We start from the raw sequence: 115,343 nt of genomic DNA, 5'->3' as shown, positions 1-115,343 counted from the left end.
CTTTGAGGAATGCACGGCCATATCGAGTTCGCCTGACAGTAGCTGGCTTTCCAGTTCTTCGGTAAACAGGCCCTTGCCGCCGATTTCGGACAAGGCGCGATCGGTTATCCGGTCGCCCTTGGTGGATAGCACGACAATTTCGAACATGTCTTCCGGCAGACCATGCGCCGCCATCAGTCGGTTGCGCGTCTCATAAGCCTGCGCGAGCGCCAGCGGGCTGCCGCGCGTGCCGATTCGGAAAGGTTTTGTTTGCATCCGCGTCTATCCATTGTTACCGGAGTTGTCTTAGACCAACTCCGCGCATGATCGCAATGAACGAACAGATGTGATGACCCCCTTTCTTCGTATCCTCGGCATAGAGACAAGCTGTGACGAAACCGCTGCATCCATTGTGGTTCGGCATGCGGATGGGCGCGGCGAGATCGTCTCCGACGTCGTTTTGTCGCAGCTCGAGGAACACAGCGCCTATGGCGGTGTGGTGCCGGAAATTGCCGCACGGGCCCATGTCGAGGCGCTGGATACGCTTGTGGAAGAAGCGCTGGAGCAGGCGGGCGTGACCCTTGCCGACGTCGATGCCGTTGCTGCTACCTCCGGCCCCGGGCTGATCGGCGGCCTGCTGGTGGGCTTGATGACGGGCAAGGCCATCGCAAAAGCAGCAGGCAAGCCGCTTTATGCGATCAACCATCTGGAAGGACATGCACTGACGGCGCGCCTCACCGATGGTCTATCTTTTCCCTATCTGATGCTGCTCGTGTCCGGTGGCCATACTCAGCTGGTGCTGGTGCGTGGCGTTGGCGATTATGAGCGCTGGGGCACCACCATCGATGATGCGCTCGGCGAGGCCTTCGACAAGACCGCGAAACTTCTCGGCCTGCCCTATCCCGGGGGCCCTGCGGTTGAGAAGGCGGCGGCAAAGGGCGATCCCGACCGCTTTCCGCTTCCTCGTCCGATGGTCGGCGAGACCAGGCTCGATTTTTCCTTTTCCGGCCTGAAAACGGCGGTACGGCAGGCGGCGACCGCGATCGCGCCGCTGTCCGAACAGGACATTGCCGATATCTGCGCATCGTTCCAGAAAGCGGTCTCACGCACACTCAAGGACCGGATTGGCCGTGGCCTTGCCCGTTTCAAGCAGGAGTTTCCGCATATGGAAACCCAGCCTGCCTTGGTCGTCGCAGGCGGCGTTGCGGCCAATCAGGAAATCCGCCAGACGCTGCAGTCGCTTTGCGATACCCATGGCTTTCGTTTCGTTGCGCCGCCGCACCGGCTCTGCACCGATAATGCGGCCATGATCGCATGGGCCGGGCTGGAGCGAATGGCCGACGGCCGAGAAGCCGATCCGCTGGAAATCCCGCCGCGCTCGCGCTGGCCGCTCGACGGCAGTGCGGAGACATTGATCGGTTTCGGTAAAAGGGGAGCCAAGGCCTGATGCAGCGGGAGAAAATCGTCGTCATCGGCGCTGGCGCCTTCGGAACTGCGCTTGCCGTCGTCATCGCGCTGGAAAACCGGCACGACGTGATCCTGCTCGGCCGCGATCCATCCCTGATGGCCGACCTCAGGAGCGACCGCGTACATGAGGCGGCGCTGCCTGGCGTCGAACTGCCGGATGTGCTTGAATTTTCCGCCGAGCCGGATGTTCTGACCAGTGCCGGCATCGTCCTCTTTGCGATGCCTTCGCAGGCTCATGCCGATGCGGCTCGTCATTATCGTCCTTATCTGGCTAATGACTCGATCGTCGTTACCTGCGCGAAGGGTATCGACCGGAGTTCCGGTCGGCTGCTCACGGAACTTCTGGAAGCGGAATTGCCCCGTCATCCGATCGCGGTTCTCTCCGGTCCGGGCTTCGCGGCCGATATTGCGCGAGGTCTACCGACAGCCATGGCGATTGCGGCGGAAGATGCAACAATAGCCGAGCGGCTTGCGACCACGATCTCCGGCAAGACCTTCCGGCTTTATGCCTCGACAGACCGCATCGGCGTGCAGCTTGGCGGCGCACTGAAAAATATCCTCGCCATTGCCGCCGGCATCGTTGAAGGCGCGGGCCTCGGCGATTCCGCCCGGGCGGCGCTGATATCGCGCGGGCTTGCCGAAATGTCGCGTCTCATCGTTGCCATGGGCGGCAAGGCCGATACGGTACGCGGCCTCTCTGGTCTTGGCGATCTGGTGCTGACCGCCACCAGCCACCAGTCGCGCAACCTGCGTTTCGGCATCGCGCTTGGCCGCGGTAACGGCAAGGACATGTCCGGCGGGCTGGTAGAGGGTGCCTTTGCGGCCGCCGTCGCCGCCCGGCTGGGAGAAAGTCACACCGTGGACATGCCAGTTACCGAAGCGGTGGCCGCTATCATCGACGGAAATCTGGATGTGGCGAGCGCCATGCAACAATTGATGACACGGCCCATCACAACCGAATAAGGCATAAGGAGACGAAAATGCTGTTCGCTTTTATCTGCAAGGACAAGCCCGGCCACCTGAACGTGCGCATGGAAACGCGCCCGGCGCATCTGGAGCATCTGAACAGGCTCAATTCCGAGGGCACGCTGAAGATCGCCGGGCCTTTTCTCGACGCCGAAGGCAAGCCGAATGGCAGCCTCGTCATCGTGGAAGCCGCCGATATCGATGCGGCCAAGGCTCTTGCCGAAGCCGATCCCTATGCAAAGGCTGGCCTGTTCGAAAGCGTGGACGTGAAGCCCTATAACTGGGTCTTCAACAATCCGGGAGCTTGAGCGGGCATGGCGAATTATTGGCTTTACAAGTCCGAGCCGTTCAAATGGTCGTGGGAGATGCAGAAGGCCAAGGGCGAGGCGGGCGAAGAGTGGACCGGCGTGCGCAATTATCAGGCGCGCAACAACATGCGCGCCATGAAGATTGGCGACAAGGGCTTCTTTTACCACTCCAATGAGGGACTGGATGTTGTCGGCATCGTCGAAGTCTGTGCGTTGTCGCATCCGGACTCGACCGCCGAAGGTGATCTGAAGTGGGATTGTGTCGACATCCGCGCCGTCTGCGATATGCCGCAGCCGGTTTCGCTAAAGGATGTTAAGGCCAATCCGAAGCTGGCGAATATGTCGCTTGTCACCTCCATGCGGCTTTCCGTGCAGCCGGTGACGGAAGAGGAGTATTTTGAGGTCTGCCGCATGGGCGGGCTCGCAAATCCTCCGAAATCCCCGGATTGAAGCGTCGGTGAGGACCGATCCCGAACGCTTCATCCTCGACAATACCGGCATCATGCATCCGCCTCATGTGCCGGAACTCTCCCTTCATCTCGCGACCGAAGCGCATGAGCTCTGGCTGAAGACGGAAGAGGAACTGGAGCAGATTGGCTTGCCGCCGCCTTTCTGGGCTTTTGCCTGGGCCGGCGGGCAGGGTCTTGCCCGTTATGTGCTCGATCACACGGAAAGCGTAAGCGGCAAGCGTGTGGTGGATTTTGCCAGCGGCTCCGGGGTGGTTGCCATAGCTGCTGCAAAGGCCGGCGCTGCGACCGTGCTTGCCGCCGATATAGATCCGTGGACGGAAACGGCTGTTCGTATGAATGCAGGCCTGAATGGGGTTGATATCGGCTTTACCCATGCCGATCTGATCGGCCGTGCCATTGAGGCTGATGTCCTGCTGGCAGGAGATGTCTTTTACGACCGGGCCTTTGCGGATCTCCTCGTGCCATGGTTTATAAACCTGACTGACCGGGGCGTCAGCGTTCTCGTTGGAGATCCAGGCAGGGCCTACCTGCCGAAACAGCGTCTTGAGACCCTCGCGACCTATCATGTTACCGTCAGCCGTGCACTGGAAGACAGCGAAGTGAAGAAGACCACCGTCTGGCGCTTCCTCTGATCAGGGGCGAATAATGCAGACACCGTGCTGGTAAACGCAGGCATCATCCGCATTATCGGTATTCACGGTAATGATTTTTGCTCTGGGCGCCGGCAATAAACGGGGTCCGGTCGTGGCAATCTGCGGCGATATTCCGCTGCCGGTCGCGAAATAATTGCCGTTCCCTCGAACTCTTAGCGCGGAAATGCTTCCGACATAGGTGCCCCCAGGCAGCGTGGACGGCAGGCCGTCAGTTGAAAAGCTGACTTGCGATTGACTGTGACGATAGGAATTCTGACTATGAAAATCGCCCGCCAAAGAGGGCAGCGCGTAAGTTGAAATCCCGCCTGAAACGATCATGACCAAGGCAACGATTCGGTGCTGTAACATGAGCTTCATGCTCCGGTTTTTTGAGTTAACCATTCGTAAATTACACCTTTTCGGAATTACGTAAAGGTAAATATTTTGAGGGCGTAAATCTTGGAAACGCTCGATTTTTTATTTTCATGCAAAAAAATTCCAAAAAAAATCCGCGAACCAATCGATTAAATTGGAATCCGCCATGAAATGTGCTTGTGGTGATGCGCCCATGTGATTAAACGTCGCGGTTGGTGCAATGCACATTCTTTCGTCATGTGCTGTTGCTTGGGGGCGTCCTGTCTTGTGGACGCACGGGAAAACGCCGCGAGGTTCTGATGGCGAATGTGACAAATAACCGGCCTCTGTCGCCGCATCTTCAAATCTACAAGCCGATTCCGACGATGGTGGCCTCCATCATCCACCGCGTAACCGGTGGCGCGCTCTATTTCGGTACGCTCCTGGTCGCCTGGTGGCTTATCGCGCTGGCATCCGGTCCAGCTTATTATGACTGGGTCAGCTGGGCGATGGGCACCATCATCGGCAAGATCGTTCTCGTCGGCTACACCTGGGCGCTGGTTCACCACATGATCGGCGGCCTGCGCCACCTGATGTGGGACCTCGGGCACGGCTTCGAGAAGCACTTCACCACCAAGCTGGCAAAGGCCTCCTTCGTGGCGTCTATCTGTCTGACCGCGCTGATCTGGGTCATCGTCCTGATCGTGCGCTGAGGAGATACTTACATGGATATGCGTACACCTCTCGGGAAGGTTCGCGGTCTCGGCTCCGCCAAGGAAGGCACCGACCATTTCTGGCGCCAGCGCCTGACGGCCGTTTCGAACATTCCGTTGCTGACCTTTTTCGTTGTCTTCCTGATCAAATATGCCGGCGCGCCCTATCCGGAAGTCGTCGCTGCGCTTTCCAACCCGCTCGTCGCTGTCATCATGGCTCTGGTGCTGGTCTCCGGTCTCATCCACATGAAGCTCGGCATGCAGGTCATCATCGAAGACTACATTCACGCCGAAGTTCCGAAGCTCGTTCTTCTGATGCTGAATACATTTTTCGCGATCCTCATCGGTGGCCTGTCTGTCTTCGCCATCCTGAAAATCGCATTCGTAGGATAAGTTCGTCATGGCTTCGATCAGTTCACCTTCCCAGAATGGCAAGGCCTACACCTATGTCGATCACTCCTATGACGTGATCGTGGTGGGCGCCGGCGGCGCCGGTCTGCGCGCTACACTCGGCATGGCCGAACAGGGTTTCAAGACCGCCTGCATCACCAAGGTTTTCCCGACGCGCTCCCACACCGTCGCAGCGCAGGGCGGCATCGCCGCATCGCTCACCAATATGACGCCCGACTGTTGGCAGTGGCACCTTTACGACACCGTAAAGGGCTCCGACTGGCTGGGCGATGTCGACGCCATGCAATATCTCGCCATGGAAGCGCCGAAGGCGGTCTATGAGCTGGAGCATTACGGCGTGCCTTTCTCGCGTAACGAAGAAGGCAAGATCTACCAGCGCCCCTTCGGCGGCCACATGCAGAATTACGGCGAAGGCCCACCGGTGCAGCGCACCTGTGCCGCCGCCGACCGTACCGGTCACGCCATTCTGCACACGCTTTATGGCCAGTCGCTGCGCAACAATGCGGAATTCTTCATCGAATATTTCGCGCTCGACCTCATCATGGCGCCGGATGGCCGCTGCACTGGCGTCGTTGCCTGGAACCTCGATGACGGCACGATCCACCGCTTCGCTGCCAAGATGGTGGTTCTGGCGACCGGCGGTTACGGCCGCGCCTATTTCTCGGCGACGTCTGCCCACACCTGCACCGGCGACGGCGGCGGCATGATCGCCCGTGCGGGCCTGCCGCTTCAGGACATGGAATTCGTGCAGTTCCACCCGACCGGTATTTATGGCGCGGGCTGCCTCATCACTGAGGGCGCGCGCGGCGAAGGCGGCTATCTCGTCAACTCCGAAGGCGAACGCTTCATGGAGCGTTATGCACCTTCGGCGAAAGACCTTGCCTCGCGTGACGTTGTCTCGCGCTGCATGACGATGGAAATCCGTGAAGGCCGCGGCGTCGGCAAGAACAAGGACCACATCTTCCTGCATCTCGATCATCTCGATCCGGCGATCCTGCATGAGCGTCTTCCGGGCATCTCCGAAAGCGCCAAGATTTTCGCCGGCGTTGACGTGACCCGCGAGCCGATCCCGGTCCTGCCGACGGTTCACTACAACATGGGCGGCATTCCGACCAATTATTGGGGTGAAGTGCTGAATGCCGATGCCAACAACCCGGAACGCATCGCGCCCGGCCTGATGGCGGTCGGCGAAGCCGGTTGCGCCTCGGTTCACGGCGCCAACCGTCTTGGCTCCAACTCGCTGATCGACCTTGTGGTCTTCGGTCGTGCCGCCGCGATCCGCGCCGCTCAGGTCATCAATCGTGACGAGGCGATTCCCGCTCTCGATACGGCTGCCTGCGACAGGATCATGGAACGCTTTGACAGCCTGCGTTATGCCAACGGCTCGACGCCGACGGCGGTGCTGCGCGACAAGATGCAGCGCGCCATGCAGGACGATGCGGCCGTGTTCCGCACGCAGGAATCGCTCGAAAGCGGCTGCCGCCGTCTCTCGGCGATCTGGAAGGAACTGCCCGACGTCAAGGTCACCGACCGTTCGATGGTCTGGAATTCCGACCTGGTCGAAACGCTCGAGTTGCATAACCTCATGGCCAATGCCATCACCACGGTCTACGGCGCGGAAGCGCGCAAGGAAAGCCGTGGTTCGCATGCCCGCGAGGATTTCGTCGACGGTCCGTTCGGTGGTCGCGACGACGTGAACTGGCGCAAGCATACGCTTGCCTGGGTCGGCCCCGAAGGCGACGTGAAGCTCGACTATCGCCCGGTTCACACCGACCTGATCGCCGACGGCATCGATCCGAAAAAGATCGAGCCGAAGGCGCGTGTCTACTGATTTGAGGAACTTGATATGGTTGAACTTGCTCTCCCCAAGAATTCCCAGATCAGCGAAGGCAAGGTCTGGCCGAAGCCGGATGGTGCCAAGAATGTGCGCGAATACCGCGTCTATCGCTGGAACCCGGATGACGGACAGAACCCGCGCATCGACACTTTCTATATTGATGTCGATGATTGCGGACCGATGGTTCTCGATGCGCTTCTTTACATCAAGAACAACATCGACCCGACGCTGACGCTACGCCGCTCCTGCCGCGAAGGCATCTGCGGTTCCTGCGCGATGAACATCGACGGCACCAATACGCTCGCCTGCACCAAGGGCATGGACGAGATCAACGGCACGGTGAAGGTTTATCCGCTGCCGCATATGCCTGTCGTGAAGGACCTTGTTCCTGACCTGTCGAACTTCTACGCCCAGCACCGCTCGATCGAACCCTGGCTGAAGACGGTTTCGCCCACACCCGCCAAGGAATGGAAGCAGAGCCATGAGGATCGCCTGAAGCTGGACGGTCTTTATGAGTGCATTCTCTGCGCCTGCTGCTCCACGTCCTGTCCCAGCTACTGGTGGAATGGCGACCGTTATCTGGGTCCGGCCGTTCTGCTGCAGGCCTATCGCTGGCTGATCGACAGCCGCGATGAGGCGACCGGCGAGCGTCTCGACAATCTCGAGGACCCGTTCCGTCTCTATCGCTGCCATACGATCATGAACTGCGCGCAGGCTTGCCCGAAGGGCTTGAACCCGGCCAAGGCGATTGCGGAAATCAAGAAGATGATGGTTGAGCGCCGCGTCTGAGGACGAATCGCCTACCACAGAGATTTATCGGGCCGCGGTCTCGACCGTGGCCCTTTTTTCAACCCGGCGTGGGAAAATTCGGTAAAAATTGACCGAAATGGTAATTATCCCGGCCATCGCTTGCGCAAGATAAGGCTTTGGTAATAATTCAGCCTTCTTGTTTGATCATCGTCTTTCCGGAAGCGAGAGAATCGGGAGCTTGATATGCAATTCAGATATGTGGTGACGGGCCTTGCGGTTGTGATGAGCCTTGCCGGTTGCCAACGTACCTCCTACGATTACAACAACAACGCCAGCAACAATCCCGGTTATACGCCGCCCCTGCAGGCGCAGCCGGTGCCCTCCGTTCAGTCTGGCGCCCTGCCGCCGCCCGGTGGTGCCAACGGCAGCCAGTTCCCGTCGGCGCCTGCTTCGGCGACACCCGGCGGCACCAATGTTGCATCCGCTGCTCCACCGGCAACAGCTCTCGATGTGACCAAGGAATCCATGGTCGGCAACTGGCGCGTTTCTAATGGCGGGGCCAATTGCGATATGTTCCTGACGCTCACCAATCTGGGCAGCGGATCGCGTGGCGGCACGCGTGGTTGCTCCGGCGAGCTGACGGCGATGGGGTCCTGGGAAGTATCCGGCAAGATGGTCGTCTTCAAGAATCGCTCGGGTGACACTATCGGCCGCGTCTACAAGAGCGCAGACGCACGCTTCGACGGCACGACCAATAGCGGGCAGCCGCTCAGCCTCAGCCGATGAGTCGTTCCGGTGCAGCCGGAACGTTCATTCTGCTCTAAGCCATTCCATTCGTCGCGGGTTCTGTGCTGCATCCGCGACCGGGGCGTCTTTTCATGAAGCCATTGCCTGATTACAATCATAGTGTCGTTGAACAGCTCAACGCATTGACGGCAGCTGGCACCTTGCAGGCCGATGCCGCCCAGCTTGGTGTGGCGGCCCATCTCGACAGAATTCTCGCCGATCTGAAGGCCCGCAAGCCTGCCAAGAAGAAGAGCGCGCTCGGCTGGATGTTCGCACGCAAGGCCGGTCCAGCAACGACGGTGAAAGGGCTTTATGTCTATGGCAGCGTCGGCCGCGGCAAGACGATGCTAATGGACATGTTTTACGAAATGGCGCCCGTTTCTTCCAAGCGGCGTTGCCATTTTCATGAATTCATGGCGGATGTGCATAATCGTGTGCATGCGCACCGGCAGAAGCTGAAGAATGGCGAGACCAAACAGGCCGATCCGATTCCGCCTGTCGCCGCCCAGCTTCTGGCGGAGGCCGAACTCCTGTGTTTCGATGAATTCACCGTGACGGATATTGCTGATGCGATGATCCTCGCGCGGCTATTCAGCGAGCTCTTCGCCAATGGCTGCACATTGGTGACGACCTCCAATGTCGTTCCGGACAATCTCTACAAGGATGGTCTCAATCGCGGCCTGTTCCTGCCCTTTGTCGAGCTGCTGAAGAAGCATGTGGAGGTGGTGACGCTGGACAGTCCCACCGATTATCGGATGGAGAAGCTGGAAAGCCTGCCGGTCTATGTGACGCCCCTTGATGGCGCGGCCGATCAGGCGATGGATATGGCGTGGCGGCACATGACCGGCGGGCACCTTGTTGCGCCAACCGAGATACCCATGAAGGGTCGTTCCATCCTGGTGCCGCGCGCTAGCGGTCGAGTGGCGCGTTTTTCCTTTTCCGACCTTTGCGAGAAGCCGCTCGGCGCTTCCGATTTCCTGGCCATCGCCAATCGTTTCGACACGGTCTTCATCGACCACATTCCATTTTTGAACGCGGACAAACGGAACGAAACCAAGCGTTTCATCATCCTCATCGACGCGCTTTATGATCACAGCGTCAGGCTGTTCGCGTCGGCGGCAGCGATGCCGGAAGAGCTGCTCGGCAAACGCAAGGGGACGGAAGGTTTCGAGTTCGATCGCACCGCCTCGCGTCTGTTTGAAATGCGTAGCGCCGATTATCTGGCGCTTCATCAAGAAAAACGGCAGAAAGTTTGACACTTTCGTGACGCATTTTCTTACGTTTACGTAAGAAAATATTGATCTAAACGATTGAAAATACTCAGCAGAAAAGAATCTGTTGCCTATTTTGGCCAATGGGTCTAATCGGAGTGCGACAATTTGGCTGCCGGTTTGGCGCGGTGAAATTGAATTGAAGCTCAAGAGGAAGCATTCGATGGCTCGCAAAAAGATTGCACTTATTGGTTCTGGCATGATCGGCGGCACGCTGGCGCATCTGGCCAGCCTGAAGGAACTGGGCGATATCGTCCTCTTCGATATTGCTGACGGCATCCCGCAGGGCAAGGGCCTGGATATTGCCCAGTCCGGCCCGGTTGAAGGCTTCAATGCAAAGCTCACCGGCGCATCCGATTACGCTGCCATCGAAGGCGCTGACGTGTGCATCGTCACCGCTGGTGTTGCCCGCAAGCCCGGCATGAGCCGCGACGATCTTCTCGGCATCAACCTCAAGGTCATGGAACAGGTCGGCGCCGGCATCAAAAAATACGCGCCGAACGCTTTCGTCATCTGCATCACCAATCCGCTCGACGCCATGGTCTGGGCGCTGCAGAAGTTCTCCGGCCTGCCGAAGAACAAGGTCGTCGGCATGGCCGGCGTTCTCGACAGCGCGCGTTTCCGCCTCTTCCTCGCCGAAGAGTTCAACGTTTCGGTTGAAGACGTCACCGCCTTCGTTCTCGGCGGCCACGGCGACACCATGGTGCCGCTCGCCCGTTACTCCACCGTTGCTGGCGTTCCGCTGACCGATCTCGTAAAGATGGGCTGGCTGACGGCCGAGCGTCTCGAAGAGATCATCCAGCGCACCCGTGACGGCGGCGCCGAAATCGTTGGTCTCTTGAAGACCGGCTCGGCCTATTACGCCCCGGCTGCCTCGGCAATCGAGATGGCTGAATCCTACCTCAAGGACAAGAAGCGCGTTCTGCCCGCCGCTGCCCACCTTTCGGGCCAGTATGGCGTAGACGACATGTATGTCGGCGTTCCCACCATCATCGGTGCAGGCGGTATCGAGCGCATCATCGAGATCGAACTCAACAAGGAAGAAGAAGCTGCCTTCCAGAAGTCCGTCGGCGCTGTCGCTGGTCTCTGCGAAGCCTGCATCAACATCGCTCCGTCGCTGAAGTAACAACTTCAAGCGGTTCCAAACAGGGATTATTCCATGAATATTCACGAATATCAGGCCAAGGCTCTTCTGAAGGGCTACGGCGCGCCGGTTGCCGAAGGCGTTGCCATTCTCAAGGTCGAAGAAGCCGAAGCTGCCGCAAAGCAGCTTCCGGGCCCGCTCTATGTCGTCAAGAGCCAGATCCATGCTGGCGGCCGCGGCAAGGGCAAGTTCAAGGAACTCGGCCCGGACGCCAAGGGCGGCGTTCGTCTGGCCAAGTCCATTGAAGAAGTCGTTTCCCACGCCAAGGACATGCTCGGCAACACGCTGGTAACGGCGCAGACGGGCGATGCCGGCAAGCAGGTCAACCGTCTCTATATCGAAGACGGCGCTGATATCGCTCGCGAACTCTATTGCTCGCTGTTGGTAGACCGTTCGGTCGGCCAGGTTGCCTTCGTGGTTTCCACTGAAGGCGGCATGGACATCGAAGCCGTCGCCCACGACACGCCTGAAAAGATCCACACCATCGCCATCAACCCTGAAAAGGGCGTTTCCGATGCCGACGTTGCTGCGATCTCCAAGGCGCTTGAGCTTGACGGCGTTGCAGCCGAAGATGCCAAGTCGCTCTTCCCGATCCTTTACAAGGCCTTCAGCGAGAAGGACATGGCTCTCCTCGAGATCAACCCGCTGATCGTCATGGAAAATGGCCATCTGCGCGTTCTCGACGCCAAGGTTTCCTTCGACGGCAACGCCATGTTCCGCCATGACGACGTCAAGGCGCTGCGCGACGAAACCGAAGAAGACGCCAAGGAAATCGAAGCCTCCAAGTGGGACCTCGCTTACGTCGCCCTCGACGGCAACATCGGCTGCATGGTCAACGGCGCAGGTCTTGCCATGGCCACCATGGACATCATCAAGCTTTACGGCAAGGAGCCGGCAAATTTCTGCGACGTCGGCGGCGGCGCCGGCAAGGAGAAGGTTGCGGCAGCTTTCAAGATCATCACTGCCGACCCGAAGGTCGAGGGCATCCTCGTCAACATCTTCGGTGGCATCATGAAGTGCGACGTTATCGCCGAGGGCGTTATCGCCGCGGTGAAGGAAGTCGGTCTGCAGGTTCCGCTCGTTGTTCGCCTCGAAGGCACCAACGTCGAACTTGGCAAGAAGCTTCTGAATGAATCGGGCCTTGCGATTACGGCTGCTGACGATCTGGACGACGCAGCCAAGAAGATCGTCGCGGCGATCAACGGCTAATTGAGGGACCGGAAATAATGTCTATTCTCGTTAATAAAGACACCAAGATCCTCGTTCAGGGTCTGACCGGCAAGACCGGTACCTTCCACACCGAACAGGCGCTTGCCTATTACGGCACGCAGATGGTCGGCGGCATTCATCCGAAGAAGGGTGGCGAAACCTGGACCGGTTCCAAGGGCGAAACCCTGCCGATCTTCGCAACGGTTGCCGAAGCCAAGGAAAAGACCGGTGCAGATGCATCCGTGATCTATGTTCCGCCGGCAGGTGCAGCAGACGCGATCATCGAAGCCATCGATGCGGAAATTCCGTTCATCACCTGCATCACCGAAGGCATCCCGGTCATGGACATGGTCCGCGTCAAGGCTCGCCTCGACCGTTCGAAGTCCCGCCTGCTCGGCCCGAACTGCCCCGGCATCCTGACGCCGGAAGAATGCAAGATCGGCATCATGCCGGGCTCTATCTTCCGCAAGGGTTCGGTCGGTATCGTTTCGCGCTCCGGCACGCTGACCTATGAAGCCGTGTTCCAGACGTCCAACGAAGGCCTCGGCCAGACGACGGCTGTCGGCATCGGCGGCGACCCGGTCAAGGGCACCGAGTTCATCGACGTCTTGGAAATGTTCCTCGCTGACGACGCCACGCAGTCGATCATCATGATCGGCGAAATTGGCGGTTCAGCTGAAGAAGATGCGGCGCAGTTCCTGATTGACGAAGCCAAGAAGGGCCGCAAGAAGCCGATGGCCGGCTTCATCGCGGGTCGTACGGCTCCGAAGGGCCGCACCATGGGCCACGCCGGCGCTGTCGTTTCCGGCGGCAAGGGCGATGCAGAATCCAAGATCGCTGCCATGGAAGCAGCGGACATCAAGGTTTCGCCTTCCCCGGCGCGACTCGGCAAGACGCTGGTTGAAGTCCTCAAGGGCTGAGACCACATGAAACCGGTAACGGGCGGCGCGGCTTCAAGCTCGCGCTGCCCGATGCCGCACGAAGACAAACAGACGGCATACCGCCTCGGCGGCAGACAGCAATAATCAAAGCGGCAGGCCGGTCGAACGGCCCTAACGGCATCGAGGAGGCGGACGGACAAGTCCGCAAGAACACAATGGCAAGGCAAGAAGCGAACGAGCAGTTTCAGATCACGTCGTTTCTGGACGGCGCGAATGCAGCCTATATCGAGCAGCTCTATGCCCGGTACGAAGAGGACCCCTCTTCCGTGTCGCCGGAGTGGCAGAGCTTCTTCAAGGCACTGTCCGATAATCCGGAAGATGTGAAGAAGGCGGCCAAGGGCGCCTCCTGGAAGCGTGCCAACTGGCCGATCCCGGCAAATGGCGACCTGGTGTCCGCACTTGATGGCAACTGGGCCACGGTCGAAAAGGCCATTGAAAAGAAGGTTCAGGCAAAGGCTGAGGCCAAGAGCGCCGATACCGGCAAGCCGGTCAGCGAAGCCGAAGTGCTGCAGGCGACCCGTGACAGCGTTCGCGCCATCATGATGATCCGCGCCTACCGCATGCGCGGCCACCTGCATGCCAAGCTCGATCCACTCGGTATTGCCGTTGCCGTCGAGGACTATAACGAGCTTTCGCCGAAGTCCTACGGCTTTGAAGAAAGCGATTACGACCGCAAGATTTTCATCGATAACGTGCTCGGCCTCGAATATGCGACCGTGCGCGAGATGATCGATATTCTGGAGCGCACCTATTGCTCCACTATCGGCGTCGAATTCATGCACATGTCCAGCCCGGAAGAGAAGGCCTGGATTCAGGAGCGCATCGAAGGTCCGGACAAGGGCGTTGCCTTCACGGCCGAAGGCAAGAAGGCCATTCTGTCAAAGCTGGTCGAAGCCGAAGGTTATGAGCAGTTCCTCGACGTGCGTTTCAAGGGCACCAAGCGTTTCGGCCTCGATGGCGGCGAATCGCTGATCCCGGCGCTCGAGCAGATCATCAAGCGCGGCGGCCAGGAAGGTCTCGAAGAAGTCGTTCTCGGCATGGCTCACCGCGGCCGCCTGAACGTTCTGACCAACGTCATGGGCAAGCCGCACCGCGCCGTATTCCACGAGTTCAAGGGTGGTTCGTTCAAGCCCGACGACGTCGAAGGTTCGGGTGACGTGAAGTATCACCTCGGTGCCTCCTCGGACCGCGAGTTCGACGGCAACAAGGTTCACCTGTCGCTGACGGCCAACCCGTCGCATCTTGAAATCGTCAACCCTGTCGTCATGGGCAAGGCCCGTGCCAAGCAGGACCAGCTGGCCAAGGTGTGGGAAGGCGATGTCATTCCGCTTTCCGAGCGCGCCAAGGTTCTGCCGCTGCTTCTGCACGGCGATGCCGCTTTTGCGGGCCAGGGCGTGGTTGCTGAAATTCTCGGCCTCTCCGGCCTGCGCGGTCATCGCGTTGCCGGTACCATGCACTTCATCATCAACAACCAGATCGGCTTTACGACGAACCCGGCCTTCTCCCGTTCGTCGCCCTATCCGTCCGACGTCGCCAAGATGATCGAAGCGCCGATCTTCCACGTCAACGGTGACGATCCGGAAGCTGTGACCTATGCGGCCAAGGTTGCCACCGAATACCGCATGAAGTTCCACAAGCCCGTCGTCGTGGACATGTTCTGCTACCGCCGCTTCGGCCACAACGAAGGCGACGAGCCGGCGTTCACGCAGCCGAAGATGTACAAGGTCATCCGCGGCCACAAGACCGTCGCGCGCATCTATGCCGACCGTCTGATCGCCGAAGGCCTGCTCAGCGAAGGCGAATTCGAAAAGATGAAGGCCGACTGGCGCGCCCATCTCGAGCAGGAATTCGAGGCGGGGCAGTCCTACAAGCCGAACAAGGCCGACTGGCTGGACGGTCAGTGGTCCGGCCTGCGTGCCGCCGACAATGCGGATGAGCAGCGTCGCGGCAAGACCGGCGTGCCGATGAAGCAGCTGAAGGAAATCGGCAAGAAACTGTCGACCATTCCCGAGGGTTTCAACGCCCACCGAACGATCCAGCGTTTCATGGAAAACCGCTCGCAGATGGTCGAGACCGGCGAAGGCATCGATTGGGCGATGGCGGAAGCGCTTGCTTTCGGTTCGCTCGCCGTCGAAGGCCACAAGATCCGCCTCTCCGGTCAGGATTGCGAACGCGGCACCTTCTCGCAGCGCCATTCGGTTCTCTACGATCAGGAAACTGAAGAGCGTTACATCCCGCTCGCGAACCTCGCGCCGACGCAGGCCCGTTACGAAGTCATCAACTCGATGCTTTCGGAAGAAGCCGTGCTTGGTTTCGAATATGGCTACTCGCTCGCCCGTCCGAATGCGCTGACGCTCTGGGAAGCCCAGTTCGGCGACTTCGCCAACGGAGCACAGGTGGTGTTCGACCAGTTCATCTCGTCGGGTGAACGCAAGTGGCTGCGCATGTCCGGTCTGGTCTGCCTGCTGCCGCATGGTTACGAAGGCCAGGGTCCGGAACATTCGTCCGCCCGTCTGGAGCGCTGGCTGCAGATGTGCGCGGAAGACAACATGCAGGTTGCCAACTGCACGACGCCGGCAAACTATTTCCACATCCTGCGCCGCCAGGTGAAGCGCGACTTCCGCAAGCCGCTGATCCTGATGACGCCGAAGTCGCTGCTGCGTCACAAGCGCGCCACCTCTTCGCTGGCCGAGCTTGCAGGCGAGTCCTCCTTCCACCGTCTCCTGTGGGACGATGCTGAAGTCATCAAGGACGGCCCGATCAAGCTGCAGAAGGATTCGAAAATCCGCCGTGTCGTCATGTGCACGGGCAAGGTCTATTATGATCTGCTGGAAGAACGTGAGAAGCGCGGCATCGACGATATCTATCTGCTGCGTATCGAACAGCTCTATCCGTTCCCGGCCAAGGCGCTCATCAACGAACTGTCGCGTTTCCGCAATGCGGAGATGGTCTGGTGCCAGGAAGAGCCGAAGAACATGGGTGCGTGGTCGTTTATCGACCCTTACCTGGAATGGGTCCTGGCGCATATCGACGCCAAGTACCAGAAGGTCCGTTACACGGGCCGTCCGGCTGCCGCCTCTCCGGCGACCGGCCTGATGTCCAAGCATCTGGCGCAGCTTGCTGCGTTCCTGGAAGACGCGCTGGGAGAGTGAGAACTCTCCCGCATCGCCCCGCAAAAAAGACACCTGAATAACGGAACTAGATCATGGCCACTGAAATCCGCGTACCAACCCTCGGCGAATCCGTCAGCGAAGCGACCGTCGGCACCTGGTTCAAGAAGGTCGGCGACACCGTCAAGGCCGACGAACCTCTCGTTGAACTGGAAACCGACAAGGTTACCGTCGAAGTCCCGGCGCCTGCCTCTGGCGTTCTGACTGAAATCGTTGCGCAGAACGGCGAGACCGTTGGGCTCGACGCGCTTCTCGGCCAGATCGCCGAAGGTGCTGCCGGCGCTGCGACCTCCGCACCGGCTGCCGAACCGGCAAAGCCTGCTGCTGCCGCGGCCGCCGCTCCGGCTCCCGCTGCTTCTGCCGCCAGCGCTATGCCGCCGGCACCTGCCGCTGGCAAGCTGCTTGCTGAAAACAACCTGTCTGCCGATCAGGTCGACGGTTCCGGCAAGCGTGGCCAGGTGCTGAAGGGCGATGTGCTCGCTGCTGTCGCCAAGGGCGTTTCGGCTCCGGCCGCTCCGGCTCCTGCTGCTGCACCGCGTCCGGTTTCCGCCGAACAGGATCAGGTTCGCGAAGAGCGTGTGAAGATGACGCGCCTGCGTCAGACCATCGCCAAGCGCCTCAAGGACGCGCAGAACACCGCCGCCATGCTCACCACTTACAACGAAGTGGACATGAGCGCGGTTATGGACCTGCGTAACCGTTACAAGGACGTGTTCGAGAAAAAGCATGGCGTCAAGCTCGGCTTCATGGGCTTCTTCACCAAGGCCGTGACCCACGCGCTGAAGGAACTGCCTGCCGTCAACGCCGAAATCGACGGCACGGACATCATCTACAAGAACTATTGTCACGTCGGCATGGCTGTCGGCACGGACAAGGGTCTTGTCGTTCCGGTCATCCGCGATGCCGACCAGCTTTCCATCGCCGGCGTCGAAAAGGAACTCGGCCGTCTTGCGAAGGCGGCGCGCGATGGTTCGCTCGGCATGGCCGACATGCAGGGCGGCACCTTCACCATCACCAATGGTGGCGTTTACGGCTCGCTGATGTCTTCGCCGATCCTCAACGCACCGCAGTCGGGTATTCTCGGCATGCACAAGATCCAGGAGCGTCCGGTCGCCATCGGCGGGCAGGTCGTCATTCGCCCGATGATGTATCTGGCGCTCTCCTACGATCACCGTATCGTTGACGGCAAGGAAGCCGTGACCTTCCTCGTTCGCGTCAAGGAAAGCCTCGAGGATCCGGAACGTCTGGTTCTTGATCTCTAATCGCTCTTGCTTTTCGTTTCAGCGGGGCTTCAAGTGAAGCCCCGCTGAAAGACTAACAGGGAGAGCAGACGTGCAGCCGACATTTCTAGCCGCTTCGCCTTTTTTGCCGCTTGTCGGTCTGAGCGTTCTTCTCCTCGTCGTGCACGTCATGTTGCAGGGGATGACGGCGACCAAGGAATTCGGGCTTGAATGGAATGCCGGCCCGAGGGATGGCAGCCGAGAGCCGGAGGGCAGGCTTTCCGGCCGTGCCTCACGCGCGTCTGCGAATTTCCGGGAAACATATCCGGCTTTTCTGGCGCTCGCTTTCGGGGTCATCATGGCGGGTGATCCTGCCGGTCTGGCGCTCACTGGCGCCTGGATCTGGCTGATCTGCCGGGTGATCTATATTCCGCTCTATCTGGCGGGCATCCCCTATATACGGTCTTTCGTCTGGCTGGGGTCGATGCTCGGCCTGGCGCTCATGTTTGTCGTGCTGATGTTCTGAAGGCTGCTTTACGATGCATCAATATCTCATCGAACTTGCATCCCTGATGGCGATTTTCTCCTTCGCGATCGTGTCGCCTGGCGCCGATCTCGCCATGGTCATGCGTCAGGCGATGGTGCATGGGCGCAAGCAGGCCATCATCACCAGCTTCGGCGTCGGGACATCGCTGATGTTCCATGTCACCTATACGATCCTCGGCCTTGGCCTGATCATTTCCCAATCGATCTATCTCTTCAACATCGTCAAATGGCTGGGTGTCGCCTATCTGATCTATATCGGCATCAAGGCGCTGCGCGCTGGCAAGACCGAATTGCCCGCTGCCGAAGGTGAAGGCGTTCAGGCGAAAAGCAGTCAGACGGCGCTGAAGGCGTTTACGCTCGGTTTTGCGGCCAATGCGCTCAACCCCAAGCCGGTGTTTTTCTTTCTGTCGATCTTTTCGACGGTGGTTCACGCCCACACGCCGGTGGCCGTCAAATTCGGATACGGTCTCGTCATGGCAAGCTGCCTCATCCTTTGGTTCGTTGGCGTCAGCCTCTTCATGACGACACCACGGATGCGCGCCGCGTTTCAGCGCGCCAGCCAATGGATCGACCGCACCAGCGGGGTGGTCTTCATCGCCCTCGGTATAAAACTCGCAACGGAAAAAGCGGCCTGAGTTTCAGGTCAAATGGAAGCTGGGCAATGATCCGATATCTTGCCCCTATAAAGCAGGAACCAGAACATGGCATATGATGTAGTTGTAATCGGCACCGGCCCCGGCGGTTATGTTTGCGCGGTCAAGGCGGCGCAGCTGGGCCTCAAGGTCGCTGTCATCGAAAAGCGCGCGACCTATGGCGGCACCTGCCTCAATGTCGGCTGCATTCCCTCCAAGGCGCTGCTGCACGCGTCCGAAACCTTCGCGCATGTTGCCCATGGTGTCGACTCGCTCGGCATCGAAGTTCCAGCGCCCAAGCTGAACCTTGAAAAGATGATGGGTCACAAGGACGGCGTGGTGAAGGCCAATGTCGATGGCGTTTCCTTCCTGTTCAAGAAGAACAAGATCGATGCTTTCCAGGGCACCGGCAAGGTTGTGTCGGCCGGCAAGGTTTCCGTCACCAACGACAAGGGCGAGACACAGGAAATCGAAGCAAAGAATATCGTCATTGCCACGGGTTCTGACGTTGCCGGCATTCCGGGTGTTCAGGTTGATATCGATGAAAGCGTCATCGTGTCCTCCACCGGCGCAATCGCTCTCTCCAAGGTTCCGGAAAAGCTGATCGTTGTCGGCGGCGGCGTCATCGGCCTTGAACTCGGTTCGGTCTGGTCGCGTCTTGGCTCCAAGGTTACCGTCGTCGAATATCTCGACAACATTCTCGGCGGCATGGATGCCGAAGTTTCCAAGCAGGCGCAGCGTCTGCTCGCCAAGCAGGGCCTCGATTTCAAGCTCGGCGCAAAGGTAACGGCTGTTGAAAAAACCGCTGCCGGCGCCAAGGTCGTGTTCGAGCCGGTCAAGGGCGGCGCTGCCGAAACGCTGGAAGCAAACGTCGTGCTGATCTCCACCGGCCGCAAGCCCTACACCGAAGGTCTCGGCCTTGCCGAAGCTGGTGTCGTGCTTGACAGCCGTGGCCGCGTTGAAATCGACGGCCACTACAAGACCAATGTCGATGGCATCTATGCGATCGGCGACGTGGTGAAGGGCCCGATGCTGGCGCACAAGGCGGAAGACGAGGGTGTTGCGCTTGCGGAAATCCTTGCCGGCCAGCGCGGTCACGTGAATTACGACGTCATTCCGGCAGTCGTCTATACGCAGCCGGAAGTGGCTTCCGTCGGCAAGACCGAAGAGGAACTCAAGGCCGCCGGCGTCGCTTACAAGGTTGGCAAGTTCCCCTTCACCGCCAATGGCCGCGCCCGCGCCATGCAGGTGACGGATGGTTTCGTGAAGATCCTTGCCGACAAGGAAACCGACCGGGTTCTCGGCGGTCACATTGTCGGCTTCGGCGCTGGCGAAATGATCCACGAGATCACCGTACTGATGGAATTTGGCGGTTCCTCGGAAGATCTCGGCCGCACCTGCCATGCGCACCCGACCATGTCGGAAGCCGTGAAGGAAGCGGCGCTGGCAACGTTCTTCAAGCCGATCCACATGTGATCGGCGTTTGAGCCCGACGCTCGAATATTAAATTTCCGTCATCTGCTGAACCCCGGCTTGCCATGCAGGCCGGGGTTTCTCATACTCGCGCTAAAGCCTGTCTAACCTTTTGATAAAAGGCAATAAAATGGCGCATTCCACTCAAGTTTCCTTCTCCATTCCGCAGCGTGTCATCCATTGGACAATGGCGCTTCTGATTTTCTTCAACCTCTTGTTTCCCGATGCCATGGCCCATGCCTACCGGCTGATGCGGCGGGGTGAAACATTGACGCCAGATCAGATTTCTTCTGCCAATATCCATGCCTATGTCGGCTTCGCCGTGCTGTTTCTTGCGGTACTGCGCTTCTGTCTGCGGCTGATCCAGGGCGTTCCGCCACATCCGCCTGAGGAGCCGCGTGTCGCGCAGATTGCCGCCAAGGTGGCGCATTTTACGCTTTACGCGCTGTTCTTCATCCTGCCACTCTCTGGCATCGCCGCCTATTACTTTGGGGTGAGCGCGGCAGGGGAGCTACACTCCGGCCCGTTCAAGGTGCTGATGTGGGTTTTGATCGCGGGCCATGTCGCGGCTGTCCTTGTTCATCAGTTCTATTGGCGCACCAATCTCCTCCGGCGCATGACACACGGCTGAGCGGCGGTTTGTCACGTTCCCCCCGCCGCGTAAAAACGGCATGTTTCCCTTGCTGCAAAGGAGCGGCTGGGGATCAAAGATGCCAAATATTGAAGATATATTGCCAGGTGCCGATTGGTACGATTGCTTTCAGGGTGAATTGACAACGCCTGTAACGTCCTCGCTCGATGTGAGCAGGCTTTTTCTGGAGCATCCTCCGGCATGGATCAGCGGCCTGATGTCGCTTCGAAACGGTATCGTTTCGATGGTCGGTTTAAAAACGGTCGAGCTGGCGGCGGGCAGTTCTGCGGGCGGGTTCCCGGTCATCACCTCCACGCCAGAGCGAACAGTCCTCGGCTTTGATGACCACCACCTCGATTTTCGCATCGTCATCGATCTCGAAGATGCGGCAGACCGCCAGCTGGCGAGCGTCACCACCATTGTCCGGCGCAAGAACCTGTTCGGTCGGTTTTATCTTCTTCTCGTTGGTCCGTTTCACCGCCGCATCGTGCCTGCGACGATGCGACCGTTCTGCGCCTCTATCCGGCCCGTCGAAACAGGAACTGTTCCGGTCACTCAACCCGCGTCAGCGTGAAGCCTTTCGCGCGCAGCAGTTCCACGAGGCCTCCTTCGCCCGGCAGGTGCAGCGCGCCGACGGCCATGAAGACATTACCCTTGGCAAGCTCATTGGTGGAGCGGTCCGCCATCACATGGTTGCGATCGGTGATGATGCGCTGTTCGAAAGCGGCATAGCCCTTATCGTTGTCGGCGGCCTTCTTGGGATCCAGACTTTTCAGCATCGGCATGGTCATGCCGATGTCGCCCGCGACGTAAAGATCGGTCATGGTCGTCATCACGTCATCCATGCGGTCGCCGAGCTCAAGCGTTTCGATAAGCGCCTGCAGATGAAATTCCATCGGCAGTTCGGACATTGCGGTCAGTTGTTCGACCATTGTCTCCAGCCCGACGAGGCGCTTTCCGTTCGCAACCGCATCTTCGGCAAGCTTCTTGTCGAGAAAGGAAAGGCCCGTTGCCTTGCGGGCAAACTCGCAGGCGGGAAGGGCAACGAAGCTCGAGAGCATCCAGGGCTTCATGCGCGACACGGCATTGAGTGGAATGCCGCGCTCCTTCAGTCCCTTTTCGAGGCGCGCGACATTGTCGGGCGGCAGGATGTCGGTGATCGATTTGCCGTCCAGAAACATGGTGAGTTCGGGCTTGCCCAGCAGGGATGCCGCTATTTTCTTGTCATCAAGGATCTCGTCCGATTCCACGATGACAGTCGCTGCCTTCTCAAAGGCGGGGCTGGCGGCGGCCGGCATCTCCAGAACGCGCGGATCGGTCACATGCATGGTGCCGAGAAGATAGGATGGGGCCGTACCTGTCTTTTCGATGCGCCAGAAATTGCCCTTGCCGTTCGGGATCGCTGCCGCTTCCTGTTCGATCTTGGCGAAGGCTTCAGGATCGGTCTTGCGCATCTCAACGAGAATGTCGCTGCCCGCGCAGGTGATCGTCTGCTCGGCGGCTTCCGCCTGGCTGAGCGACAGTAGAGTCACGAGCAGGATGGCAACGGCGGTGACATGCAGGGCGGCCAGCAGCCAGAGCAGCGCGTCGCCAGTCTTGCCCATCAGGGTGGCGGTGAGATTTTGAGGCTTTATCAGGCTGTGCATCGGTCCAATCCGGTTCTTGTTCGCTTATAGAACGGCGGTTTGGACGTCTGGTTAATGCCTATGGTTAACCATTTTTCTGCTTCATGCGCGAGGGTGCGCGTTGTCGTAGATTTCAAGCAATCTTGCCGTATCCACCCCGGTATAGACCTGTGTGGTGGAGAGGCTGGCATGGCCGAGCAGTTCCTGAATGGTGCGCAGATCCCCACCGCCGGCCAGAAGATGGGTGGCGAAGGAATGGCGCAACGCATGCGGGGTGGCGTTTTCCGGCAGGCCGAAAGCGCCGCGCAGCTTCTGCATTTCACGCTGGATGATGGCAGGCTGAAGCTTGCCGCCGCGTGCCCCGAGGAACATCGGTTCGTCCGCCGACATGGCATAGGGGCAGAGCTTTTTGTATGTATCGACCGCTTCCGTCACCACTGCGAGCAGCGGCACGATCCGCGTCTTGTTGCCCTTGCCGGTGATGCGCAGGCTGCGCGCGCCGGGTGGGAAATCGGCGGGAGTAAGACCCAGTGCCTCGGAAATGCGCAGGCCACAGCCGTAAAGCAGCGACAGGACCGCAGCGTTGCGGGCGGCAATCCAGGGTTCTTCGTTCAACTGTGCCTCGGCCGTGGTGATCTTCAGCGCCTGACGGTCGGTCAGCGGCTTCGGCAGCGATTTCGGCTGTTTTGGCGCGCGCATTGCGGTGGCGCCGGCCGCATTGACGAGTCCCTTTTTCTGAAGGTGGTGCAGTAGCGAGCGCAGGCCCGCCAGATGCCGCCCAAGCGACCGCGCGCCGGCGCCCTCCTTGCGTCTATTGGCCAGAAAGGCGCGAAGATCAACCGGGCGCAGATCGGCAATATCGCTTATGGAGGCTGGTTTGCCGATGTAGCCGGTCAGGAACGCCAGGAACTGACGCGTATCGCGCTCATAGGCCTCGACGGTGTTGTCGGAGAGGCGGCGCTCGCCTGCAAGCGCCGTCAGCCAGGCTTGGCGCTCGGCGAGCAGATCGGGTTCGGCAAATGTCAGGATTTCGGTCACGCGGCGCTCCATTCCACAATTCGAAACTATGCGCTTATGGTCAGCATTTAGTTAAGAGGTGGACTTTGCGTGGTGCGCCCACTACATCCGGGCGGTTTCCTTTTTCCTGTCGCCGGGGCATGGTCGCCACATCATGGCAAAAGATTCGTCCGATCTGTTTGGGGCTCTGTTCGACCCGCCGTCGCCCACGCGCACGGTGCCCGTTCTTGTGCCCATGCCGGCGCCCGGGCCCTATAGCTACGCTGTGCCTGAAGATATGGTGGTGGAAACTGGTTCCGTCGTTCAGGTGCCGCTTGGCCCCCGGCAGGTGTTCGGCGTGGTGTGGGACGAAACCGGAGAGAAAGCTGTCGATCCGAAGAAGTTGCGGCCCATTACCAAGAGTTTCGAGTGCCCGCCCATGAAGACGGAAATGCGCCGCTTCGTGGACTGGGTCGCCGCCTATACGCTTTCTCCGCCCGGCCTCGTGGCACGCATGGCGTTGCGTGCGCCCGCCGCTTTCGATCCCGAACCGATGATCGAGGGGCTGCGGCTGACCGAAGGTAGGCCGGAGCGCCTGACCCCCGCCCGCGAACGGGTGATGGAGCTGGCGGCCGAAGCGCACGGCTGGACGAAGAGCGGGCTTGCCCACGCTGCAGGTGTTTCGACAAGCGTCATCGACGGGCTTGTCAAACAGGGCGTGTTCGAGACGATATTCCTGCCCGCGCCGCCAGTGGTGCCCGAGCCTGACCCCGATTATGTCGAGCCGCGTCTGGAAGGCCCTCAGAGACAGGCGGCATCGGAGATTCTCGAGGATGTGCGCAAGGGTGGATTTCATGTTTCCCTGATCGATGGCGTGACCGGCTCCGGCAAGACCGAGGTCTATTTCGAGGCCGTGGCCGAGACGCTCAGGCAAGGCAAGCAGGTCCTCATCCTGCTGCCCGAAATCGCGTTGACGGCGGCGTTTCTGGAGCGTTTCCAGGATCGTTTCGGCGCCAAGCCGGCCGAATGGCATTCGGACCTGTCGCCGCGTATGCGCGAAAAGGTCTGGCGGCAGGCAGTGACCGGCGAGGTGAAGGTGGTGGCTGGGGCACGTTCGGCGCTTTTCCTGCCGTTCGACAATCTTGGTCTTATTATTGTCGATGAGGAGCACGACCCCGCTTACAAGCAGGAAGATCGTGTCTTCTATAATGCCCGCGACATGGCGGTGGTGAGGGCGCGTATCGCCGAATTCCCCGTCGTGCTGGTTTCGGCCACGCCTTCGGTGGAAAGCCAAGTCAACGGCAGTTCGGGGCGTTACAACACCATTCACCTGCATACGCGTTTCGGCGATGCGGCAATGCCCGATCTGCATCTTGTCGATATGCGCCGCCATCCGCCGGAAAGGGGAGGGTTTCTGTCACCCGTTCTGCTGCGCGGAATCGGCAAGACGATCGAGAAGGGCGAGCAGGCGCTGCTGTTCCTCAATCGACGCGGTTATGCGCCGCTGACGCTGTGCCGCGTCTGCGGCCATCGTTTTCAGTGCCCACAATGTTCCAGCTGGCTGGTGGAGCATCGTTTCCGCAATCAGTTGCAGTGCCATCAGTGCGGCCATAACGAGCCGACGCCCGACCATTGCCCGGAATGCGGCACCTTCGATCATCTCGTGGCCTGCGGGCCGGGGGTTGAGCGCATCGCCGAAGAGGTGGAGAAACATTTCCCCGATGCCCGCACCATCGTGCTCTCTTCCGATCTCATGGGCGTCAAGCGGTTGCGGTTGGAGCTGGAGGCGATCGTCAAAGGCGAGGCGGATATCGTCATCGGCACGCAGCTCGTCGCCAAGGGGCATAACTTCCCGCTGATGACGCTCGTTGGCATCGTCGATGCCGATCTCGGCCTTGCCAATGGCGACCCGCGTGCGGCGGAGCGAACCTTCCAGCTGCTTTCGCAGGTGACGGGTCGCGCCGGACGGACGGGGCGCAAGAGTCATGGCCTGCTCCAGACCTATCAGCCGCAGCATCCGGTTATGCAGGCGATCGTCTCCGGTGACGCCTCGGCCTTTTACGAGAGGGAGATCGTGGAGCGCGAAAAGGCTGTCCTGCCGCCCTTCGGACGGCTTGCCTCGATCATCGTATCAGCCGATACGCGCGCAGAGGCGGAGACACATGCGCGTGGATTGCGGGCTGCGGCCCCGCAGGTAACCGGCATCATGCTGCTTGGCCCGGCGGAAGCGCCGCTCGCGCTCATCCGCGGCCGCCATCGCTTCCGGTTGCTGGTGCACGGGCGACGCAACTCCGACATGCAATCGTTCCTGCGAACGCTTCTGGCAAATGGCCCTAAAGAGCGCGGCAGCGTGCATGTTCAGCTGGATATCGATCCGCAAAGTTTCCTTTGAACTTTAGCAAAGAAGGGCTTTTTCCTGCTGTCATGACCGTGTCATAACGCCAGCGGGAAACAGAATGATTTGGGGAACGATATGGAGTTTTATTTTCCGACCGAGTTCGGCGAACAATTGGCCTTCGGCGCGGCGGTGGTGTCAGCCGTCATAGGCCTTTTTTTTATGTTTGCACCCGGCTTGACGCTTCGCGCTTTCGGTCTGCTGCCCGCCGGCGAACGCCGGGATGGCTATGCGCTGGTGCGCTCGTCGCTTGCCGGCTTTTATCTGGGCCTCGGCGCCGCCGCCCTGCTTCTCGCCCAGCCCATGGTCTATCTCGCCTTCGGTGCGGCATTCGGCCTCAGCGTCTTCGGCGGGATACTCTCCATCCTCTCGGATGGTGGCGCAAGCATCCGGAATCTCTTACTTCTGGTTGTGCACTTTCTGCTCGCCGCATTCTCGTTGAGCTACGTCTTCGGCCTGGTCTGAAGCCGGCTTTTTGGCTTTTGCACCTCACAGACGCTTGATCCTGAGCGAAATCGGAAAATTAAAACGCATTCCCCCTTGCCCAAACGGCGCTTTCCGCTATTACGCGTGTTGCGAGTCCCGGCGTCCTATGCTAGACGGACCGCGAAATTGGGAAAAGGCAGGGGGGAATTCCGGTCTTTTTCGGGGAAATTGAAACGATTTCAAGAATTTGATGCGGTGGAGCCCCATCGCTGATGGTCTTGGACGATTAGCAGGGAAAAAGTGCCCGTGGCAGAGACCTCCCAGGGAACATCCGGTGTAGCGGAAAGGTATGCGTCGTCGCTTTTCGAGCTTGCTTTGGAAGCGGGTACGGTCGAAGCGGTTCAGGCCGAACTGGACAAGTTTGGCGCACTTCTCGACGAAAGTGACGATTTGAAGCGTCTGGTTGCGAGCCCGGTGTTCTCCGCCGAGGACCAGTTCAAGGCAATCACCGCTATTTGCGAAAAGGCCGGCATCACCGGTCTTGCGCTGAATTTCCTCAAGGTTGTTGCGAATAACCGCCGTCTCTTCGCCGTTCCCGGCATGATCCGCGCCTACCGCACCATTGCTGCCGCCCACCGCGGCGAAATTACCGCCGAGGTCACCTCGGCACATGCGCTCGACGAGGCGCAGGAAACTGAACTGAAGGCGGCGCTGAAGAGCGTTACCGGCAAGGATGTGGCGGTTTCCGTTACCGTCGATCCCTCGATCCTCGGTGGTCTGATCGTCAAGGTCGGCTCCCGCCAGATCGATACGTCTCTTCGCACCAAACTTTCCACCCTTAAGCTTGCACTGAAAGAGGTTGGCTGATGGATATCCGCGCCGCGGAAATTTCCGCAATTCTGAAAGATCAAATCAAAAATTTCGGCAACGAGGCGGAAGTCTCGGAAGTCGGCCAGGTGCTTTCCGTCGGTGACGGTATTGCTCGCGTTTACGGTCTCGACAATGTTCAGGCTGGTGAAATGGTCGAGTTTCCGGGCGGCATCCGCGGCATGGCGCTCAACCTCGAAGCCGACAATGTCGGTGTGGTTATCTTCGGTTCCGACCGTGACATCAAGGAAGGCGACACCGTAAAGCGGACTGGCGCTATCGTTGACGTTCCCGTTGGTCCGGAACTGCTCGGCCGCGTCGTTGACGCGCTCGGTAACCCGATCGACGGCAAGGGCCCGATCAACGCCGCCAAGCGTTCGCGCGTTGACGTCAAGGCTCCCGGCATCATTCCGCGCAAGTCGGTTCACGAGCCGATGTCGACCGGCCTCAAGGCCATCGATGCGCTCATCCCGGTTGGTCGCGGCCAGCGCGAGCTTGTCATCGGCGACCGCCAGACCGGCAAAACCGCAATTATTCTCGACACGATCCTGAACCAGAAGGCCATTCACGACAATGGTCCTGACGGCGACAAGCTTTATTGCGTCTACGTCGCTATCGGTCAGAAGCGTTCGACCGTCGCCCAGTTCGTGAAGGTTCTGGAAGAGCGCGGCGCGCTGCAGTACTCGATCATCGTTGCTGCGACCGCTTCCGATCCGGCTCCGATGCAGTACCTGGCACCGTTTGCCGGTTGCGCCATGGGCGAATACTTCCGCGACAACGGCAAGCACGCCCTCATCGGTTACGACGACCTTTCCAAGCAGGCCGTTGCTTACCGTCAGATGTCGCTTCTGCTGCGCCGTCCTCCGGGCCGCGAAGCTTATCCGGGCGACGTTTTCTACCTCCACTCCCGTCTTCTCGAGCGCGCTGCAAAGCTCTCCGACGAAATGGGCGCCGGCTCGCTGACAGCTCTGCCTGTCATCGAAACCCAGGGTAACGACGTTTCGGCCTTTATTCCGACCAACGTGATCTCGATCACCGACGGCCAGATCTTCCTTGAAACCGACCTGTTCTATCAGGGTATCCGTCCGGCTGTTAACGTCGGTCTGTCGGTTTCGCGCGTTGGCTCTGCCGCCCAGATCAAGGCGATGAAGCAGGTTGCCGGCTCGATCAAGGGTGAACTCGCCCAGTATCGCGAAATGGCCGCCTTCGCCCAGTTCGGTTCGGACCTCGATGCCTCGACGCAGCGCCTGCTGAACCGCGGTGCACGCCTGACCGAACTCCTGAAGCAGCCGCAGTTCTCGCCGCTCAAGACGGAAGAACAGGTTGCGGTGATCTTCGCCGGCGTCAACGGTTACCTCGACAAGGTTCCGGTCGCACAGGTCGGCAAGTTCGAGCAGGGTCTGCTCTCCTACCTCCGGTCGGAAGGCAAGGCGATCCTCGACACCATCCGCACGGAAAAGGCTATCAGCGACGATACCAAGGGCAAGCTCAAGGGCGCTCTTGATAGCTTCGCCAAGTCTTTCTCTTAAATCAGGGCTCTTTTACTCGGACGGATAACGGATGCCTTCACTAAAGGATCTGAAAAACCGCATTGCCTCCGTAAAGGCGACGCAGAAGATTACCAAGGCGATGAAAATGGTCGCCGCGGCGAAGCTTCGGCGCGCCCAGGAAGCTGCGGAGGCCGCCCGGCCTTATTCTCAGCGCATGAGCGCCGTTCTTGCCAACATCGCGAATGCGGTCGAGGCGGACGTTGCTCCGGCGCTGATGACCGGCACCGGCAAGAACGACGTGCATCTGCTCGTCGTCTGCACGGCTGAGCGTGGTCTTTGCGGCGGTTTCAACTCGCAAATCGCCCGTTTTGCCCGCGATCACGCCCGCAAGCTGATTTCGGAAGGCAAGACGGTCAAGATCATCACGGTCGGCAAGAAGGGTTACGACGCCCTGCGTCGCGAATTTGCTGCCAACATCATCGAGCGCATCGAGCTGCGCGACGTGAAGAAGGTTGGTTTCGAAAATGCCGACCAGATCGCCAAGAAGGTGATCTCGCTCTTCAACGCCGGTGAGTTCGATGTCTGCACGCTGATCTATTCGGAATTCAAGTCCGTCATCAGCCAGATCCCGACCGGCCTGCAGCTCATTCCGGCCGCAACGCCTGTTGTGGAAGAGGATGCAGCAACGCAGAACGCCGTCTATGAATATGAGCCGGATGCGGCTTCTATTCTGGAAGACCTTATTCCGCGCAACATTTCGGTTCAGGTTTTCCGGGCTCTGCTCGAAAACGTTGCCGGTGAAATGGGCGCCAAGATGAGCGCGATGGATAACGCAACGCGCAATGCCGGTGAGATGATCAACAAGCTGACGCTGTCCTACAACCGTCAGCGTCAGGCTCAGATCACCAAGGAACTCATTGAAATCATTTCGGGCGCGGAAGCGCTCTGAGGTAAGGAAAGAGGGTAAGGATAATGGCTAAGGCAGCTACCCCCAAGAAAACCGCAGCGGTGAACGGCGCGGGCAAGGTTACCCAGGTTATCGGCGCTGTTGTCGACGTGGCGTTCGAAGGCGAACTGCCTCCGATCCTGAACGCGCTCGAAACCGAGAACAACGGCAACCGCCTGGTTCTGGAAGTCGCGCAGCACCTCGGTGAAAACGTCGTTCGCACGATCGCCATGGACTCGACCGAAGGTCTGGTTCGCGGTCAGAGCGTTTCGAACACCGGCGCTCCGATTTCCGTTCCGGTTGGTCCGGAAACGCTCGGCCGTATCATGAACGTCATCGGCGAGCCGGTTGACGAAGCTGGTCCGATCGTGACCGCTTCCAAGCGAGCCATCCACCAGGACGCTCCTGCTTACGTCGAACAGTCGACCGAAGCACAGATCCTCGTCACCGGCATCAAGGTCGTCGACCTTCTGGCTCCTTACGCCAAGGGTGGTAAGATCGGCTTGTTCGGCGGCGCCGGCGTTGGCAAGACCGTTCTCATCATGGAACTCATCAACAACGTTGCCAAGGCACACGGCGGTTACTCGGTATTCGCCGGCGTTGGTGAGCGTACCCGTGAAGGTAACGACCTCTACCACGAAATGATCGAATCGAACGTCAACAAGCTCGGCGGCGGCGAAGGCTCCAAGGCTGCGCTGGTTTACGGCCAGATGAACGAACCGCCGGGCGCCCGCGCTCGCGTCGCTCTGACCGGTCTGACGATCGCTGAAAACTTCCGCGACGAAGGCCAGGACGTTCTGTTCTTCGTGGACAACATCTTCCGCTTCACGCAGGCTGGTTCGGAAGTGTCGGCTCTGCTCGGCCGTATTCCTTCGGCCGTGGGTTATCAGCCGACGCTGGCAACCGACATGGGCCAGATGCAGGAACGCATCACCACCACGACCAAGGGTTCGATCACCTCGGTTCAGGCCATTTACGTCCCCGCCGACGACTTGACCGACCCGGCTCCTGCTACCTCGTTCGCCCACCTGGACGCCACGACGGTTCTGTCGCGCTCGATCGCTGAAAAGGGTATCTATCCGGCCGTTGACCCGCTCGACTCCACCTCGCGCATGCTCGACCCGATGATCGTCGGCGAAGAACACTATGAAGTGGCTCGTAAGGTTCAGTCGACCCTGCAGCGCTACAAGGCTCTTCAGGACATCATCGCCATCCTCGGCATGGACGAACTGTCGGAAGAAGACAAGCTGACGGTTGCCCGCGCCCGTAAGATCGAGCGCTTCCTGTCGCAGCCGTTCTTCGTTGCCGAAGTCTTCACCGGTTCGCCGGGCAAGCTCGTTGCGCTCGAAGACACGATCAAGGGCTTCAAGGGCTTGGTCAACGGTGAATATGACAGCCTGCCGGAAGCTGCCTTCTACATGGTCGGTTCGATGGAAGAAGCCATTGAAAAGGCCAAGAAGCTGGCTGCCGAAGCTGCCTGATCAGAAATTGGCGGGCGCGTGGTTCAGCCGCGCGCCTTGCCGACAATGGTGGCGAAACCGATAAGGCTTTGTCGGCGTTGTAACAGACAAGTCCGTGACGCCCGCGTAATTGAAAAGAAGTGAATAGCCATGGCTGACAGTTTCAAATTCGATCTCGTTTCCCCGGAGCGTCTGCTCGTTTCCGAAACGGTTACGGAAGTCGTCATCCCGGCCACGCTGGGTGAAATGACCGTTCTGGCCAACCATGCGCCGACGATGACCACGATCAAGCCGGGTCTGGTAACGGTGAAGTTCGCTTCTGGTGAAACGCATAAATATGTCGTCTTCGGTGGCTTTGCGGATATTCTCCCGACCGGCTGCACGCTTCTTGCCGAATCCGCGGTTTCGGCCGATGACATGTCTCCCGACACGTTGCAGCGTCGCATCGATGCGGCCAAGGCCGAAATCGAAGAAGGCAATCATCACCACGAGCATCTGACGAAGCTTGAAAAGCACCTTTACGAACTGACGAACCTGCATGAGGTTCTCGTCGCTGCTTGAAAGCACCGGGCGGGTTCGAAAGAATGACTGCCCACAAAAAATCCGAACCAGAAAGCGGCCGTCTCGGTCGCTTTTTTTGTTTTGACCTGCTGCTTAACGGGTCAGCGGGTACGATTGCCTTCGTCGTCCTCAGCCTGCCCACATAAGCTTCAAAATCACGTTGACCGGGTTGCATCAATTATCGCCTACGGAACATGAGTCTAGCAAAGGCGCGCTTCAACGATTGCGTTTCAACCGGGCAGCCTCGGAAACCGATTCCGATTTTCAGAGCTTTCGTTTAGATGTGATATCCCGAAGAAATGCTGCTCGGGTGCGCAACACGAAGCAGATTTGGTGATGGAGGAGTGATCGGCGTGTCGGCAAAAGCGAGCTACAGAGGGGTCGCGAGAACCGCGTTGCGGTCAGGGACCCTGATCGAGGGCGATAGAGCGGTGCCCGAGGAAGTGCCGGTTGCTTTTTCCTATGGTGGCAGCACCCATGCCGTGATGATGGCCAGCCCCGCAGATCTTGTCGATTTTGCGGTCGGATTTAGTCTGACGGAAGGCATCATATCCACACGGGCGGAAATCCGGTCAATCGAGGTGATCGAGGCGGGGCAGGGCTTCGACGTTCAGGTGGATTTGCAGGATGCCAATGCGGATGCGCTCAAGGCGAGACGGCGGCATATGGCAGGCCCTGTCGGCTGCGGTCTTTGTGGCATCGAGTCGATAGAACAGGCGGTCCGAGTGGTCCCGGTCCTGAGCGGCTCTGAACTCTCCGTCTACGGGGATGATATTGTTGCTGCGATGAAAGCACTGAATGAAGCGCAAAGCCTTAATCGCGAAACGAGAGCGGTTCACGGCGCGGGTTTCTACAATCCTCAAAAGGGGCTGCTTGCTGTTCGTGAAGACGTCGGTCGCCATAATGCGCTCGACAAGCTTGCAGGTGCAGTTGTCAATGCAGGCCTGCCGCCGAATGCCGGCATTGTGGTTGTGACCAGCCGCCTGTCGGTAGAAATGGTCCAGAAGACCGCCATCCTTGGCAGTCCCATTCTGGCGGCGATTTCCGCACCCACCGCGCTCGCCATCGAAACCGCTGAAAGCTCGGGTATCACCCTTGTCGCACTCGTGCGGGGTGAAGATTTTGAGATCTTCACCAGGGCGGATCGTATCATTTTATAACGTAGAGGCCGCCGTTCCCGACGGCCTTCAGACTTCAGAGAGACCCTTAGAACTCCGCCCATTCGGCTGCTGCGTTTCCATGAGACCTTGGTAAAGCAGCATATCGCGGTTGCGGCACCGGCAGCCTGGTGAGGACGGCTGGTTTCTTGTCGACGGGGCGTGCGGGTGACGTGTCGTGCGCGATTCTGAACTGCCGCAGCAATTCATGCAGATTTTCCGCTTCTGTAGCGAGCCCGTGGCTGGCGGCGGTGGTTTCTTCTACCATCGCAGCGTTTTTCTGGGTGGCCTGATCCATAACGTTGACGGCCTGATTGATCTCCCTGAGACCGTTCGCCTGTTCGCGGGATGCTTCAACGATGGCCGAGACATTAGTGTCGATCTCGCCCATCTGCGACTGGATGTCCCGCAGGGCGTCGCCGGTTCTGCCCACCAGATCCACGCCGTTGGAGACCTGCTCGCGAGAGGTGTTGATGAGGGATTTGATCTCCTTGGCGGCAACGGCGGATCGCTGTGCGAGCTCCCGGACCTCCTGTGCGACGACGGCGAACCCCTTGCCCGCTTCCCCGGCGCGCGCTGCTTCAACGCCCGCATTGAGAGCCAAGAGATTGGTCTGGAAAGCGATGTCGTCTATAACGCCAATGATATTGGTGATTTCGCCCGAGGACCTCGAAATCGCATCCATGGCGGAAATTGCCTGCTGAACGATGTCGCCGGAATGCTCGGCATGTTCTCTTGTCCGCAGCACCAGTTTACCGGCCTCACCTGCGCGGTGGCTTGCATCGGTTACGGTGGTGGTGATCTCCTCCAGCGCCGCAGCGGTCTCCTCCAGTGAGGCGGCTTGCTGTTCGGTGCGTTGCGAGAGCTGATCGGCGGCGATGCGGATTTCGCCGGATCCGGATGCGATTGTCGAGGCATTGTGCGCGATTGTCTGCATCGTGGCCTGCAGCTTGGCGACGACCTCGTTGAAATCTGCCCGCAGTTTTTCCATGCTGGGCACGAAGCTGTTGTCGAGGCGTTGTACAAGGTCGCCTTCGGCCAGCGCCCGCAGGGCATCTGCAAGCATGCGAATGGCGCTCATGCGCGGTGTGACGTCGGTGGCAAATTTCACCACCTTCACCACTTTACCGGTTTCATCGACAACCGGATTATAGGCGGCCTGGATCCATATTTCCTTGCCGTTCTTCCCGTAGCGGACAAACTCGTCCGAGATGAATTCGCCTGATGCCAGTCGTTGCCAGAAATTTGCGTAGGCGGGCGAGGCGGCATAGGCAGGATCACAGAACATGCGGTGGTGCCTGCCCTCGATTTCCTTGAGGTCATAGTTCACCGCAGCGCAGAAGTTTGGATTGGCGGTGATGATCGTACCGTCAGGAAAGAACTCAATGGTGGCTTGCGAGCGGGAGAGCGCCTCCAGTTTGCCCGCATCTTCCGCGGCCGTGATCTTTTTTGCGGTGATATCTGTTGCGATCTTGACCACTTTATAGGGCTTGCCCGAACGGAAAACCGGGTTGTAGGAGGCCTCGATCCAGATCACCGAGCCGTCCTTGCGGATACGGCGAAATTCCCTGGCCTGAAACTCGCCACGGGCGAGAGAGTCCCAGAATTCCTGATAGGCGCGAGACGCGGCAAGCTCGCTGTCGCAGAATATGCGGTGGTGCTTACCGACGATCTCTGTGAGGTCATAACCCAGTGCCGCGCAGAAATTCTTATTTGCGGTGAGGATATTACCTTTGAGATCGAATTCGATGACCGCCTGCGATCTTGATATCGCATCGAGCATATTTCTACTGTCTGCGCTTTTTCCTAACCCCAGCATTACAAGTCCCCCAAAGTCAGCCCACGGCGCGGCAAGCCGCAAAGAAGATGCGGTCCACGCCATATCACGTTGAACACCGAACAGGTTTTGCCGCCGAAGGCAGCAATGCAGGCACTTCTCTATGTTGGCCCTGGGTCAGGTATCGGCCCGCGTAATAGGCTTACCGGCGCGGTACTGATCTATGGCGTTAATATTAGATATCTATAATATTAAAATGTTCTTATTTAATAAAATGCGTGAAAGAAAAAACAAAACCGCCGGCAGGTGCTCCGGCGGTCTGGATTGTTCCTTATCATTCTTCAGCGAGGCCTGCGCAGACCTTGTCAGGCCGCGAGATCTTCCGCTTCAGTGCCCTTGAACATTTTCGCAAGGTTCAGGAAGCAGATCATGCCATGTTCGTTGGCGATGATCCCTTCGGAATAGGACTTGTCGAAGGAGGCTGAAATTTCGGGAACCGGCTGGACCTGGTTTGCCGGGATCGTCAGAATGTCTGAAACGCGATCCACCAGCATGCCGATGACCATGTTATGCACTTCGGCCACTACGATTGCGCTGCGCTCATTGGCAACGGTGCTTTTCATGCCGAGTTTGTGAGCCAGATCGATGATCGGGATAACAGAGCCGCGCAGGTTCATGACGCCGATGACGTCTTTCGGTGCGTGGGGAATAGGCGTCGAAGGCGCCCAGCCGCGGATTTCGCGAATGGTCGTCGTCTTCACGCAGAATTCCTGATCATGCAGGCGGAATGCGATGATTTCGAGCGTCTCACCGCCAAAATTGGTAGAGTTAATCATTGCCATCAGAATTCTTCCCAATGCTCGCTGTGGAGGCCGGCGCAAGTGCACCGACACTTGCAATGCGAATTTGGCGTTCTGCCTGGTGCCTGAACAGCCGGAAACAATATTTCCGTCTTCAATGGAAGATTCCTAGCACGAGATGGTTTCGCAAACCTAAATGCGAACCATCTCAATACTCTTTCTCGTAAAATATGCCTGCTGCGCCTTCGCCATCGCCGCCCGCTTCCCCGCGCAGCTTCACACCGCGTCCTACGTCGAGATTGATGATGGCTTTTGCGCCGGATTCGCCGCTTTGCTGCAGCTCCAGATAGGTTCTTTCGTTCAGGTATTTACCGGCGGAAACACGGGCCTGTCCTTCGGAGTCCGTCGAAATATCAAGATCATCGACGCCGAGATTGCTTCTGAGCTTGTCGAACAGCGATGTGGAACGCCCGCCGGCCAGTTGAGCGGCGGCATCCGCCAACCGCGCGATCTGCAGCGCGGATAGTTTTGACATGGACTGGCCGAAGATCAGCTGTGCCATCACCTCATCCTGTGGCAGAGCGGGAGCCGAGGAGAACGCAAAGGTCGGATCGTTGGCGGTACCGGAAACAGATACGGTGATGGTCGTTGAACCAACCGTTGAGTCCGCCTTCATGTCGAGGACCGGAACGAGGCCGCCACCGAAACTGATATTTCCTGTCGTGAAATCAAGGCGGCGAGTGAGGATTTCAAGCCTGCCCCGACGCATTTCGAAGCCGCCGGAAATGACCGGAACCGCTGCCGTGCCACGGATCGTCAGATTGCCGGTCAGTTCTGCATCGATACCCCGACCGCGCACGAATATACCGCTCGGTGCATTGACCTGCAGATCGAGATTGATGGTGGACGAGCTGCCGCTTCCGCCCTGATCGGCTCCAAGCGCCTTGGCCTGCGCGCGCACCTTGGGTGGCGCGTTCTTGTGCTTGACGTCGATCTCCGTCAGCGAGGCCGGCAGCTTCTCCGGAATGGTGATGGCGCTTCTGTCCAGCGTCAGGTTGCCGCCCAGCACGGGGGAATTCAGCAACGGGCCTTTCAGCGTCAGCGTGCCGCTCACCACTGTCGTTACCAGCGTGCCGTCGTTGTAACCGGCGCGATTAAGCGTAATCGATATATCGGCAGGAAAACCCGAACCACCGGTTATGCCGACGCTGCCGGTTCCCGAGATCGTTCCACCGCCTGCCAGCCTGCCGGTCAATCGGGAGATGACGGCACGATCACGGTCGAAGGTGATGGTGGCGCCCAGATCGTTGATGGTGAGGTTTCGGCGCACGTCGGTCAGGCGCGTGCCATCAGTGGTGATGCTGCCGCTAATGACAGGTGCGGAAGCGCTGCCGGAAATCTTCACGTCGATGGCGGCGGTGCCATTCACATCAAGGCCCTGCGCTGCTGTTTGTGCCGCGACGGCTGAGAAAGGCAGTCTGCCGGAAAACGCCATCGAAAGCGGACGATTGCCGGCGATACCGAGCGAGCCGCCGCCTGAAAGCGCCATGCCGCCCTGACCGGAGACATTCGTGTCGATCTGAAGGGTACCACCGGAAAATTGACCGTTCGCCTTGATGCCGAGGGCGGCGAGACCCGCGGCGCGCGTCTGCGCGACCTCGGCATTTACCCAGTTGAGATTATAGTCGACCGCAGGGTTCGATGCCGCACCCTTGGCCTTCACCGTGCCGGAGATGCTGCCCGCCGCATCCAGTCCGGTGGCAAAGGCATTTGCGAGACTTGCGGGCAGCGAACGGATATCGGCATTGATATCAAGCGTCGACCCGGCGGTGCCGTTGACCTCGACACGTCCTTCGCCCGTGATGATGGTCAAATCGGAGATCCGGGCCGTACCGTTCTGGATGGCAATGGTGGTGGGTTTTTCAAGGCGCACGGCAATGCCCTTGGGCGCGGCGGAAAAGGCGTCGAGTCTTACCGTCATGGGCGATCCGCCCGTCTCGGCGCTGCCATTCACCACCAGCGGTGCGTTGTCGTAACGCGCGTTGACGTCGAACTGCGTCGTTGTGCCGGAATGACCGATTGTGGCTTTCAGGTCAGATATCGCAGCCGCGCCGGCATTGACGGTATCGGCGTTGACCTTGCCGTTGATGGCGATTGCCTGAAGGTCGTCTATTGAAATATCGGCTGCCAACCCTGAGATCGTTGTCGTGCCTTGACGGATGCTGCTGCCATTGGCTTTGATCGTCGCGGCGATCCGGCCATTGGCGTTGCTAAGGGCGATGTCGCCGGCAATATCGCCATCCGCCTGCTGCGCAGCGAGAGCGGCGAGTAGCGCAAGGTCGGGAAAGTTGAAGGAAAGATTGCCGGATGGCAGAAACTGCTGCGAGAATTGCAGTTGCCCGTTCAAGATATTCCGGCCTACCGCCACGCGCAGCTCGGGAATCGCAGTGCCGTTTTCGGTTTGCACCAATTCGGCGTTGGCATCGATCTTCTGTCGGTCAAGGCTGCCGCTGGCGGTAAGTTTCGCCTGAGGAGCGGCGGGATCGGCCTTGCCTGTCGCATTGACTTGCAATGATTCAAGCGTACGTCCGGCAAGGATTGCGCTCTCGGAAGTCAGGGTCACGTTGAAATCCGGCGCTGCCAGCGCGCCGGTGGCCTCGATCGCAAAATCGGCGACGCCCTTTGCCTGTGGCGTCAACTTTTCAAGAGCGAGAAATTTACCCGTCAGGCTGGCGCTCAATGCATCGTTTTCGAGACCGGCATTGCCTGTCGCCTCGATCGTTCCCGACTTGACGACGAGGTTTTCAACGCTGGTGCGTCCACCGATGGTCACGTCGACATCACCCTGGAGGGCGATGGTGGTGTCGAACTTTTCCGCGAGAGCCGGTGGAAGGGTGGCGGGCAGCGCGAAGAGCTGCACGCTGGAGGTGAGGCGGTTGCCGGTAAGGTCGAAACTGCCGTTCAGTGTTCCGCCAACGCTGGCGCTTTCAAGCGTCGCGCTGTCAAAGCCGATGGCGGATGGGCTCAGGCGTAGTGGTGCCTTGATGGTGAGCGGCGCACGCACCAGCCGATCAATATCCGGGCTGACAAAGGACGATTGCGCTACGGAGAGAGCGGTGGCGATTGTGCCGCTCCGGTCGGCGATATTGAGATCAGCGCTTTGCGCCGTCAGTTTGACGTCGTCCAGCCTGCCTTGCGGCAAAGAGAGGCTGCGCAGGGAAACGGTCGTGTCAAGATGTGCGGCGTCTGCCCCACCCTTTAACGAAAGATCAAGGCCGTTGATGAGGGCCTGCACCTCCCCATCGCTCAGCGGCCAGCGAAAATCGACGGGCCCGGCTGTGCCGATGAGGTTGGCGGCAAGGTCGTTCTGGCCGTTCGGATCAATGGTGCCGGAGGCCGTCAGCAGCAGGGTGCCGGTTTCCAGTGTACTGCTGCCGATTTCGATGCGCCCCTGTGGGGAAAGGGTGGCGTTTGCGTCGAGCTTTGTCTCACCGGCAAAAAGCTGCCGGAAGGCGGGCGGCAGAAGCAGATCGGGCTGGCCGCCACCCGCAACTTCGATGCGGCGGGTGCCATCCTCCGCGAGGAGGTGCCGACCGGTGACGTTGACAACAGGGTTACCAGCGACGTTGCCGCGCATGCTGCCGGTCCAGTTTGAAAGCGGTCCTTCGCCGTTAAGGTCGATGGCGACCGCAGGTGTGCCGGGCAGAGACAGCAGCGTGGCAAGAAGTCCGCCCTCAGGCTCCCGCATCTCCGCTTTCAGCTTCAGGACATTTTCGTTGGGAAGAAATGCGATGTCGGCGTTAACGGCCGCATCCGGGGCATTCAGCCGGTGGGCCGTGAGCGACAGTCTGATATCGTCGCTGGCGGCCTTGAGGTTGCCTTCGGCCGTCAGTTCAAAGGGGCGGCCGAGAAGGGGCTGGCCGAGACGAATATCGGGAAAGCTGAAATTGTCGATCGCTATTTCAATCGGCAGAGAGGAACTGCCGGAGCTTTTGCTCGTCGTTTCCTCCACCGGAACCGGTTGGCGCTGGACATCGATCGATCCCGCCGATACCCGGTCCGCATGGAAGGTGCCGGCAAGAAGCGAGAAGGGTGACCAGTCGACGGCGATCTGGTTCACGCGGGCATAAGGGCCCTGCCGATCCGAAAGAGTGACGTTGTCGAGCCTCAGATGCCCCGTCAAAAGCCCGCTGGGCGGAGAAATCTCGATTATCTGATCGGGTGTCGATACAAGCGATGAAATCTGCTTTGCGGCTATTCTCGCGCCCATCGGCGTAAAACCGACGAAAAAGGCTGCAAGCAACAGAAGTACCACGCCGCACAAGGCAGCGTAGCCCAGCCATTTCAGCAATCGAATCAACGTTTTCATAAAGGGTAATCTACACTCTGTTGCAAGGGTGTTCGACTGCGGCGTTTAAAAAGACTGACCGATGCCAGCATAAATGCCGAAACTGTTGCCGCCATCGTATTTGTCTAGCGGCGTGGCGACATCCAGACGCAGAGGCCCGAAGGGTGTCGCGTAACGCAGCCCGATACCGGCGCCAGCGCGAATGTCGGAAAAGTCCGGGGTCACGTCTTCCGAGACCACACCCGCATCGATAAAAGGTACGATACCGATCGTGTCGGTGACCTTGATGCGGGCTTCAATGGAGCCAACGACATAGGAGCGACCGCCGGTCGCGTCGCCTGCCGCATTATAAGGCGATATTTCCTGATAGCTATAGCCGCGCACCGACCCGCCGCCCCCGGCATAAAAGCGGCGGGTGGTGGGGATGTCCTGCAGGTCACTTCCGCCGACGAGCACGCCGCCCGACAGTTTTCCGGCCATGATCAGCCTGTCTTCGGCGCCCAGCCCCTTGTACCCGGTAATCGAACCTTCGAAAGAGGAGAAGAAGGTCCCGTTCAGGGCCTCATAGCTGGGCTTGGCGGCCACCGATGCACGAAAGCCTTCGGTCGGGTTGAGCTTGTCGTCGCGGGTATCGCGAACGAATTCCAGCGGAATGGACGTGGTAAGATATTCGTTCTTTCCGAAGGCGTCGTCTGTATCGGCCCACTGCACCTCCAGGCCCGCGGCAGCCGTGTCGGTATCGTTTAGTTCATAACTGAAACCGGCAGTCCCAGTCAGCGTCTTGGCTTCGTAGGTGTCCGGATGCTCGGTCTTGGCAATCAGGCTGGTCTTGAATGTCGTGCGGGGATTGAACATTCCGGGCTTCGTAAAGGTAATGCCCGCCGAATAGTCCATGCCTTCCACGCTCGATGCCTCTGCAATGCGCGAGACCGATCCCTCGATGCGCAGAGATTCGGCCTGGCCGAACAGGTTTCTGTGGCCCCAGTAGCCCTGAAGACCAATGCCTTCGGTGGTGGAATATTGTGCGCCGACGCCGAAATAGCGGTGCTTGCCTTCGGACACTTCGATGGTCAACGGAATGGTGCCGTCGCGGGCGAGCGTTCCTGCCTCCTTGATCGTCAGGCTGGAAAAAACACCGAGCTGGCGCAGGCGATCGGCGGCCTTGCGCAGTTTTTCCGGCGAATAGGGCTCGCCGCCATTGAGGCGCGAATAGCGGCGGATGAAATCCCCATCGACGGTTTTTTCACCGGTGACGGTGACCGTGCCGAGTGGGGCGACGGGGCCGCCTTCGGCCGCCATGGTGATGTCGACAGTGTTTGTCGCGTGGTTTGCAACGGCCTCGCGTTTCGTCAGCTTGGCAAGCGGGCGGCCTTCGGCCTTCAGATCATCGATCAGCTTGTTGCCGGCGCGGATGATCGCCAGGGAGCCCGCATCGCCGCCCGTCGTCAGGCCGTATTCCTCGAGATTGCGGCCTGTGACGTCGCCTTCGAGACGGATATTGCCGAGTGTGAATTTGGGACCGGGCGTAACGGTTATGACCACGGGAACGGGCGCGCTATGGTCGAAAACCGGGTTGGGCGGCAGGTCGTCGACATTCCTCCCGGCCACGGTGACATTGACAATACCGCCATAGCGGGCTTTTTCATAAAGCGCTGCAATCAGCCTGTCCCTGTCGTCCCTTGCCTTTATCAGGAGTCCGAGATCGCCTGAGGCAGGCTTGTCTTTGTCGGCCAAAAGAAGGGAACTGTTTTCGAGGCTGTCCGTCAGGGATTTGTCGGCGTCGGGAGCGTTGAGCGTGACGGCATATTTGACGGGGTTGATAACCTCGACCTCCGGTTCTTCCGAACCCCACAGGCGCATGCCGAACAGTTTAAAGGCGAAGGCATCACGCGCAAAAGCCGGATACAGGGCGAACGTCACAGCAACCGCAAGCGCGGTGCCAGCTTTCCGATACGCAATACCTGTCTTCGGGTTAGTTCGTGTTCTTCGCATAAGCTGCTTTATGGTTGAGCCTTTATTGTCGCCCTAACCCGTTTCCTCTCCGTTAACATTGCAATTTAATCATAAATAAACGGCTTTGAGGACCCTCGGCACATGTTTTGCAGCCCATAACGCAAAAAGCCCCGGATGACCGGGGCTTCTGTGCAACGGTATTTCGCGAAGCGATTAGCGGCAACGTGCCGTGTAACGCTGGCCGTACTGGTCGCGGTAATAGCAATAGCCCGGCTCGGAAGCGTTGCCAATCAAAGCACCACCGACGCCACCGATCGCTGCGCCAACAGCTGCGCCACGAACGTTGCCAGTGACCGCGCCACCGATAACGGCGCCGGAAACGGCACCAATCGAAGCACCCTTTTCAGTCTGCGTGCAGCTTGCAAGCGACAGGCCGACCAGCGCAAATATGATTGCCTTTTTCATGAAACTCTCTCCAACGTTACAATGAGCTCTTTGGCTCGGTAGGCGTCCCATATTTATCTGCGGCGACTGCTACCTCCGACCGCCACAGATAACTAACAATTCGATGTCGTTTAGGGAAGCCTCCACTTAAGGCATTCCTCCGAGCGTAAATCGATTGTGCCCCAAACAACGGCGCGGCGCAAAAAAGGTTCCAAAAATCCGCTTTTTTGATGTGAATCAATTTTGCGCTTTTCATGAGCGGCTATAAACGGTTTATTGGAATGGTTCAAAACAACGGCGAATTGACGCAGTGGCGGCTAAAATAGCCCGGAAGGGTTGACGGTCCCGGCAACGAGGCAGAGAACGAGCTGGTCAATTCTGGAGCATGGCATGGACTTCGAGGCATTTTTCACGACGGAACTGCAAAGCCTGCATTCTGAGGGACGCTATCGCGTTTTTGCGGATATCGAACGCCAGCAGGGCAATTTCCCCCGCGCGACCCGGTATAACGCCAATGGTGAACGCAAGGACGTTACTGTCTGGTGTTCCAACGACTATCTCGGCATGGGCCAGAACCCGAAGGTTGTCGAAGCCATGAAAGCCGCCATTGATCACTGTGGCGCGGGTGCGGGAGGCACCCGGAATATTTCTGGCACCAACCACTATCACGTCCTGCTCGAGCGCGAACTTGCTGACCTCCATGGCAAGGAATCGGCGCTGATCTTCACCTCAGGCTATGTGTCCAACTGGGCTACCCTCGGCACGCTCGGCCAGAAGATACCTGGCCTGATCATCTTTTCGGACGCGCTCAACCATGCCTCAATGATCGAGGGCATCCGTTATGGCCGTTGTGAGCGGGTGATCTGGAAGCACAATGATCTCGAGGACCTCGAGGCCAAGCTCCAGGCCGCTGATCCGAACGCGCCGAAGCTCATCGCTTTCGAATCCGTTTATTCCATGGACGGCGATATCGCGCCGATCAGGGACATCTGCGATCTTGCCGATCGTTATGGCGCCATGACCTATCTCGATGAAGTCCACGCTGTGGGCATGTACGGCCCGCGCGGCGGCGGCATTGCCGAGCGCGAAGGCCTGATGGATCGCCTGACGATCATCGAGGGAACGCTCGGCAAGGCCTTCGGCGTCATGGGCGGTTACATTACCGGCTCCACCGCGGTCTGCGATTTCATCCGCTCCTTCGCTTCTGGCTTCATCTTCACCACGGCATTGCCGCCGTCGCTCGCCGCCGGGGCGATTGCTTCGATCCAGCATCTGAAGGCAAGCCCTTTCGAGCGGGCCCGTCATCAGGACCGCGTGCGGAAGCTGCGTGGACTTCTCGATGCGCGCGGCATTCCGCATATGGATAATCCAAGCCACATCGTGCCGGTCATGGTGGGCGATGCTGCCAAGTGCAAATGGATATCTGATATCCTGCTCGACAGTCACGGCGTCTATGTGCAGCCGATCAATTATCCGACGGTGCCGCGTAAGACCGAGCGTCTGCGCATCACCCCGACCCCGCTGCATAGCGACGCGGACATCGAGCATCTGGTCGGCGCGCTGCATCAACTCTGGTCGCATTGTGCGCTGGCGCGTGCGGTGGCGTAAGGAAACTCTTCGGATAGGGAAATCGGGCCGCGTTTACGCGGCCTTTTCTTTGGTGGAGATGAGTTCGCCGGCATGGCGGCGAGCTTCCTCATCTGCCGCGAATACATCTTCGATCGTGCCAGCGCTGCGGCCGTCATCCATCCGGTCCATGACCGTTTCCACGATGTCCGCCATATCGAGGAAACCGATGGCGCCGTCGACGAAGGCGTGAAAGGCGGTCTCCTCGGCAGCGTTCAGGGCGGCACCCTGTAAGCCGCCGCGCTCCAGCGCGGTTCGCGCCAGCCGAAGTGCCGGGAACCGTGCCTCATCCGGCGCCTCGAAATCGAGCCTCGCCAGTTTTGCCAAATCCAGCCGTTCGACGTTCAGCTGTCCGCGCTCAGGATAGGTAAGGGCGTAAGAAATGGCGGTGCGCATATCGGGAGATCCGAGCTGCGCGATATAAGAGCCGTCGCTGTAGCCAACCATCGAATGCACGATCGACTGCGGATGGACTATTACCTCAACCTGATCCGGCCTGAGATCGAAGAGATATTTCGCCTCGATCATCTCCAGTCCCTTGTTGAACATGGACGCGCTGCCGATGGAAACCTTCAACCCCATTGACCAGTTGGGATGGGCGCGGGCGACGTCCGCCGTGACGTTGGCCATTTCTTCGCGCGACCATGTCCGGAACGGGCCGCCGGAAGCCGTCAGGATGATGCGTTCCACAGCCTCTCTGTGATCGCCCGTGAGGCACTGGAAGATTGCGCTGTGCTCGCTGTCGACCGGGATCAGCCTGCCGCCACCCTGCTTGACCGTGCGTATAAAAACATCGCCCGCCGAAACGAGGCACTCCTTGTTGGCGAGGGCGATATCTGCGCCACGCCTGGCCGCAGTCACCGTGGGGGCGAGACCGGGGGTTCCGGCAATGGCCGCCATCACCCAGCCGGCATCCATCGAAGCCGCCTCTTCAAGACCGGATTTGCCTGCCGCGGTCTTTATGCCCGTTCCTGCGAGAGCGGACTTGAGGTCTTCGTATTTGTCGTCCTCGGCGGTGACGGCAAGCTCCGCGCCGAATTGTCGCGCCTGCTCCGTCAGAAGGGCGATATTCCCGGCGCCGGTCAAAGCCACGATCTCGAATTGGCCCCTGCCGCCCAGTTGACGGACCACATCCAGCGTATTGGAGCCGATCGAACCCGTCGAACCCAAGATCGTCAGCTTGCGGGGCATTTCACTGGCATTCGTCATTTTCAGTCCGTCGGTCCGTTGCTGGTCGCAATTCTTCGGGCGTGCCGTTCTCCCGAAGGTACTGCACGTTTTCGGGCTATATGCCTTAGCCTCTACCCGCGAAAACAAGCCATAACAAGGACAAAGCCAGCCTATTGTTTTTGCGGATGGCAAAGCCATATGCAAGAAAAACGATGAGAGGATATTGATGCGGCGTTTTCTCGTTTCCAGCGGATGGATTTTTGCGGCGAGCCTTGTGCTGGTTGCGGCCTTTATCCCTTTTGATCCGCGCCTCTCGGAAAACGCGCAGGCGTTGCCCGGCGCAGTGGTATCCTTTAATCGTGCGATTACCGATTTCGGAACTTTCCGCTGGATGCTTTATTCCACCGGCGCGCTGGCCATTCTCGCCTATGTCGCGGCGCGGGTTGTCAGCGCGCAGACCTATCATGGCCGGTTGCGGACAGCGTGGCGGCTTCTCTCCTATTTCTTTCTGACAATCGGGACCGCGAGCATTCTCGTTCATACGCTAAAGTTCCTGATCGGCCGGGCGCGACCGGAGCTCCTTCTGGAAATGGGGGCGTATAGCCTCACACCCTTCACCGGCGACAATCTTTATGAAAGCTTTCCCTCCGGCCATTCCACGGCTGCCGGGGCGTTTTTCGGTGTCTTTGCCATGCTTATGCCGCGCTTTCGCTGGGCGTTTCTTCTGCTTGCCCTTGTGATCGGCGTCTCACGTGTCGTTGTCGGCGCGCATTATCCGAGCGATGTGGCGGCCGGGCTGCTGCTCGGCATGTGGACGGCCATGGCCTTCGCCTTTATCTTCGCCAGGTCCGACATGTTGTTCCGGTTCGACGCACAGGGGTGGCCGCAACCGAAAAACGTGGCCTTACCTGCGCAAAAGACTTGATGGTGGTGGGGGATCGTATGGTTGCCGGGGGCCTTGACGCCGAAATGCCAGAGCGGAAGCGGATCATCACAAGGGTTGCCATTGCCGGAGCTGGCCCTGCCGGGCTCATGCTCGGGCTCCTCCTTGCGAGAGCAGGTATCGATATCACCATCGTTGAAAAGCATGGCGATTTCCTGCGCGATTTTCGGGGCGATACCATTCATCCTTCCACTCTCGATATTGTCGAGCAGCTAGGCTTCATTCGGGAGTTTCTGGCGCTGCCGCATACGAGAGCGCAGAAACTTCATGCCGAGATTGCGGGTCAGATGGTCACCATCGCCGATTTTTCCCGGCTGCCTGCGAGAAACCGTTTCATCGCCTTCATGCCGCAATGGGATTTCCTAAGCTTTCTTGCCGGCAAGGCAGGGCAATATGAGAATTTCACGCTGCTCATGAATGCAGGTGTCTCCGGTCTGCGCGAGCGCGATGGCGTTGTTGCGGGTCTCGTGGTGGATACGTCCGACGGGCCGCTGGAGATCGATGCCGAGCTCGTGATCGGGGCGGATGGCCGCAATTCAATCGTGCGGGACAAGGCAGGTCTGGTGGTGGAAAGCTTCGGGCAGCCGACGGAGGTTCTCTGGATGAAACTATCCAGGCAGCCGGGCGATCCGGCGGAAACCATGGGGCATGCCGGCCCACAGCAGGGTTTCGTCCTGATAGATCGCGGCGATTATTGGCAGTGCGGTTTTGTGGTCCGCCGCGGAACCTTCGCCGAGATGAAGGTTCAGGGTATCGCAGCGTTCCGCGATGCGGTGGCGAAAGTGCGCCCGCTGCCGCAGGAACGGCTTCTCGAACTTCAGACCTTTGAGGATGTGCATCTGCTGACGGTCAGGATCGACCGGCTGAAGCGGTGGTGGAAGCCTGGCCTCATCTGCATCGGTGACGCGGCTCACGCCATGTCGCCCATTGGCGGCGTCGGTGTCAATCTTGCTATTCAGGATGCCGTTGCCGCCGCAAATATTCTCATTCCCGTTCTTGCGCGGGGCGAAAAGCCAGGCGAGCGGGAATTGATGGCCATCGAAGCGCGGCGCTCATTTCCGACAAAGGCGACACAAAAGCTGCAATTGATGATGCGCAGCAGCCGGAAGAAGGATCAGGGCGATAGCCGCAAGGCGAAAGGGCCCCCCGCTTTCGTGCGCATCATTGCCCGCGTTCCGCTTCTCGCCCATCTCGCCGGCCGTTTGATCGGCCTCGGTTTCCGACGGGAGAAGTTGACCCGTTGATCCTTCGGTGGCGTGTAGGCGTCCGTTCAGGCCTCTTCGATCACCCGTGCATGTTTCAGCCCGAGAACGGCCGAGCCGATCAGTCCCGGTTCAATCCTGCAGATGGCAGGCACGACCAGCGGCCGGGCGAAGCGACGGAGAACTCGGGCTCTGACCGCTTCATCCAGTGTGGCAAGCAGTTCCCTGGAGTTTGACAGGCCGCCGCCGACCGGCACGATGGTTGCGCCGGTAACGTTTATCACCATCGCCAGCGGCGAAGCGAGAATATCGACAAGGATATCGATGGTTCTTGCGGCGTCCGGGTTGCCGCCCAACCAGGCTGCGATGATCTCCTCGCTGGTCATGTCCTGCCGGTGGAGATGCATATGAAGCTTTTCCATGCCGCGGGCGCTGCCAATGGCATCGACACAACCCGTGAGGCCACAGCCGCATTCGAACCGAGGCAACTCGACCGGCGGGTTGCCGGCCCGCGTTGGAGCCACGGGTCCGTGGCCCCATTCGCCGGCGAAGCCACCCTCGCTGTTGATGAGCCGGCCGTCGATCACCAGACCTCCGCCGACACCGGTTCCGAGGATGACGCCAAAAACCACGCGATGGCCCCGCCCGGAACCGATCTCCGATTCAGCCATCACGAAACAGTCGGCATCGTTGGAGACGATGACAGGAAGGCCCAGCGCCTGTTCCAATTCGTCCTTCAGCGCGCGGCCATGAATACTTGGAATATTGGCGACAGTGGCCCTGCCGGTGTCGGCATCGATGACGCCGGCAATCGACAGCGAAACGCAGGCGGGTGTGCCGCCACTATTGTCGATGACGGATTTCAGGCCGGCAGCAAAGTCTTCAAAGCTGGTCTTTGGCGTCGGGATGCGCGGCACGGGGCGAATATCGTCAGGAGCGTAAGCAATCGCGCCCTTGATGGTCGTTCCGCCTATATCGAAACAAACGATCATGATTCAGTCTCCGGAGCGTGCGGCATCGTGGATCTTATCTCCGCCGATCCATGTCGAATGCATCTGAAGTTCAGATGTAAGCATGACAAAATCCGCATCGAAACCAGGCAGAAGCCTGCCTTTGCCAGAAGCGCCGATTGCCTCGGCAGGATAGGCGGACGCCATTCTCAAGGCCTCTTCCAGCGGCGCGTCCAGCTTTTCGTGCATGAAGCGAATGCAGGAGAGCATATCGATATCCGCCCCCGCCAGCGTACCGTCTTCAAGCGTCAGCCGGCCGCCGTTGCGATAGACACGCCTGCCATTCAGTTCAAAACCATCATCGTCGGTGCCGATAGTCGACATGGCATCCGTGACGAGGAAGATGTGGGCCGGGCCATTCTTTGCGCGCAGCGCAATGCTGATCGCGGCCGGATCGACATGGAAACCGTCGGCGATCAATCCACAATCGAGCTTGCCGTTTGAAAGTGCCGCCCCCACGAGCCCCGGCTCGCGATGACCGAGCGGGCTCATGGCATTGAAAAGATGTGTGACCATCGAAGCACCTGCTTCGGCATAGGCAGTCGCCATGTCGAGTCCTGTGTCCGTGTGGCCGAGACTGACGACGATGCCGGCTTCTGCCAGCGCCTTGACCTGTTCCAAGGTTACATTCTCTGGGGCAACGGTCGTCATCACGAAGGGGAGTTTTGCCTTGCATCCGGTCAGCACCGCCAGATCAGGCGCTTCCATTTTGCGGATCAGTGCCGGATCATGTGTGCCCTTGCGGGCAACCGAAAGATGCGGGCCCTCGAAATGCAGGCCGAGAAAACCGGGCACCCTTTCTCTTTGGGCGTCAATGCCCGCTTCGGCGGCTCGCAATGTGATATCCGGCCGGTCGGTGATGAGCGTGACCATCAGCGCCGTGGTGCCGAATTTCGCATGGGCGGAGCAGATCCGGGCTATTCCTTTCGCATCCGGCTGGTTATTGAACATCACCCCACCGCCGCCGTTGACCTGAAGGTCAATGAAGCCAGGCGTGATCAGCAATCCTGGCGCGTCGATGATCTCGGCTTCTGCCGGTGCGGACATGCGGCCACTGATGTCGCCGACACGGCCATCCACGGTCACGAGCACCCTGTCGTCGTGCCATGCGGCACCATCGAAAATGCGGGCGCCGACAAATGCCTTGATGCCGCTCATTGAGTTTCCGTCACCTTCTTCAACGCCACCGGCGCATCCGGGTTGAAGCCGCGCAGGCGCGACAATTGCTCGATGAAGCCGTAAAACGGCGCGATCAACAACAATGCATCGGTCAGCGGATGGTTGGTTTCCACGAAGGGCAGGGACTTGGCGGGGCTGCCTTTTGAGGATGTAACGAAAACATTGGCGCCCTTGCGGGAGAGATTTGCGGCAATTTCCGTCACGGAGGTCTCGGCGCGGTCACGGGCGGCAAAGGCGATGACCGGAAATCTCGGCGCGACCAGCGAAACCGGGCCATGCATGACTTCCGCCGACGAATAGGCTTCCGCGTGCAGTTCGCAGGTTTCCTTGCATTTCAGCGCGGCTTCTGCGGCGATGGCGAGGGCAGGACCACGGCCAAGCATATAAAGCGATTCCTCACCCTTGACGGCCTCGCCGATGTGGCTCCAGTCAAGGGCGACGGCCCGGGCGAAATTCTGCGGCAGGGCGCTGATCGCCTTGGCAAGCAGGTTGTCTTCCGTCCATTCGGCAAGGATCGCGAGACCGGCAACGATGGAGTTGACGAAGGATTTGGTGGCAGCCACGGCTTTTTCCGGGCCAGCCTGTATATCGATGCCGTGATCGGCGGCATCGCCAAGCGCAGATGGCAGGGTGTTGACGAGCGAGAAAGTGAGCGCACCGCCATCGCGCGCACTTTGCGCCAAGGCGACGATATCCGGGCTCTTGCCCGATTGCGAAACGGCAATGGCCGCCGCCCGTTCCAGCCGCAGCTTCGTCTGGTAGATCGAGGCGAGCGACGGGCCGAGCGAGGCGACCGGAAGCCCGGTCTGCAGTTCGATGGCATATTTCAGGAAATGGGCGGCGTGATCGGAAGATCCACGGGCGATGGTGACGATAACGGCCGGATCACGGGCCTTCAGCTTGGCGCCGGCTTCCTGGAAGTCCGAATTGGCATTGTCGAGCAGGCGGGCTACTGCATCGGGAATCTCATCGATTTCCTGGCGCATCAGGGTTGTCATTGTTTCTGTCCTTGATCACTGGTGGTCACTCGGGGCCCATCGTCAGTTCGGCGACGAGGTCATAGGCGTCGCTGCGGTACAGCGCACGGGATATTTCCATGAGGCGCCCGCTTTCCAGATAGGCCATTCGCTGAACGGAAAGCGCTGCCGAGCCCGGCGGAACGCCAAGCAGCAGGGTTTCTTCATCGGTAAGGTTACGGGCAGAGATGCGCTGGATGGCGCGCACCGGGCGAATGCCACTTTTCTCAAGCTCAAGATAGAGCGAATTTTCGACCTGTTGCGGGTCGGGCAGAATATCGCCTGGCAGGCTCGTGACTTCGAGCGCGATCGGCTGGTCATTGGCAAGGCGCAGACGGGTGAGCCGCGCCACCATGGCCGATTGTGAAAGGCCAAGCGCCATCATTTCGTCGCCGGTGGGGTGAAAGAGGCCTCTGTCCAGCCAGCGGGTGCTCGCCGTCATGCCACGCCGGCGCATGTCCTCCGTAAACGAAGTGAGCTTGGTCAGAGGCTGTTGCATGCGGGTGATCGGCTTGACGACAAAGGTACCGGAACCGTGCCGCCGGACGAGGAGGCCGTCGCGCACGAGGTCATCCACAGCCTTGCGCACCGTGACGCGGCTGACGCAGGCACTTTCCGCAATGTCGCGCTCTGGCGGCAAGGCATCGCCATGTTTCAGGCGGCCACCATTGATGGCGTCTTCAATCGTCTGGCGCAGCTTTAGGTAAAGCGGGCCGCCACCCGATTGCAGATCCTCCAGATTAAGCGCTGCCCCGTTCATCCATAACCTCTGTTACAATCCGATATGGCTGCTTCTGGCTATACCACACAAGACGCGATCAGCAATACCAAAATAGAACCATTGGCGAACTTGTATTATTAATCGGAGCTTTTTTCGTTCTAATGCCTCAATTTAAGGCCTTATGATCGAAATTTCCGCATTAACCAAAAAAATTTTCTGAGCATTGTAATTGCTCTAGACGATTGGCATTTTTTTGGTATTGTTTTGGCATCGGTTGCCGGTGAATAGCTGTTGCGCGTCCTGCCGGCCTGGAAGAATGGGTTTCATATCCGCGACTTGCCAGAGTAAATCGAATTTTGCTTGACCGTTTTGAAAACTAATTTCATCATGGTTGGAAATTATCGCAGATAAATGAATAGCCAGCGGAGAATTGGCTGAATCTGCGAAAATTATTTACGAATGAGCAGGGAACAAAGTTCATGAAGGTGGGAATTATCGGACTCGGATTCCGTCTCGGTTATCTGGGCTACGTTTTTCATGAGATCGACAAGGATTTCGAGATCGTCGGTTATGTCGATCCGGCGCCGGCGGGCTTGCCGGGTCTCAAGGAAAAGGGGATCTCGGCCGGCAAGGCTTACGACAGCCCCGAGGCCTTGATCGCCAATGAAAAATTCGATCTCCTGATGATCGGTTCGCCGAACCACATGCATCTCGACCATATCCGCATCGGTCTTGAGGCGGGTTGCACCATCTTCTCCGAAAAGCCGATCGTCGTCAGCATCGAGGAAAGCCTCGAACTTGCCCGGCTCCTCAACAAGCATGGTCACGAGCGGTTGCTGGTGGGTCTCGTTCTGCGATATTCGCCGCTTTACCGCGATCTGCGCGCCGCACAGGCTGAAGGTAAGCTTGGCGATGTCGTTTCCATCGAGGCTTCCGAGCATATTCCGCCCTATCACGGCGCATTCTTCATGCGCGACTGGCGGCGTTACGAGCACTATTCCGGCTCCTTCATGCTCGAAAAATGCTGCCACGATCTCGATCTCTACAATGGTGTTGTCGGCGCGCGACCCCGTTTCGTATCGAGCTTTGGCGGGCGCAAAAGCTTCACGCCGGCCAATGCGCCGCAGAATGATGGCATCAACGACATGGAGGTTTACCATCGCAAGCCGAGCGGCTGGATGGGATCCGACAAGGTTTTCGACAGCGACGGCGACATCATCGATTACCAGACGGCGATCGTCGAATATGAAAACGGCGCTTCGCTTGCCTTCCATACCAATCTCAACGTTCCCGATGATTTCCGCCGTTTCTGCGTCATCGGCGCCAAGGGCATGGCGGAGGGCGATTTCGTTCGCGGTTTTCTCAACGTGCACAATGCCCGCACCAATGAAAAGACCCTGGCCAAGACCTATTCGGCGGCAACCACGCTCTCGCAGCATTATGGTGCGGACGAGCAGATGGCGGAGGATGTCATCGCCCATGTCGTAGAGGGCGCGCCGCTTCCGGTTTCCGCGCTCGACGCAATCGAGGCCGGTATTCTGGCGCTTGCGATGGATGAAGCGCGTCATGGCCGCAAGGTGGTCGATCTGAAGCCTGTTTGGGAGGCATACGATCTGGCCCTGCATGGGCAGCCGAAATCCCCCGCCGTGAAAACGGCTTGAGGGGCGGCGCGATGGAAGCGAAACGCAGCGCTGTCGTCTTTGCCTGGCTCCTTCTTCTGCCGGCGCTTTTATACATCACGGTTATCGTTGCTTATCCGCTTGTCGATACCTTCATCCTGTCCTTTACCGATGCGTCGCTCAGGAAAACGACAAATTGGGTCGGCTTCATCAATTACGAGAAGATCTTCAACGCGACTTTTGCCGATGTCATCACGCGGACCTTTATCTGGACGTTCTTTTCCGTCTCGATAAAGATGATCATCGGCACCTTTGGTGCAGTGCTGTTGAACTCCGCCGTTCCCGGCCGGGCGCTGTTTCGCATCCTGACAATGCCGCCATGGATCGTGCCGATGGCTATCGGCATCTTCATGTGGGGCTGGATGTATAACGGCCAGTTCGGCATGATTTCCGGCGTGCTGCAGAACCTCGGCCTGGTGGATGGTCCGGTCGCATTCCTCGCCTATGGCAGAACGGCATTTTGGGCAACGATCGTCACTGACGTCTGGATCGGCGTGCCGATGGTGACGCTCTATCTGCTGGCGGCCATCCAGGCCATTCCGCAGGATCTCTACGAGGCCGCTTGGACAGACGGGGCAAGCCGCCTCTACCGCTTCCGCCGCATCACGCTGCCGCTGATGCTGCCCGCGATGATTACCATGTCGATGATCTCGCTGATTTCGACCTTTAATTCCTTCGATATCATCTGGATCCTGACGCAGGGCGGACCGACCGGCCAGACCACGACCATGATCATCGACACGTACAAGACGGCGATCGGCTCTTACAAATATGGTGAGGGTGCCGCGCGCGCCGTGCTGATCTGCATCTTCCTGTCGATCTTCACCTATTTCTACTTCCGCATTACCAGCCGCATCTCGCAGGAGGCCAGCCGATGACCGACAAGAATGCGATGATCAACCGCTACAGGTGGTATGAAATTGTCGGGATTTATTGCGGTATCGCCGTGTTCCTGACCTTCGTGCTGGCGCCCTTCGTCGAAGGATTCCTGGTTTCGCTGAAACCGCTCAGCCTGCTGTTTTCCTCGCCTTACAAGTTCTGGCCGACAAACGGTTCCTTCGAGGCCTACCGTACCATGTGGGTCAGCGTTCCGGGCTTTGCCCGCTACGTCTTCAACTCGTTCTTCATTTCGACGATCTCCACGATCATCGTTCTGCTTCTGGTGGTTCCGGCGTCATATGCCTTCGCCCGGTTCCAGTTTCGCGGCCGCGGGCAATTGCTCGGTGCATTTCTGGCGATCAACATGTTCTCCGGCGCCGTGCTCCTGATCCCGCTTTACCGGTTGATGCGCAATATGGGTGTGCTGAACACCTATCTGGCGATGATCATTCCCGGAGCCGCTTTCCTGATCCCGACCGCGATCTGGCTTTTGCGCACCTATATGCTGCGTATCCCGCGGGAACTGGAAGAGGCGGCCTATGTGGATGGCGCAAGCTACTTCTACACCTTCCGTCGGGTGATCCTGCCGCTTGCGATGCCGGGTATCGCCGTGGTCTCCATCACAACCTTCATCGGCGCTTATGCGCAGCAGTTCATCTTCGCGCTCACTTTCAATTCCAAGACCGAATATATGCCGCTGCCCATCGGCCTCTTCGCCTATTTCGGTCGTCAGGAAGTCATCTGGAATGAGTTGATGGCGGCCAGCTTCGTCGGCATTGCGCCGGCCATGGTCGTGATCTTCTTCATGCAACGATATCTCGTCAGCGGGCTGACCGCCGGCGCGGTGAAATAAACAACAACCGGAACGACCACCAAAACGGGAGACTACCTATGGCACTGAAACATTACGGATTGGCGCTCTGCGCTTTCGCATTTGCCGGTTCCACTGCCCTTACCACGGTGACGGCGCACGCGGCCGACAAGGAGATCAGCTGGATCTATTGCGGCGACAAGATGGACCCGATCCACGAAAAATACATCAAGGAATGGGAAGGCAAGAACGAGGGCTGGAAGGTTGTGCCCGAGGTCGTCGGCTGGGCGCAGTGCCAGGACAAGGCGACAACGCTTGCCGCTGCCGGCACGCCCGTCGCCATGGCCTATGTCGGTTCGCGCACGCTGAAGCAGTTCGCGCAGAACGATCTGATCGTTCCGGTGCCGATGACCGAAGACGAAAAGAAGAGCTATTACCCCAACATCGTCGACACGGTGACGTTCGAGGACACGCAGTGGGGCGTTCCCGTCGCATTCTCGACCAAGGCGCTCTACTGGAACAAGGACCTGTTCAAGCAGGCTGGTCTCGATCCCGAAGTGCCGCCGAAGACATGGGCTGAAGAAATAGCCTTCGCCAAGCAGATCAAGGAAAAGACGGGTATTGCCGGTTACGGCCTCCCCGCCAAGACCTTCGACAATACCATGCACCAGTTCATGCATTGGGTTTATACCAACAACGGCAAGGTGATCGACGGCGACAAGATCACGGTCGACAGCCCGCAGGTTGTCGCGGCGCTGACGGCCTACAAGGACATCACGCCCTATTCCGTGGAAGGCCCAACGGCCTATGAGCAGAATGAAATCCGCGCCATCTTCCTCGATGGTAAGGTCGGCATGATCCAGGCCGGCTCGGGCGCCGCAACACGCCTGCAGGAAACCAAGATCAACTGGGGTATCGCGACCCTGCCGCTCGGCCCGGAAGCCAAGGGTCCCGGCACGCTGCTCATCACCGACAGCCTGGCGATCTTCAAGGGAACCGGGGTTGAAGAAAAGGCGACGGAATTTGCGAAGTTCATCACGTCGCCCGGCCCTCAGGGCGAATATGAGCTGCAGGGCGGCGCGGGCCTCACCCCGCTGCGTCCGTCTGCCAAGGTGGACGAATTCGTTGCGAAGGATCCCTTCTGGAAGCCGCTGATCGACGGTATCGCCTATGGTGGGCCGGAGCCGCTCTTCACGGACTACAAGGGTTTCCAGGACGTGATGATCGAGATGGTTCAGTCTGTCGTTACCGGCAAGGCAACGCCGGAAGATGCGGCAAAGAAGGCTTCTGGCGCTCTCGAGCAATATAAATAATCCGATTGCAACGGTTGCGGGCGTAATGCCCGCAACCGGTCCGTTTCGCCGTGAGATTGGTCGCCGCCCCATGTGGCTACTCTTTCTCGTGTTTTTCAACGGTTCCGGTCTGACGCGGTTTCCGCCTCATGGTCCAGAACGTCTCTGAATGCGGCCAGATTTCGGCCGCTGACGGGAGAGGCAAGTCTTGGGTCAGCTTTATCTCAACAACGTCCGCAAGAACTATGGACATTTCGAAGTCATCAAGGGCGTTCAGCTCGACATCAGGGATGGCGAGTTCGTCGTTTTTGTCGGCCCCTCGGGATGCGGCAAGTCCACTTTGCTGCGCATGATCGCCGGCCTTGAGGATATTTCCGGCGGCGACGTCGTCATCAACGGCGTGAAGGTCAATGAACTGCCGCCGGTCAAGCGTGGTATCGCCATGGTCTTCCAGTCCTATGCTCTCTATCCGCATATGACTGTTTTCGAAAACATCGCTTTTCCTTTGCGCGTCGAAAAGATGGAAGAGGGCAAGATCAAGGACAAGGTGGAGAGCGTCGCAAAGATTCTTCAGCTCGACCAGCGCCTGCAGCAACGCCCCGGCATGTTGTCCGGCGGACAGCGCCAGCGCGTTGCCATCGGTCGCGCCATCGTTCGTGAACCGAAGATATTCCTGTTCGACGAACCGCTTTCCAATCTTGATGCCGCCCTTCGCGCCGATATGCGCATCGAGCTCACCAATCTTCACAAGACGCTCAAGGCAACGATGATCTATGTCACACACGATCAGGTGGAGGCCATGACCATGGCGGACCGCATCGTTGTGCTGAATGCCGGCGAAATCGCCCAAGTGGGCGCGCCGCTCGAACTTTATCATAAGCCGGCGAACCTGTTCGTCGCGGGGTTCATCGGTAATCCGAAAATGAACTTCCTGAAGGTCACCTGCAAATCCGTCGGTCCCGAGGGTGTAACGGTGGCTTATGAGGGCCAGACGATCACCGTGCCGGTGGAACCTCGCGCTGCTCTGGAAGGCGCCCAGCTAACGCTTGGCATTCGCCCCGAACATACCGGCCTCGAGCCGGCGGACCTCAACATCAAGGTGGCTCCCAGTGTCATCGAGCGGCTCGGTGTGAACACGATTGCCTATGGCGTCGCGCCGACAGGTGAAAATTATTGCGCGCTGCTTTCCGGCTCCGCACCCGTGGTGGTGGACGAGCCCATCGTCACCGGCATCAAGGCATCGGATTGTCACCTGTTCGACGAAAGCGGCATTGCTCTCGAGCGGCGCGTCGATCTTTCCGTCCTCAAGCTGATACAATAACGGCTGGGAGTCGGGCCATGCACTCTGTCCTAACGCGCCCGGCTTTTCCTGATGCGATCGGTGTCCGGCGATTTTTGTCCGTCACCGGGCGAAAAAACAACGCCGGGCTTTTGGCCCGGCCTTCACTGAACTCCAGCATCTCCGTTGGATCACGGCATGGGGTTGGGCATGTATCCGGTAAAGCCGCTGATCTTCCAGCGTCCTTCATGCAGCCGGCAGTAATAAAGCGTCTGCCACTTCATGACGTCGAAACCGCCATCGGCCCTGCGAATTCCGCCGTCGAATTTCTTGCGAACCAGCGCGGTTTCGCCTTCCACTTCGATTTCCTCAAGCGTGGTGGTGGTGAAGATCGCATGGCGTGGGTCTTCAGCAAATTGCTGGGTTTGGAAATCCTTCGCCTGCCGCAGCCATTCGTCGCGATAGGCGGCAAGGGAGGGGAAAGACAGGCGCCAGTTGTCAGGATTTGCATCCCGACTGGCATTGATGCCGAGGAAGCCGTCTTCAACGAAATCATCCGCTACCCTGGACCAGTCGGCTGCAAGGAAAGCGTCGATGTCCCGCGTTACCAGCATCTCCCAGATGGAATGGCGGGCGCTGTCGGTTTCGGCGAAGGGGTTTTGGAAGGGATCGCGCATGATTCTGGTCCGTTGTTGAAATTATTTTCAGGAATTGGAAATTTCTCTGGTGATTATTGTTGGCATATGCTCATCTTCCAATCAACAGAGAAAACCGTTTTCATGCCGAGGATGTCAGGCGTGTCTTCGGGAGGACGGAACAACGGCGGTTCCCGGCTTTATTCGGTTGACGGGCGGCCTGGATTAGGGTGCATCGGAAACGGGGCCAAGCCTTAAGTTTTGGCGGAACGGAGACCGGTGAGCATGGATATTTTCGCAAGAATACAGGAAGACAGGGGACAATTCTCGCAATCGGAGCGGCGGATTGCCGATATTCTGGTTTCGGATTTCGAATTCGCCGTCAATGCGTCGATCATTGAACTTGCCGCCCGCGCCGAAGTGTCGCCGCCGACGGTGACGCGGTTCTGCCGCCGGCTGGGCTGCCAGAGCTTTTCGGATTTCAAGGTCAGTCTCGCCAAGACGGCCTATGTCGGTATCCGGTACCTCACCTCCGAACCGTCCAGCACCGGCCCCTCGGACGTCGCGGAAGAGGTGCTTGCCAAGGCTCAGGAAGCACTTTTCCTGTTGCACAGGACGCTCGATCCTGCCCTTGCCGATGAAGCGGCGATCAAGATCGCCAATAGCGGCATGATCTATGCCTTCGGCGCGGGCGGCAACTCCTCAATGATCGCTTCGGAAATCCAGAACCGGCTTTTTCGCCTGGGTTTGCGTGTCTCCACCAGCGCCGATCACAGCATGCAGCTGATGATGACCGCCGCGGCCCGAAAGGAGGACGTGATTATCGGCTCCTCCTTTTCCGGCCGCAACATGGAGCTGGTGAAGTGTTTCAGGCTGGCTCGCGACATGGGGGTTACCACCATCGCGCTTACCCAGAGCGACACGCCGCTTGCCGCGGCCGCGGATATGGTGGTGGGTGTCAACGTGCCCGAGGGAAACAATATCTTCCGCCCGACTTCATCGCGCTACGCCTATCTGGCTGCCGTCGATGTTCTGGCGACGCTTGCTGCTTATCACCACCGGCAAAGATCGATGGTGACGTTGCGTCACATCAAGCAGCAGCTCGTGGAGCATCGCGATTCGGATGACAAGCAATTGCTCGGCGACTGAAGGTGGGATGATGAAAACGTGGGCTGCTCGGCCCGAGACCCCGCAACAGGGGTCGTGAAACTTCAAGGGAGTTGCAGGAGATGAAGGACAGGAAAGACCAGCTCGCCATCGTGACCGGCGCGGCAGGTGATATCGGGCGGGCGATTGCCGCGGCGCTTTCTGAAAGCCATGCGAAGGTGGTGCTGGTTGATATCGATGCTGAAGCCCTTTCCAATGCGCTTTCTCTGCTTTCCGGATCCGGTTTCGTTGCAAAAACCTGCGATGTCACCGATCCTGCAGATCTTTCGAGGCTGGCGGCTGACGTCGCGGAGCTGGGCGATGTGGCGACACTCGTCAACAATGCCGGTGCCGCGAGGGCTGTCAGTCTGCACGACACGACCGCCGAAATATGGCGGCAGGACAATGCCCTTAATCTCGAAGCACCGTTTCTCTGCTTTCGCGCTTTTGAAGACGCGCTGAAGCGGACACAGGGTTCCGTTGTCAATATTACGTCGGTCAACGGCATGTCGGTTTTTGGCCATCCAGCCTATAGTGCGGCGAAGGCCGGATTGATCCACCTGACGAAACTCATCGCCGTCGAATACGGGAAATTCGGTATCCGTTCCAACGCTGTCGCGCCGGGCACCGTGCGCACCCAGGCGTGGGAGGTGCGGGCCGCTGCCAATCCCCAGGTCTTCGAGGAGGCGAAGCGCTGGTATCCGCTGCAGCGCATCGTGAAACCCGAAGACGTGGCGAACGCGGTCGCCTTTCTGACGGGACCGCAGGCGGCGGCCATCAGCGGCGTGTGCCTGCCGGTCGATTGCGGTCTCACGGCGGGGCAGGCGCCGCTGGCCCGCACTTTTTCGCAATCCGAACACTACTGACCGAGCCCTCTCATAGGGTCAAATGCGCAATAAAGGGGAGCATCATGGCGCTCGCAAACTATCGTCTCGAAAATTCATGGCATCCACTGGCGGAATCCGCATCCGGAGGCTTCACCTTCACGCTGATCAATCTTTCCCGAGAGCCGCTGAGGGATTTCCGTATCGTTTACACGTCGCTGACGCGGACGGTAGACAAGCCGGTTTGCGGCAATGCGGTTTATCTGCGCCGTAACGCCAATTTCCATGAATTCGCGCCGCCTGCCGGTTTCGTGCTGGAACCCGGCAAATCCTGGCGTTTCACCGTCGATGGGTTGCTGAGGCCCGCCCGGCATCGCACGGATGGTGCAAAATCCGCCTATATCAGCCTTGCCGACGGCACGCATCGCGCCGTTGATGTCGGGGACCTGATGTTGGACGGGCGTCACAGCGAGCCGGCGCCGGTGCTGCTTCCAGAAGGCAAGCTTGTTCTGCCTTTTGCCATCCAGCCCTGGCCCGCCGAAATCGATGCCGAGCCCGGCGACGGCTTTCCCGTCGCGCTCTTCCCGTCGGAAGATGCCGAGGCCAATGAAGTCCTTGCGGTGGAAACCGTGCTTTCGCTGTTCCGCAGGCTATTTGCCGTCGGGCACGTGCCCTTCAGCCTCGCCCCTGTGCATGAGGGAAAGGCCCTGCACTTCAAACAGCATAGCGGACTGGAGGCGGAAGGTTATCGCCTTTCCTTTTCCTCTGACTTTGTTGTCGTGGAATACTCGGCCGCTGCCGGGCTGCAGTATGGCCTGACGGTTCTGGCGCAATTGCTGCATGGCGCGCGTCTCGATCCGAGGTTCCGTTTTCCCGCGTCCGGCACAATCAGCGATGCGCCGCGTTATAGCTGGCGGGGCTGCCACCTGGATGTCTCGCGGCAATTTTATCCGACGCAGGATGTCGTGCGGCTCATCGATATTCTTGCATGGCTGCGCATGAACCGCTTCCACTGGCATCTGACGGATGATGAGGCGTGGCGTCTTGAAATCAAGGCTTATCCGTTATTGACCACGGTCGGCGCCACACGCGGCCCGGATGCGCCGCTTCTGCCGCAGCTTGGCAACGGCGCGGAACCGGTCTCCGGTTATTATACCCAGGACGATGTGCGCATGGTCGTTGCCCATGCGGCGGCGCTGAATGTGGAAATCGTGCCGGAAGTCGATATTCCCGGCCATAGTACGGCTGCCCTCGTCGCCTATCCGGAACTGACGGACGGGCAGGAAGCCCCTGACAGCTATCGCTCCGTGCAGGGATATCCTAACAACGCGCTCAATCCGGCCATCGAACTCACTTACGAATTCCTCGGCAAGGTTTTCGATGAGATGGTGGAGCTGTTCCCGTCTCGGCTCATCCACATCGGCGGCGATGAGGTTGCGGACGGATCCTGGCTCGCCTCGCCACTCGCCAAGGCGCTGATGGAAAAGGAGGGACTGGATGGTACTTTCGGTATCCAGTCCTATTTTATGAAACGCATTCAGGCCATGTTGCACGAGCGCGGCCGTCAGCTGGCCGGCTGGGACGAGGTTTCGCACGGCGGCGGCGTCGACCCCGCAGGAACATTGCTGATGGCGTGGCAGAAGCCGGAGGTCGGCCTTGAACTCGCAAGGCAGGGTTACGATGTGGTGATGACCCCGGGGCAGGCCTATTATCTCGACATGGTTCAGGACGAAGCCTGGCAGGAGCCGGGTGCCAGCTGGGCCGGCACCGTTCCACCTTCCCACACCTACTCTTATGAGGCGATCGGTGATTTTCCAGAGGAGTTGAAGGAGAGGATGAAGGGCGTTCAGGCCTGCATCTGGTCAGAACATTTCCTCAACCGCGCCTATTTCAACCATCTGGTCTTCCCGCGGCTACCGGCCATTGCCGAGGCGGCCTGGACACCGAAGGCGCAGAAGGATTGGTTGCGTTTTGCGGCCATCGTTCCCTTTAGTCCGGTGTATTGAGGGGAAGGTGACATGCGTATTGCCGTTGGTGGAATCCATACCGAGTGCAGCACCTACTCGCCGGTGTTGATGGGGCAGGAGGATTTTCGCGTCTTTCGCGGCGCGGAGTTGCTGGAGGCCGAATATTTCAACTTTCTCGCCGAAGGCGGAGCGGAGGTGCTGCCGCTTCTGCACGCCCGGGCGGTGCCGGGCGGTCCGGTGTCGCGCCCGGCCTACGACGCTTTCAAGCGGGAATTCCTCGAGCGTCTGAAAGCCTCATTGCCCTTGGACGGACTTTATCTCGCCATGCATGGCGCGATGAATGTTGAAGGCATGGACGATGCGGAGGGCGACTGGATTTCAAGCGCCCGCACCGTGGTCGGACCGGATGTCGTCATCTCCGCGAGCTACGACCTGCACGGCAATGTCAGCCAGACGATCATCGATCAACTCGACATATTTGCCGGCTATCGAACTGCGCCGCATATCGATGTGCGGGAGACGATGGTGCGCGCCTGGACGATGTTGATCAGGGCCCTGGAGACAGGGACAAGACCCGGTATCGCCTGGGCGAAAATCCCCGTTCTGCTGCCCGGCGAGAAGACTTCCACGGAAGACGAGCCGGCCAGGAGCCTTTATGCTTTCCTTCCTGATCATGACGCCCGCCCTGGCATCTGGGATGCGAATTTCATGATCGGCTACGTCTGGGCGGATGAACCGAGAGCGACCGCTTGCGCCGTGGTGACGGGAACGGATAAAGCGGCCGCACAGGCAATTGCGGCCGAGATCGCGCAATCCTACTGGGACGCCCGGCAGGATTTTCATTTCGGTCCTGTGACGGAGCCGCTCGCGAAAATTCTGGATATTGCGGAAACGACGACCACCCGGCCGATCATCCTGGCGGACTCGGGCGATAACCCCACTGGCGGCGGGGTGGGCGATCGCGCCGATGTTCTGGCGGCGCTGCTTGCGCGTGACTGGCAGGGGGCATTGCTGGGCGGCATTACCGACAGGCCTGCGGTCGAAGCCTGTTTTGCGGCGGGCGAAGGCGCGATCCTTTCCCTGAAGATCGGCGGAAGTCTTGATCCGAAGAGCCCGTCCGTCACCGTTGAAGCCGAGGTTGTGACACTGGACGATCCCGGTGCGGCAGATCAGCGGCAGGCTGTGATCGCCATCGGCGGAATCACGGTCATTCTGGCGGCCCGTCGCCGGCCCTATCACATGATTTCGGATTTCACCCGTCTTGGCTTCGATCCGAAGGACGTGCGGCTTCTGGTGGTGAAATCCGGTTACCTGTCGCCGGAGCTTGCGCCGATCGCCAATCCCAACCTCATGGCGTTGACGGAGGGTGTAATCAATCAGGATATTGAAAATCTTCCCAATCGCCGTCGGGAGGGCGATTTTTATCCCTGGAAGCCGCACTTCGATTATATCCCGAATCCTACCCTTTCGGTCCGCTGGCGATGACAGCGGTCCGGTAGCTTCAATCCAGCGATCTGGCTTTGCCGGATCATCTCAGGCGAACATCCATGCCGTCGGCTCTTTCCATCGTCATCAACAATCCGTCGATCCGCATCGGGGCGCTCGCCATCCTGTTCTTCGGATTTTCGAATGCGGCGACCGCGCCCTATCAGGCGGTGATCGGCATTCGCGAAATCGGGCTCAGCAACACCGTCTATTCGCTGCTGATGCTGTTTGCCGCCGTCATCAATGTCAGCGCCAGTGTGCTGATGGGCATCGTCGCTGACAGGCTGGGTGAATATCGCAAGCCAATGCTCTATATTGCGCTGTTCGGTGTCAGCGGTTACCTGCTGGTGTATCTCGCCGGTAATGCCACTGCCTTTGCGGCCTCCAAACTCGTGCTTTTGCCAATTTTCGGCGCGATGAATTCGCTGATCTTTGCGCATGTGCGCGCCGACGCCCGCAATCTTTCGACGGGCGAGATGATCGCGGTGAATTCCATCATGCGGGCGACGATCTCGCTTTCCTGGGTGCTGGTGCCGGGGCTTGTGGGGGTATTTCTGGTGAATTCCGGAAACATGCTGACCGCGTTTTTGTTCTCGGGCATCTGCGCGCTCGTCTGTTTTCTGCTGGTGGCCTTCTGCCTGCCGCGCGCCGCCACGCCCGCCTCGGCCAGTACCGAAGCGCGTTTTGGCCTGCGCGCCTCGCTTGGTGAAATCGGATCGCGTCGGGTGCTGCTTCGGATCGTCGCCATTGCATTGATCTGCTCGATGCTGCATTTGAACGATTCCGTGCGCTCCCTCATCATTACCGGCCAGGCCAGGGGTACGGTGGCCGATATCGGCATCGTCGCCGGTATCGTCGCCGCGCTGGAAATCGTTTTCATCTTGCTGTGGGGCTGGATAGAAAAGAAGGTGCCCCAGACCCTGACGCTTGCCGCGGGCGCACTGCTTTACGCTGTTTACCTGATCCTGCAGGGGCTCGCATCGGCGCCGTGGCATATCTATGCCCAGACCGTCATCAGCGCACTGGGGGCGGCCGCGATCATCAGCATACCCATCACCTACCTGCAGGAACTGATCGCGGACCGGCCGGGCCTCGGCAGTTCGCTGATCGCCGTCAATATTTTTCTTGGAGCGGGTCTGGGCGCCCTGATTTTTGCGCTTGGCACGCTCGTCTCCAATTATTCGGGAACGTCGATCCTCGGGGCGATCGTCGGGATTGGCGGGGTTTATATGCTCTACGCCCTTGATGGGATCGGTCGCCGCAGGTAACCGCCATCGAATGAAAGAGGCTATGATGATTCTCGAGATTTGCGTAGACGATGTGGCCGGCCTGGAAGCCGCAGTGAGAGGCGGGGCAGACCGTATCGAACTTTGCGCGGCACTGTCCGGCGGCGGGGTCACCCCGTCTGTCGGCTTTATGCACCGCGCTGCGGCTTATGGGTTGCCCGTCAGCGTGATGATCAGGCCACGCGCCGGCGATTTCGTTTTCACGCGTGATGAAGCGGATGTGATGAAACGCGATATAGATGCGGCGCGCGCCGCGGGCCTTTCCGGCGTGGTGCTCGGTGCATCGCGCGAGGACGGCTCCCTCGATCTCCCGCTGCTCGAAGAGCTGCGTCGTCATGCCAACGGTCTGGATGTGACGCTTCACCGGGCTTTCGATGTCGTTCCCGCCATGGATGAAGCCCTCGAGGCCGCCGTTGCGCTGGGCTTTTCCAGAATTCTCACTTCCGGCGGCGCACGTTCAGCGCTGGAAGGGGTGGACACTCTGGCCCGCTTGTCGGAGGTCGCTGCCGGGCGGATCGCCATCATGCCGGGTGCAGGCGTGCGTCCGCAAAGCGTGCAGACGCTGCTTGACCGGCTTCCAATCACCGAAATCCACGCATCCTGTTCCGCCGTTCCTCACTATGATCCGGAAAGCCGCGTGGCGAAGCTCGGTTTCACCGGGGCGGGGCGCAAAGTCACGGATGAGGCAGCGGTGCGTGAACTAAAGGCGATCCTTACCGCTCATCATAAAGCCGATGCAGCGTCCTAGCCGTCCCGGCGGCGCCATCGAGATTGAGGTGGACCGTACCGGGTGGCGGCAGGACGAGCGCCGCCTTGATCGCTTCGGCCATGGAGGCTGGCGAAATATCTTTCTCTTCCAGCACATGGGCAAGCCCAAGCCCGGCCAGCCGCTCCGCACGGGCGCTCTGTTCGGTTTCACCGCCGGCCGCGAAAGGGATGAGGAGCGAACGGCATTTTGCCTGAAGAATATCGCAGACGGTGTTGTAGCCGGCCTGTGATACCGAAAGGCGCGCGCCGGCGAGCAAGCTCGCGAAATCCTTGCGGAAGCGGAAAACGGAGATATTTTCCGGTGCTGCAGCCAATATCGCATCGAAATCCGCCTGTGGCATATTGGGACCGGTGATGAGACACCAGCTCTTGATACCGTCCAGCAGCGGCGCGGCCTCAAGGGCGGCCCGGACAAGGGCCGCACCGACAGCGCCGCCGCCGGCGGAGACCACAATATCGAATTTCTCGACCGGTTCCGGCGGTGGAAGCGGGGCCACCAGGCCGGTATAGACAATACGCTGACGTATCTCGCTGGCGAGGGGAAAGGTATCTTCCAGCCGGGCGAAATCCGGGTCGCCGTGCACGAGCACGGCGTCGAAATGTTTCTTTACCAGCGAGACGGTTTCTTCATCCCGGCCCGGCTTGGTTTTTTCCTGCAATATATCTCGCAGTGACGCCATGACGAGCGGGCGCGGTTCGCTATCCTCGATCTCATCGAGAAGCGGAAGCAGTTCGAACCGCACCTGCCTGCGGCCGAAGGGAAAAGCCTCGATGATGACGATATCGGGTTTGGCGCCATGATAGGCACCGATCAGCATATCGGTCCTGAGCCTCTTGAAGTCGTCATCCACCGGTTTGCCGGCACTGTCGACCAGGCCGGTAAAACTGCCATCGCTGACGGCAATCGGCGGCAATTCGACATGACGGATGCCTTCACCCGGAAATCCCGGGACAGGCGTTCCGCCCGTCACCAGAACCACGTTGAAGCCATCCGCCTGAAGGGCATTGGCGATGCGGCTGGCGCGGGCTATATGGCCGATGCCAAGAAGATGCTGGACATAAAAGAAAACACAGGGCCGCTTTTCCATCTCGGTCATGGTGTCTTTTCCCATTCGGTCTCGAAGAGCGTCTTGAGTTCGGCAATGCTGGTGCGATGATCGAAGGCGGTGCGCACACGGTTTTCGGCGGCGTTGCCAAGTCGCTGGCGCAATTGCGGATCGGTAATAGCCAAGCGCAGGGCTTCTGCGAAGGCCGCTGGATTTTCCGGCTCTGTGAGCAGGCCGTTTTCACCACTGACGAAGAACTCCGGAATGCCCGATATGTTGGTGGAGATGCAGGTCATCGCCTGGCTCGCAGCCTCGACCAGCACGTTGGGAAGACCGTCGCGGTCGCCATCGCTGGTGATGCGGCAGGCAAGGGCAAAGAGGTCCGCTTGCCGGTAATTCTCCAGCACCTGCTTCTGGTCCATGGCTCCCGTCCAGACGACCCTGTCGGAGACGCCAAGTTCGTCCGCGAGTTTTTTCAGCGCAGCCAATTCGTCCCCGCCGCCGATATGGGTAAAGCGCCAATGGATATTGCGTGGCAGCGAGGCGAGCGCGCGCAACAGAATATCGATTCCCTTTTTCTTGACCGCACGGCCGACACTCAAAATCCTGACCGGATCCTCGGCATCTGAACCGTCTCTCGCCGGCCGCGGCGTGTCGAAATGCGGGAAACGCGTGAGATCGAGGCCATGATAACTCAGATGCACGTTCTGCCTCACCCCGGAAAGGGTCTGCAGATGCCGAAAGCCGCCGGCAGTGCAGGTCACGGCCCAGCGAGCGCTTTGCAGCTTGGCGGCAAGGTCACGATCGCTGGAGGTCCAGATGTCCTTGGCGTGGGCCGAAATCGTCCAAGGCGTGCCCGTGATGAGATGGGTATAGGCCGCGACTGAGGCGGGCGTATGAATGAAATGCACATGCAGCCACCCGGCATCCTCCGGCCATTCATTGGCCAGCACGGCCGCCTGACCGAAACGGCGAAAGCGGTTGCGGCTGAGATCATGGGGCAGGTCGCTGAGAAACTGGCGAAGCGCCTTGGTGAAGCCCGGCTTTTTGTGACATCCCCACAGGGCTTTCAGCACACGCAGAGGTTCCTCATGCAGATACTCCGGCAGGTAGGTGACGGGCGCGCTGATCTCATCATGAACGGGATGGCGTTTCTTATCCGTTGGCCGGCGCATGGACATGAGTTCGAGCTTCAGCCCGGCCTTTTCAAGCCCCAGCAATTCCTGGGCGATAAAAGTCTCGGACAGGCGCGGATAGCCCTTGAGGAGCACCACGATTTTTTTTGCATCAGTCACGTTGCGCGCGTCTCTTCTGAACGTTGGTTGCCGAGGCCGGGTTACGCGCTGAGCGTGATCGGCGTCTTGTCGCCCTCGGGCGGCAGCCATTCGGCAATCCTGCGTGATATGTTTTCCAACCCGTCGAGCTTCAGCCCGCACGAATTGACGGATGGCGGCGCGCGGTGCGGCAGGGCTTTGAGGGCGGCCGCCATCTTGGCGGGGTTCTCGGCATCTTCCGGCAGGAGCATGTCGAAAAGACCCAGCTCCGATGCGCGGCTGGCGCGGATAAGCTGCTCCTCCCGCGGCACCGTGCGGGGCACGACGAGTGCGGGTTTGTCGAAGGACAATATTTCGCAGACGGTGTTATAGCCGCCCATGGAGACCACGGCCTGTGCGCCAGCGACGAGATCTTCCATGCGATTGTCGAATTCGATGATTTCGATGTGCGGTATATCGGCCACGCTGCTCATGAAGCGCTGGCGCTGATCCGCCGGCATATAAGGGCCGAGCACGACCAGCGCCTTGTGCGTCAGCTCCGGGTCATGTCGGTAGGCGTTGATGACGTCATCGATCAATTCACTGCCGTCGCCACCGCCGCCTGTGGTGATGAGAAGATAATCGCCTTCCGGCCGATGCGCTGCGGTCTCCGCCTGTGTCTTCGATCTCTGAAGAAAGCCCACGAAATCCATCTTGTCGCGCACCGTCTGCGGAACGTCGAGCCCTGTCAACGGATCGTGGAAATCCGGCGGGCCATAGACCCAGACATGGTCATAGAACTGGCCGATCTTGGTCATGACGTTGTTGCGCTTCCACTCCGCCTCGAGCAGTTGCGGCGCATCCATGACATCACGCAGGCCGATAACGAGCTTGGTGCCCTGTCCCTTGAGATAAGCGAGTGTTTCCTCCACCTCGCCGCGAAGGCCCATCGGCTCCTTGTCGACGATGAAGATGTCAGGCTGGAAGCTTTCGGCGGTATGGTAGATGATGGACCGGCGCATCTTCAGCGTTTCCTGAAGATCGATATGCCTGTCCATCGAGGTGTATTCGCCATTGCGCAGCTTGATGACGCTCGGAATTTTCACGAAATCGACGCGGGCGCGATAATCGAAGGCACCTGCAATGGTAGCCCCTGAAATGATGAGGACGTTGAGACCGCGATAATCCTCCACCAGGGCATGCGCAATGGTGCGACACCGCCGCAGATGGCCGAGACCGAAGGAATCGTGGCTGTACATGAGAATGCGCGCGTCGTTCAAACGGGAGCTCATGGGCCACACCTCTTTTTGCCTTTCACGATGAAGGCGGCTTCGGAAGGGCAGTTTATCAAGGTGTATTCCATTTTATCTGAAGGGGTCCGCAGCATCACGTAGTCCGTCACCGAAGAAATTAAAGGCCAGAATGACGAGAACGACAGGGATCGTCGGGATGAGAAGCCAGGGATATAGCGCAATGACGCTGACGCTGCGCGCCTCCGTGAGCAGAATTCCCCAACTTGTGATCGGGGGGCGCAGGCCGAGGCCCAGGAAGCTGAGCGCTGTTTCGCCAAGGATCATGCCCGGTATCGTCAGGGTGGCCGAGGCGATAAGATGGGACATGAAGCCCGGAATAAGATGTCGGCCAATGATACGCGGTGTGCCCGCTCCCATCAATTGCGCAGCCAAAACATAGTCTTCCTCGCGCAACGCCAGTAGCTTTGAACGCACGGCGCGCGCTAGCCCGGTCCAGTCCAGCATGCCGAGAATGATGGTGATGCCGAGATAAACGAGGATCGGACTCCAGGTTACCGGCATGATGGCCGCGAGCGCCAGCCATAGCGGAATGCTGGGAATGGATTGCAGGACCTCGATGATGCGCTGGACAATCAGGTCAAACGTGCCGCCGCGATATCCCGCCAGGCCACCGATCACAATGCCGAGAACGAAGCTCATGGCGACGCCGAGGAGGCCGATGGTCAGTGAAATGCGCGCGCCGTAGATGATACGGGACAGCACGTCACGTCCGAGGCGGTCGGTGCCGAGAAGGAACAGTTCACCGCCTTCTGCCGGGCAAACGAGATGGGTTCTGCCCTCGAACATGCCCCAGAAACGATAGGTGTCACCCTTGCAGAAGAAACGCAGCGGGTGGATATCGGTCGGCACGTCCCGGTAGACACGCCTCAGATTTTCCATGTCGAGCGTCATTTCACGGCCATACACGAAGGGGCCGACAAATTTCCCGTCATTGAAGAGGTGGATGGCCTGGGGCGGGGCGTATATGTGTTCGATATTGCGTGTGTGGAGATTATAGGGGGCGAGGAACTCGCAGATCAGAATCGAAAGGTAAAGCACCACCAGAAAGGCGCCGGACCACACCGCGATCTTGTGCTGGCGGAACTGCCACCACATGAGCTTCAACTGCGAGGCTTTGCTGAAGGCCGCCATGCCAGACGTGTTGGGTTCGATCAGCGACGGGTCGAAGGGCGCGGTCGAGACATAGTGCGGCAGGGCTTCGCCGGGATTCGGAATGGATGAAGTCATTTGACGTTACCACCTCCGAAGCGGATTCTCGGATCGAGTATGGCAAGGGCGATATCCGACACCAGAACGCCGATCACCGTCAGGAACGCAAGGAACATCAGGAACGAACCCGCCAGATACATGTCCTGGCTTTGCAACGCCCGGATGAGCATGGGGCCGGTGGTCTCGAGCGACAGGACGACGGCGGTAATTTCCGCGCCCGATATGATGGCAGGCAGGATCGAGCCGATATCCGAGATGAAAAAATTCAGGGCCATGCGCAGCGGATATTTGGTCAATACCCTGAAAGGGTGCAGGCCCTTGGCGCGGGCGGTGACCACATATTGCTTCTGTAATTCATCCAGAAGGTTGGCGCGCAGGCGGCGGATCATGCCGGCCGTGCCCGCCGTTCCGATGATGAGAACGGGAATCCAGATATGCTCAAGGATCGACTTGAACTTCGCCCAGCTCATCGCCTGGTTCAGATATTCCCGGTCCATCAGATGGCCTATGGAGATGCCGAACCATATGTTGGCGAAGTACATCAGAATTAATGCCAGCATGAAGTTGGGGATGGCGATGCCGAGCAGGCCGAGGAAGGTTAGCCCGTAATCGCCCCAGCTGTATTTATGCGTGGCGGAATAGATGCCGATTGGAAAAGCCAGCAGCCAGGTGACAATGATGGTAACGAAGGAAACCAGAACCGTCAGCCACAGGCGATCTCCCACCACGTCGCTCACGGGTAGCTGATATTCGAAGGAATAACCGAAATCGCCGACAAGCATGCCGGTCGCCCAGCGGAAATAGCGGATCGGGGCCGGCTGATCGAAGCCGTAACGGACGCGCAGTTCCTCGATTTCGGCAAGATTTGCCGTTTCGCCCATCGCGCGCAGCTCAGCGACATAGCTTTCGAAATAATCGCCCGGGGGCAGTTCGATGATGGTGAAAACCAGCATCGAGATCAGGATGAGCGTCGGGATCATGACGAGGACGCGCTTCAGAATATACCGCAGCATATCAGGCGTCTCCGTCATACCAGAAGCTATCCGGCATGTAGACGCCGAGATAGGAAGTGGGTTCATAACCGAAAAGCGCCTTTTCCGGCACGTTCCGCATGCGCTTGACATGGACGACGGGCTGCAGCGCGCCGTTGACGATGCCGATGGAAAATACCTGCTGCGTATAGACGCCAAGCATTTCCAGCCAGATTGCCTGACGTTCTTCCTCGGTGACGCTTCGACGCCATTTTTTCAGAAGATCAAGCAAATGGGCCGCTTCCGGCAGATCGGGCTCTTTGCCTTCACGGCCGCCGGATAGATAGTGAATCCCCCAGACCGGCCATTGCAACTGGTCGTCACCGGTGGGGGCAAGGCCGGAAGGCAGCATGTCGGCCGTTGGCACGCCATTGTCCATACCCATCCACACCGACATCAGTACTTCTCCGCCCATGGCGCGCTTGCGGAAAACATCGCGCTGGGTGGGGCGGACAGAAACGGCAATGCCGATATGTCGCCAGTGATCCGTCACCAGCTCCATCACGTCTGTTTCCAGCGTGCTTTCGCCTGTCGTCTCGACAATGATATAGGCGGGTCGACCATCAGGCAGGAGCCGAAGGCCGGCACTGTCGCGCTTGTCGAGACCCGCTTCATCGAGCAGCCTGTTGGCCGTTGCGCGGTCGAAAGCGCTCCAGGCGTCCGCAAATTCCTGCCGGTAAAGCGGGCTTTCCGGCAGTACGGTATCTGCGCTTTCCTTCGCGAGCCCGTAAAAACAGACCATGTTGATTTCGTGCCGGTTGATCGCGAGCGAGAGCGCGCGGCGCACACGCACATCCTGGAAAGCGCTGCGCCAGACCGGGTCGGCGCAATTGAGATTTGGCAGCAGCGCGATGCGCGAGCCCTGGGAGCGCTTGTAGAGGTTAACTTTCAGGGGGAAGCGCTTTTCAGCATCCTTCAGGAAAGTGTAATCAGCGAAATCGAGGCCGAAATATTGCAGGTCGCTATCGCCCGACGCCGTCTTGGCCGAGATGATATCCGACGAGGTGACGTTGAGCAGGAAGCGGTCGAGATAGGGCAGTTGCAGGCCGTTTTCATCGACGCGGTGATAATAGGGGTTGCGTTCGAACACGAATTGTTCGGCCGGCGGCGCGGTGGTGTTACGCCAGGCATCGAGCGTCGGCAGATCCGGATTTTCGGGACGCACCTGCCGCGACATCTTGATATGCAGCCCGCTCCAGTCGTCTGTCTTGTTTTTCTTGATCAGCTTGGCGAGCTTTTCCGCCGTCTGATATTTGATGTGGAACTGTTTCATATAGGCGGCAGGCAAGAACAGCCGCGCCGGCGAGGCGGCCGCCAGTTTCGCCAGAAAATCCGGATTGGGGCCGTCCCAGGTGTATCGCACGGTCAGCCGGTCAACGACCTCGATCTGGGGCGGTTTGCCATTGACCAGAAGCTCGATCGGCGGACCGCCCTTGTGGATTTCCTTATTGAGGGCAACATCTTCCCAGAAATAGCGGAAATCCTCTGACGTGAAATCACTGCCATCGGACCACTTATGGCCTTCGCGCAGCCTGAAGGTGAAGATGCGTTCTTCCTGTACGTCGTAGCTTTCCAGAATATCCGGATGAAGCTCGAATTTTTCGTCGTAACCGACAAGGCGGGCATAGCTGCTGATCGGCATCAGGCGAATGTCGCGCTGGCCGCCAATGAGCATACGTACCGATCCACCATGTTTCCCCGGCTCTCGGCCAAGTGCCTTCATGTCGATGACGCGCGGGTTTTTCGGCAGGCGCTCGGCGATGTCGGGCAATTCGCCCTTTTCGCGCTTTTCCTTGAAATAGGTGGGGTCGGTATAGGAGGCCCGCGCATCAGCCGGCACAAAGACGGAGGCCAAGAGAGCGAGAGCGGTGCGACGCGTGATCAAGGGCGAAGCTCCCGCATGTCGGCATTGCCGTTCGCAAGTACGAAATGGCCCTCCCCAAGATCGGCCGATACCATCTCGCCATCCCCCTCGTCGCGGAACTGTTTGCCCCAGTCGAATTTGCCCGTCGCACTGATCTTGCCGATGGTGCGGAAATCGAGCGGACGGTCGAGATCGGGGAAAGGCACGGCGGCCAGCAGGGATTTCGTATAGGGATGCACCGGAGCGCGCATCAGGATTTCCCGTGGCGCCAGCTCCACGATGCGGCCCTCGCACATGACCGCCACGCGATCGGCCATATAATCCACCACCGCAAGATTATGCGAGATGAAGAGGTAGGTAAGCCCGAGATCCTGCTGCAAATCTTTCAGCAGATTGAGAATTTGCGCCTGCACGGAAACATCGAGAGCGGAGACGGGTTCGTCGCAGATCAGCAGTTCCGGGCCAAGTGCGAGGGCTCTTGCAATGCCGATACGTTGTCTTTGCCCGCCCGAAAAACTGTGCGGATAACGGTTCAGCGCGCTTTCCCCCAAGCCCGATGGCCCTGACGAGGTTGCGCACTTTTTCGGAGCGATATTTCGCATCACCCCGACCGTGGATTTCCAGCGGCTCGCTTAGGATGTTTCCCACGGTCATGCGCGGCGATAGCGAGGATATCGGGTCCTGAAAGACCATCTGTATCTTCGACCGGAGCTCTTTCAGGTCATCGTCCCGGGCGTTGAGGACATCGATATCGCCCTGCGGACGGTGGAAGGTGACGGAACCCTGATCCGGGCGAACGGCGCGCATGAGGATTTTGCTGACGGTTGTCTTGCCGCTGCCGCTTTCGCCGACCAGTCCCAGACATTCTCCACGACGGATCTCAAAGCTGACGCTGTTTACCGCTTTGGTTGCGCTGGCGTCACCTTTGCGGAACCAGCTCGATTTGCGCGTCGTGAACGTCTTGCTGATATTGTCCACGGTCAAAAGCGGACCAGGGGTTTTGTTGACCGTCGCGGTCTTCTTGCCCACCAGGCTTTCATGGTCGACGTTGATTTCGCGTAGCGCCTTCAGCCTCTCGCCCGGCTTCATGTCGAAATGCGGAACGGCTGCCATCAAACCCTTGAGATAGGGATGGGCTGGCGATTTGAAGATATCATCGACCGTGCCGGCTTCCATGATCTCGCCCTGATAGATCACGGCAACCTCATCTGCAATGTTCGCCACCACGCCGAGGTCATGGGTGATGAGCAGCATGCTCATATTCAGCCTGCTCTGCAGGTCACGCAGCAGCTTGAGGATTTGCGCCTGAATGGTCACATCAAGCGCTGTCGTGGGTTCGTCGGCGATCAGAAGCGCGGGACGACAGATCAGCGCCATGGCGATCATGGCGCGCTGGCGCATGCCGCCTGAAAGCTCGAAAGGATACATGTTCACGACCTTCTTCGGGTTCGAAAACCCGACGAGATCGAGTGTCTCATACATTTTTTCCGCACGTTCCGCCGGCGAAAGGATGCTGTGGATTCTGAGCGCCTCGTCAATCTGGTTGCCGATGGTGTGCAGCGGCGAAAACGAGGTCATGGGCTCCTGAAAGATCAGCCCGATGCGGTTGCCACGGATGGCGCGGATTTCGCGGCCGTCTTTGGGCAATTGCAAAAGATCGACGGGACCGCCCGCAGTGTTTTCCGGATCGGTGAACAGCACGCGGCCATTCACACGAGCGGTCTTGGGATGGATGCCCATGATCGTCTGGCCAATGACGGATTTTCCGGAGCCGGATTCACCGACCAATGCGGTTACTTTTCCCGGAAGAATGCGGAGGCTCGCCCCCCTGACTGCATCGATCGTTCCACCCATGAGAGAAAACGAGACCTGCAGATTTTCGATACGGAGCAAATCTGCGCCTGCGCTCATGCCAAAGGGTTCCTTGCCGCCTCTTTATCGTTGCCTTGTGACAATTGCTCGGGAGGGCTTAAAGCAACGTTATCGCAGGGTTTGTTGTCTGTCTATCCTTCTGAAACATCGAATTCTTTAGCAAATTTGAAGCCGGCTTCCGAAATGCTGCGACTTGCCCCACCGCGCTTGTTTCGTAATATGCTGACGGGAGCTTTCGAACGAGGATCCATGTCCGACAAGAAATATTACGACGCCAAGCTGAACGATGCGCGTCAGTTGCAGAATAACGGCCAATATGCTGAGGCGAACGCGCTTCTCTTATCGCTGGTTGCAGCAAAGGACGGGCATCTGATGGGAGAACAGACGGTGCTCGGCCTGCCGCGCCGGCTGCATGCCGCACGGCTGCGTCTTGCCAAGGCCGAAGGCGATATGGTCGCGAAGATCGGTTATCAGTATACGCTGGTGCCGCCCCCGCAGGTGCTGGAAAAATATGCGCGATTTTCCGTGGAAGAACGCCGCACAATAAACCTCAAAAGCCGGGAGGGTGTGCCGAGGCTCATTCATCAGATATGGATTGGCGAGAAATCGCCGCCCATGTCGGTCGAGGCCTGGGCTGCCCATGCGCTGAAGCACGGCTACGATTATCGCCTTTGGCGGGAAGCCGATCTTGAGCGGGAAGGGGTTTTTGCGAATAGCGTCTTTAACAGGATGCTGAGCGAGGGCGACTATCCGGGTGCTGTTGACGTCGCCCGCTACATCCTGCTCGAGCGGTTCGGCGGCATCTATCTCGACTGCGACTGGTATCCGGCGCGCGACGACGCGAGTTTCGATTCATTCCTTCCCCTTACGGGTCTCACGGCGTTTGATGAAAAAACGCCGCGGAATACCGGACAGGGAAGTATGCTTCTCGCTAATTCCTTCATTGCCGCTCCAGCTGCGCATCCGGTCTTTCGCAAAATGCTGGCCGCCTTTCCCGACATTCTCGAAGAAATGCCGCGCGCGCCGGCGTGGTGGTCCACCGGCCCGTTGATTTTCACCGTCATTGCCCGGCAGGGAAGCATCAGCCTTGCACCGGCAGCGTTTGTCGCGGCATCCGTTCCGGACCGAACGCCGTTTGATACGGTTGACGCGATCAGGCGGGATCTGGCCAAGGATGCCGGCGGGCTGCTGATCGCCTGGAAATCATGGTGAGATTGCTTCGACGAGGTCTTTAGAGGAGCACCAGCGTGCTGCGCGGTGCCGTGCGGTCACCTCGAAAAGCCGCCGGAGGAAATGCCAGACGGTGTCATCATGCACGAGATGATGGGTAAGGATGCCGATTGTGCCGCCTTCCTCGGCAGCGCGCAGGATGCGGGCCGCCGTCTCGGCAAACAGGACATCGTGGTCACGGCCGCCGCGGCTGCCATGCCAATCGATCACATCCACATGCGTATTCAGACATGGCGGCGCTGTGTCCTTCTCCGGACCGAAAACGGAGAGGGCCCGATATCCAAGCCCTGTCAGTTCCCTCACTATATGGGCGTCGATGCGGTTCCACGGTGGCACCAGCATAGGCACGACACGCGGTCCATGCAGATCGTAGAGTTTTTCCAGCCCGGACTGCAGCTCGTCGAGAACGAGGGGAAGTTCCCGGTGGAGGCCAAGCTCCTGTTTCTTTTGTCCATCGCCGGCATAATTGGTATGCGACCAGCCGTGAACCGCCACCTGGGCAATGTCCGAGGCATCCAGATGCTGCGCGAGCCTGCGGGTCGTCGTTTTGGGAATGACCGCGAGGGTGATCGGAACCGAGAAACTCTCGCAAAGATCAAGCAGGGTATCGAGTGCCCCCGTCGGGTCCACTGCATCGTCGTCCCTGAGCCACAGATCGGCCGAAATGCCGCGACGGCCACATTCGTCCAGTGCTGCGACGAGTTTTTCGAGACTCATGATCTTCGTGCCTTTGCTTGCATCAAAATATCGTTCAGCTTGGTTGCGGCATTTTCCAGAGACCGTTCATGCATGACGAACCGGCGGGCTGCTTTTGCCAGTTCCTGTCGCCGCCTGTCGTCGTAAAGCAGGGCCTTGATCGCATCGGCATAAGCGGCACTATCATTTTCAGGTGTCAGTAATCCGGTGGCGCCAGATTTTACGACTTCGGGAACGCCCGCCACTTTTTCGGCGATGACGGGCAGGCCGGCTGCCTGTGCTTCCAGATAGGCAAGGCCGTAGGCCTCGCCGTGACCCGGCCAGACATAAATGGCAGCTTTCGAGAGAAGCGCTGCGATCTCGTCTGCGGCTTTTTGCCCGTGCCAGACGAGGCGATTTTCAGGGAAGCCGCTGAACATGGCTTGCACCGCCTCACGTTCCGGACCGTCGCCAACGATCTCAAGTGTCCAGTCTAGGTCTTGTGGTAGCAGGGCGAGAGCGTTCGACAGGGCGCGATAGCTCTCGAGTTTGTCGCCCGCCCTCATCATGGCGACGGTGATGAGCCGTGTCCGTTTCGGCTGGGGAACAACCTTGAGGAAGGGCGCGGGGTCGATGAAAGGCGGAAGCATCGCCCATTGAAGCCCAGGAGAGGCCTGTACGAGCCCTTCGCGATCCCGTTCGGTGAAGCAGATATTGACTGCGGCTTCGTTCAACGACGACAACAACCCGTCCTGCACTGCCTGCCAGCCCATGGCGTTGCGCTTTGGCGAATAGGATGCTTCGGCGGTGACGTAGGATATATTGAAACGGCTGGTGAGTTCCGGTCCGAGCAGGTCTGGAGCCTTGTAGTACGGGTGATAACAAAACCACAGGTCCGGTGCGCCGTGCAACCGCCAGCGCTCCGCAATAGTCTCTACTTCACGTTCGGCCCGGTCGGCGAGGGACGACCGCTCGGGATCATCCGGCTGTCTCAGGAAGCTTCGCAGCTCGGACGCGACAAAAACCTCATGGCTACCCATTGCCATCGCCTGCATCAATAGGCGGGCCATCAACCGGTCGCCGGAAGGAACGGGGTGGTTGGGTGCTTTGAGCGGCGAATAAAACGCGATCTTCATACGGATGGTTGTGCGTTGGTCGTGCCTCTGGCGTCAACCGGAATTTGAAGACGCGGAGCCTTGACAGCCTCGCCATTCTTGCCCAACTGAAAGACATCTTTTGCACATGCGCGGAGCGTGACACGCTTTGACTTCTCCAGACATTTCCCAAGCCCTGCTTTCCAGCATTGAGAACAAGAGCGCCAAAGCGGGCGTGATCGGCCTCGGCTATGTGGGCCTGCCGCTTGCCATGACAATCGCCAGAGCTGGTTTCAAGGTTGTCGGTTTCGACATCGACCCCGGTAAAATTACTGCGATAGATGCGGGTCAGAGCTATATCGAGGCGGTTTCGGATGCCGTGCTCGCAGGAGCCAAGCAAAATGACGGCTTTGTTGCCACATGCGACTTCTCCAGATTGGCCGAGTGTGACGTGATCGCCATCTGCGTACCGACGCCGTTGACGAAGTATCGCGAGCCAGACCTTTCGTATGTCGAGAAGACCTGTCACGACATTGCCGTGCATCTGCGCACGGGGCAGCTTGTGGTGCTGGAATCCACCACCTATCCCGGCACTACCGATGGGATTGTGAAAACCATTCTGGAGAGCACCGGTCTCGTCTCAGGTATCGATTTCTTCATCGGCTTTTCCCCCGAGCGGGAAGATCCCGGCAACCGGGACTTTGAGACGTCGACCATTCCGAAGGTCGTTGCGGGTGACGGCGAGGCCGCTGGGCAGCTGATGGCGGCTTTTTACGGATCGGTGGTCAAGAAAATCGTTCCGGTCTCGACCAATGCGACGGCGGAGGCCGTGAAGATCACCGAAAATGTCTTCCGCGCCGTCAATATTGCGCTCGTCAACGAACTTAAGGTCGTCTACGAGGCCATGGGTATCGATATATGGGAAGTCATCGATGCGGCAAAAACCAAGCCGTTCGGTTTCATGCCATTTTATCCCGGCCCCGGTCTTGGCGGTCACTGCATACCGATCGACCCTTTCTATCTCACCTGGAAATCTCGCGAATATGAATTGCCAACGCGGTTCATCGAGCTTGCAGGTGAAATCAACACCGGCATGCCGCGCCACGTTGTGGGGCGGGTTGCGGAAGCGCTCGACATCCATTCCGGCAAGGCGCTCAGCCGCTCGAAGGTGCTGGTCGTCGGTCTCGCCTACAAGAAAAATGTGCCCGATATTCGTGAAAGCCCTTCATTGAAGCTCATCGAGCTTGTTCAGGAGCGCGGTGGCGAAGCGGCCTATTTTGATCCGCATGTGGCCGAAATCCCGAAGACACGGGAATACAGCCACCTGATGGGCATGAAGTCCGTCTCCTGGGACAGGCAGTCCATCAGCGCTTTCGATGCTGTTCTGGTTGCGACCGACCATGACAATGTGGACTATGCCGACCTTGCCGAATGGGCTCCGCTGATCATCGACACGCGAAACGCCTTCGCGCGCCGGGGCATTTCCGCAAGACACATCATCAAGGCCTGATAACGGACGGATCATGAGCAGACTGGACAGTTTCATTCGCCGGTTGACCGCGCAGCGTGACATTCTCAATCATGTCGCCGCCAATCTTGATATGCCGGATGAGGGTGCGCTCATGGAAATCGGCCTTGGAAACGGGCGAACTTTCAATCATCTGCGGGAACTGTTTCCGGGGCGCAGGATCGTTGCGTTTGACAGGGCCATGGGCGCCCATGCCTCGTCCGTTCCGGCAGACGAAGACTTGGTGATCGGCGAGATATCGCAGACCGCTCCCGCATTCGTCGGTGCGGAAGCGGCAATGGTGCATGCCGATATCGGCACGGGCTATCCGGAAAAAGATGCGATCACATTGACATGGTTGCCCGATCTCGCCGCCGGCATGCTGGCGAAAGGCGGCGTCGCTGTCAGCGGTCTGCCTCTCGATCATCCCCTGCTGAAACCGTTGCCGGTTCCGGAGAGCGTGCCGACGGACCGTTATTTTCTCTATCGCAAGATATAAAAGATCGATCCGGCCCCAAACTTCCGGGTCCTGTCACAAATAGCGTTCGCTCTCTTCCTCCGAGAGTAGAAACACCTTCATTTGTGAGTTTCGACCGCGAATGGCGACCTGTTCGCTTCTGAGATCGGCAATATCCTTTCCCGCCTGTATGATGGCCGGTTCGGAGACCACGATTGCGGCGCCAAATTCCTTGGCTTTGGATTCAAGCCTGCTTGCCACGTTGACGGTATCGCCAATGGCCGTCAGCGTTTTGGCAGCCCCATATCCCATGACCCCGACGATGCTCGGACCTGCGTGAATGCCAACCACCACCTCAAGACGCACGGCGAATTGTTTCTCCAGTCCTTCGTTCAGGATCGCAATATCCCGCAATATGATTGCTGCCGCCTTCATGGCATTGCGACAGGCGTGCTGGCTGTCGTCGCCTAGTCCAAAAAGCGCCATGGCGCCGTCACCGATAAATTTGTCGAGATGGCCCCCCGCCTGTTCGACGGCCTGGCCGACGATGGTGAAATAGCGGTTCAGGAGAAAGACGACATCGTAGGGCAGCTTCGCTTCCGACAAAGTCGTGAAATTGCGCAGATCGCAGAAGAGAATGGCGATCTCCTCTTCCCGGCCCGGCCGGGCCGGCTGGGCGTCCGCCGGCAGGTCACTGTGCTGGGGCGGTGAAACCAGAAGGGCAACGCCGAGATCATGGGTGGGACGCAGCTGGCAGCCGAGCCGCACATCCGAATCGGCATGGATGCGTCTTAATGTGGTTTGCTCGATGTCTCCGGGCGGAGGGAGCGGCCCCTTGCTTTCCATGACTCTCACCCGGCAGGTCGAACATCGTCCTTTACCGCCGCATACGGAATAATGCGGGATGCCTGCCAGACGGCTGGCTTCCAGAATGCTGAGGCCCGCTGGCACGCGCGCCTGCGCACCATGTTCGTAGCGGATTTCGATGGCCGTCAACCGCTGTCGCCAGCTTCTTACACCGCGCATCGCGAAGACCAGCATCACCGCGCCGGCAAAAATCGCCTCTGTCGTCCCGGTGATAAACCGGATTCGTGTTTCCATCTCCCGCTGCAGCGGAAGTTCGTCTCTCTGAACGATTGTGTCGCCCAGTCCCGGAGGGAGCGCATATTTGCGGTCGACTTCCTCGAGCCAACGGCCGGCATCGCTGAAGCCCAGCAGCGCCAGAAGCGGCAGCATCACAGCTATGGTCATGAAGATGCCGGCGATTTTCGGGTACCAGTCGCGATAACGCAGCCAGAAATAGAGGCCGATACATCCGTGTATCCAGATGACGATCAGGGCGAGACTTTGCCACGCGCCTCCCATGGGATTGTTGATCCAGAGCCGGCGGACGACGGTATAATAACCGATGTCGATGCCGTAGAGCATGTGCGACACGCGGATATTCACTGCATGGCTCAGAATGAGGAAGGGGATCGACAGGCCGAAGATGACCTGAAGCGCTTCACGAAGCGGCATGCGCAACGTTCGACGTTGGTAAAGCGAGCGCAGGACCAGGCTGACATGCACCAGGACCGAGCCGTAGAAAAGCAGGCTGCTAACAGGGTTGAGCCAGATGAGGCTGAACCATTTTCGTGCCCGTTCGGCGGTGTCGATGGAAATGAGCGCAAGGGAATGATTGAAAAGATGCGAAAAGACAAAGGCAAATATAATCAGGCCGGATAAAATCCGGGCGCGTCTCAAACTGGTTTCCGAAAAGAAACGGATCATGCAAATCCCATCGTGAGGTCGTTCGGCCCAGAATCATCAGTCGGTCGATCGTCGCGTCTTTAGTGCATGACATCTCGTGGCAATATCGTGGAGCAAACGAGCGGCGATGGTCAATTATGCGTGTTTAAGTACCCGAAGCCACCAATGACTGGTGAGGCCTCTTCAGATTTTCGGTCAAATAGTCACGCGAAGTCAAAAACACCATGACGGCGGCTATCAGATTTCTATGACCTGACCGTCCATGGCTGCGAATGCGCCGCTGAACAGGGCTTTCGCCTGTTTTTCGATCATGTCCAGCTCTTCGTCGCTGCGGCTTGGGGCATGATGGATGAAACCGACATTTTTCGCATCGGCCAACTGGGCAAGGCGGATCGCCTGCTGCCAGGACGAGTGGCCATAGCCGCGATAAAGGCCCATCTCGTCATCGGTAAACATGGCGTCATAAAGGAAAAGATCGGTATCCCGGATGAGATCAAGCACAGTTTCGTCGATGCCGCCGGGCTCGTGTTCGGTATCGGTGATGATGGCGAGGGACTTTCCCTCCCAGTCCAGCCGGTATCCGACGGCGTTGCCAGGATGGTTCAGCATGCCGGTTCGGATCGAGAGGCCCGGATGGACGTCTAGGGTATCACCGGGCATGAAATCCCGCGTGTCGATTTTTGCGCAGCAAATTTCCAGCGGCACGGGAAACCAGGGCGGGCTCATGAAGTCCTTGAGCATTTCCCGTGTCGTCATGGCGCCTGCGAGATGACCCGACCAAATCGAGACGTCATTGCAGCTATTATAGAATGGCTTGAAATAGGGAAAACCGACAATGTGGTCGTAGTGGCAATGGGAGAAGAAAAGATCGACGTCGGTAACCCCCTCCGCCCGAAGCGCCATACCTGCGGGATGAAGTCCCGACCCCGCATCGAACAAAAGGACATGGTCGCCGCATCGAACCTCGATGCAGATGGTATTCCCACCGTATTTTCGGAAGTTTTCACCTGAAACAGGAAGCGTTCCCCGCGCCCCCCAGATCTTCACCCGAAAATTTCTGTTACTTTCCCGACCCGCAGTGTCGGAATTGAACGCCATGACACACCCCAATGACAACGGAATCTTGCACGCTTTCCTCCCATGAAGCCCGTTGTCTCTATAGATCTTATTTCCCGCCCTTTTCGGGCGGATGCCTTTACCCCTTATTCAGTCAGCATTTCATTTATATTGCAATAGTACGACATTTATTTTTCCAATATCGACCGCCGGGGGAGCATAGAATTGCCGCTTATGTTCTGGCGTTTGTCCTGGCTTTGCTGAGTTCAGCCGTCGTCTGGGTGAGACGTTCGGCCAGAACGCGCATGACCTTGATAGTGATATCGGGGAAATCGGACATCAGCTTGAAGAATTGTTCCTTGCCGATCCGAAGAGCTTCCACATTGGTGGAGGCGCGGACGGTGGCGGTTCTGACGCTGTCGCAGAGAATTGCGATTTCCCCGACGATGGCGTTGCCCGTCATTTCCGCCACTTTCAAAGTGCCAGAGGGAGAATCGACCAGAACATCCACCTTTCCGGTCAGCAGCACATAGGCCGCGTCGCCGACGTCACCCTGCCGGAACAGCACGTCGCCGGCGTGATAGGAAACGCGGTCCGATGCGAATGCGAGCAGTTTCAACTTGGAGGGTTCCATTTCGGAAAAAAACGGCACCCTTTTCAGCATCTGAATTTCGTCTTTGAACAGCATTGCCTTACCCTGTTATTGTTCCACCTCGGTCACATTCTTGGAATTATGTCGCGACCATCTCCTTGAATGTACCGTTTTCCTCGACCAGAGTCTCGTAACTTCCGTCAGCGGTGATCAGCCCCTGATGAACAACGATGACCCTCTCGAACATGCGCGAGAGGTGCGCATTCGACAGAACCCATATGATCGAGGGGTTATTGTTGTTCTGTTTCAGGAGTGTGATGACCCGTTCAACAATTTCTTCCTGCTGTCTCGGGTCGAGGCCCGGAAGCGGGCGGTTGAAGACGTAAATGTCGGATTTCCGGATCAGCGCCCTTGCCAGATTAAGCTTCTGGCGCTGTAGTGGGCCTAGCCGCTTGCCGCCTGCACCCAGATTGAAATCCAGACCCACCGCCAGCACCCGTTCGTATACGCCCTGCTTGCGCATGACGTCAGCAACGATGCGGGTGATGCGCCTTGAAGCATCGGTGTAGCGGTGGCTTACCTTGCCAAAGAGGATATTATCCAGAAGACTGGTGGCGCTCATGTATTTGGTCGGATCGTAGATTTCGATCACGTTTTTCAGACTGTCGGGCAGCTTCTCGTGGAACATGTGCCGGACCTCGACGATGCGGTTCATGATTTCCGGCGTCAGCAGGCCGAAACGCTGGCGGGGCTCGATATAGAAGAAGCTCAGCCGCAGCATCGCGCGTTTTTCGCTTTCATTGGCCTCGTCGAAATTCCGGCCCTGAAGGCGTTGCAGCATCTGCTGATAGACCGGAATATCGTCAGGCGTCATGAAGGTGAGCTGCTGGAAGAAGGGGTGATCCCCCGGCAGATCGGCGAAGATTTCCACGATGTTCTCGGCGATCGTGTAGCCCATTTCGAACAGGGTTTTGACCAGGCCGGTCTCGCGCATCAAAGAGCGGAAATAGTCGCTTTCGATGACCGTCCTGATTGACTGGGACGAGTCCCGCATGGTGCCGAAAAGCAGGTTTTCGCCGACCGTCGCCTCGCTATTGTAGCTCTCCAGCTCGAAAGGCGCGATCAGGCCGCTCAGATTTTCCTTTTCCAGCTCGGCGCGCAGGACATGTCGCAATTCAACGATCCGGGCGGCGAGATGCAGGTCTGTCAACGGGTCGATCGACGATCGCAGGGCGAATTCCAGAATATCCTGCGACAGTTCCACACTGTCGAGAACAGCTAGAATGGCCTGTATGAGATTTTCCGGTTTGCCGTCGCCTGCCGGACTCGAAGCATAATCGATCCATTCGCTGTTGATGTCGATCAGCGGATTGCCGGCCATCTTCGCTTCACGGATTTCCCATTTACGATGGTCCAGCGCCGCGCCCTCATAGTTTTTCTCTGCAAGCGGCGCGTGTTTGAGACCGTATAGCAGGTTGTCCTTCAGGCTGGCATGGAAGAAATAGCTGTCCGAGGACACGTAGGAGATGCGCCGTCCCGTCAGCGATTCCGGCAATTCCAGAATGTCGACGTCGTTGATGCTGATCTTGCCTGAGCTCGGCCAGAGCGTGCGGCCTATCGCATCCGCCAGTGCCTCGCCTCCCGCACCACCGACGATGGCGATAACCTCACCCGGCTCGATCTTGAGGGATGCCTGTTCCAGAAGCCGGCTGCCGCTATCGTCTTCGAGCGTCAGATTGGCGACGACGAGCGGTGCGCTGATGGCTGCGACGGCACCGGGAGAAAGTTTCTGCACCTTCTCGTCGATCATGTTCGGCGCATCGAACTGTTCGAAGACCTGCTCGTACTTTACCTGCACATCCTGCCGGGCCTGATCCCAGTCGATCAGCTCCTTCAGCGGACCTGGCAGTTCCTTATAGGCGTTGATGACGGCGACCAGCTGCCCCACATCGAGGCTGCCCTTCAGGGTCAGATATCCACCCAGCGCATAAAAGAAGAAGGGGGTCAGCTGGGCAAGGAAGTTGTTGATGAATTTGACCAGAAACTTCCACTGGTAGAGATCGTAGCGAATCTTGAAGATGTCGCCAAGGCGATGCGAAGCATCCGCACGCTCGTAATTGGATGTGTCATAGGCATGAATCGTGCCGATGCCATCGACCATTTCACCGATACGTCCGGCGAGCTGGCGTGCACTCAGCTGCCGCTGACGGCCGAGTTCGATGAGGCGGCGGCGCATCTTGGGAATGATGCCGACCTGAATTGCTGCCATGAAGGCCGCGATCAGGCCAAGCCAGAAGTTCTGCACGAGAATGAAGAAGAGGGCGGAGAGCGCCTGGCCGCCGAGAAGGGCCGGCTGCACGAAGGCGTCGCCGGTAAAACCGCCGAGCGGCTCTACCTCGTCCTTCACCATGCTGGAGATTTCAGCGCCCTTCACCCGTTTGAAATGGCTGGGCGGAAACCTCAGGATCTTGTCGATAAGTTCGAAGCGAATACGCCGCAGAAGCCGTTCGCCAAGCCGGCCCTTGTAGGTATTGATGTAATATTTGAAGAGCCCATTGATGATAACAAGCGCAAGGAATGTCAGGCTGAGCGCCATCAGCATCGACATGCGGTTGAGCTCAAGCCCCGGGAACAGGGTCACGGTGCCCCAATAGGGGATATCGACCGTGAGATGCATGAAGAGCTGGGTTGCATTCGCTCCTTCGAAGCCGTCTCCCTGAATGGGGCCGTTGACGATCTGCTTGGGCAGGTCGAAGGCGAGGAAATAAGGGATCATGGACAGGGCGACGATCAGCAGGATGAAAAGCTGCTGCCGCTTGGTATGCGACCAGATGTAACGCGTAAGGCTTTGTTCCATATAAAACTTCTATGACCTGTCGGGGCGGGCCCGGCGTGTTGGTTTGCGCGGTGTCTAGATGATCCGGCGGCCGGGTGGCGCAACCTCCTCCTGCAAATAGGTATGTGACTCGCTATTTATCAGCATATTCAAGCGGTTTCGAGAAAAATAGCGGCTCAAACGCGACCTGTCGCCACGCGAAGCCATTCTGTCTGCATCGCATGCGTTTTCGTCGATCCAGACGACATGGTATTTTTAGGATTCTCTAATGTTATTGTTTTTATTGTAGAACAGGCATTAAGACACTTCGGTATAGTGATCCCGTAATGGTTGAGCCCGACGCTGGCGCAATGGTGGCAAGGTCTATGGCAATAGATATTTCAGAGCATACAAGCAGCAATTCTTCCCTCGATGCATTATTGCTTTCCGGCACCGCGGCGGACGGCACGATCGCCCGTCCGGTTTCCTTTGACGGGCTTGCGGGTATTTTTCATCCGGCACGCCAGGACTTGCGGCAGGAACACGCCGTTCTTTTTGTCAGCCCGTGGGGCATGGAGGAGCTTTGCAGCCGCAAGTTCCAAAGGGTTATGGCCGAACGGCTTGCGGCTTGCGGCGTCGCCAGCCTGCGGTTTGACTATCTTGGCACCGGAGATGCACTTGATCCGGAAGATGCGAGCCGCGTGGCGGACTGGCTTTCCGATACGCGGGCGGCGCTGAATTATCTCAGGCGCCTCTCCGGATGCTCGGGCGTGGTCGTCATCGCCCAGGGCCTCGGTTGCCCGATCGCTGCGGAGGCGCTTGGCGGAGCCGCCAGCTCCATGGCGTTTCTGGCACCCGTCGTCTCAGGACGTGCCTATCTGCGCGAACTGGCGATGTGGTCTTCGATGATCGACGATGGACTTGGCGTGCGTGCCAGCCAACGCATGCCACAGGCTGGTGCAATCGCCGGCATGGCGATGCCAGCCGGTGTGGCCGATACCGTCAAGAAGATCAATCTTTCGAATCTCGATGCCGCTCCGGCTCGCCGCATTCTCGTTCTGTCGAGGCCGGGCCGCGTCACGGACGGTGATTTCGCCACACACCTCACCGCAATCGGCGGTGAGGTGGAGGAGGCCGAATTTTCGGGCTATGACGATCTCGTTTCCAGTCCCACGCTATCGAAAATATCGGAAAATGTGGTGAGCCGGCTGGTGGGCTGGGTCTCTTCTCAGACACAGGCCTCAGGCTCCGCGGCCTGCCTGGCTGATTTCGTCATCAACGCGGCGCAGCGCGGTCAGGGTTTTTTCGAACAGCCGGTGCAGTTTGGTGAGGGCGGGCGACTTTTTGGCGTTTCCTGCACACCGCACGACCGGCGTGCGGTCTCCTCGGTTTTGCTGCTCGGGGCGGCCTATGACCGGCACGCGGGCTGGGGCAGGCTTTCGGTGCAGATCGCCCGGGCGCTTGCCCGCGAGGGTGTCGCTTCCCTCCGTTTCGATGCGGCCAACATTGCCGATAGTCCGCCGGTCAAAGGCGTGCCGGATCAGGTTCTTTACGATGCCGCGCAGAATGACGATGTGTCCGCCGCGCTCGATTTCCTAGAACGGGGCAGCAATGGTCCGTTCATCGCGGCGGGCCGATGTAGCGGCGCATACCTTGCCTTCAACGGCGCGCTTGTCGATGACAGGATTGAAGCGGTGGTTGCCGTGAACCCGGTTGTCTTCCACTGGCGGAAAGGCCGTTCGGTCGATGAGGCGTTGCACAAGCGGCCCCGCTCCTTTGGGGAATACAGTCAGCGGTTTCGTCAGGGCGCCACGTTCAAGCGTCTCATCAGCGGCGATGTGGATGTTGTCAGTGCCGGATTGAATATCGTCAAGGCGACGATGAAGAAGCTTTCGACAAAAACGGCGAGGCTGTTCCGCCGTGGCAGCGAGGAAGGACGGGCCGTATACCGCGCTTTCGATCTGCTGAAGGCAAAAGGGACTGCCGTCAATCTGCTTTACAGCGATAATGATGATGGTCTGGAGCATTTCCGCTATTATTTCGACGCCGACGGGCAGGGGCTGTCCGCCTATCGAAATGTGTCGCTGACCATCATCCCCGATGCCGACCACAACCTCTCCACGCCTGAGGCGAAGAGAACCTATATGGAGACTGTGAAGAGCGTGGCCCTAAAAGGAAAATCGCCGCCTGGACCCCAATGACACCACCTCACCGGAAGGAGGCGTCTGAGATCCTGCGGTCTCCGGCACAAGGCCGATCTTTCTGCTCTCGCCGGGGGCAAGGTGGAACCAGTTTTCCGAAGCACGGTAACCTTCTGCGGCAACATGGACAGACTGCGCCAGACGGTCAGTGCCGATCTCAAGCGACCAGATATCGTTGTTTCGGCTGATGGCGACCTGGAGGTTTGCCGCCTGCAGCGCCTTTTTCCGGCCGAGCGGAAAATGGAATGCATCAGCAATGACTTGTCCGGTCGCAACGTCGCGAAGCCGGGCCACCGTGACATCATGGGACGGCGGGCCGAAACGGTAAGTGTAGGTCGTATCGAAAAACGCCCCGAACAGATCAGTCGCGGCAATCGTCTGGCTCTGTCGCGATGACAGCGTGATCGACCGCTTGGCATGAACGACGGGCTGGGCGCCGTCGCGCAGGCAGGTGAGTTCGAGCATACCCTCGAAGGTGTCGCCGGTCTCGTTGATCAGCTGAATGTCCAATCCGTTCGTGCCCTCGTCGAGCAGATTGACCTGGACGGGGCGAAACGCCCTTTTCAGGGCATGCCAGACGGATTTCGGCCTGCCGGTGGCATCGATGATACCCCAGCCTGCACCGGGAAGGAGGTCCTGCAGGGTCCAGACAAGAGCGCCCTGGCAGGATGAACCGCTGCGCCGCCATTCGGCGAAAGTCGCCTCCATGACTTCGGCCGTCGCGGCCCGGGACATGTCGAGATAAAGACCGCCGTCTTCTCGCCGCAGAACGTCCGGTTCGACATCATAAAGCAGCTTCAGATAGTGATCGCGAACATCCTCGAAATCCCAGGAGGCGCCGCGATCGCGCGGTGCACGCGCTTTCCACCGTGGATCGTGCACGGCCACGCCGGGTAGATACCTGTCAAGCGTTTCCTGTTCGGGAACATTGGCGAAGGCCAGGCACTCGGCGGCAAAGCGCAGACCGGCGCGACGCGCATCTTCCAGCGGACGGCAATAGGCGCCGACGCCGTAATAATGGCCGACCCCGGTGTTCGGAAAAAAGGGCAATGCGCCGCCGGAGGGGGAATTGGCGACATAGGCCGCGTCCGGCCGCTTGTCGGCAAGAAGTTCCGGCAGAACCTCTTCGGTCAGCGTTCCCTTCCATATCTGTTCCGGAAGGCCGAGCATCGCGCCCTGCTGGTACATTTCACTGCCACCGCAAAAAATGGCGAGCGATGGAGAAAGCGCGGTGGCTTCAAGGAACTGCGAGATTTCCGTGACGATGTGCTGGCGCAGACTCTCGTCCCTTGCCGGATAATCGAAATTGGCGAGCATGGCGTCCTGCCAGACCATGATGCCGAGTTCGTCGCAAAGTGCGAAGAATTCCGGGGTTTCATAGGTCATGGTGCCGCCGATGCGGATCATGTTCATGCCTGCTTCCGCTGCTTTTCGAAGCCATGGCTCGTAGTCCGGCCTCGTTCCCGGCAGGCGCACGATGTCGGCCGTCGTCCAGACCGCGCCACGGCAGAACACCGGTTGACCGTTCACCCTGAGGCCGAAACCTTTACCGTCGTCGCCGTGATCGATCTCGACCTGCCGGAAGCCCGTGCGTGCAAGGCGATGTTGTGTGCCGTCCAGCTCAAGAACGACGTCATGCAGAGTTGGCCTGCCATGCGTGTGTGGCCACCATTGTTCCACATCAGTTATGCGCAGTTCGCCGGAAAGTGTGCCGCCTTCGTCGAGAGAAAGATCGGCGCTGTAACCGGCGCAGCCAAGCTTTGCCGACTTTATCGGGCGGCTACCTTGCAGCGCTATGCTGACCGTTCCCGTTCCGGCCCCGTCCAGCGAAGATTGCAGCGTGCAGAGAATTCCGTTCTGCCGTATCAGGCTGATGGGTCGCCATGGGCCGGCGGCGTGTATTTCCGGGCACCATCCAGGCATATAACCCAGTGCAGTGGTGCGGATCAGCCGCAGCCCCTGCGTATTCATCATTTGCGGCCGCCAGCGAGCGCGGGGACCGGTTTTTTCAAGTCGGGGTGCCAGCGCTCTGAAGCAGATCGCGAGTTCATCCGCACCCGTCAGTTCCACAGGCACTTCCAGTCTTTCAAACATGCTTTGGCTTGCCGCGATCAGCTCACCGTTGAAGAAGATCTCCGCGATGGTGGAAAGACCGTCGAAGCGCAGGGTGGCACGCTCCCGGACATCGGAAATCATCGTCAGCCTGTACCAGGCGTCCCTGTCATTGAGGGGCGTCGGAGCGAGGCGGTCGAACTTTTCAGCGGCTTCCAAAGCCTGCGCCACGGTTCCGGGAACGGAGACATGGAGGCTTTCGAGCGAGGCGGGAATATCGGAGGGCGTTTCATAGGCATCGGCGGGCGTCAGCGCCAGCGTCCAGCCTTCGCTCAGCAATTCCTCGCTTTCACCCGGAAGATAGGTCCTCACGCGGCCTCGCTGGCATCAGACAGTTTTTTACCAAGGCTTTGCATAAGACCGTCCCATGCATCCGCGGCTGGATCGAGAACGGTGGCCAGCGCATCGAATTTGCGGCGGGTGACGGCGCGCGCAAGCTGGAACTGCACGGTCTTGGCAACCTCGGAGATTTTTAGCGCGTGGTTCTTTGCCTCAGAAAAACTATCCGCGTCCAACCATTCGAAGTGGCTTGCCGCCAGTTCGAAATTGGCACCCAGTTGGCGTAGCGTATTGAACGCGTATTTGTGGAAAAACCCGAAGGGCCGGTCTGCGACCTTTTCCACCTGTGCCGGAAACACCTTTGCAAAGGCCCGGACCGGGTTGGAGGAAGGTCGCCGGGAAAAATGAAACTTCAGGAGCCGTTCGGCGGTCTTGCGAACATGCGCCGGCGAAGGATTGCCGTCCGCGAATTTCGCAAATTCCGTATAGGGCAGGAAAGGCGGGTCGGTTTCAGCCAGATGATGCTGGAAAAGCCCGTCAAAGTCCTCGCCGGAGAGGTGGAAGAAGCCGGCATTGTGAAAATAGTCGAGTTCCCGCTTTTCGAGATCGAGCCGGTTGATGGCGATCGTGGTCTTGCCGTGTTCCTTGCGGTAGCCCACCCCATGGGTATCGGGCATATAGAAACTGTCCATCTCGATCAGACAGATGCGGCCGCGTTCCAGCTGCGCCTCGATGTGGTTTTCCACCTTATCGAAGATCGCAAGCTCGGTGGCGCGAACGCCATAAAGGGCTTCGAGGTCTTCCAGCGGCACCTTGAAGAAGGTGAACTGGTCGCCTTCGAAGTCCTGCGTCAGGGTGAAACCGAACATGGCTTCCGGGGATAAGCCTTTCGAAGCCAGCACCTCGATCCATAAATCAATATAGCAATTGGTTTCCGGCCACATTCTTTCGGACGAATGAAGCGGATGCTGCACATAGTTTTTGGGATCGAGACCGGGAAAAATCTGCTGCATGGATAATCAGCCCCAGAGTGTTTCCACGACTTTCGCAGGCCATTTCTTCACATCGAGACCATGATGCGCAAACAGCGCCAGCGCGATGCGTTCAAGGCCGAAACCGACGCAGGCGGTGTGGGCGACATCGCCATTATCGAGGTTCAGACCCCATTTCTGGCCGAAGGCGTCCTGATGGTAGTTAAAGCTCATGCAGGCTGTCGGGCTGGTCGTTGACGTGACCGGGATCAACAGTTCGAATTTCAGGTTCTGGTCGCGCTGGTTGTTGGCGAGCATCTTGCCCGCGCGGCCGAAGAATGGATCGTTGGCGACATCGATGGTGACATCGAGCCCGACGGCTTTCATCATCTCAACGCCGCGATCCATCCAGGTCTGGCGGAATTCGGTGACGTTGGCCTCAGTGCCCATGCAGACATATTCGCGCATGCGGAAAAGCTGCTGGCGGGCCGGATCCTTGGAGGGCTCGTGGCGGAAGCAATAGGACTGGATGTCATAGAGACCGCCGCCGGCAGGCAGCGCGCCGCGCTTGGCGATCGTTGGATAAAGCGGGTAGCAGGCCGCTGGCGTCAGTACGATATCGGTTGCTTTCTGATCCTTGGTCCAGTCGCCGCCCTCATCCATGGTCTTCAGCAGGCTGACATGGTCCAGTTCGCAGCCGCAAAAGGAATGGACCGTGCCGGCGAGCTGCGGGAAGCTCTTCATGTAACCGCTTTTTTCGAAATAGGCGCGGTTGATGCCGGGCGGGAAACGGATCGCTTCGGCGCCATCGGCGCCACCGGTGCGGTCGATCAGCCGCTCGAAAGCGGCAATCACGTCCTCGAACTGGCCGCTGCGTCCATAAAGACCGTCCACACCCGTTTCAATCAGCAGGCCTTCTTCGAACAGTCGATCGAGGAACGATGTTTGCATGTCCATGGTCTTATCCCAAGAGGCTGGTGTCCTGCCTGTGAACCAGCAGGAGATTGGCGGAATTGCCGAGAATACGGTCGTTGGAAATCATCAGACGGGCGGAATGCGCGTCGCGCAGATGCCGGCCGAGGCTGTAGGGCGTGCCATTCTTGTAGCCCATGATACCGCAGACCAGCATGGCGTGGTCGATGATCTCGAGAATGGTTTCCGAAGAGCAGATTTTCACATTGTTCATGGCAACCGCAAAGGCCATCGACATCAATTTTTCCGGATCGCTCTTGGTGTCCTCGTAGGCCTTGATACCGGCTATGATGTTGGATTTCACCACCTGCAGCTTGGTGGAAACCTCGGCAAGGCGGATCGCGCCGGGAGGAGCCGTTCCGGGCGACTTGCGGGCCGCGGCTCTGACAAAAGATTGGGCGCGCAGCACCGCATCCGACGCGATACCATACCAGACGGCGCTCCACAGCAGATGCGAGCTTGCAAGCATGGATTGTGCAGCGATTTCTGCGAAAGGCTTTGGGAAAATCTGCGCCGCCGGCGCTTCGCCGCGGAACAGGAAGCCGTCCGAACAGGTGCCACGCATGCCGAGCGTATCCCAAACATGGGTCTTCTCAAGCGTATACTGGTTTTTCAGGAAGACGGTCATCACCTGATCGGCGGGCGCGGCATCCTTGTGGGCGCGCGACGTAATCAGGATCGCATCGGCGTTGCTGCCGTAAGAAATGACCGTGGCGTCCTTCTCCAGCCGGCAGCTATCACCTTCGACTTCGATTGCGCAGATGGAGTTACGCAGATTGCCGCCGATGCCGCCTTCGGTGGTGGCGGAACCGAGCAGAAGCTGTTCGCCGGCGACGCGGCGCATGAAGTCCGCGTGCCATGCGCTCGCCTCTCCATGTTCCACAAGGCTCGACAGTTTGATGTGGTGCATGGCGAAAATCATCGCCGTTGCCGAACAGGCCTGCCCAAGCCGGGCGCAGATATCGGCGATTTCCTGAAGGGAGGCGCCTTCGCCGCCCAGCAGTGAGGGGACCTGTATGCCGAGCAGACGTTCCTGCCTCAATGCATCAACGGCTTCCTGCGGAAAGCGGCCGGTGACATCCACCTCGTCCGCATATTTGGCGGCAATTGCCGCTACACGGCCCGCGCGCGCGGACAGCGTTTCATCCTGCGGCGCGACGGTGACGTTCATCAGGCTGCCTCTTTACCATCGAGAATGAGTTTAACAGTGTCTTCAATGGCCTTGATGCTGGCGAAAGACTTGCGGTTCAGCAGATTGTCCGGGAATTCGATATCGAATGCTTCTTCGATGCCGAGCATCAATTGCACCGATGCAAAGGAAGAAAGGCCCGCCGCGTAAAGATCGGCTTCATCTGCAATCGTATCGACGGGGGTTGGAAGCTGGCCGAATTTTGCCAGTATTTCACGTATAGTCGCATTCATTCCGACGTATCTCCCATGAATTTCACATCAGGATGGTTTGTGCTTATGGTTACGTTGCAAACGATAATATTCGCCTAAACCGTTAGGTTAATTACAACTAACGGCAGCATGCGCCATTCCCGCACCTTTGCCAAGCATGGATCGCCGGTCTTGACAAAAGCCTGAGGGTGTTTTTTGCTGGGGCCATTCACCAGGGGTGTCCCGTCAAGGGGCTGAGATTCTGCTTTCATGCGCAGTGACCCGTTGAACCTGATCCAGTTCATACTGGCGTAGGGACGGTGCAAAGACCTGATGTCGGGCGGCGCATGGCGCCGCGTTTCGGCACACAGGTATTTTCCATCATTCCGGCTCGAACTGGGTCTCCACTGTTAAACTTTGGAGCCTCAAGATGAATATCGCTGCCAAGACTATACCGCTTGTTGTTACAACCGGCCCGCATGCCGCCTCCACGAAAATCCATAAGCCCGGAATTTTGCATCCGAATATCCGCGTGCCGATGCGCGAGATCGCGGTGCACCCGACGGCGGGCGAGCCGCCGGTGACGGTCTATGATTCCTCCGGCCCTTATACCGATCATGCTCATACAGTCCTGATCGAAAAGGGTCTGCCGCGTCTGCGTCATGACTGGATCGTCGCGCGCGGTGATGTCGAGGCTTACGATGGACGGCACGTCAAACCGGAAGATAATGGTTTCGCCACCGGTGAGCGCCTGACGCCTGAATTTGGCGTGCGTCACCAGCCTCTGAAAGCGACGGCGGGCAAGGCGGTGACGCAACTTGCCTATGCTAGGGCCGGCATTATCACGCCGGAAATGGAATTCATCGCCATCCGCGAAAATCTCGGGCGCGAGGCAGCGAAGGAGAAGCTCGCGCGTGACGGTGAGAGTTTCGGCGCGCATATTCCTGATTATGTCACGGCGGAATTTGTGCGTCAGGAAGTGTCGTCGGGCCGCGCCATCATTCCAGCCAATATCAACCACCCTGAACTTGAGCCGATGATCATCGGCCGTAATTTTCTGGTGAAGATCAATGCCAATATCGGCAATTCCGCCGTCACCTCTTCAATGGCGGAAGAGGTTGAGAAGATGGTCTGGGCCATCCGCTGGGGTGCGGATACGGTCATGGACCTTTCGACCGGCCGCAACATCCATAATATCCGCGAATGGATCATCCGTAATTCGCCGGTTCCGATCGGTACCGTGCCGCTTTATCAGGCGCTGGAGAAGGTGAACGGCATTGCCGAAGACCTCAATTGGGAAGTGTTCCGCGATACGCTGATCGAGCAGGCGGAGCAGGGTGTGGATTATTTCACCATCCATGCCGGCGTGCGGCTGCATTACATACCCCTCACCGTCAACCGCGTCACCGGCATCGTCTCACGCGGAGGCTCGATCATGGCCAAGTGGTGTCTGCATCACCACAAGGAAAGTTTCCTCTATGAGCATTTCGACGAGATTTGCGACATCTGCCGTGCTTACGACGTCTCCTTCTCGCTGGGCGATGGCCTGCGTCCCGGCTCGATCGCTGACGCCAATGATGCGGCGCAGTTTGCGGAGCTGGAAACGCTGGGTGAGTTGACGCAGATCGCCTGGGCGAAGGATTGCCAGGTGATGATCGAAGGCCCCGGTCATGTGCCGATGCACAAGATCAAGGAGAATATGGACAAGCAGTTGAAGACCTGCGGCGAAGCGCCCTTCTATACGCTTGGGCCGCTGACAACGGACATTGCGCCCGGTTACGACCACATCACGTCCGGCATTGGTGCTGCAATGATCGGCTGGTTCGGGACCGCCATGCTCTGCTACGTTACGCCGAAGGAACACCTCGGTCTGCCGGATCGTAATGACGTGAAGGTGGGTGTCATTACCTACAAGATCGCCGCCCACGCCGCCGATCTTGCCAAGGGTCATCCGGCCGCACAGGTGCGGGACGATGCGCTGTCGCGTGCAAGGTTCGAGTTCCGCTGGGAGGATCAGTTCAACCTGTCGCTCGATCCCGATACGGCTCGGTCCTTCCATGACGAGACGCTGCCGAAGGAGGCGCACAAGGTTGCGCATTTCTGCTCCATGTGCGGACCGAAATTCTGCTCGATGCGGATTTCCCACGATATCCGCGCCGAGGCGCAAAAGGAGGGGCTTGAGGCCATGGCCGCGCGCTTCAAGGACGGCGGTGAGCTTTACATGCCGCTTCCGACGCCTGCGAATGCCGAATAAAATGCACGTCCTTGTCAAGGGAACGGGGGTCGCCGGTTTGACGGCGGCCTTCGAACTGGCGCGAAGGGGCGTCGTTGTCGAGGTTTCGGAGCGCAGTGGCGAGCCTTCTCGTGGAGCGTCGTTTTATGCCGGCGGCATGCTGGCTCCCTGGTGTGAGCGCGAAAATGCGGAGGAAGCGGTCCTGACGCTTGGCAAGGTGGCGCTTGACTGGTGGGACGAGGCAACTCCCGGCCTTGTGGTTCGCAATGGCACGCTGGTCGTTGCGCCAGTACGCGACAGGGCAGAGCTTACGCGTTTCGCATCGCGGACCACCGGTTATCGCTGGGTGGATGAGGGCGAGATCGCCGCTCTGGAGCCCGATCTTGCGGGTCGCTTCCGCTCCGGGCTCTATTTCCCGGGCGAGGGGCATCTCGATCCGCGTCTCGCGCTGAAATCGCTGCATGAGCGGCTTTCTAACACGGGCGTGCGGTTCCACATGGGCATCCCTGTCGATGAACGATTGTTCGACCGGGTGGTGGACTGCACCGGAGCTGCGGCAGTGGGAGAAATTTCCAACCTACGCGGCGTGCGTGGAGAGATGCTCTACCTCGCTACCTCGGAGCTATCCCTCTCCCGTCCCGTCCGGCTGTTGCATCCGCGCATTCCGCTTTACATCGTCCCGCGCGAGTCTGGACGCTTCATGGTGGGCGCCACGATGATCGAGACGGAGGATGCCGGGGCCATTTCCGTCCGTTCGATGATGGAGTTCCTGAATGCCGCCTATGCCGTGCATCCGGCTTTTGCGGAAGCTCGGATCATCGAATCCGGCACGGGTGTGCGTCCTGCTTATCCCGACAATCTCCCCAGGGTCATGCAGGACTGCCGGACCATTTTCATCAACGGCGCGCACCGGCACGGCTTTCTGCTTTCTCCGGCCATGGCGCGGCACGCGGCTGACATCATTCGCCAAACTCTCTCAGAAGGAACAGGATCATGAAACTTCTTGTCAATGGCGACGAGCTTGATCTCGCCGCCGAGACGCTGGCCGGCCTGCTTGCCAGCCTCGAATACGAAGGCGATTGGCTGGCGACGGCGGTGAATGGCGAACTGGTGCATTCGGAAGAGCGCGCCGATTATCAACTGAAGGATTTTGACCGCGTCGAAATTCTCTCACCGATGCAGGGAGGCTGAGGCATGCTGATGCTTTATGGCCGTGAAATCTCGTCCCGTCTTCTCCTTGGTACGGCGCGGTACCCATCCCCCGCCGTGCTCGAGAATGCGGTCCGGGCCAGCAACACGGATATTCTGACGATTTCGCTGCGCCGGGAAATGGCGGGCGGCAGGAAAGGCGGGCAGTTTTTCGAACTGATCCGCGAACTGGATCGAAACGTCCTGCCGAATACGGCTGGCTGCCACACCGCCAAGGAAGCTGTGCTAACGGCAAAGATGGCGCGCGAGGTGTTTCGCACCAACTGGATCAAGCTGGAGGTCATCGGCCATCACGATACGCTGCAGCCCGATGTCTTTGCGCTTGTGGAAGCCGCGAAAATCCTCTGCGACGATGGTTTTGAGGTCTTTCCCTATACGACCGACGATCTGGTCGTCGCCGAGAAGCTGCTGGAGGCGGGCTGCAAGGTTTTGATGCCGTGGTGCGCACCGATTGGTAGCGCCATGGGACCGCTCAATCTGGTGGCGCTGAAATCCATGCGGGCGCGTTTCCCCGACATACCTTTGATTGTTGATGCCGGTATCGGCCGCCCGTCGCATGCAGTCACCGTAATGGAGCTTGGATACGATGCCGTTCTGCTCAACACGGCGGTGGCGGGGGCGCGGGACCCGGCCGGCATGGCCGAAGCTTTTGCTCTGGCGATAGAAGCCGGCCATCAGGCATATATTTCCGGACCGCTGGAGCCGCGGGACATGGCCGTTCCCTCGACGCCCGTGATCGGGACTGCGGTTTTTTCCTGATCGCGGCTCGTCGCCGACCTCAGGCGTGTCACGTTTTGCGTTGACAGTGCCTGATGGTGGCGGGATACCGGGAGAAAAGGGAAAAGGCATGGCGGCACTCACCAATCTTCTGACTGACATAGACGGCGTTTCGGCCGGCAGTGTTACCGATCTTTCCCTTGGCTCCGGTGTTACGGCGATTGTTTTTGAAAAGCCCGCCATTGCCTCAGGTTCTGTTCTGGGCGGTGCGCCTGGCGGGCGTGACACGGGCCTGCTCGACCCGGCGATGACGGTTGAAACCGTGGATGCCTTCGTGCTGTCGGGCGGCTCGGCCTTTGGGCTTGATGCGGCAGGCGGCGTTCAGGCCGGGCTGCGCGAGATCGGCCGCGGCCTTCAGGTCGGTTCCACCCGCGTACCCATCGTGCCGCAGGCGATCCTCATGGATCTTCTGAATGGCGGCGACAAGGACTGGGGTTTGCATTCGCCCTATCGCGACATGGGATATGCGGCTTTCAAGGCGGCGCGTGCGGCGCCTTTCGAACTCGGGACGGTCGGTGCCGGGACGGGAGCAACGACCGCGACCTTCAAAGGTGGGCTGGGGTCGGCAAGTGCTGTCAGTTCCGGCGGATATAAAGTGGCGGCTATTGTCGCCGTCAATGCGCTTGGCTCGGCAACCCTCGGCGCGAGCCGCCATTTCTGGTCGGCTCCGTTTGAGGTGGCGGATGAGTTTGGCGGAAGCAGTTTTCCGCAACGGTTTGAGCCTGAAAATACCGCCTTGCGCCTCAAGGGGGTCAATCTCACGGCAACGACCATCGGTACGGTGGTGACGGATGCCGCACTTACGAAAGCGCAGGCACATCGCCTTTCCATCATGGCGCATGACGGGTTGGCCCGCGCCGTTCTGCCCGCCCATTTGCCGAGTGACGGTGACACCATGTTCGCGGCCGCGACGGGCGAGAAGCCGCTTGAGCGCGGCGTTCATTTCGCCGAACTTTGCCATCTTGCCACCATTGTCATGGCGCGGGCCGTGGCGCGTGGCGTCTATGAGGCGACGGCCTTGCCGGTGGATGGAGCGCAAACGGCCTATCGCGATCTTCATGGACGGAGCCTTTAACCGATGAGTGAGACTCTTCCGCCACTGAAACCTGTCCTTCGCATTGATTTTCCGCCCGGAGAACGCCTCGGCCACGGCAAGATCGAATTGATGGAACTGATTGTCGAGACCGGCTCGATTTCCGCCGCCGGGCGGGCGATGGACATGTCATATCGCCGCGCGTGGCTGTTGGTGGATGCGCTGAACCGTATGTTTCGACAACCGGTTATCGAATCGCAGCGCGGCGGCAAACAGGGCGGCGGGGCGGCGCTGACCGTCTTCGGCACCGAATTGCTGGCGCGTTATCGCGACATGCAAACGCGGATGAACGAAGCCCTACATCAGGATATCGACTGGCTGGAGGCCAACCGCAATCCTGACGCTGCTCTCAATAGGGATCGATAGCCGCTGACTTTATGATTGCATGCACCGGTTTTCCGGGTTCCAGCTGCAACCTTTCGCGAGAGAGGTCTGTGATGCGCGACTGGATGATGTCACCACCGCAATCCACCTGAACCGTGACCATGGCGTCTTCGCTCACGGAAACGTTTGCGACACGGCCGTTGAGAATGTTGAGCGCGCTCAAGCCTTCAGGTTTTACAGTTGCAAGCATTACATCGCGTGCGGGTATGAGCACGCGCACCGGGCTGCCGCATATTCCGCTTTTTGCCGGAACGTGAAGCAGCATGGTTTTTAGCTTTACGGCGGCAAGCCCATGCCGCTCGTCGAAGCTTTCAATGCGCCCGGAAAGAATGCTGCCCGCCTCGCGCCTTTCGAGATGGGTGCTGAAATCGGGTCCTGCCAGCACCTCGGCGGCTTTTCCCTGCGTTTCCACCGTTCCGTCTTTCATAACAACGATGCGATCGGCCAGACGGGCGACCTCGTGGATCGAGTGGCTGACATAGACAACAGGGATTTTGGTCTCGTCCCGCAGCCGTTCGAGATAGGGAATGATCTCCGCTTTCCGCTGTTCGTCCAGCGAGGCGAGCGGCTCGTCCATCAGCAGCAATCTGGGTGAAGAAAGCAGGGCGCGGCCGATAGCCACACGTTGCTTTTCGCCGCCGGAAAGTTTGTTCGGGCGTCGGTGCAGAAGATGGCCAATGCCGAGCATGTCGATGATATGGTCCCGATCGGTGCCCGTGGTTTTATTCGCATTGAACCACCCGCCGTAGTTCAAGTTTTGGGCGACGCTGAGATGCGGGAAGAGCCGCGCTTCCTGAAAGACATAACCGAAATGGCGTTTGTGCGCCGGCAGAAACAGTCGTTTTTCGCTGTCGGTCAGCATTTTGCCATCAAGTGAAACCTGTCCATCATCGGGCCGCAGCAGGCCGGCGATGATGCGTATCATTGAGGTTTTGCCGGAGCCCGAGCGCCCGAAAAGCGCGGTCACTCCGCCTTCGGACGTGAATGACGCGTCAAGTTCGAAGGCGCCAAGACGGTGGCGGATGGAAACCGAAAGCGTCATTCCATGCTCATCCGTTTGCCGATTACGCGGGCCAGCAATTCCGAGACGAGCAGAGCGAGCATGGAAATCGCAACCGAAACGATTGTAAGCCGCAGCGCACCGGCGTCGCCGCCCGGGACCTGCGTGAAGGTGTAGATGGCGGCGGACAATGTCTGCGTTTCGCCCGGAATGTTTGAAACGAAAGTGATGGTCGCGCCAAATTCGCCCATGGCCTTGGCGAAAGCGAGAATCATGCCGGCGATGATGCCGGGCAGGATCAGGGGCAGGGTAACGGTGAGGAACACCCAGAGCGGATTGGCCCCCAATGTTCCCGCCGCCTCTTCCAGCTTGCGATCCACCGCTTCGATGGAAAGGCGGATGGAGCGCACCATCAGCGGAAAGGCCATGACAGCGCATGCGAGAGCTGCCCCCGTCCACCGGAAGGAGAAGACGATGCCGAACCAGCTGTCGAGAAATTGTCCGATCGCGCCCCGGCGGCCGAAGAGAACCAGCAGCAGAAAACCGGTTACGACGGGCGGCAGGATAAGCGGCAGGTGGACGATGCCGTTGAGGAGAGACTTGCCCCAGAAGCGGCCGCGCGCCAACGCCAAGGCGATGAGAATGCCGAACGGCAGGCTGGCGAGCATGGCAACGGAGGACACCCACAGGCTGAGCCTGATCGCCGTCCATTCTTCAGGGCTGAGTGTCCACCAATGCAACGCCATATCCCGTAACCGTCATCTCTTGCGGCCCCTGGGCCAGGGAAAGCAGTTTATTTCAAAACCGTAAAGCCTTGCTTTTCGAAGAAGGGCGTTGCCTTTTCGGACTTCAGGAAATCCAGATAGGCTTTTGCCGCCGGCGATTTTGCCTCCGAAAGAATGGCCACGGGATAGATGATCGGCGGATGGCTGTCTTCAGGGAACGTGCCGACGATCTTCACACCGGGATCGGCAGCCGCATCGGTCTGGTAGACGATGCCATAGGGCGCCTCTCCGCGCGAGACGAGCAGCAGGGCGGCCCGCACGCTTTCCGCGCCGGCGACCTTTTGTTCGACCGACGACCAGACGCCGAGTTTTTCCAGCGCGGCCTTGCCGTATTTGCCGGCGGGTACGGAATCCACCGCGCCCATGGCCAGGCGGCCGTCACCTACCAGAGCCCCAAGATCAAAGCCCTGCTTGATCTCGACCGGCTTGGCCTTGTCGGCGGGAGCGACGAGAACGATGCGGTTGCCTAGAAGATTGGAGCGGCTGTCAGCGTTGATCAGCTTCTTTTCAGCGACATAATCCATCCATGCCAGGTCAGCGGAAATGAAGATATCCGCTGGTGCGCCCTGCTCGATCTGCTTGGCGAGCGCTGAACTTGCGGCATAAGAAGCCGCCGCTTCATTACCACTTTCCTTCGCCCACTCGGCGTTGATGCCGTCCAGTGCGTTTTTCATGCTGGCTGCGGCAAACACCGTGACTTTTTCGGCGGCATGGGCCGGAACGGCTGCAAAGGAGGCCGCGAGGCAGAAGAATGTCACTGTGGCGATGGTTTTGAAGAAGCTGCGACGCAAAAGTCTCATGGTGTGATGCCCCGGTACGAGATATTCCTATGAATATATCGATAGGCCTATCGCGCATTCATTATATTTTCAAGGATATATCGAAGGATGACAAAATTCCCGACGCGGGGCCTTTTCCGACCTCAGTTCTCTGCTCGTCACAGGAATGCGTTAGATGAGCGTCTGCGTCACGGGAGTGTCTTTTCAGACCGACTTGCGCTGACTGAAATCCCGTGACAGCGATGGGGATGGCAAGCACACAAGAAACGGCAAAGGTCGTAATCAGATATCGGGCCCAATGTTTCTGCCGGACCGTAAGTCGGATCAAAAACGCTCGCCGGCGAAATGGGCTATCTGTGCACCTGCTTCGTAATAGGCTTCCTTCAGCGCCCTGAAGGGCTGCGCTTTTGGTTCCGTTAAAGGCAAAGGCAATTCCGCCTCGGTTATTTCACCGAGAACATGCTGTGCAATGACTTTGCCGAAGGCCGTGCCCGGTGCGATGCCGCGGCCATTATAGCCTGAAAAGCCGACGACATTTTCGGCGAATTTGTGAAAGCGGGGCACGGCATTGTCGGTCATACCGATCTGGCCGTACCATTCACACTCGAACTCGGTATCCCCAAGCTGCGGAAAAAGCCGCTTCAGCGACCGTTTCGCCCAGGCGCGGTGAATGGCGGCACCCGTGCCGCGCAGCGCCCCGACACTGCCGAAGACCAGCCGGCCAGCCTTGTCCATGCGGAAGGATGAGAGAATTTCCTTCGTGTCCCAGCAGCCCTCGCGGCCGGGGAGGATGCTTTTCTGCAGATTGTCGCCGAGAGGTCTGGTCGCGAAGTTGAAATAGGGCAGATAAATCTGTTCATCGCGAACGACCTGCCACGGTCCCGTGCTGTAGGCTTCGGTCGCCACCACGATCCATTTGGCGGTTACCGATCCGTTTGGCGTCTTCACGACCCATTGTCCGCCGTTGCGTTCGGTGGCTACCACGGGGCTATCCGTATACAGCCGTGCGCCCGCCTTCTGCGCGGCGGCGGCGAGACCGCGAACATAGGCGAGCGGCTGAATTGTGCCTGCACGCGTATCCAGAAGTGCGCCGGAATAGGCTGTCGTGCCTGTGCGTCTGGCCGTTTCCGCTGCATCGAGAACACGAACGGGCGCGCCCCTTTCGGCCCATTGTTCGCAGCGTTCGCGGATTTCACGGAGCCCTTTTTCACCAACTGCGCAATGCAGCGTTCCGTTTTTTTCGATCTCGCAGGGAATTGCGTGTTTTTCCACCAGGTCTCGCACGAGAAGTGGTGCATTGCCCAGAAGGCCGAGAAGCCGCTCGCCGTAAGTTTCGCCCAGCACGCCAGGCAATTCTTTCGGCATGACCCACATGCCGCCATTGATAAGGCCGACATTGCGCCCCGCGCCGCCGAAGCCGATTTCCCTGGCTTCGAGCAGGACGACATTCGTGTCCCGTTCGGCAAGGTGGAGCGCCGCAGATTGCCCGGTGAAACCGCCACCGACGATAACGACATCGGCAGCCACGGAGCCTTTTAACGCAGCTGTTGCGGGTGGCTGCGGCGCGGTCTTTTCCCAGAGGCCGTGCGAGCGGGGGTCATTATACATCGTTCCACCATGTCCGGGCGAGTTCATTTGGTTTTCGTATGAGTGACAAGCCCTTGTTTATAAGACTTTACAAGCCTCGCCGCCTGTTGAATATCGACATATCGTCAAGAGTTCATTCCGTGAGGGAATATGGTTCTGCCGCCTCGCCGTTTTTTGCCGTCGCTTTCGCTACTCGCGGCATTCGAAGCCGCTTCGCGCACCGGCAGCGTTACCGCGGCTGCGCGGGAGCTCGGCCTGACCCAGGGTGCCGTCAGCCGGCAAATCCTGGCCCTCGAAGAACAGCTCGGGGTGGCGCTGTTCCTTCGCGAGCGACAGACGATCCGGTTGACAAGGGCAGGGGAGGGTTATGGCCGGGAAATACGCGAAGCCCTGCGGCGCATATCGACGGCTTCCCTCAATCTACGCGCCAATCCGGATGGCGGCACGCTTAATCTCGGGGTGCTGCCAAGCTTCGGCACACGCTGGCTCGTGCCGCGCCTGCCCGCTTTTATCGCACGCCACCCGGGTATTTCCGTCAATCTTCTGACGCGGTCTTCGCTTTTCGATTTCAAGACCGATACAGTCGATGCGGCGATTCATTTCGGCTTGCCGCACTGGCCGGGTACCGAACTTGTTTTCCTGATGCACGAAAAGATCGTTGCCGTATGCAGCCCCGCTTTCAAAACGCAACACCGATTTTCAAAGCCTGATGATCTGCTGCATGTGCCGCTACTCCACATGACAACCCGACCCGATGCCTGGGAGCAATGGTTTCGCAGTCACGGCGTGGTATTCGACAACGTACACGGCATGCTTTTCGATCAGTTCACCACCATCGCCGAAGCGGCGAGCGCCGGTCTCGGTGTGTCGCTCATTCCTGCTTTCATGATCGAAGAGGAGTTGCGAAGCGGCCGACTTGTCGCGGCCGTTGCCGGCGAGGCGGAAAGCGAGGAGGCGTATTATCTCGCCTGCATGCCGGATCGCGCCGGTTACGCGCCGCTTGAAAGCTTTCGGCGCTGGATCGTTTCCGAGGCAGGAGGTGGAACCGGCGTCGAGGCCGGCGAGTTTTCTGCTTAAACCCTTGCGCGGTCTTGCAAGAACGATGCGGCTCAGCCAATAGTGCGCCGTGATGCGTGGCGCCAGAGCCGCGCCCTGAAAGTTTCAATACGGGAGATGTCCGTGAAGCCCATTTTTGTTCAGCTTCAATGCGAGCCCGGCAAGACCTATGATGTCGCCGACGCCATCTATAAAACCGAACTGGTTTCCGAACTTTATTCCACCAGCGGTGAATATGATCTTCTGCTGAAAATCTATCTTCCGCAGGAAGAGGATATCGGCAAATTCATCAATCAGAACATCGTCAATATTCCGGGCATCGTTCGTTCGCTGACAACGCTGACCTTTACGGCCTTCTGACATCAAACTTGAGAGTCAGCGACGGCCTCTCATTCTGCCCGTCCCGGGAGCCTGTCAGCTCAGCGCCTTGTCGGAACAAGGAAATGTGGGGGGGGGGGCTTAGGCGCGTTTGCGAATTTCGCAAAAACCTGCATAGGCAGACCTATTAAAGTGGAAGGCGGTGTCTTGCAGGCAGGACTGTCAGCCAAAGGAAAAGCGCGCCGCCGGCCCACAATGTCGGGTCCGATATGGGGCGCGCTTTGGTTTTGACGGTTTTGTAAGCGGGCGATGGCTTTCGCGCATCAGGCCACCGCGGCCAGGTTCCGATTACGCACGAGGTCGCGAATCGCGATCCGCACATCGTCCGCACTGTCGAACTTCTGCTCGTCCAGATCGTGAACGTGGAACTTCACCGCAATAAACTTCAGCCGGTCGTTGTCCGGGATGACGATGCCGACGGGCTCGCCGGCGAATTCAATAACTTGCTTCTGCATAGATAAACTCCCGCTGTGGCTACTTCTCACAGCATGTTGTCGAACTGATTTTCAGGAAATTGAGACTGTTAAGTCACATTCGACAGCAGCGGGAACACGTGGATTTAAATCCAGCATTCCAGGATTCAAGACCAAGGATTGCGTTGATGCGATTGTATTTTGACATGACACACTCCCTGTATTGGTGTTGATCCGGAATCAGGAGACTCGTTCTCCAGTTCCACACTGATAATCCAGACCAGCACTAAAATCAATGCTGATTGTTATAGGTAGAATATTTTTCTTTATGATGACAGGAGAGGGGCGGAATTGTGAAATTTTTGTTTCCGCTCGGGGCCGGCCTCAAAAGGCCCGGCGCAACGGGCTTTTTTAGCTTTTTTTAATCGCGTCCGGATGGCTGCGGCGGATAAATATGATCGTTTCCGTTGAAGTCAGATATTGAAAAACGGCCGTCCCGGGTCTTTTCAGCCGCATTTCCGCCAATGGGCGCCTTGCCGTGGCCGCCGGGTATGTCGAGAACATAGGTCGGTTGGCAGAGACCGGAGATGCGTCCGCGCAAGGCAGACACGATTCGCTGCCCTTCTTCTATCGACAGGCGGAAGTGGCTGGTGCCGGGCGCCAGATCGGGGTGGTGAAGATAATAGGGCTTGATGCGGGTCTCGACGAATGCCCGCATCAGTTCGGCAAGAATCGCCGGATCGTCGTTGACACCTTTTAAAAGCACGGTCTGGCTGACCATGGCGATCCCCGCATCAATGAGGCGTGCCGAGGCTAGTCTTGCGGTCTCGCCGAGTTCCCGCGCGTGATTCGCATGCAGGGCAATATAAGTCGTCTTGCCGCTGGATTTCAGCGCGTCGATCATCGCTTCATCGATGCGATCGGGATCGACTACGGGCACACGGGTGTGGAAGCGGACGATCTTCACATGCGATATGTCTTTCAGTCGTTGCATCAGATCGAAAAGTCGCCGCGGGGAGAGCACCAGTGGATCGCCGCCGGTGAGGATGACCTCCCAGATCGCCGGGTTCGCCTTTATATAGTCGAATGCGGCGTCCAGCTGCTGCGGGCTCATCATGCCATTACCCTGCGGCCCGACCATTTCACGGCGAAAACAGAAACGGCAATAAACGGGGCATATATGCACCGCCTTTAAAAGAACCCGGTCCGGATAACGGTGAACGATGCCATGCACGGGGCTATGGGCGTCATCGCCTATCGGATCCTCCCGCTCTTCGGCAAGATGGATAAGCTCGGCCGCATCCGGCACGAACTGCCGGGCGATGGGATCGTTTGGATCGCCGATGTCGATCAGTTCGGCAACCGCTGGCGTGATAGCCAGTGCGTAACGCTGCGTGACCGGCCGCAGGCTGTCGAGTGCGCCGGCTTCGATCAGCCCTGCTTCCAGCAGTGCCTCCGGTGTCTTGATGGTCTCAGAGCCTGTCATCGTCCGTATTCCGCAACCGGGGCCCACATGACGAGATCGATGCGGGGTGCGCCTGTGGCCAGCATCACCAGCCGGTCGAAACCCAGAGCTATGCCGCTTGCCGGCGGCATGATGGCGAGCGCAGCCAGAAAATCCTCGTCCAGCGGATAAGTCTCGCCATACACGCGCTGCTTTTCCGCCATCTCCGTTTCAAAACGCCGCCTCTGCTCGGCAGCGTCGGTCAATTCACCGAAGGCATTGGCAAGTTCCACGCCGCAGGCATAAAGCTCGAAACGTTCCGCCACGCGCGCATCCCTCGGGGATCTGCGGGCGAGGGCTGCTTCGCTTGCCGGATATTCATCGAGAATTGTTGCGCGTCCGAAGCCAAGTTCCGGCTCGACCCGTTCGACGATGACACGGCTGAACATATCCGCCCAGGTATCATCCTCGGCCACCCGGATGCCGGCACTGGCGAGGCTTGCGGCAAGGTGCCGGCTGTCGGTCTCGCCGTCTCCGCTGATTGTGGCCAGAAGGTCGATTCCGGCATAGCGTTCGAAGGCCTCAGCGACACTCAGGCGTTCGGGCTCGAGAAAGGGATCAACGCTGCGCCCGCGATAGGAAAAATGTTTCGTACCCGTGGTTTCGGCCGCGAGAGCGAGAAGACTGGCGCTGTCCTTCATCAGGCTCTCATAGGTTTCGCCTGCGCGATACCATTCCAGCATGGTGAATTCGGGGTGGTGCAGCGGGCCCCGCTCCCGGTTCCTGTAGACATGGGCGAAACAGGAGATGCGTTTTTCACCCGCGGCAAGCAGCTTCTTGCAGGCGAATTCCGGAGACGTGTGAAGATAAAGCGGCACGGCGTCGCCGCCCGGCGTCACGCCTTCAGTGGCAAATGCGTGGAGATGTGCCTCGTTGCCTGGCGAGATCTGCAGGGTGGCGGTATCGACCTCCAGAAAATCGGCGCGGGCGAAATAGCCGCGAAAGGCCGACTGGACGGCGTTGCGGCCAAGCAGGAAGGCGCGACGGTCGGCATGGACGTCGGGCGTCCACCATGGCGACATTGTTTCGTTGCTTGCGCGCATCGTTCTTTGTTTCCGTCTTCTGTCCCGCCCCGGATTGCGGATAAACAGGCTGCAAAACACCTGGTTGCGTTATTTAAAGCGGTTCCGGGGCGAAAACCGCTAGGTACTCTTCCGCGAATTGCTGTAGAAGGCTGGCAATCCGTGCGGATTTAAGGTAGTTGCGCCCCAGAAAAAAGACAAAACGTCTGCCGGGGCTGGTGCTGCCGCGCAGTCCTTTACGACGCATTTCATCGAGTTACAAGGAAGTCATATGGTCAAGGTTATCGCCTCATCCGTCCGCAAGGGCAATGTTCTCGACGTGGACGGCAAGCTTTACGTCGTTCTCACCGCGCAGAACTTTCATCCCGGCAAGGGCACGCCGGTCACGCAGGTGGACATGCGCCGCATCGTCGATGGCGTGAAGGTCTCCGAGCGCTGGCGCACCACCGAGCAGGTCGAGCGTGCTTTTGTTGAAGACCTGAACTTCCAGTTTCTCTATGAAGATGGCGAAGGCTTCCACTTCATGAACCCTGAGAATTACGATCAGGTCGTGGTGGATGCGGAGACGATGGGTGACCAGAAGGCCTATCTTCAGGAAGGCATGACCTGCGTTCTTTCCATCCACGAAGGCAATCCGCTGGCTGTCGAACTGCCGCGCCACGTCACGCTTGAGATCACGGAAACCGAGCCGGTCGTAAAAGGCCAGACGGCGTCTTCTTCTTACAAGCCCGCCATTCTTTCCAACGGTATCCGCACCATGGTGCCGCCGCATATCGATGCCGGCATTCGCGTGGTCATCGCGACGGAAGACAATTCCTACGTCGAGCGCGCCAAGAACTGATCCTGGCGATCGAGTAGACAAAAAAGCACCGGTTTCCGGTGCTTTTTTTATTCCATGCCGCGAACAACAAAAAGCCCGCGTCGAGACGCGGGCTTTTTTGTCTTTTCGGGCTGTTGATTACATGCCTTTGGCCGCCGTAACGGTCGGGCCTGCCGGTTTCTTCGGCGCGGTCGTCTGGCCAAAGGCATAACCGCCGCCCAGCGCTACGTTCAGCGACACATAGTCCTGCGCGGTCTGCTGGATCGCCGTGGCAAGGCTTGCCTGTGCGGCGGAAACCTGACGCTGCGCATCGAGAACGTCGAGCAGCGAAGAGGCACCGTCGCGGTAGCTGGCGGTCGAGAGCTGCAACGCTTCCTGGTAGGAAGCGACCGTCTTGCGCAATGCGTCGGCGGTGCGCTGGTCGCGATTGACTGCGGCAAGGGCGTTTTCAACCTCTTCGACGGCGTTGAGGACCGTCTGCTTCCATGCGAGATATTCTTCGCGCGCCTGCGAGTTGGCGAGGTCGATATTGGCGCGAATGCTGCCGCCATCGAGGATCGGAAGAACAAGGCTCGGGCCGAAGGACCAGCTGTTTGCCGTACCTCTGTTGCCGCCGCTGACAAAGTTGTAGCTCGGGGTGATGGCGCCGCCGAGTTCAATGCTTGGATAAAGCTGCGATTCGGCAACGCCGATCTTTGCCACTGCTGCCGCAAGTTCACGCTCGGCGACACGGATATCCGGACGGTTGCGAATGAGATCTGCCGGAATGCCGGTGCGTGGCACACTGCGGGCCACGGGCTGACGCGCGCCCTTCTGCAACTCGGCGATCAGCGACGAAGCTGGCAGGCCGAGCAGCGTGGCGATGCGGTGCGCCGCCTTGCGGAAGTTGGTTTCGAGGCCCGGTATGTCGGACAGGGTGGAGTTGACCAGACCTTCGGACTGGACAACGTCGAGCCGCGAAGCCGCACCGGCTTCAAGCTGAAGCTTGGTCAGATCCAGTGTTTCACGGCGGGAAGCCAGGTTATGGCGGGCGATCGCCAGACGCTCCTGATAATAGCGTACGTCGATGTAAGCCGAGGCAACCGAGGAAATCAGCGTCAGGCGCTGAACGTCGACGCTTGAATAAGCCGCATCGAGCGATGCATTGGCGCTTTCCGTGGCGCGACGGTAGCGGCCGAAGAGATCGAGCAGCCAGGAAACGCTGAGGCTGCCGGAAGAGACGTTGGTAACAGGAACGTCGCGGTAGCTGCCCTTCGTTTCGCTGGTCGTGTGGCTGCCATTGGCGGTCAGGCTGGGCAGGCCGCCTGCGCCGGCTGAAATCACGTTGGCTTCAGCCTGGTTGATACGCTCTATGGCCTGCATCACCGTCAGGTTCTGCTTCAGGCCGGTAGCAACATAACCGTTCAGGCGGCTGTCATTGAAGGCTGTCCACCACGCAACGGTGCTGATGTCGCCGTTACTGGTTTTTCCGGCTTCCGCAAACTTTCCCGGCAATTGGATTTCCGGTGTCTTGTGGTCGGGTCCGACAACGCAGCCTGAGAGCAGCAGCATTGTCAGGGGAAGAGTAGCGCGAATAGACAGCATATAATTTTCCCAATTCTCTGGTTGGCTTACCGAGCGCGGCTTGGTGAAAAATGGGCTGCGCGGTCGATCTGCCGTAGAAACGTGCAATTGCCAAATCGGCAACATTTCTAGCAGCGTATTAACGGTTGGCACAGCCCATTTTTGTTTTGTTAACGCCTTGAAAGGCGACGAATGATGACGAAAAAGGACGGAACGAAGAAAATTCCGAGCAGTGTTGCAGAAAGCATACCACCCAACACTCCAATCCCGATTGCATTTTGGGCGGCTGAACCCGCACCGGTTGCGATTGCGAGAGGCACAACACCGAGGATGAAGGCCAGCGATGTCATGATGATCGGCCGCAGGCGCAGCTTCGCGGCCTCCAGTGTCGCTTCCATGAGACTCAGCCCGTGCTCCTGTCTCTCCTTGGCGAATTCGACGATCAGGATCGCATTCTTTGCCGCGAGGCCGATGGTCGTCAGCAGGCCCACCTTGAAGTAGACGTCGTTCGACTGGCCGAAGAAATGCGCCGCGGCCAAGGCGCCGAGGACACCCACCGGCACGGCCATGATGACGGAGAAGGGGATGGACCAGCTTTCATAAAGTGCGGCAAGGCAAAGGAACACGATCAGCACCGAGAGCGCATAGAGCATCGGCGCCTGTGAGCCGGAAAGGCGTTCCTGATAGGAGATGCCCTGCCACGCGACCGTGTAACCGCCCGGCAGGCTCGCCGTCAGCCGTTCCATCTCGTCCATGGCATCACCGGAGGCTACGCCGGCGCCGGCAGTGCCTTCGAGCGAGATGGCGCCCGTGCCGTTAAAGCGCGCCAGAGACGGAGGAGCGTTGATCCATTTCACCTCGCTGAAGGAGGAGAATGGCACCATCTCGCCGCTGGTGTTGCGGGCATACCAGAACTTGAGATCGTCCGGCTGCATGCGGTAAGGCGCGTCGCCCTGGACATAGACGGGCTTGAGTTCACCGTTGAGGGTGAAGTCATTGACGTCACGGCCGGCGAAGATCGTCGACAGCATCAGATTGACAGAGGAAAGATCGACACCCATTGCCCCCATCTTCTCCTGATCGAGGATGATCTTCATCTGGGTTTCGTTGTCCTGGCTGTCGCTTCGAAGCGAGCTGATCTTCGGATTGCCGGTGGCAAGCGCAATCAATTCCTTGGACGAAGCGGTCAGGGCGTCGGTGCCGTTGCGGCCGCTATCCACGAGATACATCGAGAAGCCGCTCGATGTACCCATGCCCTGAATGGCCGGCGGCAGAAGCGGGAAGACCTGGGCATCGCGGAAACCGAAGAAGGTGCCCATGGCGCGCTGGACGATGGCACCCGCGTGCTGGTCGGGAGCCGTTCGCTCGGCGAAATCCTTGAGTTTGGTGAAGACGATGGCGTTGTTCTGGCCCGAACCACTGAAGCTGAAGCCGAGAACGCCGAAAACCGATTCGACATTGGCGGCTTCCTTTTCGCGGAAGTAGTTTTCAACCTGCTTCACCACCTCATTGGTTCGCTCGATATTCGAACCGGTCGGCGTCTGGATGATGGTCAGGAGCACGCCCTGGTCTTCCTGCGGCAGGAACGAGCTGGGGAGCTTGCTGAAGAACCAGACGCAGCCGCCGATGACGATTGCGAAGATGATCATGACGCGCAGGGGCCGCTTCAGCAGATAACCGATGGAGGACACGTAGCCGTCCGTCGTCTTGCCGAAGCCGCGGTTGAACCACGCGCCCGGCCCGCGCTGCTTCTTGTGATGGTCGATCGGCTTCAGCATGGTGGCGCAGAGCGCCGGCGTCAGCACGATGGCGACTACGGCCGAAAGCAGCATGGCCGAAACGATGGTGATCGAGAACTGGCGGTAGATGATGCCCGTCGATCCGCCGAAGAAGGCCATCGGAATGAACACGGCGGTGAGCACAAGCGCGATACCGATGATGGCTCCGGTGATCTCACCCATCGACTTCTCGGTGGCCTCGACCGGCGACAAACCCTCCTCCGACATGATTCGTTCGACGTTTTCGACAACGACGATGGCGTCATCAACGAGCAGACCGATGGCCAGAACCATGGCGAACATGGTGAGCGTATTGATGGAATACCCGGTGAGCGCGAGAACGCCGAAGGTGCCGAGAAGCACGACCGGCACGGCGATCATCGGAATAAAGGTGGCTCTGAGGTTCTGCAGGAACACCAGAAGCACGACGAAGACGAGGATGATCGCCTCGATCAGCGTATGCACCACCTTTTCGATCGACAGTTTCACGAACGGCGTCGTGTCATAGGGATATTCGATCGCGACGCCTTCAGGCAGCGAACCTTCGACGTTGGTCAGGGCAGCTTTTACACGCGCCGCCGTGTCGAGCGCGTTGGCACCCGTGGCAAGGTTGACGGCGAAACCGGCCGAAGGACGGCCATTGGAGCGGGAATCGCCGCCATAGGTTTCCTGGCCGATTTCAATACGGGCAACATCGCTGAGGCGGACGGTTGCGCCATCCTTTTCGACTTTCAGGATGACCGATTCGAAGTCGGCGACAGTGGTGAGCTGGCTCTGCGCCGTCACCGTCACGTTGAGCTGCTGACCCTTGACGGCGGGAACGGCACCGAGCGAACCGACCGAAACCTGGGTGTTCTGGCTTTCGATGGCGCCGGTGACGTCTGCGGTGGTCAGCTGGTATTTGTTGAGCTTGAAGGGATCCAGCCAGATACGCATCGCATATTCGGAGCCGAAGACATTGATGCTGCCCACGCCTTCCAGGCGCTTGATCTGGTCTTCGACACGCGAGGAGAAGACGTCGCCGAGATCGGCCGAATTGCGCTTGCCGTCGGTGGAGATCAGTGCACCAACCATGAGGATGCTCGATGTCGAGCGGCTGACCTGGATACCCCGCTGCTGCACGGTATCGGGCAATTGCGACTGGACAAGCTGCAGCTTGTTCTGCACCTGAACCTGCGCGATGTCAGGCAGGATGCTGTTACCGAATGTCAGCGTCACTTCGGAACTGCCGGTCGAGGACGACGAGGTCATATAGGTGAGGTCATCGAGGCCGGTCATGCCGTCCTCGATGATGGTTGTCACCGATTTTTCCACGGTCTCGGCGCTGGCGCCATTGTAGGTCGCGCTGACGCGGACCGTTGTCGGTGCAATGTCGGGATATTGCGAAATGGAAAGAGTCCAGATCGCAAGGGCGCCGCCCAGCATGATGACGATGGCGATAACCCATGCAAAAACGGGGCGCCTGATGAAGAAATGGGCCATGGCAGTCCTTGCCTTACCTTTTACGAGCTTCGACCGGAGGTCTCGCGCTCATGCTTATTTCGAAGGCGCGGCGGCAGGCTGAGCCTGCTGCGGCACAACGACGATACCCCGATCGTCAATGGTCACTTCCACCGGCGCCACGGTTGCGCCGTCCGCGATCCACTGGAAGCCGTCGACAATGAGCTTGTCGCCATCCTTGACGTTTTCCGTCACCAGCCAGGCGTTGCCCGACTGCTGGCTGGAAGGGAAGGTGCGGGTTTCCACCTTGTTTTCCGCCGTCACGAATTTTGCCGTCAGCTCGCCATTGGCGTTGCGGCTCGCCGCGCGCTGCGGGATACGGAAGCCCTTTTCCTTGCCGATGGTCAGCGTGGCGCGAACATAGGTGCCGGGAAGCAGGAGATCGTCCGGATTATCGAAGAGGGCGCGGATGGAGAAGGTGCCTGTCGTTTCGCTCACCGCCATGTCAGACATGTCGATCTTGCCGTCATGCTTATATTCGGTGCCATCTTCCAGTGTCAGATGAATGCCGGTCTCTTTCGTGTCGCCACCAAGCTGACCGGACGATATCGCCTTTTTCAGACGCAGGAGATTGGTGCTGGATTCCATCAGGTCGATGTAAATCGGATCGATGCGACGAAGCGTCGTCAAAGCGGTCGTCTGGTTCGCGGTCACCACGTTGCCGATGCTGAAGGCCGTTGCGCTGGTAATGCCGTCGAAGGGTGCACGGACCTTCGTGAGATCGAGATTGATCTCCGCCGTTTCCAGCGCCGCCTTGGTCTGCGCCACATCGGCCTGCGCCTGCAGCAGCGTCACCTTGGCGTTTTCATATTCGATCTGGGTGGCACCGCTGTTAACCAGCCGTTCGTACCGGGCAAGGTTGGCTTCGGCGCTCGGGACACTCGCTTCCGCCTTCGCCACGTTTGCCTTGGCCTGCGCCACTTCCGCCAGATAGGTATTGTCTTCGATCTGGTAGAGAACGTCGCCCTGCTTCACCTCGCTGCCTTCCTTGAAGGGAATTTCACGGATGATGCCGGTGACCCGCGGCCGGATTTCAGCCGTCTGGAACGCGCTGGCGCGGCCGGGCAGAACAGTGGTCAACGGATATTCGCTGGTCTTCATCAAAATGACGCTGACCGGAGACGGCGGACGCGCTGCGCCCTGGGCGGCGTTCTGGCTGCTTTCGCCGCCATCGCTGCAGCCCGCCAGAATCGCGGTCACACACAGAGAAGCAAGTAGGGGTAAAATACGTCGGCTCATTGTTCTTCCCTGCGTATCGATCGCATTCAACTATAAGCGCAATGTCGCTCGGCGGATGCGCGTCCGGAGACAGATACGACAGGCGAAGGCCTTGGAAGGGACCCGATTCGCTTATTCTATCCGGACCGCATGCGCATAGAAGCGCAGGCTTTTGCGCTTCGCAAGCAACTGCGAGAAGGTGACGTAAATTGGGAATCGTCACTTAGCAAGCGGATTGCGCAATCCCGCATCGACTAAATCGACGAGTTGATCGCAACGTGTTGCCAAATTGCCGATATCTTCCCGCGCAATCAGGACGGGATGAATGACGCTGGTCAGCGCATGGAGCACGGTTTCCGCCAGAGGAGAAACATCCGTGGCGGTATAGATTCCGGCTTCGATCCCATCCTGAATGATCTCGCCGAGCAGCTTCACGATGACGGACTTGTAATAGTCTCCGCACTTCATGTCCTGCTTGGCGGTCATCAGGATC

At 58.9% G+C, this 115,343-nt stretch carries 98 protein-coding genes, 2 pseudogenes and 1 riboswitch (2 of these 101 only partly in view); of the genes and pseudogenes, 56 read left to right on the top strand and 44 right to left on the bottom strand.

All coding sequences use genetic code 11. The annotated features are described in order from the left end of the window. On the bottom strand, nt 1–255 hold the beginning of the coding sequence (gene hemC, locus QE453_RS21580) for a hydroxymethylbilane synthase (RefSeq protein WP_244456032.1). It extends 675 nt beyond the left edge of the window; the window shows 255 of its 930 coding nt (coding positions 1–255); it begins with the start codon at nt 253–255; its stop codon lies beyond the left edge, outside the window. A gap of 73 nt (nt 256–328) precedes the next feature. On the opposite strand from hemC, the gene tsaD reads away from it, so the two are divergent. From tsaD to QE453_RS21555, 5 genes are read left to right on the top strand one after another with little or no spacing between them, the layout of a single operon-like run. Continuing rightward, nucleotides 329–1,426 carry a tRNA (adenosine(37)-N6)-threonylcarbamoyltransferase complex transferase subunit TsaD gene (gene tsaD / locus QE453_RS21575; RefSeq protein ID WP_035207919.1) on the top strand — a complete coding sequence of 366 codons (1,098 nt, stop codon included), beginning with the start codon at nt 329–331 and terminating at the stop codon, nt 1,424–1,426. Further along, nucleotides 1,426–2,409, top strand: a complete 984-nt coding sequence (locus QE453_RS21570; RefSeq protein WP_022556945.1) for an NAD(P)H-dependent glycerol-3-phosphate dehydrogenase — start codon at nt 1,426–1,428, stop codon at nt 2,407–2,409. Before tsaD ends, QE453_RS21570 begins: the two co-directional genes overlap by 1 nt. A gap of 17 nt (nt 2,410–2,426) precedes the next feature. Continuing rightward, nucleotides 2,427–2,720 carry a YciI-like protein gene (locus QE453_RS21565; protein WP_004443827.1) on the top strand — a complete coding sequence of 98 codons (294 nt, stop codon included), beginning with the start codon at nt 2,427–2,429 and terminating at the stop codon, nt 2,718–2,720. A 6-nt stretch (nt 2,721–2,726) separates the two neighbouring features. After that, nucleotides 2,727–3,170, top strand: coding sequence for an EVE domain-containing protein (locus QE453_RS21560; RefSeq protein WP_107340314.1), 444 nt, complete (start codon nt 2,727–2,729; stop codon nt 3,168–3,170). Between the two features lie 7 nt (nt 3,171–3,177). Continuing rightward, nucleotides 3,178–3,822 carry a methyltransferase gene (locus QE453_RS21555; RefSeq protein ID WP_309777970.1) on the top strand — a complete coding sequence of 215 codons (645 nt, stop codon included), beginning with the start codon at nt 3,178–3,180 and terminating at the stop codon, nt 3,820–3,822. Here QE453_RS21555 and QE453_RS21550 read toward each other — a convergent pair whose 3' ends face one another. Beyond that, nucleotides 3,823–4,191 (bottom strand): hypothetical protein, encoded by a 369-nt coding sequence (locus tag QE453_RS21550; RefSeq protein WP_184288545.1) that lies wholly within the window; start codon nt 4,189–4,191, stop codon nt 3,823–3,825. A gap of 305 nt (nt 4,192–4,496) precedes the next feature. Here QE453_RS21550 and sdhC point away from each other — a divergent pair, with 305 nt between their 5' ends. The 16 genes from sdhC (at nt 4,497) to QE453_RS21470 (ending at nt 21,484) form a co-directional block, all read left to right on the top strand. Then, entirely contained in the window at nt 4,497–4,889 is a 393-nt protein-coding gene (gene sdhC / locus QE453_RS21545; RefSeq protein WP_004443817.1) for a succinate dehydrogenase, cytochrome b556 subunit, read from the top strand. 12 nt (nt 4,890–4,901) lie between these two features. Continuing rightward, the gene (gene sdhD, locus QE453_RS21540; protein ID WP_004443814.1) at nt 4,902–5,282 is read left to right on the top strand and encodes a succinate dehydrogenase, hydrophobic membrane anchor protein; all 381 of its coding nucleotides are present in this window, start codon (nt 4,902–4,904) and stop codon (nt 5,280–5,282) included. Between the two features lie 7 nt (nt 5,283–5,289). Beyond that, nucleotides 5,290–7,131 (top strand): succinate dehydrogenase flavoprotein subunit, encoded by a 1,842-nt coding sequence (sdhA, locus tag QE453_RS21535; RefSeq protein WP_309777968.1) that lies wholly within the window; start codon nt 5,290–5,292, stop codon nt 7,129–7,131. Between the two features lie 15 nt (nt 7,132–7,146). Continuing rightward, nucleotides 7,147–7,926 (top strand): succinate dehydrogenase iron-sulfur subunit, encoded by a 780-nt coding sequence (locus tag QE453_RS21530; RefSeq protein WP_149147125.1) that lies wholly within the window; start codon nt 7,147–7,149, stop codon nt 7,924–7,926. Between the two features lie 204 nt (nt 7,927–8,130). Next, on the top strand, nt 8,131–8,673 hold the full coding sequence (locus tag QE453_RS21525) for a protease inhibitor Inh/omp19 family protein (RefSeq protein ID WP_004443808.1): 543 nt from the start codon (nt 8,131–8,133) through the stop codon (nt 8,671–8,673). Between the two features lie 92 nt (nt 8,674–8,765). Beyond that, entirely contained in the window at nt 8,766–9,929 is a 1,164-nt protein-coding gene (gene zapE, locus QE453_RS21520; RefSeq protein WP_045533338.1) for a cell division protein ZapE, read from the top strand. A gap of 178 nt (nt 9,930–10,107) precedes the next feature. Beyond that, nucleotides 10,108–11,070: a malate dehydrogenase gene (gene mdh / locus QE453_RS21515; protein ID WP_004443804.1), complete on the top strand. Its 963-nt coding sequence runs from the start codon at nt 10,108–10,110 to the stop codon at nt 11,068–11,070. A gap of 33 nt (nt 11,071–11,103) precedes the next feature. Next, entirely contained in the window at nt 11,104–12,297 is a 1,194-nt protein-coding gene (gene sucC, locus QE453_RS21510) for an ADP-forming succinate--CoA ligase subunit beta (protein ID WP_004443803.1), read from the top strand. A 17-nt stretch (nt 12,298–12,314) separates the two neighbouring features. Beyond that, the gene (sucD, locus tag QE453_RS21505) at nt 12,315–13,217 is read left to right on the top strand and encodes a succinate--CoA ligase subunit alpha (protein ID WP_184288533.1); all 903 of its coding nucleotides are present in this window, start codon (nt 12,315–12,317) and stop codon (nt 13,215–13,217) included. Between the two features lie 176 nt (nt 13,218–13,393). Then, the gene (locus QE453_RS21500) at nt 13,394–16,390 is read left to right on the top strand and encodes a 2-oxoglutarate dehydrogenase E1 component (RefSeq protein WP_004443801.1); all 2,997 of its coding nucleotides are present in this window, start codon (nt 13,394–13,396) and stop codon (nt 16,388–16,390) included. A 53-nt stretch (nt 16,391–16,443) separates the two neighbouring features. Then, on the top strand, nt 16,444–17,670 hold the full coding sequence (gene odhB, locus QE453_RS21495) for a 2-oxoglutarate dehydrogenase complex dihydrolipoyllysine-residue succinyltransferase (protein WP_022556940.1): 1,227 nt from the start codon (nt 16,444–16,446) through the stop codon (nt 17,668–17,670). 70 nt (nt 17,671–17,740) lie between these two features. After that, nucleotides 17,741–18,154: an MAPEG family protein gene (locus QE453_RS21490; RefSeq protein ID WP_045533334.1), complete on the top strand. Its 414-nt coding sequence runs from the start codon at nt 17,741–17,743 to the stop codon at nt 18,152–18,154. A 13-nt stretch (nt 18,155–18,167) separates the two neighbouring features. Beyond that, entirely contained in the window at nt 18,168–18,809 is a 642-nt protein-coding gene (locus QE453_RS21485) for a LysE family translocator (protein WP_045533332.1), read from the top strand. A 66-nt stretch (nt 18,810–18,875) separates the two neighbouring features. Further along, nucleotides 18,876–20,282, top strand: coding sequence for a dihydrolipoyl dehydrogenase (lpdA, locus tag QE453_RS21480; protein ID WP_309777960.1), 1,407 nt, complete (start codon nt 18,876–18,878; stop codon nt 20,280–20,282). A 127-nt stretch (nt 20,283–20,409) separates the two neighbouring features. Beyond that, nucleotides 20,410–20,910: a cytochrome b gene (locus tag QE453_RS21475; protein ID WP_113382044.1), complete on the top strand. Its 501-nt coding sequence runs from the start codon at nt 20,410–20,412 to the stop codon at nt 20,908–20,910. 79 nt (nt 20,911–20,989) lie between these two features. Continuing rightward, on the top strand, nt 20,990–21,484 hold the full coding sequence (locus QE453_RS21470; RefSeq protein WP_006698225.1) for a DUF2867 domain-containing protein: 495 nt from the start codon (nt 20,990–20,992) through the stop codon (nt 21,482–21,484). Here the strand turns inward: QE453_RS21470 and QE453_RS21465 are convergent. Then, nucleotides 21,462–22,556 (bottom strand): TraB/GumN family protein, encoded by a 1,095-nt coding sequence (locus QE453_RS21465; RefSeq protein WP_309777958.1) that lies wholly within the window; start codon nt 22,554–22,556, stop codon nt 21,462–21,464. The genes QE453_RS21470 and QE453_RS21465 overlap by 23 nt on opposite strands. 81 nt (nt 22,557–22,637) lie before the next feature. Beyond that, nucleotides 22,638–23,585, bottom strand: coding sequence for a tyrosine recombinase XerC (locus QE453_RS21460; protein WP_081950522.1), 948 nt, complete (start codon nt 23,583–23,585; stop codon nt 22,638–22,640). Nucleotides 23,586–23,706: 121 nt separating this feature from the next. Here QE453_RS21460 and QE453_RS21455 point away from each other — a divergent pair, with 121 nt between their 5' ends. From QE453_RS21455 to fdhD, 8 genes are all read left to right on the top strand, one after another. Further along, nucleotides 23,707–25,923, top strand: coding sequence for a primosomal protein N' (locus QE453_RS21455; RefSeq protein WP_037090323.1), 2,217 nt, complete (start codon nt 23,707–23,709; stop codon nt 25,921–25,923). 81 nt (nt 25,924–26,004) lie between these two features. Next, nucleotides 26,005–26,391, top strand: a complete 387-nt coding sequence (locus QE453_RS21450; RefSeq protein ID WP_309777956.1) for a phage infection protein — start codon at nt 26,005–26,007, stop codon at nt 26,389–26,391. 261 nt (nt 26,392–26,652) lie between these two features. Then, nucleotides 26,653–27,219 (top strand): F0F1 ATP synthase subunit delta, encoded by a 567-nt coding sequence (locus tag QE453_RS21445; protein WP_004443773.1) that lies wholly within the window; start codon nt 26,653–26,655, stop codon nt 27,217–27,219. Continuing rightward, nucleotides 27,219–28,748, top strand: coding sequence for a F0F1 ATP synthase subunit alpha (gene atpA / locus QE453_RS21440; RefSeq protein WP_004443771.1), 1,530 nt, complete (start codon nt 27,219–27,221; stop codon nt 28,746–28,748). The genes QE453_RS21445 and atpA overlap by 1 nt, the downstream gene beginning before the upstream one ends. Before the next feature lie 31 nt (nt 28,749–28,779). Then, nucleotides 28,780–29,658, top strand: coding sequence for a F0F1 ATP synthase subunit gamma (locus QE453_RS21435; RefSeq protein WP_004443770.1), 879 nt, complete (start codon nt 28,780–28,782; stop codon nt 29,656–29,658). Between the two features lie 23 nt (nt 29,659–29,681). Next, nucleotides 29,682–31,136, top strand: coding sequence for a F0F1 ATP synthase subunit beta (gene atpD, locus QE453_RS21430; protein ID WP_004443768.1), 1,455 nt, complete (start codon nt 29,682–29,684; stop codon nt 31,134–31,136). Nucleotides 31,137–31,265: 129 nt separating this feature from the next. Continuing rightward, complete coding sequence (locus tag QE453_RS21425; protein ID WP_004443766.1) at nt 31,266–31,676, top strand: F0F1 ATP synthase subunit epsilon; 411 nt, start codon at nt 31,266–31,268, stop codon at nt 31,674–31,676. A gap of 344 nt (nt 31,677–32,020) precedes the next feature. After that, nucleotides 32,021–32,836 (top strand): formate dehydrogenase accessory sulfurtransferase FdhD, encoded by an 816-nt coding sequence (gene fdhD / locus QE453_RS21420; RefSeq protein ID WP_142186772.1) that lies wholly within the window; start codon nt 32,021–32,023, stop codon nt 32,834–32,836. Nucleotides 32,837–32,882: 46 nt separating this feature from the next. Here the strand turns inward: fdhD and QE453_RS21415 are convergent, their stop codons facing one another. From QE453_RS21415 to QE453_RS21395, 5 genes are all read right to left on the bottom strand, one after another. Further along, nucleotides 32,883–34,652, bottom strand: a complete 1,770-nt coding sequence (locus QE453_RS21415) for a methyl-accepting chemotaxis protein (RefSeq protein ID WP_112765624.1) — start codon at nt 34,650–34,652, stop codon at nt 32,883–32,885. 323 nt (nt 34,653–34,975) lie between these two features. Further along, on the bottom strand, nt 34,976–35,452 hold the full coding sequence (locus tag QE453_RS21410) for a chemotaxis protein CheW (protein WP_003504949.1): 477 nt from the start codon (nt 35,450–35,452) through the stop codon (nt 34,976–34,978). Nucleotides 35,453–35,618: 166 nt separating this feature from the next. After that, nucleotides 35,619–39,779 (bottom strand): translocation/assembly module TamB domain-containing protein, encoded by a 4,161-nt coding sequence (locus QE453_RS21405; RefSeq protein ID WP_037090236.1) that lies wholly within the window; start codon nt 39,777–39,779, stop codon nt 35,619–35,621. 45 nt (nt 39,780–39,824) lie between these two features. Next, nucleotides 39,825–41,750: an autotransporter assembly complex family protein gene (locus tag QE453_RS21400; protein WP_309777953.1), complete on the bottom strand. Its 1,926-nt coding sequence runs from the start codon at nt 41,748–41,750 to the stop codon at nt 39,825–39,827. 174 nt (nt 41,751–41,924) lie between these two features. After that, a complete protein-coding gene (locus QE453_RS21395; protein ID WP_004443753.1) occupies nt 41,925–42,176 on the bottom strand; it encodes a YMGG-like glycine zipper-containing protein in 252 nt (83 codons plus the stop codon). A 369-nt stretch (nt 42,177–42,545) separates the two neighbouring features. Here QE453_RS21395 and hemA point away from each other — a divergent pair, with 369 nt between their 5' ends. Next, nucleotides 42,546–43,763, top strand: a complete 1,218-nt coding sequence (hemA, locus tag QE453_RS21390; RefSeq protein WP_136882850.1) for a 5-aminolevulinate synthase — start codon at nt 42,546–42,548, stop codon at nt 43,761–43,763. A 33-nt stretch (nt 43,764–43,796) separates the two neighbouring features. Here hemA and dxr read toward each other — a convergent pair whose 3' ends face one another. Next, a complete protein-coding gene (dxr, locus tag QE453_RS21385; protein WP_244456027.1) occupies nt 43,797–44,990 on the bottom strand; it encodes a 1-deoxy-D-xylulose-5-phosphate reductoisomerase in 1,194 nt (397 codons plus the stop codon). A 187-nt stretch (nt 44,991–45,177) separates the two neighbouring features. Here dxr and QE453_RS21380 point away from each other — a divergent pair, with 187 nt between their 5' ends. Both QE453_RS21380 and QE453_RS21375 read left to right on the top strand, forming a co-directional pair. After that, nucleotides 45,178–45,876 carry a phosphatase PAP2 family protein gene (locus tag QE453_RS21380; protein WP_244456026.1) on the top strand — a complete coding sequence of 233 codons (699 nt, stop codon included), beginning with the start codon at nt 45,178–45,180 and terminating at the stop codon, nt 45,874–45,876. Between the two features lie 17 nt (nt 45,877–45,893). Continuing rightward, the gene (locus QE453_RS21375; RefSeq protein WP_404977899.1) at nt 45,894–47,138 is read left to right on the top strand and encodes an FAD-dependent oxidoreductase; all 1,245 of its coding nucleotides are present in this window, start codon (nt 45,894–45,896) and stop codon (nt 47,136–47,138) included. 26 nt (nt 47,139–47,164) lie between these two features. On the opposite strand, the gene QE453_RS21370 is transcribed toward QE453_RS21375, so the two are convergent. The 4 genes from QE453_RS21370 to QE453_RS21355 are packed head-to-tail and all read right to left on the bottom strand — an operon-like array spanning nt 47,165 to nt 51,061. Beyond that, on the bottom strand, nt 47,165–48,088 hold the full coding sequence (locus QE453_RS21370) for an ROK family protein (RefSeq protein ID WP_309777949.1): 924 nt from the start codon (nt 48,086–48,088) through the stop codon (nt 47,165–47,167). Between the two features lie 3 nt (nt 48,089–48,091). After that, nucleotides 48,092–49,264 carry an N-acetylglucosamine-6-phosphate deacetylase gene (gene nagA, locus QE453_RS21365; protein WP_309777947.1) on the bottom strand — a complete coding sequence of 391 codons (1,173 nt, stop codon included), beginning with the start codon at nt 49,262–49,264 and terminating at the stop codon, nt 48,092–48,094. Beyond that, nucleotides 49,261–50,283, bottom strand: coding sequence for an SIS domain-containing protein (locus tag QE453_RS21360; RefSeq protein ID WP_309777945.1), 1,023 nt, complete (start codon nt 50,281–50,283; stop codon nt 49,261–49,263). The genes nagA and QE453_RS21360 overlap by 4 nt, the downstream gene beginning before the upstream one ends. Nucleotides 50,284–50,308: 25 nt before the next feature. After that, nucleotides 50,309–51,061 (bottom strand): GntR family transcriptional regulator, encoded by a 753-nt coding sequence (locus QE453_RS21355; protein ID WP_006698212.1) that lies wholly within the window; start codon nt 51,059–51,061, stop codon nt 50,309–50,311. A 440-nt stretch (nt 51,062–51,501) separates the two neighbouring features. Here QE453_RS21355 and QE453_RS21350 point away from each other — a divergent pair, with 440 nt between their 5' ends. From QE453_RS21350 to QE453_RS21330, 5 genes are all read left to right on the top strand, one after another. Further along, the gene (locus QE453_RS21350; protein ID WP_004443731.1) at nt 51,502–52,683 is read left to right on the top strand and encodes a Gfo/Idh/MocA family protein; all 1,182 of its coding nucleotides are present in this window, start codon (nt 51,502–51,504) and stop codon (nt 52,681–52,683) included. Between the two features lie 11 nt (nt 52,684–52,694). Beyond that, on the top strand, nt 52,695–53,579 hold the full coding sequence (locus tag QE453_RS21345) for a carbohydrate ABC transporter permease (protein ID WP_004443728.1): 885 nt from the start codon (nt 52,695–52,697) through the stop codon (nt 53,577–53,579). Then, the gene (locus QE453_RS21340) at nt 53,576–54,433 is read left to right on the top strand and encodes a carbohydrate ABC transporter permease (RefSeq protein WP_004443724.1); all 858 of its coding nucleotides are present in this window, start codon (nt 53,576–53,578) and stop codon (nt 54,431–54,433) included. Before QE453_RS21345 ends, QE453_RS21340 begins: the two co-directional genes overlap by 4 nt. 38 nt (nt 54,434–54,471) lie before the next feature. Beyond that, the gene (locus QE453_RS21335) at nt 54,472–55,704 is read left to right on the top strand and encodes an ABC transporter substrate-binding protein (protein WP_072495129.1); all 1,233 of its coding nucleotides are present in this window, start codon (nt 54,472–54,474) and stop codon (nt 55,702–55,704) included. A gap of 187 nt (nt 55,705–55,891) precedes the next feature. Beyond that, nucleotides 55,892–57,004, top strand: coding sequence for an ABC transporter ATP-binding protein (locus tag QE453_RS21330; RefSeq protein WP_022556917.1), 1,113 nt, complete (start codon nt 55,892–55,894; stop codon nt 57,002–57,004). A gap of 149 nt (nt 57,005–57,153) precedes the next feature. Here QE453_RS21330 and QE453_RS21325 read toward each other — a convergent pair whose 3' ends face one another. Further along, complete coding sequence (locus QE453_RS21325; RefSeq protein WP_004443720.1) at nt 57,154–57,639, bottom strand: hypothetical protein; 486 nt, start codon at nt 57,637–57,639, stop codon at nt 57,154–57,156. A 243-nt stretch (nt 57,640–57,882) separates the two neighbouring features. On the opposite strand from QE453_RS21325, the gene QE453_RS21320 reads away from it, so the two are divergent. From QE453_RS21320 to QE453_RS21295, 6 genes are all read left to right on the top strand, one after another. Then, nucleotides 57,883–58,746 carry a MurR/RpiR family transcriptional regulator gene (locus QE453_RS21320; RefSeq protein ID WP_006698207.1) on the top strand — a complete coding sequence of 288 codons (864 nt, stop codon included), beginning with the start codon at nt 57,883–57,885 and terminating at the stop codon, nt 58,744–58,746. 80 nt (nt 58,747–58,826) lie between these two features. Next, on the top strand, nt 58,827–59,609 hold the full coding sequence (locus tag QE453_RS21315; RefSeq protein WP_142186758.1) for an SDR family oxidoreductase: 783 nt from the start codon (nt 58,827–58,829) through the stop codon (nt 59,607–59,609). Between the two features lie 44 nt (nt 59,610–59,653). Further along, nucleotides 59,654–61,573, top strand: coding sequence for a beta-N-acetylhexosaminidase (locus QE453_RS21310; protein WP_244456024.1), 1,920 nt, complete (start codon nt 59,654–59,656; stop codon nt 61,571–61,573). A 12-nt stretch (nt 61,574–61,585) separates the two neighbouring features. Continuing rightward, nucleotides 61,586–63,019 carry a M81 family metallopeptidase gene (locus QE453_RS21305; RefSeq protein WP_045533298.1) on the top strand — a complete coding sequence of 478 codons (1,434 nt, stop codon included), beginning with the start codon at nt 61,586–61,588 and terminating at the stop codon, nt 63,017–63,019. 62 nt (nt 63,020–63,081) lie between these two features. Continuing rightward, nucleotides 63,082–64,287, top strand: coding sequence for an MFS transporter (locus QE453_RS21300; RefSeq protein ID WP_309777940.1), 1,206 nt, complete (start codon nt 63,082–63,084; stop codon nt 64,285–64,287). 25 nt (nt 64,288–64,312) lie between these two features. Further along, on the top strand, nt 64,313–65,053 hold the full coding sequence (locus QE453_RS21295; RefSeq protein ID WP_022556912.1) for a copper homeostasis protein CutC: 741 nt from the start codon (nt 64,313–64,315) through the stop codon (nt 65,051–65,053). Here QE453_RS21295 and QE453_RS21290 read toward each other — a convergent pair. The 7 genes and pseudogenes from QE453_RS21290 to QE453_RS21260 form a co-directional block, all read right to left on the bottom strand. Then, nucleotides 65,019–66,170, bottom strand: coding sequence for a glycosyltransferase family protein (locus tag QE453_RS21290; RefSeq protein WP_309777939.1), 1,152 nt, complete (start codon nt 66,168–66,170; stop codon nt 65,019–65,021). The two genes, QE453_RS21295 and QE453_RS21290, sit on opposite strands and share 35 nt — an antisense overlap. After that, the gene (locus tag QE453_RS21285; RefSeq protein WP_006699093.1) at nt 66,167–67,414 is read right to left on the bottom strand and encodes a glycosyltransferase family 4 protein; all 1,248 of its coding nucleotides are present in this window, start codon (nt 67,412–67,414) and stop codon (nt 66,167–66,169) included. The genes QE453_RS21290 and QE453_RS21285 overlap by 4 nt, the downstream gene beginning before the upstream one ends. Nucleotides 67,415–67,455: 41 nt before the next feature. Next, nucleotides 67,456–68,664, bottom strand: a complete 1,209-nt coding sequence (locus QE453_RS21280) for a glycosyltransferase family protein (RefSeq protein ID WP_006699094.1) — start codon at nt 68,662–68,664, stop codon at nt 67,456–67,458. Between the two features lie 72 nt (nt 68,665–68,736). Beyond that, entirely contained in the window at nt 68,737–69,912 is a 1,176-nt protein-coding gene (locus QE453_RS21275) for an ABC transporter permease (RefSeq protein ID WP_309777937.1), read from the bottom strand. Beyond that, nucleotides 69,909–70,907, bottom strand: a complete 999-nt coding sequence (locus QE453_RS21270) for an ABC transporter permease (RefSeq protein WP_004443698.1) — start codon at nt 70,905–70,907, stop codon at nt 69,909–69,911. The genes QE453_RS21275 and QE453_RS21270 overlap by 4 nt, the downstream gene beginning before the upstream one ends. Nucleotide 70,908: 1 nt before the next feature. Further along, nucleotides 70,909–72,810 carry an ABC transporter substrate-binding protein gene (locus tag QE453_RS21265; protein ID WP_309777935.1) on the bottom strand — a complete coding sequence of 634 codons (1,902 nt, stop codon included), beginning with the start codon at nt 72,808–72,810 and terminating at the stop codon, nt 70,909–70,911. Next, a pseudogene (locus QE453_RS21260) lies at nt 72,807–74,700 on the bottom strand (ABC transporter ATP-binding protein). Before QE453_RS21260 ends, QE453_RS21265 begins: the two are co-directional and overlap by 4 nt. Before the next feature lie 210 nt (nt 74,701–74,910). Here QE453_RS21260 and QE453_RS21255 point away from each other — a divergent pair. Then, nucleotides 74,911–75,873, top strand: a complete 963-nt coding sequence (locus QE453_RS21255) for a glycosyltransferase family 32 protein (RefSeq protein WP_244456020.1) — start codon at nt 74,911–74,913, stop codon at nt 75,871–75,873. Here QE453_RS21255 and QE453_RS21250 read toward each other — a convergent pair. Continuing rightward, nucleotides 75,865–76,608, bottom strand: a complete 744-nt coding sequence (locus QE453_RS21250; RefSeq protein WP_309777932.1) for a polysaccharide deacetylase family protein — start codon at nt 76,606–76,608, stop codon at nt 75,865–75,867. The genes QE453_RS21255 and QE453_RS21250 overlap by 9 nt on opposite strands. Continuing rightward, on the bottom strand, nt 76,605–77,702 hold the full coding sequence (locus tag QE453_RS21245) for a glycosyltransferase family 4 protein (protein WP_004443685.1): 1,098 nt from the start codon (nt 77,700–77,702) through the stop codon (nt 76,605–76,607). Before QE453_RS21245 ends, QE453_RS21250 begins: the two co-directional genes overlap by 4 nt. Before the next feature lie 127 nt (nt 77,703–77,829). On the opposite strand from QE453_RS21245, the gene QE453_RS21240 reads away from it, so the two are divergent. After that, complete coding sequence (locus QE453_RS21240) at nt 77,830–79,170, top strand: nucleotide sugar dehydrogenase (RefSeq protein ID WP_162749683.1); 1,341 nt, start codon at nt 77,830–77,832, stop codon at nt 79,168–79,170. 13 nt (nt 79,171–79,183) lie between these two features. Next, the gene (locus tag QE453_RS21235) at nt 79,184–79,666 is read left to right on the top strand and encodes a class I SAM-dependent methyltransferase (RefSeq protein WP_113382066.1); all 483 of its coding nucleotides are present in this window, start codon (nt 79,184–79,186) and stop codon (nt 79,664–79,666) included. A gap of 33 nt (nt 79,667–79,699) precedes the next feature. Here the strand turns inward: QE453_RS21235 and QE453_RS21230 are convergent, their stop codons facing one another. The 4 genes from QE453_RS21230 to QE453_RS21215 all read right to left on the bottom strand — a co-directional run bounded on the left by QE453_RS21230 (nt 79,700) and on the right by QE453_RS21215 (nt 85,878). Further along, nucleotides 79,700–81,394, bottom strand: coding sequence for an adenylate/guanylate cyclase domain-containing protein (locus tag QE453_RS21230; protein WP_309777929.1), 1,695 nt, complete (start codon nt 81,392–81,394; stop codon nt 79,700–79,702). A 216-nt stretch (nt 81,395–81,610) separates the two neighbouring features. Next, a complete protein-coding gene (locus tag QE453_RS21225) occupies nt 81,611–82,471 on the bottom strand; it encodes an MBL fold metallo-hydrolase (RefSeq protein WP_051634456.1) in 861 nt (286 codons plus the stop codon). 190 nt (nt 82,472–82,661) lie between these two features. Next, on the bottom strand, nt 82,662–83,117 hold the full coding sequence (locus QE453_RS21220; protein WP_004443676.1) for a cyclic nucleotide-binding domain-containing protein: 456 nt from the start codon (nt 83,115–83,117) through the stop codon (nt 82,662–82,664). A gap of 43 nt (nt 83,118–83,160) precedes the next feature. After that, nucleotides 83,161–85,878: an ABC transporter ATP-binding protein gene (locus tag QE453_RS21215; RefSeq protein ID WP_006699101.1), complete on the bottom strand. Its 2,718-nt coding sequence runs from the start codon at nt 85,876–85,878 to the stop codon at nt 83,161–83,163. Nucleotides 85,879–86,222: 344 nt separating this feature from the next. Here QE453_RS21215 and QE453_RS21210 point away from each other — a divergent pair, with 344 nt between their 5' ends. Beyond that, the gene (locus QE453_RS21210) at nt 86,223–88,037 is read left to right on the top strand and encodes an alpha/beta fold hydrolase (RefSeq protein WP_244456016.1); all 1,815 of its coding nucleotides are present in this window, start codon (nt 86,223–86,225) and stop codon (nt 88,035–88,037) included. On the opposite strand, the gene QE453_RS21205 is transcribed toward QE453_RS21210, so the two are convergent. From QE453_RS21205 to QE453_RS21185, 5 genes are read right to left on the bottom strand one after another with little or no spacing between them, the layout of a single operon-like run. After that, nucleotides 88,005–90,461, bottom strand: a complete 2,457-nt coding sequence (locus QE453_RS21205; protein WP_309777927.1) for a glycosyl hydrolase 2 galactose-binding domain-containing protein — start codon at nt 90,459–90,461, stop codon at nt 88,005–88,007. The genes QE453_RS21210 and QE453_RS21205 overlap by 33 nt on opposite strands. Beyond that, nucleotides 90,458–91,441: a DUF1839 family protein gene (locus QE453_RS21200; RefSeq protein WP_006699104.1), complete on the bottom strand. Its 984-nt coding sequence runs from the start codon at nt 91,439–91,441 to the stop codon at nt 90,458–90,460. The genes QE453_RS21205 and QE453_RS21200 overlap by 4 nt, the downstream gene beginning before the upstream one ends. Nucleotides 91,442–91,447: 6 nt before the next feature. Continuing rightward, nucleotides 91,448–92,356: an amino acid--[acyl-carrier-protein] ligase gene (locus QE453_RS21195; RefSeq protein WP_037090280.1), complete on the bottom strand. Its 909-nt coding sequence runs from the start codon at nt 92,354–92,356 to the stop codon at nt 91,448–91,450. A gap of 4 nt (nt 92,357–92,360) precedes the next feature. Then, nucleotides 92,361–93,542, bottom strand: a complete 1,182-nt coding sequence (locus tag QE453_RS21190) for an acyl-CoA dehydrogenase family protein (protein ID WP_037090281.1) — start codon at nt 93,540–93,542, stop codon at nt 92,361–92,363. Next, on the bottom strand, nt 93,542–93,793 hold the full coding sequence (locus QE453_RS21185; RefSeq protein ID WP_003504852.1) for an acyl carrier protein: 252 nt from the start codon (nt 93,791–93,793) through the stop codon (nt 93,542–93,544). The genes QE453_RS21190 and QE453_RS21185 overlap by 1 nt, the downstream gene beginning before the upstream one ends. 182 nt (nt 93,794–93,975) lie before the next feature. Continuing rightward, nucleotides 93,976–94,087: riboswitch (TPP riboswitch) on the top strand. Between the two features lie 94 nt (nt 94,088–94,181). On the opposite strand from QE453_RS21185, the gene thiC reads away from it, so the two are divergent. The 6 genes and pseudogenes from thiC to QE453_RS21155 all read left to right on the top strand — a co-directional run bounded on the left by thiC (nt 94,182) and on the right by QE453_RS21155 (nt 99,429). Beyond that, complete coding sequence (thiC, locus tag QE453_RS21180; protein ID WP_309777925.1) at nt 94,182–96,005, top strand: phosphomethylpyrimidine synthase ThiC; 1,824 nt, start codon at nt 94,182–94,184, stop codon at nt 96,003–96,005. Nucleotide 96,006: 1 nt separating this feature from the next. After that, nucleotides 96,007–97,009 (top strand): annotated as a pseudogene (thiO, locus tag QE453_RS21175) (glycine oxidase ThiO). Then, complete coding sequence (gene thiS / locus QE453_RS21170; protein ID WP_004443639.1) at nt 96,978–97,175, top strand: sulfur carrier protein ThiS; 198 nt, start codon at nt 96,978–96,980, stop codon at nt 97,173–97,175. The pseudogene thiO and the gene thiS overlap by 32 nt, the downstream one beginning before the upstream one ends. 3 nt (nt 97,176–97,178) lie before the next feature. Then, nucleotides 97,179–97,952 (top strand): thiazole synthase, encoded by a 774-nt coding sequence (locus QE453_RS21165; protein WP_060942423.1) that lies wholly within the window; start codon nt 97,179–97,181, stop codon nt 97,950–97,952. 88 nt (nt 97,953–98,040) lie between these two features. Next, nucleotides 98,041–99,045 (top strand): P1 family peptidase, encoded by a 1,005-nt coding sequence (locus QE453_RS21160; protein WP_309777924.1) that lies wholly within the window; start codon nt 98,041–98,043, stop codon nt 99,043–99,045. Nucleotides 99,046–99,048: 3 nt separating this feature from the next. Next, nucleotides 99,049–99,429 (top strand): winged helix-turn-helix domain-containing protein, encoded by a 381-nt coding sequence (locus tag QE453_RS21155; protein ID WP_044459697.1) that lies wholly within the window; start codon nt 99,049–99,051, stop codon nt 99,427–99,429. Here the strand turns inward: QE453_RS21155 and modC are convergent. From modC to QE453_RS21135, 4 genes are all read right to left on the bottom strand, one after another. Continuing rightward, the gene (modC, locus tag QE453_RS21150) at nt 99,413–100,489 is read right to left on the bottom strand and encodes a molybdenum ABC transporter ATP-binding protein (protein WP_309777923.1); all 1,077 of its coding nucleotides are present in this window, start codon (nt 100,487–100,489) and stop codon (nt 99,413–99,415) included. The two genes, QE453_RS21155 and modC, sit on opposite strands and share 17 nt — an antisense overlap. Further along, nucleotides 100,486–101,193 carry a molybdate ABC transporter permease subunit gene (modB, locus tag QE453_RS21145; RefSeq protein WP_107340349.1) on the bottom strand — a complete coding sequence of 236 codons (708 nt, stop codon included), beginning with the start codon at nt 101,191–101,193 and terminating at the stop codon, nt 100,486–100,488. Before modB ends, modC begins: the two co-directional genes overlap by 4 nt. 47 nt (nt 101,194–101,240) lie before the next feature. Then, nucleotides 101,241–102,032: a molybdate ABC transporter substrate-binding protein gene (gene modA, locus QE453_RS21140; protein ID WP_309777921.1), complete on the bottom strand. Its 792-nt coding sequence runs from the start codon at nt 102,030–102,032 to the stop codon at nt 101,241–101,243. A gap of 303 nt (nt 102,033–102,335) precedes the next feature. Beyond that, the gene (locus QE453_RS21135; protein ID WP_045533255.1) at nt 102,336–103,619 is read right to left on the bottom strand and encodes an FAD-binding oxidoreductase; all 1,284 of its coding nucleotides are present in this window, start codon (nt 103,617–103,619) and stop codon (nt 102,336–102,338) included. Between the two features lie 129 nt (nt 103,620–103,748). On the opposite strand from QE453_RS21135, the gene QE453_RS21130 reads away from it, so the two are divergent. Then, entirely contained in the window at nt 103,749–104,675 is a 927-nt protein-coding gene (locus QE453_RS21130; RefSeq protein ID WP_045533253.1) for a LysR family transcriptional regulator, read from the top strand. Nucleotides 104,676–104,777: 102 nt separating this feature from the next. Next, a complete protein-coding gene (locus QE453_RS21125) occupies nt 104,778–105,014 on the top strand; it encodes an Lrp/AsnC ligand binding domain-containing protein (RefSeq protein ID WP_003521320.1) in 237 nt (78 codons plus the stop codon). A 281-nt stretch (nt 105,015–105,295) separates the two neighbouring features. On the opposite strand, the gene QE453_RS21120 is transcribed toward QE453_RS21125, so the two are convergent. The 3 genes from QE453_RS21120 to epmA form a co-directional block, all read right to left on the bottom strand. Then, nucleotides 105,296–105,487: a hypothetical protein gene (locus QE453_RS21120; RefSeq protein ID WP_003492264.1), complete on the bottom strand. Its 192-nt coding sequence runs from the start codon at nt 105,485–105,487 to the stop codon at nt 105,296–105,298. Nucleotides 105,488–105,866: 379 nt separating this feature from the next. Continuing rightward, complete coding sequence (locus QE453_RS21115; RefSeq protein ID WP_184288453.1) at nt 105,867–106,931, bottom strand: lysine-2,3-aminomutase-like protein; 1,065 nt, start codon at nt 106,929–106,931, stop codon at nt 105,867–105,869. Continuing rightward, the gene (gene epmA / locus QE453_RS21110) at nt 106,928–107,992 is read right to left on the bottom strand and encodes an EF-P lysine aminoacylase EpmA (protein WP_077987039.1); all 1,065 of its coding nucleotides are present in this window, start codon (nt 107,990–107,992) and stop codon (nt 106,928–106,930) included. The genes QE453_RS21115 and epmA overlap by 4 nt, the downstream gene beginning before the upstream one ends. Nucleotides 107,993–108,242: 250 nt before the next feature. Between epmA and efp the strand changes: the two genes are divergently transcribed. Continuing rightward, entirely contained in the window at nt 108,243–108,812 is a 570-nt protein-coding gene (efp, locus tag QE453_RS21105; RefSeq protein WP_004443607.1) for an elongation factor P, read from the top strand. Between the two features lie 117 nt (nt 108,813–108,929). Here efp and QE453_RS21100 read toward each other — a convergent pair whose 3' ends face one another. The 4 genes from QE453_RS21100 to QE453_RS21085 all read right to left on the bottom strand — a co-directional run. Next, nucleotides 108,930–110,375 carry an efflux transporter outer membrane subunit gene (locus QE453_RS21100; protein WP_022556884.1) on the bottom strand — a complete coding sequence of 482 codons (1,446 nt, stop codon included), beginning with the start codon at nt 110,373–110,375 and terminating at the stop codon, nt 108,930–108,932. A gap of 149 nt (nt 110,376–110,524) precedes the next feature. Beyond that, entirely contained in the window at nt 110,525–113,614 is a 3,090-nt protein-coding gene (locus QE453_RS21095) for an efflux RND transporter permease subunit (RefSeq protein ID WP_004443603.1), read from the bottom strand. A gap of 54 nt (nt 113,615–113,668) precedes the next feature. Then, nucleotides 113,669–114,871 (bottom strand): efflux RND transporter periplasmic adaptor subunit, encoded by a 1,203-nt coding sequence (locus QE453_RS21090; RefSeq protein WP_006699119.1) that lies wholly within the window; start codon nt 114,869–114,871, stop codon nt 113,669–113,671. A gap of 198 nt (nt 114,872–115,069) precedes the next feature. After that, on the bottom strand, nt 115,070–115,343 hold the 3' portion of the coding sequence (locus QE453_RS21085) for a TetR/AcrR family transcriptional regulator (RefSeq protein ID WP_006699120.1). 386 nt of this gene lie beyond the right edge of the window; the window shows 274 of its 660 coding nt (coding positions 387–660); its start codon lies beyond the right edge, outside the window — the gene reads right to left on this strand; its stop codon occupies nt 115,070–115,072.

Source organism: Agrobacterium sp. SORGH_AS_0440 (genome assembly GCF_031453135.1).
GTDB lineage: Bacteria > Pseudomonadota > Alphaproteobacteria > Rhizobiales > Rhizobiaceae > Agrobacterium > Agrobacterium pusense.
Note: the sequence above shows the minus strand (reverse complement) of the source record. Positions and strands in the feature narration are given on the sequence as shown.

Coding starts and splice junctions, on each gene's coding strand:
- QE453_RS21210 (WP_244456016.1), top strand. CDS start 86,223: ATGGCAATAGATATTTCAGAGCATACAAGCAGCAATTCTTCCCTCGAT.
- modC (WP_309777923.1), bottom strand. CDS start 100,489: ATGACGCTTTCGGTTTCCATCCGCCACCGTCTTGGCGCCTTCGAACTT.
- QE453_RS21345 (WP_004443728.1), top strand. CDS start 52,695: ATGGAAGCGAAACGCAGCGCTGTCGTCTTTGCCTGGCTCCTTCTTCTG.
- QE453_RS21410 (WP_003504949.1), bottom strand. CDS start 35,452: ATGGCAATGATTAACTCTACCAATTTTGGCGGTGAGACGCTCGAAATC.
- QE453_RS21270 (WP_004443698.1), bottom strand. CDS start 70,907: ATGCTGCGGTATATTCTGAAGCGCGTCCTCGTCATGATCCCGACGCTC.
- QE453_RS21200 (WP_006699104.1), bottom strand. CDS start 91,441: ATGCAGCAGATTTTTCCCGGTCTCGATCCCAAAAACTATGTGCAGCAT.
- QE453_RS21160 (WP_309777924.1), top strand. CDS start 98,041: ATGGCGGCACTCACCAATCTTCTGACTGACATAGACGGCGTTTCGGCC.
- QE453_RS21550 (WP_184288545.1), bottom strand. CDS start 4,191: ATGTTACAGCACCGAATCGTTGCCTTGGTCATGATCGTTTCAGGCGGG.
- QE453_RS21090 (WP_006699119.1), bottom strand. CDS start 114,871: ATGAGCCGACGTATTTTACCCCTACTTGCTTCTCTGTGTGTGACCGCG.
- QE453_RS21185 (WP_003504852.1), bottom strand. CDS start 93,793: ATGAATGCGACTATACGTGAAATACTGGCAAAATTCGGCCAGCTTCCA.
- sucD (WP_184288533.1), top strand. CDS start 12,315: ATGTCTATTCTCGTTAATAAAGACACCAAGATCCTCGTTCAGGGTCTG.
- QE453_RS21335 (WP_072495129.1), top strand. CDS start 54,472: ATGGCACTGAAACATTACGGATTGGCGCTCTGCGCTTTCGCATTTGCC.
- QE453_RS21395 (WP_004443753.1), bottom strand. CDS start 42,176: ATGAAAAAGGCAATCATATTTGCGCTGGTCGGCCTGTCGCTTGCAAGC.
- QE453_RS21340 (WP_004443724.1), top strand. CDS start 53,576: ATGACCGACAAGAATGCGATGATCAACCGCTACAGGTGGTATGAAATT.
- QE453_RS21120 (WP_003492264.1), bottom strand. CDS start 105,487: ATGCAGAAGCAAGTTATTGAATTCGCCGGCGAGCCCGTCGGCATCGTC.
- QE453_RS21320 (WP_006698207.1), top strand. CDS start 57,883: ATGGATATTTTCGCAAGAATACAGGAAGACAGGGGACAATTCTCGCAA.
- QE453_RS21380 (WP_244456026.1), top strand. CDS start 45,178: ATGCGGCGTTTTCTCGTTTCCAGCGGATGGATTTTTGCGGCGAGCCTT.
- zapE (WP_045533338.1), top strand. CDS start 8,766: ATGAAGCCATTGCCTGATTACAATCATAGTGTCGTTGAACAGCTCAAC.
- QE453_RS21525 (WP_004443808.1), top strand. CDS start 8,131: ATGCAATTCAGATATGTGGTGACGGGCCTTGCGGTTGTGATGAGCCTT.
- QE453_RS21250 (WP_309777932.1), bottom strand. CDS start 76,608: ATGAGTCTCGAAAAACTCGTCGCAGCACTGGACGAATGTGGCCGTCGC.
- QE453_RS21115 (WP_184288453.1), bottom strand. CDS start 106,931: ATGACAGGCTCTGAGACCATCAAGACACCGGAGGCACTGCTGGAAGCA.
- modB (WP_107340349.1), bottom strand. CDS start 101,193: ATGGCGTTGCATTGGTGGACACTCAGCCCTGAAGAATGGACGGCGATC.
- QE453_RS21295 (WP_022556912.1), top strand. CDS start 64,313: ATGATTCTCGAGATTTGCGTAGACGATGTGGCCGGCCTGGAAGCCGCA.
- QE453_RS21300 (WP_309777940.1), top strand. CDS start 63,082: ATGCCGTCGGCTCTTTCCATCGTCATCAACAATCCGTCGATCCGCATC.
- QE453_RS21370 (WP_309777949.1), bottom strand. CDS start 48,088: ATGATCGTTTGTTTCGATATAGGCGGAACGACCATCAAGGGCGCGATT.
- QE453_RS21135 (WP_045533255.1), bottom strand. CDS start 103,619: ATGTATAATGACCCCCGCTCGCACGGCCTCTGGGAAAAGACCGCGCCG.
- QE453_RS21560 (WP_107340314.1), top strand. CDS start 2,727: ATGGCGAATTATTGGCTTTACAAGTCCGAGCCGTTCAAATGGTCGTGG.
- QE453_RS21570 (WP_022556945.1), top strand. CDS start 1,426: ATGCAGCGGGAGAAAATCGTCGTCATCGGCGCTGGCGCCTTCGGAACT.
- QE453_RS21130 (WP_045533253.1), top strand. CDS start 103,749: ATGGTTCTGCCGCCTCGCCGTTTTTTGCCGTCGCTTTCGCTACTCGCG.
- QE453_RS21355 (WP_006698212.1), bottom strand. CDS start 51,061: ATGAACGGGGCAGCGCTTAATCTGGAGGATCTGCAATCGGGTGGCGGC.
- thiS (WP_004443639.1), top strand. CDS start 96,978: ATGAAACTTCTTGTCAATGGCGACGAGCTTGATCTCGCCGCCGAGACG.
- QE453_RS21215 (WP_006699101.1), bottom strand. CDS start 85,878: ATGGAACAAAGCCTTACGCGTTACATCTGGTCGCATACCAAGCGGCAG.
- sdhD (WP_004443814.1), top strand. CDS start 4,902: ATGGATATGCGTACACCTCTCGGGAAGGTTCGCGGTCTCGGCTCCGCC.
- QE453_RS21280 (WP_006699094.1), bottom strand. CDS start 68,664: ATGAGCTCCCGTTTGAACGACGCGCGCATTCTCATGTACAGCCACGAT.
- sdhA (WP_309777968.1), top strand. CDS start 5,290: ATGGCTTCGATCAGTTCACCTTCCCAGAATGGCAAGGCCTACACCTAT.
- QE453_RS21225 (WP_051634456.1), bottom strand. CDS start 82,471: ATGGCGTTCAATTCCGACACTGCGGGTCGGGAAAGTAACAGAAATTTT.
- lpdA (WP_309777960.1), top strand. CDS start 18,876: ATGGCATATGATGTAGTTGTAATCGGCACCGGCCCCGGCGGTTATGTT.
- QE453_RS21305 (WP_045533298.1), top strand. CDS start 61,586: ATGCGTATTGCCGTTGGTGGAATCCATACCGAGTGCAGCACCTACTCG.
- QE453_RS21565 (WP_004443827.1), top strand. CDS start 2,427: ATGCTGTTCGCTTTTATCTGCAAGGACAAGCCCGGCCACCTGAACGTG.
- QE453_RS21310 (WP_244456024.1), top strand. CDS start 59,654: ATGGCGCTCGCAAACTATCGTCTCGAAAATTCATGGCATCCACTGGCG.
- QE453_RS21405 (WP_037090236.1), bottom strand. CDS start 39,779: ATGAAAACGTTGATTCGATTGCTGAAATGGCTGGGCTACGCTGCCTTG.
- QE453_RS21325 (WP_004443720.1), bottom strand. CDS start 57,639: ATGCGCGATCCCTTCCAAAACCCCTTCGCCGAAACCGACAGCGCCCGC.
- QE453_RS21375 (WP_404977899.1), top strand. CDS start 45,894: ATGGTTGCCGGGGGCCTTGACGCCGAAATGCCAGAGCGGAAGCGGATC.
- modA (WP_309777921.1), bottom strand. CDS start 102,032: ATGAGACTTTTGCGTCGCAGCTTCTTCAAAACCATCGCCACAGTGACA.
- QE453_RS21100 (WP_022556884.1), bottom strand. CDS start 110,375: ATGCTGTCTATTCGCGCTACTCTTCCCCTGACAATGCTGCTGCTCTCA.
- QE453_RS21455 (WP_037090323.1), top strand. CDS start 23,707: ATGGCAAAAGATTCGTCCGATCTGTTTGGGGCTCTGTTCGACCCGCCG.
- sdhC (WP_004443817.1), top strand. CDS start 4,497: ATGGCGAATGTGACAAATAACCGGCCTCTGTCGCCGCATCTTCAAATC.
- QE453_RS21290 (WP_309777939.1), bottom strand. CDS start 66,170: ATGACCGAGATGGAAAAGCGGCCCTGTGTTTTCTTTTATGTCCAGCAT.
- QE453_RS21465 (WP_309777958.1), bottom strand. CDS start 22,556: ATGCACAGCCTGATAAAGCCTCAAAATCTCACCGCCACCCTGATGGGC.
- QE453_RS21275 (WP_309777937.1), bottom strand. CDS start 69,912: ATGACTTCATCCATTCCGAATCCCGGCGAAGCCCTGCCGCACTATGTC.
- QE453_RS21315 (WP_142186758.1), top strand. CDS start 58,827: ATGAAGGACAGGAAAGACCAGCTCGCCATCGTGACCGGCGCGGCAGGT.
- QE453_RS21400 (WP_309777953.1), bottom strand. CDS start 41,750: ATGCGAAGAACACGAACTAACCCGAAGACAGGTATTGCGTATCGGAAA.
- QE453_RS21530 (WP_149147125.1), top strand. CDS start 7,147: ATGGTTGAACTTGCTCTCCCCAAGAATTCCCAGATCAGCGAAGGCAAG.
- QE453_RS21095 (WP_004443603.1), bottom strand. CDS start 113,614: ATGGCCCATTTCTTCATCAGGCGCCCCGTTTTTGCATGGGTTATCGCC.
- QE453_RS21415 (WP_112765624.1), bottom strand. CDS start 34,652: ATGCTGGGGTTAGGAAAAAGCGCAGACAGTAGAAATATGCTCGATGCG.
- hemA (WP_136882850.1), top strand. CDS start 42,546: ATGGACTTCGAGGCATTTTTCACGACGGAACTGCAAAGCCTGCATTCT.
- QE453_RS21220 (WP_004443676.1), bottom strand. CDS start 83,117: ATGCTGTTCAAAGACGAAATTCAGATGCTGAAAAGGGTGCCGTTTTTT.
- tsaD (WP_035207919.1), top strand. CDS start 329: ATGACCCCCTTTCTTCGTATCCTCGGCATAGAGACAAGCTGTGACGAA.
- dxr (WP_244456027.1), bottom strand. CDS start 44,990: ATGACGAATGCCAGTGAAATGCCCCGCAAGCTGACGATCTTGGGTTCG.
- thiC (WP_309777925.1), top strand. CDS start 94,182: ATGAATATCGCTGCCAAGACTATACCGCTTGTTGTTACAACCGGCCCG.
- QE453_RS21190 (WP_037090281.1), bottom strand. CDS start 93,542: ATGAACGTCACCGTCGCGCCGCAGGATGAAACGCTGTCCGCGCGCGCG.
- odhB (WP_022556940.1), top strand. CDS start 16,444: ATGGCCACTGAAATCCGCGTACCAACCCTCGGCGAATCCGTCAGCGAA.
- atpD (WP_004443768.1), top strand. CDS start 29,682: ATGGCTAAGGCAGCTACCCCCAAGAAAACCGCAGCGGTGAACGGCGCG.
- QE453_RS21500 (WP_004443801.1), top strand. CDS start 13,394: ATGGCAAGGCAAGAAGCGAACGAGCAGTTTCAGATCACGTCGTTTCTG.
- epmA (WP_077987039.1), bottom strand. CDS start 107,992: ATGCGCGCAAGCAACGAAACAATGTCGCCATGGTGGACGCCCGACGTC.
- sucC (WP_004443803.1), top strand. CDS start 11,104: ATGAATATTCACGAATATCAGGCCAAGGCTCTTCTGAAGGGCTACGGC.
- QE453_RS21255 (WP_244456020.1), top strand. CDS start 74,911: ATGTCCGACAAGAAATATTACGACGCCAAGCTGAACGATGCGCGTCAG.
- QE453_RS21485 (WP_045533332.1), top strand. CDS start 18,168: ATGCATCAATATCTCATCGAACTTGCATCCCTGATGGCGATTTTCTCC.
- QE453_RS21230 (WP_309777929.1), bottom strand. CDS start 81,394: ATGATCCGTTTCTTTTCGGAAACCAGTTTGAGACGCGCCCGGATTTTA.
- QE453_RS21435 (WP_004443770.1), top strand. CDS start 28,780: ATGCCTTCACTAAAGGATCTGAAAAACCGCATTGCCTCCGTAAAGGCG.
- QE453_RS21475 (WP_113382044.1), top strand. CDS start 20,410: ATGGCGCATTCCACTCAAGTTTCCTTCTCCATTCCGCAGCGTGTCATC.
- QE453_RS21360 (WP_309777945.1), bottom strand. CDS start 50,283: ATGACAACCCTGATGCGCCAGGAAATCGATGAGATTCCCGATGCAGTA.
- QE453_RS21460 (WP_081950522.1), bottom strand. CDS start 23,585: ATGGAGCGCCGCGTGACCGAAATCCTGACATTTGCCGAACCCGATCTG.
- QE453_RS21245 (WP_004443685.1), bottom strand. CDS start 77,702: ATGAAGATCGCGTTTTATTCGCCGCTCAAAGCACCCAACCACCCCGTT.
- QE453_RS21450 (WP_309777956.1), top strand. CDS start 26,005: ATGGAGTTTTATTTTCCGACCGAGTTCGGCGAACAATTGGCCTTCGGC.
- QE453_RS21425 (WP_004443766.1), top strand. CDS start 31,266: ATGGCTGACAGTTTCAAATTCGATCTCGTTTCCCCGGAGCGTCTGCTC.
- nagA (WP_309777947.1), bottom strand. CDS start 49,264: ATGAGCGGCATCAAGGCATTTGTCGGCGCCCGCATTTTCGATGGTGCC.
- QE453_RS21155 (WP_044459697.1), top strand. CDS start 99,049: ATGAGTGAGACTCTTCCGCCACTGAAACCTGTCCTTCGCATTGATTTT.
- QE453_RS21470 (WP_006698225.1), top strand. CDS start 20,990: ATGCCAAATATTGAAGATATATTGCCAGGTGCCGATTGGTACGATTGC.
- mdh (WP_004443804.1), top strand. CDS start 10,108: ATGGCTCGCAAAAAGATTGCACTTATTGGTTCTGGCATGATCGGCGGC.
- QE453_RS21165 (WP_060942423.1), top strand. CDS start 97,179: ATGCTGATGCTTTATGGCCGTGAAATCTCGTCCCGTCTTCTCCTTGGT.
- atpA (WP_004443771.1), top strand. CDS start 27,219: ATGGATATCCGCGCCGCGGAAATTTCCGCAATTCTGAAAGATCAAATC.
- QE453_RS21235 (WP_113382066.1), top strand. CDS start 79,184: ATGAGCAGACTGGACAGTTTCATTCGCCGGTTGACCGCGCAGCGTGAC.
- QE453_RS21350 (WP_004443731.1), top strand. CDS start 51,502: ATGAAGGTGGGAATTATCGGACTCGGATTCCGTCTCGGTTATCTGGGC.
- QE453_RS21195 (WP_037090280.1), bottom strand. CDS start 92,356: ATGGACATGCAAACATCGTTCCTCGATCGACTGTTCGAAGAAGGCCTG.
- efp (WP_004443607.1), top strand. CDS start 108,243: ATGGTCAAGGTTATCGCCTCATCCGTCCGCAAGGGCAATGTTCTCGAC.